At 43.7% G+C, this 115,343-nt stretch carries 92 protein-coding genes, 6 tRNA genes and 2 pseudogenes (1 of these 100 running past the window's edge); 53 read left to right on the forward strand and 47 right to left on the reverse strand.

Going from position 1 to position 115,343, the window contains the following annotated elements; genetic code table 11:
* Window positions 1-101: 101 nt before the first annotated feature.
* Entirely contained in the window at window positions 102-647 is a 546-nt protein-coding gene (locus ACVBIU_RS09800; RefSeq protein WP_447163698.1) for a GspH/FimT family pseudopilin, read from the reverse strand.
* 866 nt (window positions 648-1,513) lie between these two features.
* Between ACVBIU_RS09800 and pilV the strand changes: the two genes are divergently transcribed.
* Genes pilV through ACVBIU_RS09830 form a run of 6 tightly spaced genes read left to right on the forward strand, consistent with a single transcriptional unit; the run spans window position 1,514 to window position 7,806 of the window.
* A complete protein-coding gene (pilV, locus tag ACVBIU_RS09805) occupies window positions 1,514-2,074 on the forward strand; it encodes a type IV pilus modification protein PilV (RefSeq protein ID WP_447163697.1) in 561 nt (186 codons plus the stop codon).
* Window positions 2,075-2,078: 4 nt separating this feature from the next.
* Window positions 2,079-3,068 carry a PilW family protein gene (locus ACVBIU_RS09810; protein ID WP_447163696.1) on the forward strand — a complete coding sequence of 330 codons (990 nt, stop codon included), beginning with the start codon at window positions 2,079-2,081 and terminating at the stop codon, window positions 3,066-3,068.
* Window positions 3,069-3,084: 16 nt separating this feature from the next.
* On the forward strand, window positions 3,085-3,516 hold the full coding sequence (locus tag ACVBIU_RS09815) for a pilus assembly PilX family protein (protein WP_447163701.1): 432 nt from the start codon (window positions 3,085-3,087) through the stop codon (window positions 3,514-3,516).
* 2 nt (window positions 3,517-3,518) lie between these two features.
* Complete coding sequence (locus ACVBIU_RS09820; RefSeq protein ID WP_447163695.1) at window positions 3,519-7,103, forward strand: pilus assembly protein; 3,585 nt, start codon at window positions 3,519-3,521, stop codon at window positions 7,101-7,103.
* An 8-nt stretch (window positions 7,104-7,111) separates the two neighbouring features.
* Window positions 7,112-7,504, forward strand: a complete 393-nt coding sequence (locus tag ACVBIU_RS09825) for a type IV pilin protein (RefSeq protein ID WP_447163694.1) — start codon at window positions 7,112-7,114, stop codon at window positions 7,502-7,504.
* Window positions 7,504-7,806 (forward strand): TapY2 family type IVa secretion system protein, encoded by a 303-nt coding sequence (locus ACVBIU_RS09830; RefSeq protein ID WP_447163693.1) that lies wholly within the window; start codon window positions 7,504-7,506, stop codon window positions 7,804-7,806. The genes ACVBIU_RS09825 and ACVBIU_RS09830 overlap by 1 nt, the downstream gene beginning before the upstream one ends.
* 150 nt (window positions 7,807-7,956) lie before the next feature.
* On the opposite strand, the gene ACVBIU_RS09835 is transcribed toward ACVBIU_RS09830, so the two are convergent.
* From ACVBIU_RS09835 to ACVBIU_RS09845, 3 genes are all read right to left on the reverse strand, one after another.
* A complete protein-coding gene (locus tag ACVBIU_RS09835) occupies window positions 7,957-8,229 on the reverse strand; it encodes a GspH/FimT family protein (RefSeq protein WP_447163692.1) in 273 nt (90 codons plus the stop codon).
* 3 nt (window positions 8,230-8,232) lie between these two features.
* The gene (locus ACVBIU_RS09840; RefSeq protein ID WP_447164944.1) at window positions 8,233-8,415 is read right to left on the reverse strand and encodes a pilus assembly FimT family protein; all 183 of its coding nucleotides are present in this window, start codon (window positions 8,413-8,415) and stop codon (window positions 8,233-8,235) included.
* 135 nt (window positions 8,416-8,550) lie between these two features.
* Window positions 8,551-9,063: a GspH/FimT family pseudopilin gene (locus ACVBIU_RS09845; RefSeq protein WP_447160468.1), complete on the reverse strand. Its 513-nt coding sequence runs from the start codon at window positions 9,061-9,063 to the stop codon at window positions 8,551-8,553.
* Window positions 9,064-9,302: 239 nt separating this feature from the next.
* Between ACVBIU_RS09845 and ACVBIU_RS09850 the strand changes: the two genes are divergently transcribed.
* The gene (locus ACVBIU_RS09850) at window positions 9,303-9,641 is read left to right on the forward strand and encodes a P-II family nitrogen regulator (protein WP_012154353.1); all 339 of its coding nucleotides are present in this window, start codon (window positions 9,303-9,305) and stop codon (window positions 9,639-9,641) included.
* Between the two features lie 82 nt (window positions 9,642-9,723).
* On the opposite strand, the gene ACVBIU_RS09855 is transcribed toward ACVBIU_RS09850, so the two are convergent.
* A complete protein-coding gene (locus ACVBIU_RS09855) occupies window positions 9,724-10,740 on the reverse strand; it encodes a LacI family DNA-binding transcriptional regulator (RefSeq protein ID WP_447163691.1) in 1,017 nt (338 codons plus the stop codon).
* A 419-nt stretch (window positions 10,741-11,159) separates the two neighbouring features.
* Between ACVBIU_RS09855 and ACVBIU_RS09860 the strand changes: the two genes are divergently transcribed.
* Together ACVBIU_RS09860 and ACVBIU_RS09865 are read left to right on the forward strand one after the other, a co-directional pair.
* Entirely contained in the window at window positions 11,160-13,796 is a 2,637-nt protein-coding gene (locus tag ACVBIU_RS09860; protein ID WP_447160470.1) for a TonB-dependent receptor, read from the forward strand.
* Between the two features lie 176 nt (window positions 13,797-13,972).
* Window positions 13,973-15,493, forward strand: a complete 1,521-nt coding sequence (locus ACVBIU_RS09865; RefSeq protein WP_447163690.1) for a tryptophan halogenase family protein — start codon at window positions 13,973-13,975, stop codon at window positions 15,491-15,493.
* Window positions 15,494-15,600: 107 nt separating this feature from the next.
* Here the strand turns inward: ACVBIU_RS09865 and ACVBIU_RS09870 are convergent, their stop codons facing one another.
* Window positions 15,601-17,160: a tryptophan halogenase family protein gene (locus tag ACVBIU_RS09870; protein ID WP_447164945.1), complete on the reverse strand. Its 1,560-nt coding sequence runs from the start codon at window positions 17,158-17,160 to the stop codon at window positions 15,601-15,603.
* A gap of 59 nt (window positions 17,161-17,219) precedes the next feature.
* Window positions 17,220-17,948, reverse strand: a complete 729-nt coding sequence (locus tag ACVBIU_RS09875) for a SapC family protein (protein ID WP_447160473.1) — start codon at window positions 17,946-17,948, stop codon at window positions 17,220-17,222.
* An 844-nt stretch (window positions 17,949-18,792) separates the two neighbouring features.
* On the opposite strand from ACVBIU_RS09875, the gene ACVBIU_RS09880 reads away from it, so the two are divergent.
* From ACVBIU_RS09880 to ACVBIU_RS09900, 5 genes are all read left to right on the forward strand, one after another.
* Window positions 18,793-21,462: a family 20 glycosylhydrolase gene (locus ACVBIU_RS09880; protein WP_447163688.1), complete on the forward strand. Its 2,670-nt coding sequence runs from the start codon at window positions 18,793-18,795 to the stop codon at window positions 21,460-21,462.
* A 237-nt stretch (window positions 21,463-21,699) separates the two neighbouring features.
* On the forward strand, window positions 21,700-22,596 hold the full coding sequence (nagK, locus tag ACVBIU_RS09885; protein ID WP_447160475.1) for an N-acetylglucosamine kinase: 897 nt from the start codon (window positions 21,700-21,702) through the stop codon (window positions 22,594-22,596).
* A gap of 65 nt (window positions 22,597-22,661) precedes the next feature.
* Window positions 22,662-23,795, forward strand: coding sequence for an N-acetylglucosamine-6-phosphate deacetylase (gene nagA, locus ACVBIU_RS09890; RefSeq protein ID WP_447163687.1), 1,134 nt, complete (start codon window positions 22,662-22,664; stop codon window positions 23,793-23,795).
* A 433-nt stretch (window positions 23,796-24,228) separates the two neighbouring features.
* Complete coding sequence (gene nagX, locus ACVBIU_RS09895; RefSeq protein WP_447163686.1) at window positions 24,229-25,386, forward strand: transmembrane glucosamine N-acetyltransferase NagX; 1,158 nt, start codon at window positions 24,229-24,231, stop codon at window positions 25,384-25,386.
* Between the two features lie 310 nt (window positions 25,387-25,696).
* On the forward strand, window positions 25,697-27,010 hold the full coding sequence (locus ACVBIU_RS09900; RefSeq protein WP_447163685.1) for a sugar MFS transporter: 1,314 nt from the start codon (window positions 25,697-25,699) through the stop codon (window positions 27,008-27,010).
* 278 nt (window positions 27,011-27,288) lie between these two features.
* Here the strand turns inward: ACVBIU_RS09900 and ACVBIU_RS09905 are convergent.
* The 6 genes from ACVBIU_RS09905 to ACVBIU_RS09930 form a co-directional block, all read right to left on the reverse strand.
* A tRNA-Thr gene (locus tag ACVBIU_RS09905) sits at window positions 27,289-27,364 on the reverse strand.
* 53 nt (window positions 27,365-27,417) lie between these two features.
* Window positions 27,418-27,493, reverse strand: a tRNA-Phe gene (locus tag ACVBIU_RS09910).
* An 890-nt stretch (window positions 27,494-28,383) separates the two neighbouring features.
* A tRNA-Thr gene (locus ACVBIU_RS09915) sits at window positions 28,384-28,459 on the reverse strand.
* A gap of 53 nt (window positions 28,460-28,512) precedes the next feature.
* Window positions 28,513-28,588 (reverse strand) — tRNA-Phe (locus tag ACVBIU_RS09920).
* A 714-nt stretch (window positions 28,589-29,302) separates the two neighbouring features.
* Window positions 29,303-29,378, reverse strand: a tRNA-Thr gene (locus ACVBIU_RS09925).
* Between the two features lie 53 nt (window positions 29,379-29,431).
* Window positions 29,432-29,507: transfer RNA gene (locus ACVBIU_RS09930), tRNA-Phe, on the reverse strand.
* 410 nt (window positions 29,508-29,917) lie between these two features.
* On the opposite strand from ACVBIU_RS09930, the gene ACVBIU_RS09935 reads away from it, so the two are divergent.
* Together ACVBIU_RS09935 and ACVBIU_RS09940 are read left to right on the forward strand one after the other, a co-directional pair.
* Window positions 29,918-30,466, forward strand: a complete 549-nt coding sequence (locus ACVBIU_RS09935; RefSeq protein ID WP_447160479.1) for a cytochrome b — start codon at window positions 29,918-29,920, stop codon at window positions 30,464-30,466.
* A 92-nt stretch (window positions 30,467-30,558) separates the two neighbouring features.
* Window positions 30,559-31,146 carry a YceI family protein gene (locus tag ACVBIU_RS09940; protein ID WP_447163684.1) on the forward strand — a complete coding sequence of 196 codons (588 nt, stop codon included), beginning with the start codon at window positions 30,559-30,561 and terminating at the stop codon, window positions 31,144-31,146.
* A gap of 136 nt (window positions 31,147-31,282) precedes the next feature.
* Here ACVBIU_RS09940 and ACVBIU_RS09945 read toward each other — a convergent pair whose 3' ends face one another.
* Both ACVBIU_RS09945 and mutY read right to left on the reverse strand, forming a co-directional pair.
* Window positions 31,283-31,561, reverse strand: coding sequence for an oxidative damage protection protein (locus ACVBIU_RS09945; RefSeq protein ID WP_012276265.1), 279 nt, complete (start codon window positions 31,559-31,561; stop codon window positions 31,283-31,285).
* Between the two features lie 2 nt (window positions 31,562-31,563).
* Window positions 31,564-32,628 carry an A/G-specific adenine glycosylase gene (gene mutY, locus ACVBIU_RS09950; RefSeq protein WP_447163683.1) on the reverse strand — a complete coding sequence of 355 codons (1,065 nt, stop codon included), beginning with the start codon at window positions 32,626-32,628 and terminating at the stop codon, window positions 31,564-31,566.
* Window positions 32,629-32,860: 232 nt separating this feature from the next.
* Here mutY and trmB point away from each other — a divergent pair, with 232 nt between their 5' ends.
* The 6 genes from trmB (at window position 32,861) to ACVBIU_RS09980 (ending at window position 40,346) form a co-directional block, all read left to right on the forward strand.
* Window positions 32,861-33,574: a tRNA (guanosine(46)-N7)-methyltransferase TrmB gene (gene trmB / locus ACVBIU_RS09955; protein WP_447163682.1), complete on the forward strand. Its 714-nt coding sequence runs from the start codon at window positions 32,861-32,863 to the stop codon at window positions 33,572-33,574.
* A gap of 50 nt (window positions 33,575-33,624) precedes the next feature.
* On the forward strand, window positions 33,625-33,951 hold the full coding sequence (locus ACVBIU_RS09960; RefSeq protein WP_447160483.1) for a YggL family protein: 327 nt from the start codon (window positions 33,625-33,627) through the stop codon (window positions 33,949-33,951).
* Window positions 33,951-34,865, forward strand: coding sequence for a glutaminase B (gene glsB, locus ACVBIU_RS09965; RefSeq protein ID WP_447160484.1), 915 nt, complete (start codon window positions 33,951-33,953; stop codon window positions 34,863-34,865). Before ACVBIU_RS09960 ends, glsB begins: the two co-directional genes overlap by 1 nt.
* Window positions 34,866-35,135: 270 nt before the next feature.
* Window positions 35,136-35,951, forward strand: a complete 816-nt coding sequence (locus ACVBIU_RS09970; protein ID WP_447163681.1) for a YggN family protein — start codon at window positions 35,136-35,138, stop codon at window positions 35,949-35,951.
* Between the two features lie 366 nt (window positions 35,952-36,317).
* Window positions 36,318-37,259, forward strand: coding sequence for a LysR family transcriptional regulator (locus tag ACVBIU_RS09975; RefSeq protein ID WP_447160486.1), 942 nt, complete (start codon window positions 36,318-36,320; stop codon window positions 37,257-37,259).
* An 816-nt stretch (window positions 37,260-38,075) separates the two neighbouring features.
* Window positions 38,076-40,346: a hypothetical protein gene (locus tag ACVBIU_RS09980; protein ID WP_447163680.1), complete on the forward strand. Its 2,271-nt coding sequence runs from the start codon at window positions 38,076-38,078 to the stop codon at window positions 40,344-40,346.
* A 59-nt stretch (window positions 40,347-40,405) separates the two neighbouring features.
* On the opposite strand, the gene ACVBIU_RS09985 is transcribed toward ACVBIU_RS09980, so the two are convergent.
* From ACVBIU_RS09985 to ACVBIU_RS10025, 9 genes are all read right to left on the reverse strand, one after another.
* Complete coding sequence (locus ACVBIU_RS09985; protein WP_447160488.1) at window positions 40,406-41,524, reverse strand: TDT family transporter; 1,119 nt, start codon at window positions 41,522-41,524, stop codon at window positions 40,406-40,408.
* 427 nt (window positions 41,525-41,951) lie between these two features.
* Window positions 41,952-43,835 (reverse strand): DUF885 domain-containing protein, encoded by a 1,884-nt coding sequence (locus tag ACVBIU_RS09990; RefSeq protein WP_447163679.1) that lies wholly within the window; start codon window positions 43,833-43,835, stop codon window positions 41,952-41,954.
* 155 nt (window positions 43,836-43,990) lie between these two features.
* Window positions 43,991-45,142 (reverse strand): radical SAM family heme chaperone HemW, encoded by a 1,152-nt coding sequence (hemW, locus tag ACVBIU_RS09995; protein WP_447163678.1) that lies wholly within the window; start codon window positions 45,140-45,142, stop codon window positions 43,991-43,993.
* The gene (rdgB, locus tag ACVBIU_RS10000) at window positions 45,142-45,741 is read right to left on the reverse strand and encodes an RdgB/HAM1 family non-canonical purine NTP pyrophosphatase (RefSeq protein ID WP_447160491.1); all 600 of its coding nucleotides are present in this window, start codon (window positions 45,739-45,741) and stop codon (window positions 45,142-45,144) included. Before rdgB ends, hemW begins: the two co-directional genes overlap by 1 nt.
* Before the next feature lie 134 nt (window positions 45,742-45,875).
* A complete protein-coding gene (locus ACVBIU_RS10005) occupies window positions 45,876-46,310 on the reverse strand; it encodes a DUF4426 domain-containing protein (protein WP_447160492.1) in 435 nt (144 codons plus the stop codon).
* 83 nt (window positions 46,311-46,393) lie between these two features.
* Window positions 46,394-46,681: a DUF167 family protein YggU gene (gene yggU / locus ACVBIU_RS10010; RefSeq protein ID WP_447160493.1), complete on the reverse strand. Its 288-nt coding sequence runs from the start codon at window positions 46,679-46,681 to the stop codon at window positions 46,394-46,396.
* Window positions 46,681-47,229, reverse strand: coding sequence for a YggT family protein (locus ACVBIU_RS10015; protein ID WP_447160494.1), 549 nt, complete (start codon window positions 47,227-47,229; stop codon window positions 46,681-46,683). Before ACVBIU_RS10015 ends, yggU begins: the two co-directional genes overlap by 1 nt.
* 35 nt (window positions 47,230-47,264) lie before the next feature.
* Window positions 47,265-48,083, reverse strand: a complete 819-nt coding sequence (gene proC / locus ACVBIU_RS10020; RefSeq protein ID WP_447163677.1) for a pyrroline-5-carboxylate reductase — start codon at window positions 48,081-48,083, stop codon at window positions 47,265-47,267.
* Window positions 48,084-48,256: 173 nt separating this feature from the next.
* Window positions 48,257-48,952 carry a YggS family pyridoxal phosphate-dependent enzyme gene (locus ACVBIU_RS10025; protein ID WP_447163676.1) on the reverse strand — a complete coding sequence of 232 codons (696 nt, stop codon included), beginning with the start codon at window positions 48,950-48,952 and terminating at the stop codon, window positions 48,257-48,259.
* Window positions 48,953-48,987: 35 nt separating this feature from the next.
* Here ACVBIU_RS10025 and ACVBIU_RS10030 point away from each other — a divergent pair, with 35 nt between their 5' ends.
* The 3 genes from ACVBIU_RS10030 to hemH all read left to right on the forward strand — a co-directional run bounded on the left by ACVBIU_RS10030 (window position 48,988) and on the right by hemH (window position 52,290).
* Window positions 48,988-50,025, forward strand: coding sequence for a type IV pilus twitching motility protein PilT (locus ACVBIU_RS10030; RefSeq protein ID WP_447160497.1), 1,038 nt, complete (start codon window positions 48,988-48,990; stop codon window positions 50,023-50,025).
* A 16-nt stretch (window positions 50,026-50,041) separates the two neighbouring features.
* Complete coding sequence (locus tag ACVBIU_RS10035; RefSeq protein ID WP_447160498.1) at window positions 50,042-51,154, forward strand: PilT/PilU family type 4a pilus ATPase; 1,113 nt, start codon at window positions 50,042-50,044, stop codon at window positions 51,152-51,154.
* A 122-nt stretch (window positions 51,155-51,276) separates the two neighbouring features.
* Window positions 51,277-52,290, forward strand: coding sequence for a ferrochelatase (gene hemH / locus ACVBIU_RS10040; RefSeq protein ID WP_447160499.1), 1,014 nt, complete (start codon window positions 51,277-51,279; stop codon window positions 52,288-52,290).
* Window positions 52,291-52,382: 92 nt separating this feature from the next.
* Here hemH and ruvX read toward each other — a convergent pair whose 3' ends face one another.
* From ruvX to ACVBIU_RS10060, 4 genes are all read right to left on the reverse strand, one after another.
* Window positions 52,383-52,805, reverse strand: coding sequence for a Holliday junction resolvase RuvX (gene ruvX, locus ACVBIU_RS10045; RefSeq protein ID WP_447163675.1), 423 nt, complete (start codon window positions 52,803-52,805; stop codon window positions 52,383-52,385).
* A gap of 49 nt (window positions 52,806-52,854) precedes the next feature.
* Window positions 52,855-53,415 carry a YqgE/AlgH family protein gene (locus ACVBIU_RS10050; protein WP_447160501.1) on the reverse strand — a complete coding sequence of 187 codons (561 nt, stop codon included), beginning with the start codon at window positions 53,413-53,415 and terminating at the stop codon, window positions 52,855-52,857.
* Between the two features lie 23 nt (window positions 53,416-53,438).
* On the reverse strand, window positions 53,439-53,768 hold the full coding sequence (gene yciH, locus ACVBIU_RS10055) for a stress response translation initiation inhibitor YciH (protein WP_447160502.1): 330 nt from the start codon (window positions 53,766-53,768) through the stop codon (window positions 53,439-53,441).
* Window positions 53,769-53,906: 138 nt separating this feature from the next.
* Window positions 53,907-54,227 carry a hypothetical protein gene (locus tag ACVBIU_RS10060; RefSeq protein WP_447163674.1) on the reverse strand — a complete coding sequence of 107 codons (321 nt, stop codon included), beginning with the start codon at window positions 54,225-54,227 and terminating at the stop codon, window positions 53,907-53,909.
* 169 nt (window positions 54,228-54,396) lie between these two features.
* On the opposite strand from ACVBIU_RS10060, the gene ACVBIU_RS10065 reads away from it, so the two are divergent.
* Window positions 54,397-54,960, forward strand: coding sequence for a DUF4136 domain-containing protein (locus ACVBIU_RS10065; RefSeq protein ID WP_447160504.1), 564 nt, complete (start codon window positions 54,397-54,399; stop codon window positions 54,958-54,960).
* A gap of 118 nt (window positions 54,961-55,078) precedes the next feature.
* On the opposite strand, the gene ACVBIU_RS10070 is transcribed toward ACVBIU_RS10065, so the two are convergent.
* A complete protein-coding gene (locus ACVBIU_RS10070; RefSeq protein ID WP_447160505.1) occupies window positions 55,079-55,957 on the reverse strand; it encodes a LysR family transcriptional regulator in 879 nt (292 codons plus the stop codon).
* Window positions 55,958-56,041: 84 nt separating this feature from the next.
* Between ACVBIU_RS10070 and ACVBIU_RS10075 the strand changes: the two genes are divergently transcribed.
* From ACVBIU_RS10075 to ACVBIU_RS10085, 3 genes are all read left to right on the forward strand, one after another.
* Entirely contained in the window at window positions 56,042-56,455 is a 414-nt protein-coding gene (locus tag ACVBIU_RS10075; protein WP_447160506.1) for a PACE efflux transporter, read from the forward strand.
* 308 nt (window positions 56,456-56,763) lie between these two features.
* Window positions 56,764-57,366, forward strand: coding sequence for an OmpA family protein (locus ACVBIU_RS10080; RefSeq protein ID WP_447163673.1), 603 nt, complete (start codon window positions 56,764-56,766; stop codon window positions 57,364-57,366).
* Between the two features lie 29 nt (window positions 57,367-57,395).
* Window positions 57,396-58,220: a mechanosensitive ion channel family protein gene (locus tag ACVBIU_RS10085; protein ID WP_447163672.1), complete on the forward strand. Its 825-nt coding sequence runs from the start codon at window positions 57,396-57,398 to the stop codon at window positions 58,218-58,220.
* Window positions 58,221-58,308: 88 nt separating this feature from the next.
* Here the strand turns inward: ACVBIU_RS10085 and ACVBIU_RS10090 are convergent, their stop codons facing one another.
* On the reverse strand, window positions 58,309-58,947 hold the full coding sequence (locus ACVBIU_RS10090; RefSeq protein ID WP_447162685.1) for a trimeric intracellular cation channel family protein: 639 nt from the start codon (window positions 58,945-58,947) through the stop codon (window positions 58,309-58,311).
* Window positions 58,948-59,285: 338 nt separating this feature from the next.
* Here ACVBIU_RS10090 and ltaE point away from each other — a divergent pair, with 338 nt between their 5' ends.
* A complete protein-coding gene (gene ltaE / locus ACVBIU_RS10095; RefSeq protein ID WP_447162684.1) occupies window positions 59,286-60,302 on the forward strand; it encodes a low-specificity L-threonine aldolase in 1,017 nt (338 codons plus the stop codon).
* Between the two features lie 108 nt (window positions 60,303-60,410).
* Here ltaE and ACVBIU_RS10100 read toward each other — a convergent pair whose 3' ends face one another.
* The 3 genes from ACVBIU_RS10100 to ACVBIU_RS10110 all read right to left on the reverse strand — a co-directional run bounded on the left by ACVBIU_RS10100 (window position 60,411) and on the right by ACVBIU_RS10110 (window position 64,662).
* The gene (locus ACVBIU_RS10100; RefSeq protein WP_447163671.1) at window positions 60,411-61,256 is read right to left on the reverse strand and encodes a hypothetical protein; all 846 of its coding nucleotides are present in this window, start codon (window positions 61,254-61,256) and stop codon (window positions 60,411-60,413) included.
* A gap of 142 nt (window positions 61,257-61,398) precedes the next feature.
* Window positions 61,399-62,994 carry an alkaline phosphatase gene (locus tag ACVBIU_RS10105; protein ID WP_447162682.1) on the reverse strand — a complete coding sequence of 532 codons (1,596 nt, stop codon included), beginning with the start codon at window positions 62,992-62,994 and terminating at the stop codon, window positions 61,399-61,401.
* Between the two features lie 162 nt (window positions 62,995-63,156).
* A complete protein-coding gene (locus ACVBIU_RS10110) occupies window positions 63,157-64,662 on the reverse strand; it encodes an alkaline phosphatase (protein ID WP_447162686.1) in 1,506 nt (501 codons plus the stop codon).
* A 302-nt stretch (window positions 64,663-64,964) separates the two neighbouring features.
* Between ACVBIU_RS10110 and ACVBIU_RS10115 the strand changes: the two genes are divergently transcribed.
* Window positions 64,965-65,333, forward strand: coding sequence for an acyl-CoA thioesterase (locus tag ACVBIU_RS10115; protein WP_447162681.1), 369 nt, complete (start codon window positions 64,965-64,967; stop codon window positions 65,331-65,333).
* A 103-nt stretch (window positions 65,334-65,436) separates the two neighbouring features.
* Here ACVBIU_RS10115 and ACVBIU_RS10120 read toward each other — a convergent pair whose 3' ends face one another.
* A complete protein-coding gene (locus ACVBIU_RS10120) occupies window positions 65,437-65,646 on the reverse strand; it encodes a hypothetical protein (RefSeq protein ID WP_442529678.1) in 210 nt (69 codons plus the stop codon).
* 230 nt (window positions 65,647-65,876) lie between these two features.
* Between ACVBIU_RS10120 and ACVBIU_RS10125 the strand changes: the two are divergent.
* The 4 genes and pseudogenes from ACVBIU_RS10125 to ACVBIU_RS10140 all read left to right on the forward strand — a co-directional run bounded on the left by ACVBIU_RS10125 (window position 65,877) and on the right by ACVBIU_RS10140 (window position 69,352).
* Window positions 65,877-66,871 (forward strand): annotated as a pseudogene (locus ACVBIU_RS10125) (transposase).
* A gap of 665 nt (window positions 66,872-67,536) precedes the next feature.
* On the forward strand, window positions 67,537-67,908 hold the full coding sequence (locus ACVBIU_RS10130; protein ID WP_447163670.1) for a hypothetical protein: 372 nt from the start codon (window positions 67,537-67,539) through the stop codon (window positions 67,906-67,908).
* A gap of 313 nt (window positions 67,909-68,221) precedes the next feature.
* Window positions 68,222-68,974 carry an SDR family oxidoreductase gene (locus ACVBIU_RS10135; RefSeq protein WP_447163669.1) on the forward strand — a complete coding sequence of 251 codons (753 nt, stop codon included), beginning with the start codon at window positions 68,222-68,224 and terminating at the stop codon, window positions 68,972-68,974.
* Window positions 68,975-69,088: 114 nt separating this feature from the next.
* Window positions 69,089-69,352, forward strand: coding sequence for a hypothetical protein (locus tag ACVBIU_RS10140; RefSeq protein WP_447163668.1), 264 nt, complete (start codon window positions 69,089-69,091; stop codon window positions 69,350-69,352).
* 48 nt (window positions 69,353-69,400) lie between these two features.
* Here ACVBIU_RS10140 and ACVBIU_RS10145 read toward each other — a convergent pair.
* The 3 genes and pseudogenes from ACVBIU_RS10145 to ACVBIU_RS10155 form a co-directional block, all read right to left on the reverse strand.
* Window positions 69,401-70,593: pseudogene (locus ACVBIU_RS10145) on the reverse strand (IS4 family transposase).
* A gap of 538 nt (window positions 70,594-71,131) precedes the next feature.
* Window positions 71,132-72,433, reverse strand: coding sequence for an NAD(P)/FAD-dependent oxidoreductase (locus ACVBIU_RS10150; RefSeq protein WP_447162680.1), 1,302 nt, complete (start codon window positions 72,431-72,433; stop codon window positions 71,132-71,134).
* A 432-nt stretch (window positions 72,434-72,865) separates the two neighbouring features.
* Window positions 72,866-73,228, reverse strand: coding sequence for a cytoplasmic protein (locus ACVBIU_RS10155; RefSeq protein WP_447162679.1), 363 nt, complete (start codon window positions 73,226-73,228; stop codon window positions 72,866-72,868).
* A 461-nt stretch (window positions 73,229-73,689) separates the two neighbouring features.
* On the opposite strand from ACVBIU_RS10155, the gene ACVBIU_RS10160 reads away from it, so the two are divergent.
* Complete coding sequence (locus ACVBIU_RS10160) at window positions 73,690-74,844, forward strand: efflux RND transporter periplasmic adaptor subunit (protein ID WP_447163667.1); 1,155 nt, start codon at window positions 73,690-73,692, stop codon at window positions 74,842-74,844.
* A gap of 99 nt (window positions 74,845-74,943) precedes the next feature.
* The gene (locus ACVBIU_RS10165; protein WP_447163666.1) at window positions 74,944-78,099 is read left to right on the forward strand and encodes an efflux RND transporter permease subunit; all 3,156 of its coding nucleotides are present in this window, start codon (window positions 74,944-74,946) and stop codon (window positions 78,097-78,099) included.
* A 656-nt stretch (window positions 78,100-78,755) separates the two neighbouring features.
* Here ACVBIU_RS10165 and yiaY read toward each other — a convergent pair.
* The gene (gene yiaY / locus ACVBIU_RS10170) at window positions 78,756-79,904 is read right to left on the reverse strand and encodes an L-threonine dehydrogenase (protein ID WP_447161902.1); all 1,149 of its coding nucleotides are present in this window, start codon (window positions 79,902-79,904) and stop codon (window positions 78,756-78,758) included.
* Between the two features lie 512 nt (window positions 79,905-80,416).
* Between yiaY and malQ the strand changes: the two genes are divergently transcribed.
* The 6 genes from malQ to ACVBIU_RS10200 all read left to right on the forward strand — a co-directional run bounded on the left by malQ (window position 80,417) and on the right by ACVBIU_RS10200 (window position 93,192).
* Window positions 80,417-82,870, forward strand: coding sequence for a 4-alpha-glucanotransferase (malQ, locus tag ACVBIU_RS10175; RefSeq protein WP_447163665.1), 2,454 nt, complete (start codon window positions 80,417-80,419; stop codon window positions 82,868-82,870).
* Complete coding sequence (glgB, locus tag ACVBIU_RS10180; RefSeq protein ID WP_447163664.1) at window positions 82,867-85,143, forward strand: 1,4-alpha-glucan branching protein GlgB; 2,277 nt, start codon at window positions 82,867-82,869, stop codon at window positions 85,141-85,143. Before malQ ends, glgB begins: the two co-directional genes overlap by 4 nt.
* 3 nt (window positions 85,144-85,146) lie before the next feature.
* The gene (glgX, locus tag ACVBIU_RS10185) at window positions 85,147-87,402 is read left to right on the forward strand and encodes a glycogen debranching protein GlgX (RefSeq protein WP_447163663.1); all 2,256 of its coding nucleotides are present in this window, start codon (window positions 85,147-85,149) and stop codon (window positions 87,400-87,402) included.
* Window positions 87,399-89,921, forward strand: coding sequence for a glycogen/starch/alpha-glucan phosphorylase (locus tag ACVBIU_RS10190; protein ID WP_447163662.1), 2,523 nt, complete (start codon window positions 87,399-87,401; stop codon window positions 89,919-89,921). Before glgX ends, ACVBIU_RS10190 begins: the two co-directional genes overlap by 4 nt.
* A gap of 79 nt (window positions 89,922-90,000) precedes the next feature.
* Entirely contained in the window at window positions 90,001-91,263 is a 1,263-nt protein-coding gene (glgC, locus tag ACVBIU_RS10195) for a glucose-1-phosphate adenylyltransferase (protein ID WP_447163699.1), read from the forward strand.
* 3 nt (window positions 91,264-91,266) lie between these two features.
* Window positions 91,267-93,192, forward strand: coding sequence for a glycogen synthase (locus tag ACVBIU_RS10200; protein WP_447163661.1), 1,926 nt, complete (start codon window positions 91,267-91,269; stop codon window positions 93,190-93,192).
* A gap of 126 nt (window positions 93,193-93,318) precedes the next feature.
* Here the strand turns inward: ACVBIU_RS10200 and ACVBIU_RS10205 are convergent, their stop codons facing one another.
* From ACVBIU_RS10205 to ettA, 7 genes are all read right to left on the reverse strand, one after another.
* Window positions 93,319-93,792, reverse strand: coding sequence for a LabA-like NYN domain-containing protein (locus ACVBIU_RS10205; RefSeq protein WP_447161896.1), 474 nt, complete (start codon window positions 93,790-93,792; stop codon window positions 93,319-93,321).
* Window positions 93,793-93,930: 138 nt separating this feature from the next.
* Window positions 93,931-94,134 carry a hypothetical protein gene (locus tag ACVBIU_RS10210; RefSeq protein ID WP_447161895.1) on the reverse strand — a complete coding sequence of 68 codons (204 nt, stop codon included), beginning with the start codon at window positions 94,132-94,134 and terminating at the stop codon, window positions 93,931-93,933.
* Between the two features lie 193 nt (window positions 94,135-94,327).
* Window positions 94,328-97,441 carry a multidrug efflux RND transporter permease subunit gene (locus ACVBIU_RS10215; RefSeq protein ID WP_447163660.1) on the reverse strand — a complete coding sequence of 1,038 codons (3,114 nt, stop codon included), beginning with the start codon at window positions 97,439-97,441 and terminating at the stop codon, window positions 94,328-94,330.
* Window positions 97,442-98,557: an efflux RND transporter periplasmic adaptor subunit gene (locus ACVBIU_RS10220; protein ID WP_447163659.1), complete on the reverse strand. Its 1,116-nt coding sequence runs from the start codon at window positions 98,555-98,557 to the stop codon at window positions 97,442-97,444.
* 475 nt (window positions 98,558-99,032) lie between these two features.
* Window positions 99,033-100,127: a shewanella-like protein phosphatase gene (locus ACVBIU_RS10225; RefSeq protein WP_447163658.1), complete on the reverse strand. Its 1,095-nt coding sequence runs from the start codon at window positions 100,125-100,127 to the stop codon at window positions 99,033-99,035.
* A gap of 92 nt (window positions 100,128-100,219) precedes the next feature.
* Entirely contained in the window at window positions 100,220-101,413 is a 1,194-nt protein-coding gene (locus ACVBIU_RS10230; RefSeq protein ID WP_447161891.1) for an acyltransferase family protein, read from the reverse strand.
* A gap of 338 nt (window positions 101,414-101,751) precedes the next feature.
* Window positions 101,752-103,419, reverse strand: a complete 1,668-nt coding sequence (gene ettA, locus ACVBIU_RS10235; protein WP_447161890.1) for an energy-dependent translational throttle protein EttA — start codon at window positions 103,417-103,419, stop codon at window positions 101,752-101,754.
* Window positions 103,420-103,698: 279 nt separating this feature from the next.
* On the opposite strand from ettA, the gene glyA reads away from it, so the two are divergent.
* The 9 genes from glyA to ACVBIU_RS10280 all read left to right on the forward strand — a co-directional run bounded on the left by glyA (window position 103,699) and on the right by ACVBIU_RS10280 (window position 111,342).
* Complete coding sequence (gene glyA / locus ACVBIU_RS10240) at window positions 103,699-104,955, forward strand: serine hydroxymethyltransferase (protein ID WP_447161889.1); 1,257 nt, start codon at window positions 103,699-103,701, stop codon at window positions 104,953-104,955.
* A gap of 148 nt (window positions 104,956-105,103) precedes the next feature.
* Window positions 105,104-105,553: a transcriptional regulator NrdR gene (nrdR, locus tag ACVBIU_RS10245; protein ID WP_012276315.1), complete on the forward strand. Its 450-nt coding sequence runs from the start codon at window positions 105,104-105,106 to the stop codon at window positions 105,551-105,553.
* A 68-nt stretch (window positions 105,554-105,621) separates the two neighbouring features.
* The gene (gene ribD, locus ACVBIU_RS10250) at window positions 105,622-106,743 is read left to right on the forward strand and encodes a bifunctional diaminohydroxyphosphoribosylaminopyrimidine deaminase/5-amino-6-(5-phosphoribosylamino)uracil reductase RibD (RefSeq protein ID WP_447163657.1); all 1,122 of its coding nucleotides are present in this window, start codon (window positions 105,622-105,624) and stop codon (window positions 106,741-106,743) included.
* A gap of 3 nt (window positions 106,744-106,746) precedes the next feature.
* On the forward strand, window positions 106,747-107,412 hold the full coding sequence (locus ACVBIU_RS10255) for a riboflavin synthase (protein ID WP_447161887.1): 666 nt from the start codon (window positions 106,747-106,749) through the stop codon (window positions 107,410-107,412).
* A 149-nt stretch (window positions 107,413-107,561) separates the two neighbouring features.
* Window positions 107,562-108,665, forward strand: coding sequence for a bifunctional 3,4-dihydroxy-2-butanone-4-phosphate synthase/GTP cyclohydrolase II (gene ribBA / locus ACVBIU_RS10260; protein WP_447161886.1), 1,104 nt, complete (start codon window positions 107,562-107,564; stop codon window positions 108,663-108,665).
* 145 nt (window positions 108,666-108,810) lie between these two features.
* The gene (gene ribH / locus ACVBIU_RS10265) at window positions 108,811-109,287 is read left to right on the forward strand and encodes a 6,7-dimethyl-8-ribityllumazine synthase (RefSeq protein ID WP_447161885.1); all 477 of its coding nucleotides are present in this window, start codon (window positions 108,811-108,813) and stop codon (window positions 109,285-109,287) included.
* Between the two features lie 14 nt (window positions 109,288-109,301).
* Window positions 109,302-109,709 (forward strand): transcription antitermination factor NusB, encoded by a 408-nt coding sequence (nusB, locus tag ACVBIU_RS10270; RefSeq protein ID WP_447161884.1) that lies wholly within the window; start codon window positions 109,302-109,304, stop codon window positions 109,707-109,709.
* Window positions 109,710-109,888: 179 nt separating this feature from the next.
* Entirely contained in the window at window positions 109,889-110,848 is a 960-nt protein-coding gene (gene thiL / locus ACVBIU_RS10275) for a thiamine-phosphate kinase (protein WP_447161883.1), read from the forward strand.
* Window positions 110,848-111,342 carry a phosphatidylglycerophosphatase A family protein gene (locus tag ACVBIU_RS10280; RefSeq protein WP_447161882.1) on the forward strand — a complete coding sequence of 165 codons (495 nt, stop codon included), beginning with the start codon at window positions 110,848-110,850 and terminating at the stop codon, window positions 111,340-111,342. Before thiL ends, ACVBIU_RS10280 begins: the two co-directional genes overlap by 1 nt.
* Before the next feature lie 68 nt (window positions 111,343-111,410).
* On the opposite strand, the gene recN is transcribed toward ACVBIU_RS10280, so the two are convergent.
* Window positions 111,411-113,072: a DNA repair protein RecN gene (gene recN / locus ACVBIU_RS10285; protein ID WP_447161881.1), complete on the reverse strand. Its 1,662-nt coding sequence runs from the start codon at window positions 113,070-113,072 to the stop codon at window positions 111,411-111,413.
* Window positions 113,073-113,634: 562 nt separating this feature from the next.
* Here recN and ACVBIU_RS10290 point away from each other — a divergent pair.
* Window positions 113,635-114,243: an imm11 family protein gene (locus tag ACVBIU_RS10290; RefSeq protein ID WP_447163656.1), complete on the forward strand. Its 609-nt coding sequence runs from the start codon at window positions 113,635-113,637 to the stop codon at window positions 114,241-114,243.
* Between the two features lie 137 nt (window positions 114,244-114,380).
* On the opposite strand, the gene ACVBIU_RS10295 is transcribed toward ACVBIU_RS10290, so the two are convergent.
* On the reverse strand, window positions 114,381-115,343 hold the 3' portion of the coding sequence (locus ACVBIU_RS10295) for a response regulator (RefSeq protein WP_447161879.1). 660 nt of this gene lie beyond the right edge of the window; the window shows 963 of its 1,623 coding nt (coding positions 661-1,623); its start codon lies off the right edge, out of view — the gene reads right to left on this strand; it ends in the stop codon at window positions 114,381-114,383.

A 115,343-nucleotide genomic window follows, 5' to 3' on the forward strand; every position in this document is an offset into this window, starting at 1 on the left:
TGTTTAAAAACACTCGGATTTTGCCATCTTATAAAGATCGGTCAACCGATCAATAAACTGCTAAATGATCGGCATTAACCAATAATTGGTGGTTTTTTTATTTAACTGCAGCTTAGTCCAGTTGCAGTAGAAGTTCGTACCTTGCCTGATGAAATGATATCTACGGCTTTTGAGTGCTCATTCGTCTTACTCGAAGGGCAATATACAATTTGCCTGTTAGCGCCTGATGAGATTCCCGTTAGCATTCCTTCTGGGCTGAAACTAATTGAGCTTAACGCATAGCTAACAAAGTCATTTGAGTTAAATGCATCGACTTCACGAATGACCTGATCTGTTACTGCCCCGGTACTATCAATAGTCCCAACCGTACCGTTATCAATAAAGATACTGTATCCGCCTTTCCAGTCTGTGCCACATTTAGTACCCGATAGTGGGCAAACGGTCACTATAGCACCATAGCTAATAGCGTGACTTCGAGCGAAAGTTAGAGATTGCTTGATATTTCGAATTGCTGAATCGCTGCGAGAAGCTTCGTACATAGCCGTTAAGGAGGGAGCTGCAATACTGATTAGTATTGTTGCTACAGCTAAAGTTACCATTAGCTCAACAAGAGTGAAAGCGTGTATTGTTTTTTTATAGTCTCTCATGGCGGTATCCTTTGCCTAATAACTCTTGCAGTATATTACAACGATCATGGCTTTTCTGCAGATATATTAGTTTGTAGAAATTTAAAAAGGTCTTGACAGTAAAGGAAAATAACTCAAAGCGCCATTAGTGGCATAAGCGTCCCCCTCAACTAGGTACCTAATGGCAGTTCGAGCGTCACAGCCTTGCTTATGTAAAGGCGTATAGAGCTTTATTGTGATGCCAAGTAGATTGCCAATTTTCTGCCAAAAATAAAGATTGAATAGGTGATTCAGTCACTATAGCTCTTAATCCACACAAGTCGGACAGGTGCTTCCTTTTGAGCTTAAAGTGCTACAAGTGCTGTAATTATGAAGGCCTCTCTGGCTATCCAGTTTGTTTTTTGTCCCCCCGTAGCTTAATTAGCATTGTTGAGTGAACGTTAGAGTAATTTTTCCGCCAATTTATGTTCGTCAGCCACATGGTTAATGGTTTAGAGCGTGTTGAAGTAACTATTGGACATAGGCCACTAAAAGTGTTGGTTAAGCTCGCTGCTGGAGTAAATATAAAGATGCCAGCAAGTGCTTAAAAAGAAGTTGAAGTGGTATTAGAGGAAGGGTTTTGCGTTACCTTTAGTGATTTGGTGATAATTTGAACGCCAATGCACAAATTAAAATAAAAAAAAAGTGGCTTGGTCTTCTTTTTTTTTGAATTAAATTCAGCTACATAAAGCATAACAACAGGCAAGTAGGACTTGACAAGTTACACATAGTACTCGACTACTCCGTTATTAATCTGTATGTTTTATGTTGTCGCAAGTTACCGATTTATAAAGGTAAAAGAATAATAACAGCGTCAAGAATATGGCGGACGAAGAGGGATTGACGGAATGGAAACCAAAGAGGAAGGACTTTCATTAATTGAAGTGTTGGTTGCTTTGGTGATCCTGGTCGTCGGCTTGGTTGGGGTATTCAATCTTCATATCATCTCTAAACGCGGTAGTTTTGAGTCATTTCAGCAGACTCAGGCGTCTTATTACGCTAACGATATTATTAGTCGTATCAAATTAAACCGTTCTCAACTTACATCGTATTCAGGCACTTACAATGGCACGTTATCTATTCCGGGCAAACGTTGTGATGTTTCTGTGGGGCAACCTATTGATACCTGCGATACATTTGAGACTCGATTATGGGATCTTTATCAATTGGATCAGCAAATTTTAGGCTACTCAGAAGTGCTTGATGGTAAAAATGTTGGCGGGCTAGATAACGCTACAGCTTGTATAGATGCAAAGGCTAGTGGTGAGGTTACTGTTGTACTTAGTTGGCGTGGAATGAATAAAGTGAGTAAAGCTGGGCCTCTTCAACCCGTTTTTGTGCGTGGTTGTGGTGAAAGTAAAAACAAGAACCAACGTCGATTTTACTTCATTAATACGGTAATTCTTTAACCTTATGAATACGGAAAATAAATTAAGTAATACGCAGCTTGGTTTTTCGCTTGTTGAACTGATGGTTGCAATGATCGTCAGTTTATTTTTGACTCTTGGTGTTTTTTCTATGTTCGCAATGTCTTCTACGAACGTGACAACGACTAGTCAGTTTAATCAATTGCAAGAAAATGGCCGAATTGCACTTGCTCTAATTGGAAGAGATGTTAGTCAACTAGGTTTTATGGGGGATATGACTGGTACTGACTTTGTGCTTGGGATGAATACAACGATTAACGCCCCAACTATTGCTGCTGCTAATGATTGTATAGGGGCAGGGGCTAACAATGCGAGCTTTCCAAATAATCAGGCTGCTCATTTTAGACGTATTTGGGGTTATGAACATAGCGCCGGAGGTGGGGGGATGGCATGTCTTCCCGATGTATCACTCGATACCGATGTACTGCAAGTTAAGCGATTAATAGGACCGTCTATAGCGCCTGCGGCACTGAGTTCAAGTCGCTATTATATGGCGACAACGTCTAGCCAGGCCGTTATCTTTGCAGGAGATCAAGCTGTACCTCCGTTAACTAACTCCCGAATTTGGGAGCTTCAACATCATGTGTATTTCATACAAACTGATAATAATGTGCCCGTACTTATGCGTAGAGTGTTAGGTAACGGTGGAATGAAATCAGGAAGTAGCTATGAACAACTCGTTGAGGGAATAGAAAATATTAGAGTTATGTATGGCTTCGATAGTAACGGCGATAAAAGTGCAGATAGTTTTAGGCCAGCACAAAGCACGACAAGCTTTATGTGGGATAACACCGCTTTGCAGCGCTTAGTCGCGGTTCGTATTTATGTATTAGTCCGCTCTCTTGAAGAAGATTATAGTTATACCAACAACACGATTTATACGCTTGGTGACAAAGAAATTACGGCAAATGGTGATGGGTTTCGCCGCAAGGTCGTTATGACCACCGTAGTGCTTGAAAATCCCATTTTGCTTTAGGACGTAATGTATGAAAATCAAACAACAGAAGGGAGTTGTACTTTTTTTCTCTCTTATTATTTTGCTGATTATGACGGTAATTGGTGTAGCGCTAGCGATAAACTCTAATCAATCTATAAAAATGGCCGGGGCGGGGTCTGAGAGGATCGAAGCGATGGTTGAAGCTCATGGCGCGTTGGATAAAGTTTTAGCGGCAAAAGCTGGAACGACTTTAGCAAATATCAATGCTTCGCAAACAGTCGTAGACGATACATTTAATGCATCTAGTACTTTAGCACCTATGGTTGATGGTGATGTGGCTTGTCAAAGAAGTTCGGCGGCGAGTGGCGCAAATTTGATTAGCTGTAGGCGAGTGGAGGTTTCTACTGATGCAAATTTTGGACGAAATGATATGGGCCGAGTCAGTATTGTCACAGGTGTTGAGCAAGAAGTATTAACAGGGAGTTAACTATGTTGGGTAAGCGAATTTTTACAGCAGCTATATTCGCTGTCGCGGTTTTCTCTGGTGCAAGCCATAGTGATGATACCGAGCTCTATGTTTATGAATCATCGGCCCGTTCTGGAGCAAGGCCCCAAGTGCTTATTATCTTTGATAATTCAGGTAGTATGGGGAATATGGTCGATGATGCTGAGGCATTTTATGATCCGGATGTCACTTATCCTGCGGTAGGAAGTGATAATTCTCTACAGGAGAGAATGGTCTATTTTACTAAAGGTGGTATTGATAATACAGCAATGCCTGTGCCTGATAGCCCATCAGAAAGCCGTCGTTTTTTATCAGAGATAAACGGTTGTGAGACCTCTTGGGATTACCTAGAAAAGTATGGTGTTTTTACTGGTTTCTTCAGAGAGTATGGCTTTTCGGGACAAAATGGAACATGGCAGGAAGTGCCTGATAACAATGGCGCCAATATTACTCATATTGATTGTTTCGATGATATAGAAGGCAAAAAGTGGCGTAATGCACCTAATCAACCATCAGGTTTTCCGATTGATAGTGCAGGTAAAAAGCAAAATCCAATTCGCTACGCAGAAGTTAATGGCGGGTCTAGTCAAGCAGAAATCGATGCCGCTTATGAACAAGCGAAGCAGACAGCTTTTGGAACCGGCCAACCTATTACTCTCTATACGGATAACTACTTGCGTTGGTATCACGGCGACCAAGAGACTGTACCAAAGACTCGATTAGCAATCGCTAAAGAGGTGATTAAAAACACCATTGTCACGACGCCAAGTGTTGATTTCGGCCTCGCTATTTTTAACATTAACTATCCTCGAGAGGGGGATGGCGATGGTGGACGGATTATCTCTGGTATAAAGGTGATGAATGAAGACAATAAAATCTCGTTACTGGAAACCATTGATAACTTACCAGCTTCAACCAATACGCCGTTATGTGAAACCCTTTATGAAGCCTATCGCTATTTCTCTGGTAAAAGCGTTTATTTCGGTGATGACGATTATAATGTCGGTAACTTAGGTTATAAAAAGAACATTCCCCCTCGTGATACGGACAAGAATGTAGAATCTAACGGGAAGTATGTTTCGCCTTTTAAAGAATGTCAGAACCGAGCCTATGTTGTTTATATTACCGATGGTGTTCCGACATTAGATCAAAATGCCAATCAGGAAGTATTAGATTTACCCGGCGTAAACACTAGCGACAAATTTATAAATACTAGCCCTTCTTTTACCAGTTACCTGCCAGCGTTAGCTGGTTGGATGAATACTAATGATGTCAATACATCTGAAGACTATCCTGATGACCAAAATGTAACGACATTTACGATTGGCTTTAGTGAAGGGGCTGCAGACGCGGCAGATTTACTATTAAAAACAGCAGAGAAGGGGGGCGGACAATATTTTGCGGCAGCGAATGCATCCGCTTTACAGTCTGCGCTACAACAAGTCTTTTCACAGATTTTAGAAGTTAATGCGAGCTTTACTTCTCCCTCTATTGCGAGTAATAACTTCGATAGAACTCGAACCTTTGACTCTGTTTACTATGCGATGTTTTTACCTAATAAAGGACCAAGGTGGTCTGGTAACTTGAAGAAGTTTAGAGTAACAGGTGATGGTGATATCGTTGATAAGAATGGAGTTAATGCCATAGGGGATGATGGTAACTTAGTCTCTTCGGCATGTTCTTATTGGACATTGGACTCTACCTGTGCAGCTGCTAGTGATGGTGGCGACGGTAATGATGTTAGAGTTGGTGGCGCTGCAGAATCTGTACGAAAAGTCCCTCAGAGAACAATTTTAAGTAATATTGGCTCTAATGGCAGCATGGCGACATTTAATAAGTCGAATGCATCTAGCTATGCGGGGGGGGATGCTCAGCTTGCACTGCATATGGGCGTGGATGAAACTCAATTGGAAGAGGCGTTCAATTGGGTCAAAGGTTACGATACTGATGATGATAATGGTAACTCACAGACTGATGATGTCCGTGAGCAACTTATGGGCGACCCACTTCACTCGCGGCCGTTAGCTATCAACTTTGGTACTGCTAACACACCTGATATTCGGATCCTAATGGGAACCAATCATGGCTTTTTGCATATGTTTAAAGATGAAGATGCAACCGTGAGTGAATCTTGGGCCTTTATGCCATATGAGTTATTGCCCAATATTAGGGAATTAAAGGCTAATGTTCCAACAGGGGTTCATTCTGTTTATGGTCTCGATAGCTCTCCTGTTAGTTACGTCAAGACCGGAGCTTCGGGGGTGGAGAAAGCATGGGTCTTTGTTGGAATGCGTCGTGGTGGTAAATCATACTATGCTTTCGATGTTACGACTCCTGACTCTCCTAGGTTTATGTGGAAAATTGATTCTAATAGCGCAGGAATGGCTGAGCTAGCTCAAACTTGGTCAGAACCGGTCGTTACCCACATCCCTGGTTGGCCTACGGGCAATACTGATCCTAGTAAGGCAAAGCCCGTATTGATCTTCGGTGCAGGTTACTCACCGTCAACGAAAGACGGCGCTGCAGTGGGGATGAACGATTCAGAAGGTCGTGGTGTTTATATTCTTGATGCTGAAACTGGCACTCTAGTACATTCATTTGGTCCAAGTTCAGCATCTAATACGACTCAGCTTCCGGGGATTACAGATAGTATTCCTAACTCTGTAGCTGTATTAGATAGTAATAGTGATAAGTTAACCGATAGAATTTATGCCTCGGATACTGGCGGTAATATTTGGCGACTGGATCTCCCTAGTGCTAACCCTAAAGATTCGACCCACCCTTGGACAGCATTTAAATTCGCTGATTTAGGAGGGGGCTCCTTAACAAACGATAGACGCTTCTTTGCTGAGCCTGTTGTTGCTCAAACTGTTTTTACCAATTTATCTGAAGTTGATGTGACTTATGATGGCACCACTACGACAGTAAAAACTTATCAGGATATACCTTATGATGCCGTAGCTATTGGGACTGGACATCGTCCACACCCTTCAGACAAGACTCGTCAAGATAAGTTATTTACTCTACAAGATCGTAATGTGGTGACACGATCTTTTAATGGATCGAGTGAAAATACGGTTCCTGAGGCTATTACTTTGGCGGATCTTTATGACATTACGAATAAAGCAGCCTCAACTGAATCGGAGAATATTGCCTTTGGTAAGAAGTTGGGCTGGTATTATAGCCTGGGAGATACAGGTGAGAAGAGTCTAGCCGGCGCATCGATTATTCAGGGCATGGTGTATTTTACTTCTTATGTACCCGGAGATACCTCTTCAAGCAACCAGTGTTTGATCGCAGGGATGGGGCGCTTATACCCTTTTGCTTTGCATAAAGGGACTCGAACTTATACGCAAGAGTATATTGAATTAGGCGAAAGAGTGCCAGATACGCCCCCTCCATTAATACCTGAAGGGGATATCTATTTCCCCATTCCCGATGCTCCAAGACTGCCTTGCGTTGAGGGAGATATTAACTGCCCTAAACCACCCGAGTGCCAAAACGGTGATGATAAGTGTGTTGGTTCTGCTCTTGGGATTAACCGTATTTATTACCATGCAAAGGACTAAGGTATTTTATGTTTAACGCTAAAGGTTTCACACTTATCGAGTTAATGGTTACTGTTGCGATAATAGGAATATTAGCTTCAATTGCATACCCCTCTTATATTGATTATGTTATTAAATCTGCACGTTCCGATGCGCAAATAATGTTATTGGAAGCGGCTAATAAACAAGAGCAGCTATATTTAGATTCCCGAGTTTATACAGTTTATATGACAACTCTGGGTTACCCTGAAAGCCCTGCCTTAACTGAAAATGGTTACTTTAAGGTTAGTAGTGTGGTTCCAGAGAAAGGGCGGTTTAAACTAACCGCTACGGCTACTGGTAACCATTCTTATAGAGATCAAGTTTGTAATTCAATGGCAATTACTGAATCAGGAGTCAAGACTCCGCTGGAGTGCTGGTAATGAAAAAACTGTTATGTTGCCTATTTTTAATTTTGCTGTCGAATTCAGTAGTAGCGGCAAAGACAAAAGAGGTGAAAGACTTTAAATGCTTTCTTAAAACGACTAAAGCTGACCAAATAGGCTTTTACTCTTGGCCTATTAACAAGCTAAAGCTTAAAATGGCAAAGTTACCAGCAAATAAAGTACCAGATAGAAACGACGGTAATCGAGCCTACATTAAGGAAGTTGTTGAGTGCGTGGGGTTGCACGAAACCTTTAATACCGCAGCAGGGAAAAAACTAGATAGTTTAACTGTTCGGTAATCAACTTATTTAAAAGCAGTAATATGGCTAATTACTGCTTTTACGTTTAGCTACAGGTTGTCGTTGCTGTTGAAAACCTGATCTTACCAGTGCGACTGATTTCCACTGCTTTGGCATTATCATTGGTTTTACTTGTTGGACAATATGAGATTATACCTGAGGTAAATTTCCCGTTGTAAGACCATCAGAAGAGAAACTAATAGACTTTTCATCGTAGCTAATGAAATCTTTTGAATTAAAAGCATCCACAACTCTAATCACTTTGTCATCTATACCATTAGTGCTATCAAGCGTTCCAAGTGTTCCATTATCTATCAATACACTGAGCCCATCTTGCCAATTGCTGCCACATGTACTTCCTACAAGTGGACAAACACTGACGACAGAAGCATAGCTGATTGCTTGGCCTCGGGCTAACTGCAATGATTATTGTATGTTCCTAATTGCTGAATCGCTTCGTGTATTTTCATAGAATTTGGTAAACGAAGGCACAGCGATTGTGATGAGAATGGTCGCAACGGCTAACGTCACCATTAGCTCTACAAGAGTGAAAGCGTGTATTGTTTTTTGTACTTTCTCATGGCGATTTCCTTTGCCTAATAACGCCATCAGTATATTACACTTTCGATGTATTTTCAGTAACCAAACCCGCCACCTTACATGCCAATATATTGGCTTGTATGCATTTTCTGACTTTATCCTAGGAAGAATTTTTGAGTTAATCAGTAGGTGCTCCGTAAGTGTTTAGTCACAACTGATATCCGTTTTCTTTGAGAAGCGGATCCTTCCTGACTGGCTAACAATGATGGCTCTCGAGTATTCACTGTTTGCTGAGTCTGGACAGTATTTTAATGTGCCGTTAGTACCAGAGGCGAGACCTTCAGGTTGAAACCGAATTGCCGATCGATTGTAACTAATGTAATCCTTTGAGTTAAATGGACCTATTTGATAAATAATTTTGTCATTACCATCAATAATATTAGACTGGCCTGAATCAGTAAAAATACTGATATTACCTTGCCAATCATTGCCACAGGCATGTGCCGTTAACGGACAGACTGTCACCCTAGAACCATAGGCAACCGCATGGTTTCTTGCCATCTGAATTGACTGCTGAATTTTTCTAATATTAGAATCGGATCGCACGCCTGCATATATAGAGTTAAAAGAAGGCACTGCAATTACTGTCAATATGGTGGCAACAACTAAGGTCACCATGAGTTCAACTAGAGTGAATCCGCTTGATTTATAGTACATATTAACTCTTCCTTGAGTTGCATATTTACATCCTGTAAATATTGAGTGGGGTACAGCCGAAGTATAGTCTACTGATGACGAATTTAAGTGCGCATTGGTATATTGTTCGGTTATATGAAGACTGCGTTTACTTTTGTGCTAACCCATAAATCACTTTAGACTTCATAGTTTTGCTACTGCGTGATAAGCTACCGCGCAGTCAAATTAAGCCTTTCAGCAAGTTTTTAGGGAGTTTTACAATGAAAAAAGTCGAAGCCATTATTAAACCATTTAAGTTAGATGATGTGCGCGAATCACTTGCTGATATAGGTATTACTGGTATGACTGTTTCTGAAGTAAAAGGCTTCGGTCGTCAGAAGGGGCATACCGAGCTTTATCGTGGTGCTGAGTACATGGTTGATTTTTTGCCAAAAGTTAAAATTGAGCTAGTGATTCAAGATGAACTGCTTGAGCAGGCTTTAGAAGTCATCGTTGATACGGCGCGAACCGGTAAGATTGGCGATGGTAAAATTTTCGTGACAGATATTGAGCGTGTTATTCGTATTCGTACCGGTGAAGAGAACGAAGAAGCGGTATAAACGTTAACGACTTTTTCGCATTATCTGATTGTACAAATAATGCGAAAAAGCAGCTACAGAGTTTAGTTGAACATAGCCGACATTAAATTCGTGGCTTGGCTGATGAGTCTCTGATGACAGGCTCTGGCTGGAAGATTTTAGCTACATCAGACTTTTGTTCTCGGCGTTTAGCGATGAGTAACTCTGTCGCAATATGTGCGATCTCTTCATTGGGTTGATGCACTGTGGTTAGCTTAGGCCAAGTCTGACGTGAAAAAGGACTATCCTCAAACCCTACAATAGATATGTCTGACGGAATATCTACCCCTTCGAGTCTTGCTGCAAATAATGCACCTGCGGCGATCTCATCATTACAAGCTACAATAGCTGTCGGTCTCACCTGTTTCTTAAGTAAGACTTTGGCTCCTTCAACGCCAGACTCAAATGAATACTTGCCATCTATGATATAGCTTTCATTGAGTGAGATACGGTTATCTTTCAATGCCTGCTTAAATCCGGCTAAACGTTCTTTGGTCGACTCATGCTCATGATCACCGCTTAAGAATGCGATATCTTTATGGCCAAGATCAATCAGATGCTGAGTAATGGAAATTGCACCGGATCTATCGTTAACCATAACGGCTAAGCCTGTGTCTGCTTTGACTTTATCCCCTGCGATAATGCGCACATAGCTAGCATCGATTTTGTCTAGCTCAGCTAAGATAATAGGATCTTCAGATAACGGCGGGGTTAGCACCAAACCGGATAAACGGTTGTGCTTAACTAATTTAGTCAGCTCTTCACAAATATTTTTTGATTTAGAGTTGCAAGGGTGAATGAGCAGCTCGTAACCCAAATCTTTGCAAGCAGAAAGAATGCCATTTTGCATATCGATGATGTAATAAGCATTAGGGTTATCATAAATAAAACCAATTACATATGACTTTGTTCCAGCCAGATTTCGCGCAGCCAAGTTGGGCTGGTAATTAAGTTCTGCAATCGCGGTATTCACTTTGTCGATAGTCTCTTGCTTTACCGAAGGCTCATTATTGGTAACCCGTGACACGGTTTTTATCGATACGCCTGCATGTTTAGCGACATCATTTATGGTGACTTTCATTAAGCGAGATTCTCTTCGTTACACATTCTGCGTTGCCAAACCATGGTAACACAAGATTAACAATTGGCGCTGAGATGGTGCCATTTGCCCGTAAATTTAGCGGTATAGTGCGAAGTTTTATCCAAATTAGCAATGATAAGCAGGCAACTTTTATGTTTTTTTACTCGGATTAAAAAAAAGTCACTTATTAGTCACAATGTTTTCTGTGATTTAACTATATGTATTTTAATGACTATTAAGTCGTGCAATATCGGTCATTGTTATTTTATACAATTATAATGAGCTCGGTGGTTATTTTGTTGTGGCGCGACTGTTAATAATTGTGTAATGTTTGCCCTAGACATGACAGCGTTGTCATTCCGCTTCTGGAATGGTTATGGATATAAAAAAAAGATAATAAGTTATGGAAGGGAAACGAGATGCGACCATCTACCTTTAAGAAAAGTGTACTAGCTACAAATATCGCGCTGCTAATGAGTGGCGCTATGTCAGTTTCTGCAATAGCAGCAGAGGCTGATGCGAAAGCTGCAGCAGACGAAAACATTGAAAAAATTGAAGTTCGCGGCATGCGCGCTTCAATGAAAGCGTCAATCAATGAAAAAAGATTTTCAGATTCTGTTGTTGATGCCATTACCGCAGAAGATATTGGTAAGTTTCCCGATGGCGATGTGGGTGAGTCACTCGCTCGTATTCCGGGTGTTACGGTTAACCGTCAGTTTGGCCAAGGCCAACAGGTTTCCATTCGTGGTGCATCAAGCCAATTGACCCGTACCTTATTAAATGGCCACGCTGTTGCATCAACAGGTTGGTTCGATCAGCAAGCTATTGACCGTAGCTTTAACTATTCACTGCTACCGCCTGAGATGGTAAGTGGCATTGAGGTTTACAAGTCATCTCAAGCAGACCTTCCTGAAGGTGGCATTGGTGGTACGGTAATCGTTAAGACTCGTAAACCACTGGATTTAGATGCAAACACCGTTTTTATTAGCGCAAAAGGCGATTACGGTACGATTTCAGAAAGTATCGACCCTGAGCTTTCTGGTCTTTATAGCTGGAAAAATGATGATGAAAACTTTGGTGTTTTAGTCTCAGCAGCAGGTTCTGAAACTGACTACCAGCGTAACGGTATTGAAACACTGCTTGGTTGGGGTGAAATAGTCCCATCTACTTTCCAGCAAGACCGTAAACGTACCGCTATCAATGTGGCTGCACAGTATCGTCCAACCGATGCGCTAGAGTTTGGTCTGACTTATACCGGCTTAGAGATGAAAGCCAATAACGCCAATACCTCTATCTTCCTATTCCCGACTCAGCAAGGCGTGAATACCTGTAATCAAGTCAATGCCGCAGGCGTTTGTACTGATATTACTCATACTGGTGAAGGTGGATTTGCTTGGGCCCAAACGTGGGCACGTAAAGCAAAAATGACATCTGACACGCTTGATTTTGATTTTAACTATGAAGCTGAAAACTTTACTGTTGATGGCCGTGTGGGTAACACTAAATCAGATGGTGGTACTAGCTTAACCTCTAACTATGGTAACTCAATTGGCCAACCGGGTGACTTTGCTGGTCGTTACGATGCCACCGGTAAGATTATTGACATCGATATCGCTAAAAAAGACTTTGATGCAGGTGATTTCAATGGCGACCTGTCAACAGCTGCTTGGGCATTGAAGAAGCAGCCAAACAGTGACGAAGAAACCTATGCAGATTTAAACTTCACGATCCCTGTTGAGTTAGGTGCAATTACCTCATTCAAGACGGGCGTTCGTTATGCAGATCATGACGTAACACAGCAAACCGATCTTGCAATTGTCGGTGATATTGCAGTGCGTGACCCATCATATTATTACAACGGTACAATTTCATCAGGTGCAGGCTTTACTCTGCCAAAACCTAACTTTGATGCAATGATCAACGATGCGAATGCCGCTATTACAGGTTTTGAGCGTGATAAGTCAGGTTATGGAACGCTGAATGAGAAAAACTTCTCTATGTACGCCATGGCGACGTTCCAGTCTGAAGGTATTCGCGGTAACGTCGGTCTACGCTATGTATCTAGTGATGTGAGGTCAGATTATTATGCATTGAGCGATACCGGCCAGTTTGCTGATAATTTAAGTACTGATAAAGCGAGCTACAGCGATGTATTACCAAGCATTAATATTGCTTTTGATTTAACTTCAGATTTGATTTTACGTACAACCGCCGCGCAGGTGATGTCTCGTCCTAACTACTCTGAGTTGTTTGCGACATCGACCTTACCAGGGCTAAACGATGGTGTTCCTGGTAATGAGAAGTTAAATAAAGGTTCTGTCTCACTAGACCCATTTAAAGCGACACAGGCTGACGTGAGCCTTGAGTGGTATTTCGGTGGCGAAGGGCTTGCGGCGATTACCTACTTTATTAAAGACGTGAACTCATTCATTTCTACTCGTCAAAAGCTTAATCAGCAGATTGGTATTGACGATAATGATGTTAAAGCTGATTGGGAAAATAATGGTAACCCAAGTGCTTGTGGTGAAGGCGTATTTGACTGCTGGACAGTGAGTGAGAAGTACAATGCCGAAGGTGGTCGAATTGAAGGTGTTGAACTACAGCTTCAAGACTCTTTCGATAATGGTCTAGGTTACTCGGCAAACTATACCTTCGCTGATGCGAGCTCTCCATCAGAAAACTATCCAGATCAAGTGGGTGTGTTCTCTGATTCATCGAAGCACACTGTTAACTTGGTTGGCTTTTATGAGATGGACTCATTCTCTGCACGTCTTGCCTATAACTGGCGTAGCGAGTACATGATGCGTGAGCTGCCAGGTTTCTACGGTAACCGTCAGCACGAAGATTATGGCACACTTGACTTGAGTGCATCATACAGCGTAACAGAGTGGATGGATGTGACGTTCGAAGCTGTTAACCTAACAGAAGAAGATAGCGTTCAAACGGGTGTTGCCCCGCTTGATGCAGAGGTTATCCCAGAGTTTAAAGCTGACTACCCCGTGTGGAGCTTTGAGGGCGAAGCACGTTACAAAGTTGGCGTAGCATTGCGCTTCTAATCAATACAATATAGTCGTCATCAAAAAGCCCAGCATTTGCTGGGTTTTTTATTAAATAACAATCTGATAATTAGCATTTTTTATTGGAGTGCTAAGAACTAAATGCCAAATATTAAATACTTAGTGTGTGCTAGTTTGGTATTGGTCTTTTTGACTCAAGGATATTGAGAGGGTCTATGGATATTAAAAGAATTGCTATCGTAGGTGGCGGCACAGCAGGCTGGCTGGCTGCGAATCACTTAGGTAAGGCTGCGCTAAGCAATCAGCATTTATCGGTAACTTTAATCGAGTCTCCTGATATTCCTACTATAGGGGTCGGTGAGGGCACTGTCCCTGCTATTCGTCAATCGCTTAACAGTTTTGGGATCAGTGAGGCAGAGTTTATTCGTCGCTGTGATGTGACTTTCAAGCAATCAATAAAGTTTGTTAATTGGCTTGATAAAAACAGCCATGGTGAGGAAAACTTTTATCATCACCTCTTTGATATGCCTGCGGCAATGGGAGAAGCGTTAACGGCTCAATGGTTGTCTAAAAAAGATCGCGCTTACGCAGGAACTATATCGCCTCAACACGCAGTTTGCGAGGCATATAAAGCCCCTAAAGCGATCACAGATCCAGAGTACAGTGGTCGTTTGGGGTATGCCTATCACCTTAATGCGGCAAAGTTTGCTGAGCTGTTAGGAGAAAATGCAACAGAGCGCTTTGGAGTCGAACATATTCGTGCGAACGTAAAACAGGTCGTATTAGGTGAAGAGGGCGAAATCAAGTCTTTAGTGACAGATACCAGTGGTACGCTTGATTTTGACTTTTATATCGACTGTTCAGGCTTCGCTTCATTGTTAATTGACGGTTCATTAAAGGTGCCGTTTATCAGTAAGGCTGAGGAGTTGTTTGTCGATAAAGCTGTTGTGGTTCAAGTCGCTACCGCAAGTGACGATATTATTCCTCCCTTCACCGTTTCTACGGCGCATCAAGCCGGTTGGATTTGGGATATTGCATTAAGCAATCGACGTGGAGTGGGCTTTGTTTACTGTTCTAAATACATGGATGATGCGACTGCGGTGAGCAAACTGGACAAGTATCTAGGTGGAAAGCTTTCTGAGCATCAGCACAGAGTTATTCCTATGACGGTCGGCTACCGTGAGCGCTCGTGGGAGAAAAACTGCGTAGCATTGGGTTTGGCGCAGGGTTTCTTAGAGCCCCTTGAGGCCACATCAATCTTATTAACTGACTTTGCAGCAGGTTTGTTAGCGAGTCGTTTTCCTACCTCGACAGAACAATTACCTGTTCTGAAACAGCGTTTTAACCATGTAATGGAGTATGCCTGGGAGCGAGTGGTTGATTTTATCAAGTTGCATTATTGCTTGTCAGATAGAGCCGACTCTCAGTTTTGGATTGATAATCGTTGTCCCGCAACAATGTCTGATACGCTTAAAAATCGTTTGGCCCTTTGGCAAGATTTTGTACCTAATAGAGAAGACTTCTTTAGTAAATTTGAGGTTTTCGATTTAGAAAACTACCTCTATGTGCTTTATGGCATGCACTATACCACTGAGGTTAATCAGGATAAAAGCGAACTGAATAACAGCTCCTATCAGCAAAGGCTAGATGAGGTTTCAGCTCAGTTAATTAGTGTTCTGCCAGAACACCGAGAGCTACTTGAAAAAATTAAGCGCTATGGTCTACAAAGGGTGTAGCGTCTAGCGATGCTCAAATAGCGCTTACGGAGAGCATCTAAGAATCGTGCACCTGGGAATAGTACTCAGAGGAATAGTACTCAGGGATAATATCCAGGGATAACGTACTAAGAGTACGGATTAGAACCTCTCCACTCTTTACCGTAAAGGGATTGGAGCTGCTGCTGATGTGGCGGAAAGTGCTGTGTGACGGTATTAAAGTATTTGATAATATTATCAAGTTTAACCGCTTTATCGCTTGCCAGCTTGTTGGTGTTTTGTGGGTTAAAACGTTCTTTCCCGGCTAACAGGCAGTACCAACTCGGAGTCAGGTAGGCCGTATGGCTTTGTGTCGCTTGTAGCACTGTCTCTAGATCGCCATCAGGTGAATCCCAAACCGCTATGATTTGCTTTAGCTTGTCAGAGCAGGTTTGCAGGTTTCGTGCATCAAGCCAATATTGGCTATCGGTGCGAGTATTTAAAAAATAATGTGCCTGAATGTAGTCTTTAATGGCATCAAACATCGCATTAATCTTGCTGTTAAATAGGTTTTGCTGGCTTAACTCAGCTCTTGCATAGCTGCGAATAAACTCTTCTAGCGTATATTGCACTGCCATTAAGGCTGTGGCCTCAAGGGGCTCGATAAAGCCTTGAGAAAGGCCCACCGCTAGCACATTTTTATGCCAATGTTTTTCAACTCTTCCGAGTCGCATAGATAAATGCTTGGCAGGCATACCTTCACAGTCATTGCCAATATGTGCCCTCAATTCTGCTTCAGCTGTGTTGCTATCAATATACTTTGAGGAATATACATAACCATTACCATAACGGCTACTTAAGGGGATCTTCCATGCCCAACCTGCACTTAAAGCCGCGGACTCAGTGAAAGGTGGCATAGGTTCACAGTTATTGATATTCGATGGGATCGCGATTGCGCTATCGTTGAGCAAACTGTCTGAATAGTCTTTAAATGATGTTTTTAGGGTTTTACCAATTAATAAAGCGCTAAAACCTGTGCAATCAACAAATAGCTCGCTGGTAAGTCTTTCACCGGACTGAGTGAGAAGCTGCTTTATATTATTTTTTTCATCAGTCTCAATATGTTCGACTGTATCAGAGACATGCTTTACCCCTAGTTTTATTGCGCGCTCTTTTAGATATTCACCTAATAATGCAGAATCAAAATGATAGCCATATTCCATAGTGCCATTGAGCGCTATATCGGTGTTTGGACTGCGGTTTTCTTTTGCTAAAAAGCTTTGTAACCAGTAATTATCAGGATGTGCATCGACCGCAAAACCTTGACGCTTTAGGTCAGTGTTATGGATAAACGCCTGACCTGTTTTGGTATCAATATCAGAATAAAACGGATGAAAGTAGCTATTGTGTTCAATGTTAGACAGCCAGTTAGGGAAGCTAATACCACATTTGTAAGTGGCATTACATCTGGGCATCCATTCAGATTCTGCTATTTCTAGGGTTTCAAAAAAACGTTTTAATGCTGGAGTGGAGCCTTCTCCTACACCAATCTTTGCAATTTCGGCAGAATCGATAACGGTAATGTTACAGCCAGCACTGCCCCAAGCATGACGCAAAAGACTTGCGCTCATCCAACCGGCGGTGCCTCCACCTATAATAATTATCTTTTTTGGAGGAGTCGTAGCGATCATTTGGTCTACCTTTGGCATTTGCGAACTATCAGCCGTAGCAACCACAAAGATGCTTTACGGCTGAACTCTCACATTAACTAATGAGTTAAGTCGTACTGATTTTGTTTTTCGATAAGGCGAGGGATCTGCTGCAGTGATAGCAGATGGGCGTAGATAAGCGGTAGTAATCCATTATCTTTTAGTGATAAAAACTCATCATTACTCAGCTGGTTTAAAGTCTGTTCATCAACGACATAGACACCATCAATATTGATAGGTTGTTCACTTTGCGCAAGCTTTATTGTTAGCTGCTTTACGCTAAATAACCCTTTTGCGGCGAGCAACTGACAGATATTGTTTGTTTGTTCATTAAAGGCGGCTATTTCGAGCAATGCTTGAGTACGCTTTTTTAGGTATTCACTTTGCTCTTTGTCGTCGTTAAATACCCGCTGAGCACTGTCATCAGACTCGGTAACTAAAGGGCTGCTAGTATCAATACAGACGAGAACATTATCACTGTCTTGGTTGGGTTTGACTAAAGACAGTGGTGCATTATTAAAACCACGAGGTTTAACTGCTGCGGGCCAGTTACTATTTTGGCAGTACAGATTGAGGCTATCTTTAATCCCCATCATAGCGACGGGAATAAATTGACCTGTTTCGCTATTTTTTACAAATACTAGCGGAAACTCTATCGCCAAATGATGAAACTCATGAAAAACCACAGGTATCAGGTTTTGATCGGCAAAACGGCTGTAATCTTGTGACTCGCTAATGAGCAAGTTAAGGTGATGGTCAGAATTAAGAGGGACGATATTATTGTTCATTCTACTGAGTCCTTTGGTACAGCCATTTAGACTGTGGCATAAATAGCTGTGAGTACAGCTTCAATAAATACAGCTTCAATAAATACAGCTTTGTATATACTGGCTCGATAAATACAGCTTCAATAAATATAGCTTTGTAAATACAGGCTCTATAAATACAGCTTTGTAAATATTGCGTCGTTAAATATTATTTAGCCTAAAGTAGGGCAACACTCATGTGTGTTACTTGTTAACGATAGGTATACTAATAAGTGACAGCGCTGTCAATAATTGACCTTAAACAGCTAAGCAATTTGTTGTCTTCGAGTGATACTGGCAATAGAGGATTGAAATGGGGTTAACGTTACTCGCATTGAGTGCTTTTTAATCCTCAGGGGGGAGATCGCTTTAACTGGGGGGATTTCTTAACTACATGTTTAAAAGAAGCTTTATTAGATATTTTTAATTGCCAACAGTGATTCAGAGCTTAAGTGTCAAATAAATGTAGTTGTTTTGTACACTTTTGTGTATATTTAAATGACAGCGTTGTCATCTGCTTGTGTGACAGGTTGTTTGTAAGGTCTACATGAAGAGGATGAGGTCTCCTACTTCATGTTTTTGGCAAACATGATGTTTGTTACTCCTATATAGTCTCTCCCCAGAAACTAGTATGGGCCGAGTGCTTTATGAGTACTCGGCCATTTTTTTATCTGGCACAATGGAAGAGACGCGTAGGTTGGTATAGGGGTTCGCTTACTTCTAAAGGGGAGGAAGTGGCGAGACTAAATTCAAATAAATCCAAACAAATCAAAATAAATTAAATTATTTCACCTTTGATATAAGAATATTGATAACGAGGAAAGTAATGAAAATTAACGTGGTAGTCGCCGCAATAGCATTGGCACTAGCGGCAAGTGCTTGCTCTAACCCAAATGAAGCCCCAGCAAGTTCAAAGGCATCCAGCCCGCAAACTGTCAATCAAGGTGTTTTGACGCAATCAATTCTTAATAACATTGCCGATACCCTCGATGTTCAATATACCGTTGTAACCAATGTTCCCGATGATAACTGTGATAAAAACGTTAGTGATGGACGATGCTTCTTAGCCGAAATTGCGCTCACTTCCCAAATGGATATCAGCAATAAAGACTGGTCTATCTATTTCTCTCAGATGCGTCCGATTCAAAGCATCGTTGGCGATGAGTTTGATATTACGCGAGTGCAAGGCGATCTACACAAGATAACACCCGCTGCAGGCTTTAAAGGGCTTACACTCGGCGAAACTAAAACCATCCAGTTTAGAGGCGAGCTGTGGCAACTTTCTGAAATTGATGCCATGCCAAATTACTATATCGTTGCTGAAGGCCTTGAGCCCGTCATTATTCGTAGTACACAAGTCACGGTTGATCCTGAAACAGGCATGGAGGTGCGTCCCTATGTCAGTGCCTTTAGTAATAGCGAAACCCAATATAAACGCCGTGAAATCGACAAGCTAGAATGGGCTACAACAGGAGTGTTGTATCGCAATAACTTAGCTACGCCTAATAACGTGGCCTTGGCTGAAAACAGTATTTTACCAACACCCGTTAAGGTTGAAATTAAAGCCGCGAGTCAGCCTGTTTCGCTGCAATCTGGGTTAAATGTCGAGCTCAATGACGTCAGCTTAGCTGCGGTTGATGCTGCGCTACAAAGATTAGCGCGAATTGGTGTGAGTCAAAGTGATAAAGGGCTCAAGACAGTACTATTGCCATTAACCTCAGCAGCGACTACAGGACAATATCGTTTGGATATTTCTCCTGAGATGATCAGTATTTCTGCCGCCGATGACGCGGGCTTCTCATATGGTCTTGCCTCATTGGCATCTCTTGTCGATGCCAATACGTTAGAGATTAACCCAATGCTGGTGGAAGACTCACCACGTTACGATTTTCGCGGCATGCATATCGATGTCTCGCGTAACTTCCATAGCAAACAGTTGATTTTAGACCTGCTAGATCAAATGGCAGCATACAAGCTTAACAAGCTGCACCTGCACATGGCCGATGATGAAGGTTGGCGTTTAGAGATTGCAGATCTTCCTGAGCTGACAGAGGTTGGCAGTAAGCGTTGTCATGATCTCAATGAAGATAGCTGTTTATTGCCTCAGCTGGGTAGTGGCCCCTTTAGCGATGCTAAAGTGAATGGCTACTATAGCAAAGCCGATTACATTGAAATTCTAAAATACGCTAACGCAAGACAAATCCAAGTGATCCCATCGATGGATATGCCAGGTCACTCACGCGCAGCGATTAAGTCAATGGAAGCAAGGTATCGCACTTTGATGGCTGCAGATAAAGCCGAAGCAGCTAAACAATATCTATTGTCCGACAGCGAAGATAAAACGGTTTATTCATCAATACAGTACTACAACGACAACACCTTGAATGTGTGTATGGAATCGACCTTTACCTTTATTAATAAAGTCATTGATGAAATCGCTGCTATGCACAAACAAGCGGGTGTGCCGCTTAACCTTTATCACATAGGTGCCGATGAAACGGCAGGTGCTTGGTTAGCGTCTCCAGCATGTAAGGCCTTTATTGCTAACAATGATAAAGGCGTAACTAGCATGGAAGAGCTCGGTGCTTACTTTATCGAAAGAACGGCTAAGTTACTTGCTGACAAAGGTATAGAGGCTGCCGGCTGGAGTGATGGTATGAGCCATACACGCCCTGAAAACATGCCCAAACAAGTCCAATCAAATATTTGGGACGTAGTCGCTCATGGCGGTCATCAACGCGCTCACACCCAGGCTAATCTTGGTTGGCAGGCTGTGTTAGGTCAGCCTGAAGTCTTATATTTTGACTTCCCGTATGAGGCCGACCCTAAAGAGCACGGCTATTACTGGGCGAGTCGTAATACCAACTCACAGAAAATACATAGCTTTATGCCGGGTAACTTGCCAGCCAATGCAGAGCAATGGACTGACATCGAAAACTTGCCTTTTGAAGCCGATGATACGCTTAAAAAAGATGAGGCGGGTAACATCATTAGCGGACCATTAAAAGCCTCAATGCAATTTACGGGTATTCAAGGTCAGCTATGGAGCGAAACCGTGCGCAGTGATGATGTTGCTGAATACATGATGTTTCCTCGAGTAATGATGCTCGCTGAGCGTGCATGGCATAAGCCACAGTGGGAAGTACCTTATCAATACCAAGGCGCGGTTTATAATCAACAAAGTGGCTTCTTTACTAAAGAGATGCGTCAAGCTCAGGCTGATGATTGGCACCGTGTGGCAAACACCTTAGGTGCTAAAGAACTTCTTAAGCTAGATAAAGCAGATATCGCCTATCGAGTTCCTACAGCTGGTGCTGTCATCAAAGATGGAAAATTGTTTGCCAATGTGATTTTTCCAGGTCTTAGTATTGAATATCGTGATGCAACAGGACAATGGCAGGCATATTCAGATGGTGTAGCAGTTACCGCGCCAGTTGAGGTGCGTGTTATTGCAGCTGACGGTAAGCGTAAAGGGCGCGCTCTAATTGTTAAGTAACAATTACTCAACAGGTGTATTGGTTGTAAATGTAAGTATTAACTAAGCTTGAACGTAGCAGTGCTAAGGCGTTGCTGCGTTTTTTGGGTTTTTGTGAGCAAGTTTAAAAAACAAATGACAACGCTGTCATTGTTGTTGTAACATGAGGTTAACTTGGTGGGCTTTATTCGCAATTCGCGTATATAAAACCCAGATCCATTCTGCACTAAAAGAATGAGAACAATAAAGAGGTCTGTCATGGGCATGAGCCAGACGAAAGAAGAGTCCCTATACATAGGAATCGACGGTGGTGGTAGTAAGTGCCGTGCAACAATTTACACTCGTGACTATCGAGTTCTCGGTACGGGTGTCGCAGGGCGCGCCAATCCCCTTCATGGTTTAGCTCAAACATTTCAATCCATTGAAGAGTCTAGCCAACTGGCATTGGCTGATGCGGGTCTGACTCCCGCCGATAGCAAGCGTTTAATCGCAGGCCTTGGATTAGCCGGAGTGAATGTGCCTAGGCTGTATCAAGATATCGCCACTTGGCAGCATCCGTTTGCCAGTATGTATTTGACTACCGACTTACACACAGCCTGTATTGGTGCACATCAAGGCCTAGATGGCGCGGTTATTATCACAGGTACAGGCTCTTGTGGTTACGCTCGCGTAGCAGATAAAGAGCTGTTTTTAGGCGGCCACGGCTTTGCCTTAGGTGATAAGGGAAGTGGCGCTTGGCTGGGGCTTAAGGCGAGTGAAAGCGCGTTATTAGATTTAGATGGCTTTGGTGAGAAAACCTTATTAAGTCAGCGACTCTATGAATACTTTGAGGTTAATAGTGCATTAGGCATTGTTGAAAACCTCGCTGGGCAGTCATCAAGTACCTACGCCAAGCTTGCTAGAATCGTGTTTGAATGTGCGGCGCAAAATGATGGCGTCGCTCTGGACATAGTGCGTGAAGGCGCAGGCTATATAAGCGAACTAGCTAGAAAGTTATTTGAGTTAAATCCGCCTCGATTTTCTATGATTGGTGGATTAGCTGAACCACTAGCAGCTTGGTTAGACGAAGATGTATTAGGTAGACTTTCACCCACACTGCAGCCGCCAGAGTGGGGCGCAGCCTTTTATGCTCAGCAGCAAGATGCGAAGGCTTAAGCGCGGGCATGTATAGCAGATAGAAAACAATTCAATGGCGCCATATTTGAGTAAGCGAGAATAAAATGAAGCAGACGATAATTGCAGATCGCGTGTTTGACGGAACTCGATTCCATACTGACTTGCCTATCACGTTTGAAGACGGCCATATATTGGCGTTTGATACGGTGCAGGGGGCCAGCGAGTCACGCGTAAGCGGCCTTATTGCACCAGGCTTTATTGACGTACAAGTTAATGGCGGTGGTGGGGTGTTATTTAATGCCTCTCCGAGCTTACGAGGCATTGAAGCCATTGGCCAAGCTCATGCTAAATTTGGCACTACGGCTTTTCTACCGACGTTAATTACCGATGATGTCAGTGTTATGCGTCAAGCTGCTGATGCCGTTGCAGAGGTGATAACGATAAACAGTGCAGGAGTTGTAGGTGTTCACTTTGAAGGGCCCCATTTAAGTGTGCCTAAAAAAGGTGTGCACCCACAGCCTCATATTAGACGCATTTCAGATGCGGAACTTGAGGTTTTTAGTCGTCAAGATTTAGGCATCAAAGTCGTTACTCTCGCACCTGAAAATGTGAGTCCTGAAGTCATAGAGGCCTTAGTTAAAGCTGATGTAAGAGTGTGTCTAGGCCACTCTAATGCAGATTACGAGACGGTTAAAAGAGCCCTTGGCGCTGGTGCTTCTGGGTTTACTCATCTATTTAATGCCATGTCTGCACTAGATTCAAGAAATCCTGGCATGGTTGGTGCTGCGCTTGAGAGCCAGGATGCCTGGTGTGGCTTGATTGTTGATGGTCACCATGTTCACCCAGCTTCGGCAAGAGTCGCAATCAATGCCAAGCCTAAAGGTAAGGTGATGTTAGTGACTGATGCAATGCCGCCAGTCGGCTTGGAGGAGGAGGTCAGCTTTGAGCTCTTTGGTACTCAGGTGCTGCGTGTTGGCGACAGGCTCAACGCTGTAACGGGTGAGCTTGCGGGCTGCGTGCTCGATATGGCTGGTGCGGTGGCTAATACTATCAATATGTTGGGTATTGAGCCTGCAGAAGCACTGCGAATGGCATCGCTATACCCAGCTGAATTTTTAGGTATTAGTGACAAGATGGGAACACTTAAGCTTGGCGGCCGAGCCGATATGGTGCTGGTTGATAATAACTATGGTGCCGTGCAAACCTTCATTGCTGGTGAGCGAGTTTTTAAGCGTTAGGCTGTCTAGATACTCTTATCTGGATTCTCTGGTCTAGGTGCTGCTGTCTAGATGAGCTATGTTATCGAGCTTATGTAGAGCCTAAGTGTTAGACATTCTTCTGTTAAGTGCTCTTTTATTAAGGTTTTTTCTATTAAAGACTTTGTTGCTAAGGGCTTTGCTACTAAGGGCTCTGTAGCAAAGAGCCTTGCATTCAAGACCTCAGTACCCAAGGATTAAGTACTCAAGGATTATGTATCCAAGGGCTCAATCACTAAGCATTTTAGAGCTCTGTATTTAGGAGCTCAGCACTTAAGCACTCAAGTACTCAGTATCTAAGAATTTACAGTTAACAACGAAGCTGTCAATCAAAGCCTCAGTAGTGAATACTAACTTGAAAAACAAAGGCTTTGATTTATACCCATTATAAAAAGTCGTAGAAAGGGTCGTTACCATGACAATAATAACAAATAACCCCCAATCAAATGAAAAGCCCAGAGTAAAGCTTAGGCTCAAGTCTTTAGATGCATTACGTGGCTTTGATATGTTCTGGATCTTAGGTGGCGAAGCTATTTTTGCTGCTTTGTTGGTGATGACCGGTTGGGCTGGCTTTAAGTGGTTTGACGCGCAAATGCATCATAGTGCTTGGAACGGCTTTACCTTCTACGACTTAATTTTCCCGTTATTTATTTTCCTGTCAGGTGTCGCATTAGGCTTGTCACCAAAACGCCTTGATAAGTTGCCAATACCTCAACGTTTTCCTTTATATAAACATGCGGTAAAACGACTGCTGTTATTACTGTTTTTTGGCGTGATTTATAACCATGGCTGGGGTACAGGGGCACTATTTTCTGCTGACGACGTTCGCTATGCCAGTGTGTTAGGCAGAATCGCGTTTGCTTGGTTTTTTTGTGCTTTACTGGTTTGGCACACTAGCTTGCGGACACAAATTATCACCGCGATTACAGTGCTAATTGGTTATGCTTTACTACAAGCCTTTCCCGTTATATCCCTTGATGACACAGGTCCATTTACTGTGACGGGCTCAATTAATGCGGCAGTTGATAGTTTGTTTTTACCTGGAGTGACTTATCAAAATGCGGCGGTTGATCCAGAAGGTATACTCTCGACGATCCCTGCTGTAGTTAATGGCTTAATAGGAGTGTTTGTGGGGCACTTTATCGTCAAGCCCCATGCTCAAGGTGACTGGTATAAAGTGGCTATATTAATGGCATCGGGTATCGCGTTCGTTGGGGGAGGCTGGTTGTTATCTCCTCTCATTCCTGTGAACAAAACCCTATGGACCAGCAGTTTTACCTTAGTGACATCGGGTTGGAGCATACTGCTCTTGGCACTGTTTTACGCCATCATTGATGTCATTAAAGTGCAGAAATGGGCCTTTTTATTTACGGTCATTGGCTGCAACTCAATTGTGATTTATATTGCGTCGAGTATCGTAAATTGGAGCTACACCGCAAGCAGCTTATTTGGTGGCGTGATTTTAAGTTTGCCTGAGAATGCGCAGGCATTAGCAAGCGTTATAGGCTTATTATTGGTGCAGTGGTTGGTACTTTACTGGATGTATAAGCGCGAGATTTTCATCAAGGTTTAAGTTGTTAGCCTTAAACTTACTCTTAAGTTAAATCTAAAGCTTGGGCTTTATACTGCCTGGGAGTAAGCGGGGAGGCAACTTTAACTAAGTTAAATAGGTTGTTTAAGTAAAAATGACAGCGTTGTCTTTTTTGCAATAATGCTTTAACATCGATGAAACATTGGGCTTTGAATTAGCACTACGTTAAAAAGCTAAGCACAGAATATAAGCAGATGACAGTCTGCAAAAGCTAAGTGGTATCAATGAAGGATGGGGTAGCAGTTTAATCTGGTATCATAAAATCAATTACTATAAGAAGCAGGTTTAATACATGACAGCAACGACTCAGGCTCAAGTTAGCCCCAAGAGCAGCTTACTGCCTATGACCATTATAGGTGTGCTCTTTTTCATCTTCGGATTTGTGACTTGGCTTAATGGCTCACTGATCCCCTTCCTTAAAATCATTTGTGAGCTTAATGAATTCCAAGCGTTATTTGTTACGTTTGCGTTCTATATAGCTTATACGGTGATGGCACTACCAATGTCATCGATACTTAAGAAGACGGGTTATAAAAATGGTATGGCGATAGGCCTAGCTATTATGGTTGTTGGCTCATTACTCTTTATTCCCGCTGCCCAGAGTGCCAACTTTATCCTATTCCTAGGAGCGTTATTTGTATTGGGTACGGGATTGACCATTTTGCAAACCGCATCTAACCCTTATGTTGTGCATATTGGCCCTAAAGAAAGCGCCGCAATGCGTATTAGTATTATGGGTTTGATTAACAAAGGTGCTGGTGTCATCGTACCTATCTTATTTACTGCATTGGTATTATCAGGTTTTGAAAATTTTACTGCCGATCACTTAGCGGCATTGAGCGAGGCCGACCGTTTAGCGCAGATCAATGAGCTATCATCAAGACTGGTGATGCCTTATATTTATATGGCTATAGCACTGACGTTCTTAATTGGTTTAGTTAAGTTTTCATCGCTGCCAGAGCTAGAGTTTGAAGTGGCTGATGATCATCAAGAAAAGGGTGGTATTACTCACTTTCCACAAGTGGTACTAGGCGCAGTTGCTTTGTTTGCTTATGTTGGTGTCGAGGTTATTGCTGGTGACACAATTGGTTTGTACGGTGAGAGTTTAGGGGTAAATAACTTTGCTTCACTGACGTCTTACACCATGGTGTTTATGGTGTTTGGCTACATTATTGGTGTGACTTGTATTCCTAAGTTTATTAGTCAAGAAAAGGCACTACTTGGCTCAGCTCTAGCGGGGATTGCCTGTATTATTGGTGCTGCGTTAGGTTCTCGTGAAAGCACAATGATTGCTGATATTCTTTGGGGCTGGAGCGGTATTCCGGTGATCCCTGATACGGTGACATTTGTCGCTATGATGGGTTTAGCTCATGCACTTGTATGGCCATCAATCTGGCCGTTAGCACTAGAAGGTTTAGGTAAGTACACGGCTCAAGGTTCAGCTCTATTAATCATGGGGATCTCAGGTGGTGCAATCTTACCTTTAGTATTTGGTAAAGTGGCCTACTTTGCAGACAATACACAGGTTGCGTATTGGGTTGGCTTACCTTGTTATCTGTTTATCTTATTCTACGCCTTAAAAGGCCATAAGATGCGCAGCTGGTAATCAGCTTAGTCACTCTGTCATGCCTCTTTAATGTTGAGGTTTGATCCATAAAGGAGCCTAAGGGCTCCTTTTTGTTTTTTTAAGGGCAAAGCATGGCAAAGGTGGGAAAAGCGTTCAGGAACAACATAACGCTTATACAAAGTGCTAGAGTGCTATAGGAGACGCATGGGAGGTTAGGCGTCTATCTCGTTAGATTTTTCTTTAGTATTAAGAACTTTAAATGATGAGCAATTACAGATACAAAAAAGCCACTCTATTGAGTGGCTTTTTTGTTTTTATGGTGCCGGCACCAAGAGTCGAACTCGGGACCTACTGATTACAAGTCAGTTGCTCTACCAACTGAGCTATGCCGGCTTATTTGTTTAACCAGTCAATTAACTATTGTTAAGTCACTCATTAAAAAATGTTGGTGCCCGAACCCGGAATCGAACCAGGGACACGAGGATTTTCAATCCTCTGCTCTACCGACTGAGCTATTCGGGCAACTAATCGCTACTAATGTAGGCGTTAGATTTGCTACTTCAAACACAGCATTTAAAGCCTGTCTCGTTTGGAGTGCGCGTATAATATAGTGATGTTTTATAAGGTGCAAGTGCTTTTTTGTTTTGTGGCGATGAATCGCAATCTAAAGCTGTCTAAAGTAAGTTATTTACCACTGTCATTGCTCAAGTACTGCTCAAGATAGTGCGTTTAGACACAGATTAAGACAGTTAATGATGACGATTTTATTGCGTGGGTTAGCTATTGCTAACAGGTGGCTTTTGAAAATAACCACTGACTGAAGGCTCATTATACCAATCAGTATAAGAAGTTGATCTACTCAGAGTGTTTCTTGGCAAACTCTTTCAAGGCGAATGGATGACATAATAGTTGTTTCCTTCTGAGCCTATTCAATGCAGAAGGAGGCCGCAAAAACGCTCCTTACAGGCAAGTTTTAGCGGCTCTGATACTGTGTAACGAGCTTAAACGTAAAATGACTATGCTCTTCACTCGTTGCAAACCACATGGTCTTGTATGTTCCCCACATACATAAGACATTTCCTCTATCCGTTAAGGTTTGCTGCTGGAAATATCATAAATGCATGCTTGTATGAATACACGACTATATGAAAACAAGGCTATATGAATACAAGGCTATATGAATATAGGAGGCTGAGTAACGCAGGCGCAGTTACCGAAGAGCCATGAATGGCCTTGCCTCTGCAGCGCTAAGCTCTGGCTGAGGGAGCAAATCTTTATACTGACTTTGATTACCTGTTAAAGGGGGAGCAGCACCAGTAGTGTTTTAAACGTTAACCGCATGTCGACTAAGAATACATTGTTAAATTACAGACACAAAAAAGCCACTCGAAGGAGTGGCTTTTTTGTTTTTATGGTGCCGGCACCAAGAGTCGAACTCGGGACCTACTGATTACAAGTCAGTTGCTCTACCAACTGAGCTATGCCGGCTTATTTGTTTAACCAGTCAATTAACTATTGTTAAGTCACTCATTAAAAAATGTTGGTGCCCGAACCCGGAATCGAACCAGGGACACGAGGATTTTCAATCCTCTGCTCTACCGACTGAGCTATTCGGGCAACTAATCGCTACTAAATGTAAGCGTTAGATTTGCTACTGCAAACTTGATGGCGTTAAAGCCAGTCCCGTTTGGAGTGCGCGTATAATATAGCGATGTTTTTGAAGGTGCAAGTACCTAAGTGTGCAACTGCGCAACAAATAAGCTCTCCCCGAGGTTTGCGCTTGTTTTTAAGGCTGCTTGAGCTTTATTTACGCAGTGGCGCCATTTGCTTCGCCACTATGAGCTGTAAGCTTTCACAGCAAAGGGGTAAGTCAGGTAAATATGTTTGCTGGCAAAGCAAGATACTATGAACGCTAGGTGCTATGAAAAATAACCGAATCATGATGCTTGCGATTTAAACAGTAAGCAAAGCCGTCAGTTTCAGTCGTAAGTTCATTAGTAAGCTAAGCAGAATTTAGCAAAAGGCGTTAGCAAAAGTAAGCTATAGCTAAAAAGGGTAGGTTGCAGTCATTCGAAATCGATTGAATCGGGCTGCGTCACATTGGGTTTGGCTAAATCAGGTTTCATTAAATTAATTGTGATAGTTAAGTATGCATGAGTTACAGTGGCTACCTGACACAAATTATTCAGTCAGGTGAGCAATCCCCTGTGTGATAGAAAGATAATTTATTGAGTGATGTAGCTTAGGTATAGATTGGGTATAGCTTTGGGAATATGCTTGCTGATTTTAGATACAAAAAAGCCACTCTATTGAGTGGCTTTTTTGTTTTTATGGTGCCGGCACCAAGAGTCGAACTCGGGACCTACTGATTACAAGTCAGTTGCTCTACCAACTGAGCTATGCCGGCTTATTTGTTTAACCAGTCAATTAACTATTGTTAAGTCACTCATTAAAAAATGTTGGTGCCCGAACCCGGAATCGAACCAGGGACACGAGGATTTTCAATCCTCTGCTCTACCGACTGAGCTATTCGGGCAACTAGCGATACATAAATGTAAACGTTAGATTTGCTACTGCAAACTAGATAGCGTTAAGGCCTGTCCCGTTTGGAGTGCGCGTATCTTATAGCGGGATATAAAATCCTGCAAGGGCTTTTTTACTCATTAATGATTGTTCGGCTAGTTTGTGTGCAGCTTGATAAATCAGAACAATCAACTGAGCCGATGCGCTCATCAATTGATTAACCGTTGCGCTATTAATAAAGCGTTAACGAAAACAGCAATAGTAATACCGCGATGTTTGAGCTGCTTTATTCAACCATGAGCAGTTTGCTTAGCTATCGAGCAAAACCTTTCTAAAAAATAGAATTTAACCGCCTAAATTTACTGGTTTTATGTTTAAAAATAGTTTGTATGATGGGGTCATTAACTAGGTGCTTGGAAAATTATGTTTCGCAATACAGATAACTCTTACGGCTTGGTGGCCATTTTGATCCATTGGTTATCAGCCATCGCTGTGATTGGACTGTTTGCCGTCGGCTTTTGGATGGTCGATTTAACCTATTACAGCAGTTGGTACCAAACTGCCCCCCATCTGCATAAGAGTATTGGGTTGTTATTGCTGCTACTGACTTTAATTAGACTCGTTTGGCGTTATTTTTCGGTTAAACCGGCCGAGTTGACGACCCATAAGCCTTGGGAAAAACGTGCAGCTCACTTAGCGCACAATGCACTTTATCTATTAATGCTGCTGATTATGCTCAGTGGTTATCTCATTTCGACGGCGGATGGCAGAGGTATTTGGATATTTGATTGGTTAGAGGTGCCAAGTTTTGGTGAGTTGATAAGCAAACAAGCCGATATCGCTGGGGCTATTCATCAATATTTAGCTTATGGGCTAATTGCTCTGGTGGTTATTCATGCTATAGGCGCATTCAAACATCACTATATTGATAAAGACAAAACCCTAAGCAGAATGATTAAGCCATTGCCATAGGGCCTTAAAGTTACGCTGCTATGGCAGCAAAGATTAACCAGCTCAAACGATTTAGCTCATTTAATCGAGCGCACGATAAACAAGGATAGAATATGAACAGCCAATTTTTAGCTCTAGCATTAACAGCATCAGTAACCACTTCTATGAGTATGGTAAGTACCGCGCAAGCCGCAGACTATGTGATAGATACAGAGGGCGCGCATGCCTCTATCGAATTTAAAGTAAGCCATTTAGGTTATAGCTTTGTGGTAGGCCGTTTTAATCAATTTGCAGGTGATTTTAGCTTCGATATCAACAATATTGCAGATTCTACAGTCAATGTGACCATTAATACAGCCAGCGTCGATTCTAATCATGCTGAGCGAGATAAGCATTTACGTAGTGGCGACTTCTTAAATACGGGCAAATTTCCGCAGGCACGCTTTGTATCAACATCAGCAGTAGACAAGGGCGACGGCAATTTTGTTATTAATGGTGACTTTACTTTTAATGGTGTCACAAAGCCGTTAGCCATAGATGCCAAAATAATAGGTGAGGGCAGTGACCCATGGGGCGGCTATCGTTCAGGTTTTGTTGGCAGCACTGAATTTGCCTTAAAAGACTATGACGTTAAAGTCGATTTAGGGCCAGCATCAGCTAATGTGGTTTTAGATTTAGTGGTAGAAGGAATTCGTAAGTAATTTCAAGTCACCAAAAAGTGCTTTAAATAGATAAAACAAAACGCCGCTTAAATTAATTTAAGCGGCGTTTTTGATGACGTTACATTGTGGCGCAGACTAAAGCTGCGACCAGCTCGAACTAATGCTAAACAGTCAGTTACTCGTCGTCTTTTTGCGGCACGTAGCCTTCAATTTCGACATCTTTACCTTCAAACAAAAAGTTTACCATCTGCTCTTCTAAGAACTTACGGTCATCAACATTCATCATGTTCAGTTTCTTTTCGTTGATCAGCATGGTTTGCTTTGACTGCCAAAGTGCCCAAGCTTCTTTACTGACATTGTCGAAAATACGCTTGCCCAAGTCACCTGGGTAAAGCTGAAAACCTAGGCCTTCTGCTTCTTTGTTTAAGTACACGCAGTTTACTGTGCGAGCCATGATTACTCCTTAATTAATACAGAACCTAAGTCAGCCAGAATTCGCTCAGTAGCGGCGGCTAAACCAACTTTAGGTGGATGAGATAAGTTATACCAGAGCGCGGAACTTTGTTCCATGATCTGGTTATTGCTAATACCACTTACTCGGACCAACACCGGCTGGATATCGAGGTGAAAGTGGCTAAAAGTGTGTCTAAAACCGACTAACTCTTGTTGCGAGGTCATTTTTAGTTGCTTGTCTTTAATATAAGCGTCGAGTTCGGCGCGCTCTGCAAATTGAGGAAAGCACCAGAGACCGCCCCAAATACCCACGGGTGGTCGTTTCTCAAGATGCACTAGATGCTCATCTTCTATGACTAATAGCCAAGCAAACTTTTCTGGAATAGATTTCTTTGGTTTTTTACCTGGATATTCGGTCTGCCGGCCACTTAACTGGGCTTTACAGTCTATGGCTACAGGGCATTGGGCGCAGTTAGGCTTGGAGCGCGTACAGACAGTTGCACCAATATCCATCATGGCCTGATTATATTTTTGAATATCTTTAGCTGGGGTTAACATTTCGGTTAATTGCCAAAGTTGCTGCTCGACAGGTTTTTTACCTGGCCAGCCTTCGATTGCACCATGGCGAGCTAAAACACGCTTCACATTACCGTCGAGAATAGCAAAGTTGAGTCCTAAAGATAGCGAAAGCACTGCACCTGCCGTTGAACGACCAATACCAGGTAATGCCAAAACATCATCAAAGTGAGTTGGAAACTCGCCATTAAAATCAGACTGCATTATTTGTGCGGCTTTATGTAGGTTTCTGGCGCGCGCGTAATAACCAAGTCCAGTCCAGTGATGCAGCACTTCGTCCTGCTCGGCACAGGCTAGGCTATCAATATCTGGAAATCGTGCGATAAACTTTTCGAAATAGGGGATAACCGTAGCAACTTGCGTTTGCTGGAGCATGATCTCTGAAATCCATACTTTATATGGGGTTTTATTGAGTTGCCAAGGAAGTTGTTTACGACCAAAGTTGTCGTACCATTCGATAATTCTTGTTGAAAAAAGCGCGGTAGTTTTCATCGGCGCAGTGTAACTTTAGCCTAGGGTTTAAACAAGCAAAGCACAGGGCTTTTTATGGCAAAGTGGCTGGAGTTGTAAGCAAAATATGGCTTATTTAGCTGTAAAGCAAAGGCACTGCTCGCACAAACTGAGATTATTGGTATAATTTCGCCACAATAAGGCTTGCACTGAAGGTTGAACTTTGGATAATGCCTTTCTTTTTTAAATTATGCTGTCTTAAGCGAGGGCGAAAATGAGCGACGTAACAACCGCTGAATTCAATGAAGAAGGTAAATACCTTCGCAAAGTGAGAAGCTTTGTATTGAGAGAGGGCCGTTTAACTAAAGGCCAAGCTCAAGCAATGGAGCAGCAATGGCCAATCATGGGCCTAGATTACACTCCAGAATCGATTGATTTAGTCGAAGTATTTGGTCGTGAAGCAGATACCGTTCTAGAGATCGGCTTTGGCATGGGCGCGTCATTGGTAGAAATGGCTAAGGCGGCTCCTGAGCTTAACTTTATCGGTATCGAAGTGCATAAACCCGGCGTCGGTGCATGCTTGGCAGAAGCTGCTGAAGCGGGCGTGACTAACTTACGTGTTTATCACCATGATGCAATTGAAGTACTTGAAAATAGCATTGCTGAAGGCAGTCTGGCTTGTGTGCAATTGTTCTTCCCAGATCCTTGGCATAAAACTCGTCATCATAAGCGCCGTATCGTTCAAGCACCATTTGCTGAATTGATCCGCAAGAAACTTAAGGTTGGCGGTGTATTCCATCTGGCAACAGATTGGGAAAACTACAGCGAACATATGCTAGAAGTGATGAATGCCGCGCCTGGTTATAAAAACCAATCTGAGACAGGTGATGTTGTTGAACGTCCAGATCATCGTCCATTGACTAAATTCGAAGCGCGTGGCCACCGTTTAGGTCATGGGGTTTGGGATCTTATGTTTGAGCGTGTTTAAGCGCTAAACCGAATTTATATACTGTAAATAAGCTATCTAGGAGAACAACCATGGCAGCAAACCGTAGCCGTCGCTTACGTAAGAAATTACGCGTTGATGAGTTCCAAGAGTTTGGATTTGACGTTAACTGGATTTTTAATGAGTCAGTAACAGAAGAGCAAATTGATGCAATCGTTGATCAGTTTATCGATGAAGTGATTGAACCTAACGACCTAGGTTATCACGGCGGTGGACACAAAGAGTGGGAAGGTATTATTGCCACTCAAGGTATCGGCAAGTGTACAGAAGAGCACCGAGCTGCAGTTAAAGCATTCTTTGACGCTCAACCTGTATCTGATCTCGAAATTGGCGAGCTTTACGATATTTGGTGGGGCTAATGCCTGAATTGGCATTACTTGAAGAGATCCTAGAAAAAGTACGACCTCTTCTAGGACAGGGTAAAGTGGCTGACTATATTCCAGCCCTTGCCCAAGTTGATGCTAATAAGTTAGGTATTGCAGTGACGACCTCTGACGGTGTCACTATAGGGGCTGGAGATTATCTCGAGCCCTTTTCAATTCAGAGTATTTCTAAGGTATTTAGTCTTACCTTGGCGCTAATGCTGTATGAAGAAGATGAGATTTGGTCGAGAGTCGGTAAAGAACCCTCAGGCCATTCTTTTAACTCTTTAGTTCAAGTTGAATTGGAAAAAGGCTTACCGCGAAATCCATTTATCAATGCTGGTGCGCTGGTTATTGCCGATCTTTTGCAAAGTCGTTTAGGTGCGCCTAAGCACCGTATGCTTGAGATTGTTCGTGGTTTAAGTGAAAACAATAGAGTGGGATACGATAAAATCGTTGCCGCATCTGAATATCAACACAGCGCAAGAAACGCCGCGATAGCTTACTTGATGAAATCATTCGGTAATTTTAATAACGACGTTGATACTGTGTTGCACAGCTACTTTCACTATTGCTCACTTCGCATGAGCTGCGCAGATCTTTCCCGTGCTATGTTTTACTTAGCTAACTCAGGTAAAAGCCTTGCTGGTAAACAGTTAATTAGTCCTGTACAGAATCGGCAGTTAAATGCGTTATTAGCCACATCCGGCCTTTATGACGGTGCGGGTGAGTTCGCTTATCGCGTCGGTATGCCGGGTAAGAGCGGTGTCGGCGGTGGCATTATCGCGGTGATCCCTGGTGACATGTCTGTATGTGTTTGGTCTCCGGAGCTTGATGCCAATGGCAACTCTTTAGCGGGCACGGCAGTGTTAGAAGCCTTGAGTCAGACTTTAGGCCGTTCGATTTTTTAGTTTTACTCAGTCAATTGTCTACAGCCAGTCACTATAGTCAGTTTCTACAATTAGTTCCTACATCAGTATCAACATCAGCTGTTTTTGATATTTGGCCAATTGTTAGCTTAATTGGCCAAATATATTATTTAGCAGCGTGTATCACCTCTATACAACTCAAGTGATAACCTTTAAAAACATGGTGTTAGCTTGTTTGGCATGGTCTGTGCTTTATTTACATCAAGATTGAAAATAATATCATACAGACTATAGCGATAAAGGATTGATGCGATGAAAAAACTACTTACCTCTGTTGGGATCTCAGCCGTGTTGCTATCAGCAACGAGTCTACAAACCGTTGCCGCTCATAGCGACCAGTCAATGAATAAAGAGTGCGAAGTCGCGCTTAATTATGACGTCACGGTAGAGCCTAAGAAACTGATTGTCAGTGAGGTTGGTGATGAAAAGTATCGCATCGAAATGGATGAGCTATTTGTTAATGGCAAGCAAGTGTCACTTAATAAACAGCAGCAAGCATTAGTGAGTCAGTATTCACAAGAGGTTTCTTCGCAAGTACCTGAGGTGATTGAACTGGTTAATGATGCGGTTGGAATGGCTTCTTCTGCAGTGAGTCTTGCGTTAACCCCACTGTTAGGTGATAGCGCAGGTGCTAAGATTGACGAAATGATGTCAGGTCTTGAGCAACGAATCGAAAGCGTAGCGTACCAACATGGCGATACGTTTTACCTTGGCTCGACAGAGTCATCACTAGAAGATGCCTTTGGAGAGGAGTTTGAGCAAGAGATGGAAGAGTTAGTGCAGAACTCACTCGGCAGCATGATGATGACTTTAGGCGCACAAATGATGTCGGGCGCCGGTGATAGCTTTGAACAGAAGATGGACTCTTTTTCTCAAAAGATGGAAACCATTGGTGATGATATCGAGATGCAGATGGAGCAGCAAGCCGCTGATCTAGAAGCCCGTGGCGAAAAGCTATGCGAAAGATTTAAAACCTTAGTGGTACTGGAGCAACAGTTGCGTGACGAGATCCCAGAACTTGCTAGCTATCCTTTAGTTGAATCCTCTAATACCACTATGCTTGAGTAAACATTACTTCACTGGACTCGTTACTAAGATATACGCTTGGTAAAACAATGAAGTAAAGCTGTTGCCTTGATTGATTTGCAACCTCCCCTGCATCCCCCCTTTATGCAGGGGTTTTTACATTTAAAGCCTCACTAGACTTTTGTACTACCGATCCCCTTTGTACCTAGCCCAAACTACATATTTGATGAGTTATGGGGATTTTTTGGTATACTTCTAAAAATAAAAACAAAAACCAACTATTGGTTACATAATACAAACTCTACTCTAGCGTACATATATTCACTTAAGATATTGTTTTTAATAGAAAACAGCATGTCTTAGCGATGGAAGTACTATTACTGTCGTAAACACCTTAAGGCGATTTACATGTTAGAACTTTTAGAACCAATCGCAATTTTTACCCATGTGGCTCGAGCGGGCAGTTTTAGCTCTGCGGCGAGAAAGTTAGGCATATCAAAGTCTAAAGTAAGTACCCAAGTGGCCGATCTGGAGCATAAGCTTGGTGTTCAATTGATTCAACGTACCACAAGAAGCTTGAGTTTAACTGAGGCGGGCCATCTATTGTATGCCCAAGGAGAAGAGTTATTAAGAGATGCCGACCAAGCTGTTGCTAGCGTTCATAATCTTAATGATGCTACCCGAGGCGTATTGAAAGTGGGTATTTCTCAGTCATTCGGTACCATGCACATCATCCCTGCTTTGCCAGAGTTTATGGCTAAGCATCCAGAGCTCGAACTTCAAGTTAGCTTACTTGACCATAAAGTCGACGTGGTTAGTGAAGGTTTAGACCTACTACTTACGATGTCAGAGCAATTGCCACTTGGGATGGTTGCAAGACCACTGATGAAATGCCAGTTCTTGTTAGCCGCGTCGCCATCATATGTAGAGAAGCATGGTGTACCTAGCCGCCCAGAGCAGTTAGTAGACCATAACTGCTTGGTATATCAAGGTGAATGGCATGAGCACAGTATCTGGCAATTTAAGCAAGGTGATGATTACTGTGAGATTGGCGTAACAGGTAATTTCAGAGTCGATAATGCCCCAGCATTAAAGTCGGCGGCGGTAAGCGGACTCGGTGTGGTTTATCTAGCAAGCTATCTGCTTGAAGATGAGCTGGAAAAGGGGACTCTGGTGCCAATTCTTGAAGACTGGCAGTTGACTCATCATTTGCCATTACAAGCGGTTTACCCAAGACGTAAACACTTAGCACCAAAGGTCAGTGCCTTTATTGATTTTATAAAAGATCATATCGGTACACCGCCATATTGGGATGCGCCTTTAAAAGAATTGTATGCAAAACGTAAGTAAAATGGAGAAACATTGTTTTATATTTTGAACAGTGTGAAATCTTGCTAATGTAGTGAGTTCTTAAGTGCTTTTTATTCAATCACTTAATCCCTGCTGTACATTGTTTAGTCAAGCTGAATTTAGCCTTGGCTAAACAACTTAAAATCATTTCAGTTGAAGTTTGTTCTCGTTTTAATACAATTGCAGGCAGTTGATTCAAAAGTTCTGAGTCCTATAGTGTAATCGAGAATGACCCCTCTCTATTGCGCTATACAGAGCAGCTAAAAGCATTTTGCATCAATGCTGACAGACGGTTTAAGAACTAAAACAATGTCAGCCTTAAAACCATCACCTAGTTTGGTTTACCCCGGTTATTTATAGCCGGGGTATTTTTCTTTTTGGGCTGTACCAAAGCTTAAATACCTTCCCTTGTTCTGCATTTGAAACAGTTTGAAGTTCGTTCTATATCAAGGTCTTTCACTTTTGAATCATTTCAGTCTGGTGAATAATGAAAGTCGTGAGCAGTCTGCTTACTGGGCTGGCAGGTGAACCGTGCTACTGTTTATAACCGAGGAGATGAGTTTAGCGAGCCTTATCATCATCGGCATCTGCTGGTGGCCTGGGTATAGACGCCATTGTTAGCCGAATTTGCTTGCAGGGTTAATGACCAAGCATATTTCGGCCTCGAGTTTAGTTACGGCCCAGATTGGTATAAAGCGCTTGATACTTGAAGTGAAACTATCTTAAGCTACAGATAATATTGGAAAATATTATCTTCTCTTAGCTTTATAGTTCGATGCTTTGTAGAGCCATTTATTTCATGAGACATGTATTACATTGAATAAATTTATTAAGTCACTTTTTTCGCGTTCTGCTGATCTTGGAACTGCATCTGAAACCGTAGCTGAAACTATCTCTGCAGAAAAGATTTCAGCAACAATTACTTCGGAAACAACTACCTCAGCAGAAAAGATTTCAGCAACTACGACCTCAGAAACAAGTGCTGAGCATGAATACTCTTTTCAGCACCATAGGTTGTACTACGATGGATTGATTCAGCTGCAAATCGTTAAACGCAGTGGTTTCAATATTGAGCTATTGAGTCAGTTTGAATTGGTTGGTAGTGATAACTGCGAACTGCTTTTGGTTGAGTGGCTTGATGATGAGCGCTTTATTGCGGTGGATTCAATAGGCCGAATTTATAGTGCTTGTTTCAGCTCTGGTGCCCGCTCTGATATCAGCAATGGCATAAGCTCCGACATGAGTTTAAATACATCCTCAGCTTCTAGCTCTCAAAGCCGCAAGCCAAGCAAGCTGAGTTTAGTTGCGCTAACATCGCTAGAGTTGTACCCAACAAATGATGCCTGCTGTAACAATGGCAAGCTTTGGCTCGTTGGCGCCAAGCAGGGTGGGCGACGCAGCGCCCGGTCAATGTACTGTATCGATATAGGCGCAGCCTTAAATAGGCAGGCAAGCGCGGCTGCAGAGAATGACAGCCATACAAAAGTTGGCTCTTTTGAGCTCCTCTGTACCGATATCAGTTGTTATGAAATGCCATTTAGGTTTGTTAACGGCAGTATGGTGTATTTGGCTGATAATGAGTTTGTGTTTTATCAGCGTGAAAAGCGCAGAATGCATCAACTGGTGAGCTTTAGCCCTCTTAGTTCTGAGATGAAAGTTCATCCACTTGAAGGCAAGCCCGCACCGACGGAAATTTCTGTTCGTAATACTTTTTTCATGGATAACCAACGCGGTATTGCGCTGCTTGCCAATGCTGAGACGGTTAGCATGACTGTATCAACTGATACTGATGCTTCTGAATCGATTGCCGAGGCTCTTAATCAAGCTGAAGTGATTGCTCAGGCTGAAGCTTTTGATCAGGCTGAAGCTCCAGGCTTTGATTTTGTATTACAGCTAATCGATTTTAAGCAGAAAAAGGCACTGTGGAGCCGCAGTGTTAGGACACTTAATCCATCACAAATTTGTGCCAGTTATCAAGCTGAAGAGCTTGTGGCGTCATTAACTGCGATTGCCGCTGGCGATAGCAGCTCAAGTCACCATGATGAGCTGCAAACCTTTGTAGAGTGTTTAACCTCGGCCACTGTTGCTGCTGATGGCAACAGCATTTGGCTTGGCTGGCAAGATGGCGTGGTGCAGCAGCTATCGTTAACGGGTGAATGTATATTCCCTCTGAAGCAACTGATGCAACGAAATAGTGGTGGCATTCTTCGCTCTTTGCAGGTGTTTGGGCTCGAACCCGTTGTGATTAAATCTCAAATTGATGACCAATTATTGGTGGCGGTTGGTGACGAGGAGGATGGGCGTATTTGGCTGATGGATCTCGCTGATAAAAAACAGGGTTCTTCAGCGAGTCTTGTTTCAGCGGTATGTCGGCAAAAAGGGGTCATATTAGATATACCTGCAGGGCTGACTGAAGTGCCGACTCAGAGTGGGCAAGTCGATATTTTTTATCAAGATTTAAATGATACGTCAGCAAAGCTGGCAACGCTTGAAACACTGAACGCTTTAATGCCGAAGCTACAGCTGCATTACCACGCCAGTTATGAGCTGATGAATAAAAATGCCCCCAACTTGGATGCAAAGCTAGAGCTAAGTAATGAGCAGAATAAAGTTTTAAATAAAACGCCAAACCAAGCTCTAAAACAAGAGCAAGCTCAAGATAAGCCGTTATCACTATTCTTTGGCTTTGTTACTCAACAAGTCAACGGGTGTACCGTCCAAAGTGAGTACGATCTGTTTGCTTCAGCAGGTTACGATGAAAAGGGCGCAGACTTATTAGCAAGTATCATCAAGCAGTTTGCCAGCTGGGACTGTGCCGCTCATCTGTCAGGTCTTAAAGGGGCGCCGGTAATGGCCGATGCAGTGTTAGCTCTAGCTGACAAAAAAGAGTATTTAGATATTCTTGCTGAGTACTTTAACGCCATTGGTGCTAATGAGCCTATACATCCCTTTCATGTACACAGGACGATGGTTGTGATCCGTGAGCAACACGCTGACTCTCCTGAATTAGCAGCCTTTATGGCGAAGGTGCCTTGGCCTTGGAATGATGTCAGTTTTAGCGTGCCTAATGTCGGAGCTTACGACTAAATGTGATGGCCTAGAACCTAGAATCTAGGACCTAGGACTGAACATTTTTATGACGTCTTTCAGAGCTTGCCCTTCTTAGAAACGACATGGTTTGATGTGGTTGGGTTCTTCATAATATGGCCACCTTTAAATCCCTTTATTGTGCCAGTTGCTGCGATAATCCAGGCACAAATTAAGCCGGCAAATAAAATAACTGCAGCCCACTCAAACGCAGGTAGCCTAGTATGTAAAGCTAATTGTGTGGTTCCGGTAACGCAAGTACCAACAGGGAAAGTAAATGCCCACCAAGTGAGCGCAAAGGGCATTTTTCTGCGCAGAGCGCGCAGTGTTAGTAAGCTTGCTAATATCGACCAGAAAAAAGCAAATCCCCAGATAGGCACCCCATAAAGAATTGCCATAGTATTCATGCCTGTAGAAATCGGCTCATCGACCACAAATAGCGCCGCGCTACCCAGTGCTCCAGCCGCAGTAACAGATTGCCCGAGAGGCCCTAAGACAATCCAAAGGGTCGGAACGCGCGCGCTGCCTGATGTGCCTGAGTAAGCTAAGCGGCTCCAGATCATGGTGATAATGATTAGTGCACTAAGTAAGCTAATGCCAAACATGGCGTAGCAGGCATAAAGCAGCGTTTGTTGTAGGGCAATATTTTCAGAATGGGGGATTAACATGGCGCCAATAGCAGCAGAGACCATAGGCGGTACAACGGGCATCAACCAACCACCAAAAGCGGCGTCTTCCCGGACCTGATGATGGGTAAAAAGACGAAATGGAATAACAACGGCGGTCAGCAGCCCAAGTAGTGTTCCTACTATCCACAGGCTCCAGGCTAGCGTCATTGCGGTCTCTACGGCCATAACTTGTGAGCCGTACAACAGCGCGCCTCCTGCTATAGTCATCATCGCCATGGGAGGTGCACCAAAAAATTGCGACATCACCGGGTCGTTAAATTGTCGTTTGATAATGTGGGGCTTGGTAATGGTCTGAACTATTTTCAGTAATAGCATAGCAACTAACATCAAGGATGCGAGTAACCAGATAATCAGCCCTATGTCGTTTAAGTGCCCGCCAAACATAGGTAGCCCGATTGCGGCGTTAGCGATGATGCCTGTGCCCATAACAGAGGCAAACCAGTTTGGACCTATCTCTGTGCTTAGCTCAACTTGCGTATTTTCAGACATATATTCCCTTAACCGCAACATGTTTACATTTATCTTATTAAAACTAATTTGTTTGAGGTGATAAGTACAATTTTGAATCGAATTTACTGTTTACATAAACCGTTAGGCTGCAATCAATGGCTAAGGCCGTGAGGTAAATTAGAATATTTTAGGGCTGGTGTCTTGTTGATCAACTTAGAAATGAAAGCGGGCACAATATAATTGTGCCCGCTTTCATTTAGATTTCTATATTGCGCTAGAGCGACTGCAATTAAGCGACTGCAGCTAGGCTTCTATCGCTCAGTCATTGTGGCAGGCTGGCTCATCGTGGCTAAGCTAGAGCAACTAAGCAACTAAGCAACTAAGCAACTAAGCAACTGAGCAATAGCGACTGAGCTCGCCTGACAGCACCTGGATGACTATTTACAACCGTTATTAATCGCTGTTATTAGCTGTTTTGCTCTATCCATAGGTCGATTTCACTTTCGAGTACATCTAACGGTACTGGACCATTTTTAAGGACTATGGTGTGAAAATCGCGAATATCAAATTTATCGCCTAGGGCTTGCTGCGCTTTGTCTCTTAAGGCTAGTAGCTTTAGCATTCCCACTTTATAAGCGGTTGCCTGAGATGGCATCACAATATGGCGCTCAACCATTTTTACTGCATCAGATTTGGCATTGGGCGTGTTAGAAACGTAATACTCGATAGACTCTTCACGCGTCCATTTTTTAGCGTGAATACCAGTATCGACCACTAAACGACAAGCGCGCCATAACTCCATCGCTAAGCGGCCAAAGTCTGAATATGGGTCAGAGTACATGCCCATCTCTTTCGGGAAATACTCACTGTAAAGCCCCCAGCCTTCGATATAAGCGGTATAGCCGCCAAACTTACGAAACTTTGGTACACCATTAAGCTCCTGGGCGATAGCTATCTGCATATGGTGACCCGGCGTGCCTTCATGGTAGGCCAACGCCTCCATCTGATATTTTGGCATGGCTTTCATGTCATATAGATTGGCATAGTAGGTACCAGGGCGGCTTCCGTCTGGTGATGGGTTGTTGTAAAAAGCTTTACCTGCAGATTTCTCTCTAAAGGCTTCAACCTGTTTAACTATCATAGGTGCTTGAGGTTTGACCTTAAACACTTCATCGAGCCTGCTGCTCATGGTGTCGATAAGTGCGGTGGCCTCTGTGAGGTATGCCTGACGGCCTTTATCGTCATTGGCGTAATAGAACTGCTCGTCTTCGCGCATAAACTTGAAGAACTCGGTTAATGAGCCTTCAAAGTTAACTTTGGTCATGATATCGCGCATTTCGCTGTGAATACGCGCCACTTCAGATAGACCTAGCTCATGGATATCATTAGCGGTCATGTCGGTTGTCGTCGTGCGAGCTAATGCATTGTTGTAGTAAGTCTCGCCCTGTGGAAATTTCCACGCGCCGTCACGAGTATCGGCTTTAGTTTCAAGCTTAGTCATGTAGGCGATTAGCTTGTCGTAGGCAGGTTTTACATCGTTAACTAATGCCGTTTTAGCATCGCGTAATAAGCTATCTTGGTCGCTATCGCTCAATTCAAGGCTTGATACTTTGCGTTTAAAGTCAGCCCATAGCGCGCTATCTTGTGCCATATCGCCCTTATTAGACTCAGCAGTGAAAGGTGCGCCAGCTACGATATTTTTGCTGTCGGTTATTACATAAGGGAAGACAAACTTAGGCGCAACAATGCCCCTAGTTTCACGCGCTTCTAAGGCCGCTTGTAGTTGAGATAATCGCTTAGGCACACCTTGTAGGCGGCTAATATAGGCTTTGGCATCTTCAACGTTGCCAATTTGGTGCTGGTTAATCAAGAAAGAGGCGATTTGTGAGTGGCCACCATACATCTGGTTGACCGGGTAGCTATGGTAACGCCACTTGTCATCTTTAATGCTTTGCTCAAGCTTTTGAGTTAATAGCTGATAGCTAAGTAGAGTCTGTCTATCGAGCTTACTTGGGTCGATTTTTTGTAGCAGAGTTAAGTGTTTTTTATCTCGTGCAAGGGCTGCGTCATCGGCGGCATCACCCATCTCGTCCCATTTGTCATAGTCAGTTTTAATCCCTAGGTGCGTTTGTGAAATAGGGCTCGCCATAACATTTTCCATGAAAATGCTTTCAAATAAGAGGTTGGCTTTTTCTGACTCGCTTTCAGCCTTATGAGCAATGCTCTCACTTGGACTTAATAATTGTACAGAGGATGAGGCGGCAATCGCTGTGGTGCTAAATGTGGTAGTGGCACTAAATACAATTGAAAGTGATAGGGCGATAGAGCTGATTTTTGTTTTTATAGGCATTTTTAGGCTTCCTTAGAATTATGATTGTTATCCTAAAGAAGCCGGCGGTTAATTTTTTGATCTAAGTGTTAGTAAATGTTTCTATGCGAGCCGGTATTAACATCTTTGCTTTTTTATTCAGCTAGTTAATTGGTGTTTGTAACAGATGGAACGCGCTATAGAAACTGTGACAGCAACTCATTGACGAACAGGTGACCTTTGCTAGTCAGTTGCCAGTGTTCATCAGACTCGGTCATTAAGCCTTTGGCACAGGCTTGTTTGATGCCGTCACTAATGGTGTCTCGTGATAAACCGGTACGCTGCTCAAATTCCACCTTAGGAATGGGGCTCATTAGGCGTAAGCGATTCATTAGATACTCTAATGCTCGATCTTCTTGCGCAACTTCGGTGGTTTCGTAGGTATAGTTATCTGCTGTTAAATAGCCCTTAGGGTGCTTTATTTTAACTGTGCGGATAATTTTGCTGTCGCTAACGTTATTATCGTTAATTAGGGTGATTTTACCGTGGGCGCCACAACCGATCCCCAAGTAGTCGCCAAACTGCCAATAGTTAAGGTTATGTCTGCACTGATAGCCTTCTTTAGCATATGCTGAGATCTCATATTGCTGATAGCCCAGCTCAGCTAGACGTTTCTGGCCTTGTTCGTAGATCTGCCACAAGTTTTCATCATCTGGTAACTGCGGTGGTTTAGAATGGAACAAGGTATTTGGTTCTATGGTGAGCTGATACCAAGACAAATGCGGCGGCGCGAGTCCTGCTGCTGTTTCAATATCGGCAAGGGCTTCATCAAAACTTTGGTTTGGTAAACCATGCATTAAGTCTAAGTTAAAGCTTTGGTAGCCTGAAACTTTGGCTTTTTGCGCAGCAACTTGAGCCTCATCTTTATCGTGAATACGACCAAGCAGATTGAGCTTGTCAGTCGAGAAACTTTGTACGCCAATAGAAAGACGAGTTACACCTGCTTTATTGTATGCTTCAAAATCATCATGCTCTAGGGTGCCAGGGTTTGCTTCCATGGTGATTTCAATGTTGTCGCTAAAGGGGATGAGTGCATCCACCTCTTCGAGTAAACGCCCTATATGCGCAGCATCGAACAAAGAGGGCGTTCCGCCACCGATAAAAATCGTGTGTAGTTGCCTACCTTGCACATAATGCAGATCTTGTTTGAGATCCTTAATCAGTGCATCAACATATTCAGCCTGGGGTAACTCTCCATGTTGGCCATGGGAATTAAAATCACAATAAGGGCACTTTTGTACGCACCAAGGAATATGAATATAAAGGCTTAACGGTGGCAGGGTTAGCATTAGTTAAAGATACCTTGTTGCTTCATGGCTTGAATTAACAATACCAATGCTTTACCACGATGACTGAGCGTATTTTTTTCATCACTGCTTAGCTCAGCTGCGGCGCATTCGTGTTCTGCAGGGATAAAAATAGGGTCGTAACCGTGGCCATTTTCGCCTTGTGGGCCAAAACCTATTGTGCCTTCCCATGCTGCTTGGCAAATAATAGGGGTTGGATCTTTAGCGTGACGCATATAGACCAATACACACTGAAAACGCGCATTGCGTTCAGTTTGGCCTTCAAGTGCATTTAATAGTTTTGTGTAATTTTGCTCATCTTTAGCGCCTTCACCGGCATAACGCGCTGAGTAAATACCTGGGGCGCCTTGTAGGAAGTCAACTTCTAGACCCGAGTCATCAGCGATGGCAGCATGACCGGTAATTTCCGCGGCGTGCCTTGCCTTGATAATGGCATTTTCAACAAATGTAGTACCAGTTTCAGGGACTTCAACAACATTGAACTCACTCTGAGCTAAGATCTCGACGCCGTAATTAGCCATCAATTCAGAAAATTCTTTGAGTTTACCTTTGTTGCCGCTGGCAAGGACGATTTGGTTCATGGGATTCTTTCGATGAGTCAGTAAATAATGGCGGTAATAATAGCCGAGATACGGTGTTTTCGATAGTAGCAATCGCATTGAACAATTAAAAAAATAGAGGCGAAATGCCCCTATTTATTCAATTTAATGAGAGATTATTCGACGTAGAATTTTTGTTTGAACTTGAGTGTGGTATTGAGCTTTTTACCGGACTTAATTGCGATCTTGAAGTTGATCTCTTGATCGTCACGATACGGAACTTCGGCAATATAATAAATAGAGTTACCTTCGCGAATTTCCCTAAACTTTAAGTCGATTCTGGCATCGAGTAAGTTATTGGCGACGCCTGAGATCTCAACAGGAACGGCAGGGTGACCTTTGACGCTAGTATCAAGCACTGAAATATTGATGATGCCGGTGTAGCTACTACGTTTAATACCATAACTCTTGGCAATACTCGGGGTTAAAAAGGTGCTACTAAGGGCTACATAGTGGATATCGTAGTTACCCACTTTTTCTTTTTGTTCGGCAAATGCATTGCTGCTTAAACAAAAGCAGAGCATTAGCACAGCGGTTAAAGAACGGATCATATTCGCTTTCCTTAGGAAGATATCTTGCTAACAGTATAGAACTTTGTTGGGCTCAATGCGCTATTGGAATAATACGCATAAGGTTACAAAAGGTTTTGTATTTCAGCTGGGATAAGCTTAGGAGCGGTGATTTTTACCTGTTTATGGCGTCCCATTTGGCCTTTCACTATGGCAATATCGCCCTTCGGTACTTTAAAGGCTTTTGATAAGTACTTAGTTAAATGGGCGTTGGCTTTGCCATCAACGGGTGGGGCTGTGATAGCAATTTTTATCTCTTCACCATGTAGGCCAACAATTTGGTCACGACTCGCTTTAGGCTGGATATAGAGTTGAAGCAGCAGGTCACCCTGCTGCAATATGGCTGGTGTCACTATACGCTAGCCCAAAATGGCACGTACTGCGCGAGTAAGATATTGACGAAGTTAAGAATAATCATCATGACCAGCAATGACAGATCTAAGCCGCCCATTGGCGGTAAAATACGGCGAATTGGCGCAAGCAATGGCTCCGTCAGTTGACCCATTACCATCTCAATTGGGTTACTGCCTTGGCTTACCCAACTTAAAATTGCACGTAAGATTAGCATCCAGAACAGCAGTACACCCGCTTCTTTAATCACAGAGACTAGCGAGATAAGTAGCAGTGTCAGTACATCAATCGCTGCGCCAGCCATCAGGCTTAAGATAACAAACTTTGCTATCACGACGGTTATTGCCAGTACGAAAGAGGCGGTGTCAAAACTACCAAAAGAGGGCAGTACTCGGCGTAATGGGCCAACAATCGGGTGGGTGGCTTTTACAATAAATTGGCTAAACGGGTTATAAAAATCAGCTTTGGCTAGCTGTAGCCAAATACGTAATACCACAACCATCAGGTATAGATCGAATACCGTGCTTATCAGAAAACTAAATGCATTCATCTGTTTACTCTACTTGTTCAAGTTAAATTTAAAAACTAATACTGCTTTGCCATCTCTTCAGCGCGGGCGATGCAATTGTTCATTGCGCTATCGACCAAGCCTCGTAAGTTACCTTTTTCAAACGTCTCAACGGCTTGCGCTGTTGTGCCCCCTTTTGAGGTGACGTTTGCTCTTAGCTGAGCAAGGCTTAGCTCAGGGTTTTGCTTCACCATTAACGCCGCACCTAGGGCTGCTTGCTGAGCCATATCTCTAGCGGCTACTTCAGACATCCCCCCTTTGACAGCACTTTCTACCATAGATTCTAAAAATAGGAAGAAATAAGCTGGAGAGCTACCCGCTAGTGCAATGACTTGGTTTAAATCGCCTTCCTTGTCGACCCAAACAATTTCACCACCTGTGGCCATTAGCGTTTCGCAAATAGCTTTTTGCTCAGCAGATATATCTTCACCTGCAAAAAGGCCCGTTAAGCCTACACCGATTTGCGTAGGAGTATTAGGCATAGTGCGGATTAGTTTGATCTCTTGCTTAAAATAATCGCCATAACGCTTTGCAGTAACCCCTGCTGCTATGGTGATAATCAGTTTGCTTGAGAGATCTAAGCCGCTAAGCTCTTCGCCAACAACTTGCATTAAATGCGGTTTAACGCCAAGTACGATGACCTCTGCTGCTTGTGCAGCTTTAAGATTGTTATTTGAAACCTTAATACCAAAATCGCTGACCATAGCATCTAGCTTTGGTTGGCTAGGGTTAGTGGCTTCGATTAGTTCAGGGTTATAACCGCTGTTGACTAGGCCGCTAACGATACTGCGAGTCATATTGCCCGCACCAATAAAGCATACTTTTTTTTGCGTCATGAAGATCTCTTGTTGTTTTAGTTGGTTTTATGGCAACTTTAGCTATTAATATCTGGGCTAAACCGTGAATTGCAAGCTGTTGGCACTTAAATGTATCGTGCTAGCAATCATTTCATATTACGATTGATTTCATCTTACGATTGTTTGCCAAGCACTATTATCTTAAATCTTATCTAACTGTAATCGCGAGCACCAAATATAGCGCTGCCAATACGTACCATGGTTGAGCCGTGAGCGACGGCAAGCTCTAGATCGTTACTCATGCCCACAGACAAGGTATCGACACTATCAAAGCGCTTAGCTAGCTCTGTATAAAGGCCTTGTAACGCTGAAAGTTCAGCCGCTGCGGTTTGTTCATCAACGTCGGCCGAGGGGATCGCCATCAGGCCGCGTAATGTCAGCTTAGGTAATTGCGCTATTTTTTCTGCAAGGTCAAATACATCATCTACAGCCACCCCTGATTTACTGGCTTCTTGGCTAATGTTGACCTGAATACATACATTGAGCGCTGGCATTGAATCTGGGCGCTGCTCGTTGAGCCTTTGAGCGATTTTTTGGCGCTCAACCGTGTGCATCCAGTCAAAGAGTGTCGCGACCACTTTAGTCTTATTTGATTGCAGTGGACCGATAAAGTGCCACTCAATATCTGGGTAGTCCTGACTGAGTGCATTAACCTTAGATTCGCCCTCTTGCACATAGTTTTCACCAAAGCGGCGTTGCCCTGCATGATAGGCTTCTATGATTTGGTTATTGGGCTTAGTTTTGCTTACCGCTAGCAGTTGTACATCTTCTGCTCGACGAGAAGCCTTTTGCGCCGCTTGAGCGATCCGATGCTGGGCGATTGCGAGTCTGTCTGTTATTGTTGTCATGTTGTAAGTTTTTGGTTGAATGGATATCCCAAACTATGGAAATCACAGAGTTACTTGCCTTTAGTGTAAAACACAATGCGTCAGATCTACACCTTTCAGCGGGTGTTTCTCCCATGATCCGTGTTGATGGTGAAGTGAGAAAGATTAATTTACCTGCTTTAGACCATCAAGGTGTGCATAGCCTAGTCTATGACATCATGAATGATAAGCAGCGTAAGGATTATGAAGAACATTTAGAAATCGATTTTTCGTTTGAAGTTCCAGGTCTTGCACGTTTTCGTGTTAACGCCTTCAATCAGTCTCGTGGTGCGGCTGCGGTTTTTCGTACCATTCCAAGCGATATTTTGAGCTTAGAGCAGTTAGGTGCCCCCGAAATCTTTAAGAAGATCTCAAGTTTTCCTCGTGGTCTAGTGTTAGTAACCGGGCCAACCGGCTCAGGTAAGAGTACCACCTTGGCGGCAATGATAGATTACGTCAATGATAACCGCCATGACCACATTCTAACGATTGAAGATCCGATAGAATTTGTGCATCAAAATAAACAGTGTTTGATTAACCAACGTGAAGTTCACCGTCATACCCACAGCTTTAACGCCGCGCTACGAAGTGCACTGCGTGAAGATCCGGATGTGATCTTAGTCGGTGAGATGCGAGACCTTGAAACCATCCGACTAGCAATGACTGCAGCGGAAACGGGTCACTTGGTATTTGGTACCTTACATACGACCTCTGCTGCTAAAACGATTGACCGAATCGTCGATGTATTCCCAGAAGGCGAGAAAGGTATGGTAAGAACCATGTTGTCTGAATCTTTACAGGCGGTTATCTCTCAGACCTTGATTAAAAAGGTGGGCGGAGGCCGAGTGGCTGCTCACGAAATTATGATGGGTACGCCTGCTATTCGTAACCTTATCCGTGAAGATAAAGTCGCGCAGATGTATTCGGCAATTCAAACAGGTATGGCTCATGGTATGCAGACCCTTGACCAGTGTTTACAGAACTTGGTTAATCGCGGTCAGATCACCCGTGAAGATGCCATGGCTAAGAGTTCGAATAAACAAACCAACTTTTAATAGGGATAGTTAGGCTATGGATGTTCGTCCTTTTCTAAAGGTGATGATTGATCGTAAGGCATCGGATCTGTTTATCACTGCAGGTTTTCCGCCAAGCGCAAAGGTTGATGGTGAGCTGCGCCCACTGGGGGAAAACCCGTTTACTCCGGCGCAGTCGTTAGACTTTGTGGAGTCGTTGATGACAGAGGCACAAAAGTTGGAGTTTCATGAGTCTCGTGAATGTAATTTTGCCTTCGCCGCACAAGATCTGGGCCGATTCCGTGTCAGTGCCTTTTGGCAACGTGAAGCCCCTGGTTGTGTGATGCGCCGTATCGAGACCAAGATCCCTGATGTCGATGAGCTAATGCTGCCACCGATCCTTAAAGACTTAGTGATGAGTAAACGTGGTCTGGTGATCATGGTGGGCGGTACAGGCACAGGTAAGTCAACTTCACTTGCGGCTTTGGTTGGTTATCGCAATAACCATGCACGTGGGCACATTTTGACTATTGAAGACCCAGTGGAATTTGTCCATGACCACAGGCAGAGCATTATTACGCAGCGTGAGGTGGGTATTGATACTGAGTCCTTTGATGCTGCACTTAAGAGCTCACTACGTCAGGCTCCTGATGTGATTTTGATTGGTGAAATTCGTAGCCAAGAAACCATGGAGTTTGCGCTGTCGTTTGCTGAAACGGGTCATCTATGTATGGCTACCTTACATGCTAACAATGCTAACCAAGCCCTTGACCGAATTATGCATCTTGTGCCTGAAAGTAAGCATCATCAATTGTTATTTGATCTGTCGTTAAACCTGCGTGGCATTGTGGCTCAACAGCTAGTACCTAAAAGTGATGGTACGGGACGGCGTGCGGCGATTGAGGTGTTAATTAACACGCCTCGTGTGGCAAGTTTGATTGCTAAAAATGAGCTACATTTGCTAAAAGATACCATGGCAAAATCCAATGAGCAGGGCATGCAGACGTTCGATCAAGCCTTGTTAAAACTCTATAGCGATGGTGAAATTAGTTACGCTGACGCATTACATCACGCCGACTCACCAAATGACTTGCGCTTGATGATTAAGTTACAGAGTTCAGATCCCGCGAGTAGCAGTTCGATGGATGGAGTGACACTCAATTTAGATTAATTAACAACGGTTTAATAAAAAGCTGGCAATATCTTGTATTGCCAGCTTTTTTATGATTAATGTTGATCTCAAAGCGGATCAAAACGTATCTGTAGCTATCATTAAAAGGTTAAGGAGTTATCTTGGCTAAGTTTTCAGGATTGACCAAAGAAGTTGGGCATAAAAAGCGCGGTAAAACTGGGGTGTTGTTAGTTAATTTAGGAACCCCTGATGCGCCTACAGCATCAGCTGTAAGACGTTATCTGGCAGAATTTCTAGCCGATCCGCGTGTAGTCGAGATCCCAAAGTTGCTTTGGATGATCATTTTACACGGTATTATATTGCGTGTAAGGCCAGCAAAATCTGCAGCACTTTATCAACAAGTGTGGACCGAGCAAGGCTCACCTTTGATGGATATCACGCGTCGTCAAACCCAAAAGTTGGCAGAGCACTTCGATCAAGCTGGAACAGACGTGTCGGTTGATTTTTGTATGCGTTACGGCTCGCCATCAGTGTCATCGACCCTGCAACGAATGCATAAAGAGGGAGTTGATAAAATAGTGGTGTTGCCGCTTTACCCGCAATATTCGGCGCCAACAACAGCATCGGCTTTCGATGCCATAGCTAAAGAGTTGGCAAGCTGGCGTTACCTGCCTGCGCTGCATTTTATCAATACTTATCATGATCATCCTGACTTTATTGATGCCTTAGCGGCATCGATTGCTAAAGACTTTGAGCTTAATGGTCAGCCACAAAAGTTAGTGCTCTCATACCATGGTATGCCTGAGCGTAACCTGCATTTAGGTGACCCTTATTACTGTTTCTGCATGACAACGACTAAGCTGGTGGTTGAAAAGCTAGGCCTGAGTGAAGAGCAATATATAACAACATTCCAATCTCGTTTCGGTAAAGCTAAGTGGCTAACGCCTTATACTGACGCGACAATGGCTGCTTTACCTGGTCAAGGTGTTAAAGACATTGCTGTTGTTTGTCCGGCTTTTAGTGCCGATTGCTTAGAAACCTTAGAAGAGATCGCCGGTGAAAACCGTGAAATCTTTGAAGAGGCTGGTGGTGAACAATATCGTTATATTGCAGCGCTAAATGATGATGACGCCCATATTAAGATGATGGCTAATATCGTTAAACCGTATATTTAAGCTTATACCGGCGTGATACAAAAAGGGAGCGACTCATTCAATAGTCGCTCCCTTTTTAATATTGATGTGGGTTACTCAGATTTTGCACCGAATTACAGATATTGATTCTCGAAGTAACTTTCAACAATCAAGACTGCAGACATAGCATCAACCTGACCTTTGGTCAGTGCCTTGTAGCCACCCATTTCAAAGAGTCTTGCTTTGGCATCGGCAGTGGTAAGGCGCTCATCTTGAGTCTCGACCTTGATACCAAAACGGCCATTTATTCGATTCGCAAATTTTCTGGCTCGTTGAGTCATCTCTTGTTCTGTGCCATCCATATTAAGTGGCAAACCAACAACAACAAGATCGGGTTTCCATTCGGTGATGAGTGCGCCAATTTCATCCCATTTTGGAATACCATCGACCGCTTTAATTGATAATAGAGGTCGTGCACTCGCAGTGAGCTCTTGACCAATAGCGATACCAATACTCTTGGTACCGTAATCAAATCCTAAGACGCTTTTATCGCCCATCTCTGTGTATTCCTATGTATTTATGCTACTACAGTACCGATTACGGTAATCATGCATGGCCTGTGAGGTTAGAGAGTTGCCAAATGTCGAAACCGAGGGACTCAGTTGCTTGTTGCCAACGTTCGTCGTGCTCTACTTCAAACAGTAGTTCTGCCGTTGCTGGGATTGATAGCCAAGTGTTTTCAATTATCTCTTGCTCTAGCTGGCCACGGGTCCAACCTGCATAGCCAAGAGCAATTAAGAATTTCTCTGGCGCTTTATCTGAGCCTAAACAGGTGAGTACATCTTGTGAGGTTGTTAGCATGATCTCATCGCTGACAGCCTCGCTGTTGCTCCAGCAATCTTGTGTGCTGTGGAGTACAAAACCTCGCTCAGGATTAACGGGCCCACCAACTAACACCTCAGCAGCCAAAGCTTCAATTGCTTCAGGCTCTTCAGTCAGCTCCATCTGCTCTAAAAGTTCATCAACAATAATGCCGCTGGGTTTATTAACAACAATGCCCATAGCGCCTTTTTCGTTGTGCTCACAGATATAAATGAGTGAACGTTCAAAATAGGTATCTTGCAAAGATGGCATCGCGATTAAGAAGTGATTCTGTAGACTGTCCATAGACTTTTCCATATTAGGCGCGTTTAGCCACCAGCCAATTTGACAGTATAATTGAGCTTCTCGAGCAACGTTTTCACTTGCTCTCTATTATCGGTTTGCACTTCAATATTGAAGTCTTTTACCGTACCACCACAGCCACATTGTTTTTTCAGTTTTTGTGCCAAAGCTTTTAATTCTTTTTCAGGTAAACCTAGGCCCTTAATAACTGAAACCCCTTTGCCTTTACGACCCTTACTGTCTTTATGAATTCTGACAATGCCATCACCTTCAGGAGCAGATTGGATCGCTTTTTCGGGGGCTATTCTACCGCTATCAGTGCTGTAGACTAAAGATACGTTTGGATCAGATTTCATATATATGGTCGTTGGTTAACTTATGGCTGCAGTTTAGCAAAGATGCAGGCAATACGGGAGAGGCAAGCGAAAGAGAATCATATCTGTTGAGAGGCGAGCTAGAGCAAAAACTGCAGCTCTTTACAGAATTTAAAACCTTTATAGGTAAAGCGCGAGCTCAATGAATAACGAGGCAAAGGTTAAGCATGCTAGCGGTGCAATATATTTATGTGTACTTGGCAAGGCTATAGCGCAAGACGTTAGAGCAAAACCGATTGCAGTACCGGCAAAGTGCGTTACGGGGGCTGTTGCAATCGCAATCACAACCCAGCTAAGAACGACTAATGGCAATATGACTAATGAGTATTTGCTGAGTTTGTCAATTGATGAGGTGTCAGTGGCTGTGTTTTCAGTCACTTTTTCTGGGGTAATTAAAAACACGATAGGGGCGATAGCAAACGCGGCCATAAACCAAAGCATAATGATTCTCTTAAATATACTAATTGATAATCATTATCATTAAGCTGGGCGATGAAGTCAAGCTCAATGACAGGTGTCTTTACTAAAATAGAGTTGTAGATTAATAGATTGCTCTGTAAGCTGGCTTAATAAGTGCTCAAAATATATATGATTATTGTTGGAGTAAAACATGAAGAAGTTATTGATTGTCATTGCTGCGCTGGCGTTAAGTGCATGTAGTTCACTTAAGACAAGTTCAGACTATGATCCAGGTGTAAACTTTTCAGAAGTGAAAACTTACGCTTGGGTTCAAAAGAAAACTGATGATGCAACTTATCATCTCGATGGGCTTATGGATCAACGCGTTCGCAAAGCGGTTGAAGATCAGCTACAGCTAAAAGGGCTAACAAGAACTGATGCTGCAACAGCCGATGTTTTAGTAAACTACTTAACTAAAGTCGACAAGAAAATTAATGTAGACACGTTCAATACCAACTACGGCTATAACCCATATTACGGCCCAGGCTGGGGTTGGAGTGGCAGTGCTGGTCATAGCCAAACAACGGTTCGTGAATATGAAGTCGGTACTTTAATTTTAGATATGGTCGACCGCAAGACGGGGCAGCTTATCTGGAGAGGTTCTGTTGCAGACACAATGCGCGACAAAGATACGCCAGAAGAGCGTGTCGAAGTGGTTAACGAAGCGGTAGGAGCATTACTGCTTAACTACCCGCCAAAGCCTGAAGGCAAGTAAAGCTTTTATATTAGTCAGCTTTACACCAGCTAGCTTTGAGTAAGTTAGCTCAAATATGAAAACGGCCAAATGGCCGTTTTTTTGTAAACCATCTTTTAATCAATGTGAACCTTTTTGCTTAATTGAGCAGATCTCTCATCAATACTCTTAGCTGACGATTAAGCGAGTTATCGAGTCGGCTTTTATGTTGAATCACATCAACATTGGCTTGCCAACCGAGCTGCTCGAAATCAATCTTAAGCTTACATAACTGCTTTTCTGCAATGGCCTCTTCACACATGTGCAGTGGTAATAAGGTCCAGCCAAAACCTGCCTTTGTTAACTCAAGCAACATGTAGTAGTTATCTGCATGCCATACATCCGGAGAGTGAGGGGTATTAAACCAACCTTTTTGTTTTGCTTTAGAACCAATAACTAACTGTCTATGTAGTTTAAGTACGTCGATATGAGATGAGGTCGACTGTGCAAGCGGGTGGTTAGGGCTTACGAGCAACTCAAACTTTACGGTACCTAATGATTCAAAATCGAGACTCTCAGAGTAAGTCAGTTCGCTAAAGACGATGCCTAAATCGGCTCGCTTAGTATCTACCAATTGAATGATATCTAGACTCGAAGCACATAGGAGCTCAAGTTCACACTCTGGATATTGATTCGATAGGTTGCTGAGCATTGCTGTAAACCTGTCATAAGGGATCCCTTCGTCCACAGCGAGCGTAAGTTTTAATTCTTCTTGCTTGTCGAGTGCGGCAACTTGCTGGTTGAGCCGTTGGTGTTGAGCTATCACGGCTTTAGCCTGAGGCAGTAATTGTTCCCCTGCACGAGTTAATACCGGATAGCGATGACTTCTATCAAATAAAGTCTGATTCGTATCGATTTCGAGGTTAATAATGTGCTGGCTAATTGCAGACTGAACCTTGCCAAGCTTTCTCGCTGCGGCAGAAAAAGATCCTGCCTCAACGGTCGTTACAAATGAGTAGAGCTGTTCAATGGTTAACATATCAGTAAAGGTGATGGTATCTAATTTTTAAGTATCGTAATTAAAGATGATAATAGCGACAAGTAAATTTTAGGACGCATAAAAATGACGTTTAAAGACAGAATCACTCACGCTATTCTTTTTGAGGCAATCGCGTTGGCCATTATTGTTCCAGTAGCGTCGATGCTATCGGGTACAGAAGCCACATCTATGATGGCAGTGGGTGTTGGACTGAGTCTGTATACTGTTGTTTGGAATTACATTTATAACATTTGGTTTGATAAGCGCTTCGGCGCAGACAGAATTAACCGTAGCTTAAAGGTGCGAATTGCCCATACCTGTGGCTTTGAAGGTGGACTGATATTTATAACCGTACCAGCCATTGCGTGGTTTTTAGACTTGACGCTATTACAAGCTTTAGCCATGGAAGCCGCTTTCTTAGTGTTTTTCTTTTTCTATGCTGTGGCTTTTAACTGGTGCTACGACACTATCAAAGTCAGGTTAAAAGCGACAAGTTAGAACGCTATTAATAAACACAAATAAGCCGTTATTACATCAGTAATAACGGTTTTTTTATGCTTTGCGTTCGGTCTTTATTGTTGCATGAGGGGAAAATAGCCCTAAAATCGAAATATGCTAGATATTAGCTATGCTTGTAATGCTTAAGTTAATTATTCTGCTGTGTTTTTAAATTATTTGGCGTAAAATGTTGACCGCCTAGCCCATGGTGATAGATGTTGGGTCTCGCTGGTAAAATCGAACATTTCTAGTCAGATATAAGGTTTATCGATAAAAGCTTAGTAGAGTGTGTTAGGTTTTTAGAGGAGATGACTTTGGTAAAGTTGATGCTGATGTTGCTTATTACCATGAACTTATCGGCAGGGTTATCGGCTCGGCAGTGGCAAGATACCGATCTTGATGGAGTGCCAGATTTAAAAGATGCTTGTGAAGATACTGCCAGAGATCTGCGTGTCGATGCTCGAGGTTGTGATCATCGTCAAGCCAGTGCAGTGGTCATCGAGCAGCTTAGAATCGTGCCAAACTTATGTTTTTCGACCAGTGATGGGCGTTTATATCCGGCTAGCTGTAAAGAAAATAGATCGGTGGTTGTTAAGTTTGAATTTGCTCAATCCCAAGTTTTAATGTCCCAGGTAAAAGCATTTGAGCTGCTAACGCGTTGGCTAGCCGTGACAAGAGTGCCACTGTTGCTCGTTGGCCATACGGATTCTATCGGTGACAGGAGCGTTAATCAAAAGTTGTCGCGAGAGCGAGCCGAGCAGGTAAAGAAAGTATTAGTTGAGCAGTTTGGGTTTGCTGCCAATAGATTTCAGGTTAAAGGTATGGGGAGTCAATTCCCGGTTGCCAGTAATCAAAACGCGTATGGTCGTCAACAGAACCGACGTGTCGAGTTTTTAGTTATTATTCAATAGTTTTATCATATATTTAAGGGAGTATGTAAATGGATAACTTGCAAGGTTTAATGGACCAAGCACCAGAGCTAATCGTCACCTATGGTATGAAGATACTTTTTGCCATTATCATTTTTGTCATCGGTAAGTTCTTATCGAATATAGCAAAAAAACTAACTACAAAATTATTGAAAAAGCGTAAAGTCGATACGACGGTCGTGTCGTTTGTTGCCAATATGGCTTGGGCATTGGTGTTTGTATTTACCATCGTTGCCACGCTTGGCCAAATTGGTGTGCAAACCGCCTCGTTAGTTGCTGTTATTGGTGCTGCGGGTTTAGCGGTAGGCTTGGCACTTCAAGGCTCACTGTCTAACTTTGCCGCTGGCGTGTTAATGGTGCTGTTTAGACCATGCCGTGTTGGTGACTATGTTGAAGCTGCTGGCATTGCGGGTACGGTAGATGAAATCACTATCTTCTCAACTCGACTGCTGACACCTGACAATAAAGTGGTTATCGCACCAAACTCGGCAATGATGAATGGCACCATTGTTAACTATTCCGCGATGGAGACTCGTCGCTTAGATTTAGTGATTGGTGTTTCGTATGATGCAAATCTAGCTGAGACGAAAAAGGTACTGACTAGCATTCTTGAAAATAACCAGTATGTGCTAAAAGATCCTGCATACACAGTAGCCGTGTCAGAGCTTGCTGATTCATCGGTTAACTTTGTGGTTCGCCCATGGGTAAATGGTTCTGACTACTGGCCTGCGCATTTTGAAATTCTAGAGCAGATTAAAATTGCACTAGATGAAGCTGGCATTGGTATTCCATACCCACAAATGGATCTCTATGTAAAAGAGACTCCAGCCGCTTAATGACTATCAAATAGTATTAAACTTGAGTGAATAAAAAAGGTCGGCATTTGCCGACCTTTTAGTTTCTATAGATTATACCGAATGAGCATTAATGCGCGTTATCAGATTGGTACTGATAATCAAATTTGGGCATTGACCACTTATAACGAATTGCTAGCATTCTAAAGCTAAAACCAAAGGTTAACGATATTGAAAGGTTAATCCACTCCGGCACGCCATAAAACTTCATTGCCACATAAGCCGCAGCGGTTAATAGTGCGACTAAAGCGTATAGCTCTTTCTTAAAGATAAGTGGTACCTGGTTACAGAGAATATCCCTAATCACACCACCAAATACGCCTGTAACGACACCCATAACGATAGCTATTTCAGGGCTAAAACCTAGCATTAAGGTTTTTTGAGCGCCAATAATTGAAAACACAGCCAAACCGATGGCATCGATAGCCAAAAATAGTTTAGACAGATGACGCATAACTGGTGCAATCATTACAGTGAGTAATGAGGCTGCAGCAATGGCAATCAAGTAATGGACATTTTCAATCCAAATCAATGGGTAGTTGCCGAGTAAAATATCGCGCAACGTGCCGCCACCTATGGCGGTAACACAACCTATTATGACTACACCAAACAGGTCCATCTGTTTTTTACCTGCAGCCAGTGCACCTGTCATCGCTTCGGCAAGAATACCGATAAGCCACAAAAAGCTGATAACTTTAACTTCTAACATAATTTGCACTAGCTAAATAAAAGGGAGACGATTTTCGCTCTTTTTACGTTAAAAATACAATGATAAAAGCTATGTTGTTGCATTATTTTTTCTAATGGTTGTTTTCTTGCCCCTGTCTAAAGTCTACATGTTTGCTGGGTTTTGAGTTTTTCGGGATTAGATTTCTATTTTATTTGTATTTATGTTTGTTAAATTTAGGCGTTAGAGCTACAGGCTGCGCTTTGCTGACTATTTTTTTATGTTTGTAAACTTTGCAATTTGAACTGGCAGTTCATTAAACGCCGCAGTAATATTAGCCTTTGTTTGATAATTCCAGATCAAGAGACTTGAGGTTAACAATGATTGATTTTCGCAGTGATACGGTCACTAAGCCTACGGCTGCTATGCGCGCCGCGATTAGTCAGGCTGAAGTTGGGGATGATGTTTATGGCGACGATCCAAGTGTTAACTACCTTGAAGATATGGCCGCTGAAATGTTTGGCTATGATAATGCACTTTTTACCTCTTCAGGGACTCAAGCGAACTTACTTGCGTTGATGGGGCACTGTGAGCGCGGTGACGAATACCTTTGTGGTCAACAGGCGCACAACTATAAGTTTGAAGGCGGAGGGGCAGCAGTTCTAGGCAGTATTCAGCCTCAACCCCTCACCAATCAGGCTGACGGTAGTATCTTATTAACGGATATTGAAGCAGCGATTAAACCTGATGATATCCACTTTGCCCGCACACGCTTACTGAGCTTAGAAAACACCATAGGTGGAAAGATTGTGCCGCAAGAATATCTTGCCTCGGCGCAAGCATTGGCTTTCGAGCGAGGTTTGAAAATTCACCTCGATGGTGCCCGTGTTGCTAACGCAGCGGTGGCGCAAAACATGCCAATGACAGAGATCACTCAGTATTTTGACTCGGTTTCAATTTGTCTTTCTAAGGGGCTATGTGCACCCGTAGGCTCTATTTTATTAGGTGACGAGCGCTTAATTACTAAGGCGAGACGTTGGCGTAAAGTGTTAGGGGGTGGTATGCGCCAGGCAGGTATTTTGGCGTCGGCAGCAACGCTGGCGCTAACAGAGCAGGTAGAACGCTTAGCTGAAGATCATGATAATGCCGCTTACCTTGCAACGGAGCTTGCGACTATCGAAGGCTTCGAAGTCGATATGTCACAAGTGCAGACTAATATGGTGTTTGCAGTGGTGAGTGACAAGATTGACACTAAAACACTTGCGCTTGATTTGAAGGCCAAAGGTATTTTATTGAGCCCAGGTAAAACCATCCGTTTTGTGACGCACGCGGATATTTCAAGAGCCGATATCACCCACTTTATTAGCGAGCTAAAGGGGCTTTTGAGCCGCGTTTAACTGGTCTGATTTTGCGGATGGAAAGATAAAAACCTAGGTCTACGCCTAGGTTTTTTGTTATTAAACAGTCGAAGCCAAAGGGGATAAGGTATTAAGGGGGATACGGTATTAATGCTGGTGGCCACTTTCACCACTAGATAGCTGATTCCCCTGGCTGTCATAAAAGCCAGAACTGCCGTGCTGAATAAATCCTTGGTGGATCATTTTTGCAATAAAAGGGTCTGACTCATTGTCACCAACATCGGCAAAGTCCATATCGTTATAATTTGAAATTAAAGCTGCAAAGGCATCAGATGAGAAGGGCTCTATTTCGGTTAACTGGTAACTGAACTGCTTACCTTTTTGTTGCACTGTCATCGTTACTGGCAGCATTAGTTTTGTCATCCAGACGAGATTGAGTGTATTACCTGCTAACTGACCTTCGTAGTGTGCTACCGCTTGGCAGCTTAGGTTGGCTGAGTGATGCGTTTCATGTTGTTCGGGGCTAGGTGCTGCAGTTTCATGCAGGACGTTTGATAACTGCTTGATTAACTCCGGTGAAATAAGATGCGTTAACTGCTGTAAATCGAAATGCATGTTCAAAGATAATAAGTCACCCTTGCGATAGGTGATAGAACGCTGTTCTGTGGGAAAGTAACGCACATACTCACCTTGTTTATCCCACATTTCAAAGCTCGTCGGACTGCGCTGGTAAATGACTTTATCAGCGCTTCTAAGCAATGTTATTGTGCTTTGTTGACCAAATGCATTCGTGGCGCTGTAAGTCGCACTGAGGTGAGCGGGGTTAATTTGCTCACATTGTCTGGTTGGCTCGGCATTAGCCGTTGTGACATAGGCACTGAGAAAGCACAGACTCAATAAACGATTGAAGATTATCGCCTGTGATATCGGTTTCTTGGGGCGGTTTACATTGCCCTTAGAATGATTGGATTGCGAAATGAATGAAAACGGCATGTTGATTCCTATTAATGGTTCTTACTTAATGCTTCTTACATAATGAAGATGTTGAAGACTCGAATTCGAGAGTATTAAGGCATTAATCAATGCCACCGAGTGAACAAACCTCGGTGGCGATTAATGCCTTACCCTTGGTGTTTTATTGCGCCGCTTCAGCTTTTTCGACTAAGTTTCCAGCATGATTCATTACGTGAAATAGATGATTTTGCTCCACAGTACCTTGGATTAAATGCGCTCCAGGGCCGCTGGCAAAAATGGCAACATCTTCACCTGCGTGAGTTTCACTCCCTAGTGGTACTAATGCTTCTTGATGGAAACCTGCACTTTGGGTGTCGACATAGTTTAGATCGAAGCGCCCTGGCGCTGCAGCGTAGCCATAACGCTCATCGCCACCACTTGCGAGGTTGGCGTAACCTAGTCCATTGGCATAACCAACAGTGGTATAAGGTAAACCATTTGAGTCAGTAGCATTGGTCACGACGGGTAACCCGTCAGAACCATTACTTTTAACTAAGCCTAAAATTGGGTTACCGCGAGTGGGGTAGCCTGCAATGGTAAACACATGGCTGTGATCTGCCGTTACCATGAGAAGGGTATCTTTAGTCGATGTTTTTTCCATGGCGACACGTACGGCTTCTGACAGTGCAATGGTGTCATGCAGCGCACGGGCAGCATTACCTGCGTGGTGAGCATGATCGATGCGCCCGGCTTCGACAATCAGCACAAAGCCTTTGTCGTTCTTTTGCAGAATATCAATTGACTTGGCTGTCATTTCAGCAAGAGATGGCTCGCCACTAGCACCGTCAATGGTACGGTCAAGTTCGTATTCCATATGCGATGAGTTAAATAGTCCAAGTGCATGATCGGTCGTTGTTGGGTCGAGGTTTAAAAATTCATCTCGGTCGGCAACATAAGCGGCATTAGTGTACTTAGATAACCATTCACTGGTTAAGTCTCTGCTGTCTGTACGTTTACCTGACTTACCTTCAGGATCGGTCACTGTCGTTGGAATAAAGGCGCGGCGCCCGCCACCCATGACCACGTTTAGCCCTGTACCATAATCAAAATCCAGTAATTGAGATGCGATATCACTGCAACCATTGGCGATGGCTTCTGCAGGGAGGTCGGCATCACTTTCCCAATTACGTTCAGGGGCATGGGCGTAAGTGGCTGCTGGAGTGGCGTGAGTAATACGCGCTGTAGAAACAACACCTGTTGACAGGCCAGCCATTGCTGCAAGCTCTAAAGAGGTGACTAAGTTTTGGCCTTCGGTCGATGCACAGTTAGCGCGGGTAACACCTTCGGCTTGTGAAATCACCCCTACATCCGTTTTAACACCAGTGACCATTGCCGTCATAGTGCCGGCCGAATCTGGTGTTTGACCGTCAACGTTATAGGTTTTGGCAAGACCTAGATAAGGTAAGGTTTCGAAAGACAATGAGTGCTCTTCACCGGTCTGGCCTTTTAGTTGGCCTTCTAAAATGCGTGCAGCAGTGACGGTTGAAACGCCCATGCCGTCACCTACGAATAGGATGATGTTCTTAGCTGCGCCTGATTGATTATTGATGCTCAGCCCTTGGGCTTTAGTGACGCGCGATTGGCCATCAACATACCATTGGTTGACGCTTGTCCAATCTTGACCATTATTGCCATCTTCGCCTTTATCACCGTCATCGCCACACGCGGCAAGTCCCAGCATGGCAGTTATTGATATTACCAGTAATTTCTTATTCATTTTAAACTCCATAAATCGGTACTAGTGCTGACTGTTTTAGTCAGTGAGAGTCATGTGTGAACACCGCTTATGGTTAGTCGTCATCGGATTGATCCGAGTACTCTAAACCGTGCAGCTTTTAGTCTTCATACTAAAAGCATTAGTGCTCATAGCTCATAGCGTTTAGTATTTGGTTCCGCCAAGCTCTTGGGCTTGATTGATGATGTGAAAAATTACGTTTTGCTCAATAACGCCTTGAACAAGATCTGAACCCGGCCCAGTTGCGTGCAGAGTAATATCTTCGCCGGCATGGGTTTCACTACTCATAGGCACAAGTGCCTGCTGCATAAACTCTTTATCTTGAGTATCAACCGAGCTTAAGTCATCACGCTGACCGACAACTGCGCCGGGGCCATTGGTGTAACCCACGGTGGTATAGGGCTTGCCATCTTGAGCAACGGCAACGCTGCCATCAATGTTGTGGACCAGACCTAAAATCGGGTTACCGCGCTTAGGGTAGCCTGCAATGGTAAACACGTGGCTGTGGTCAGCTGTGACCATGATGAGGGTCTCTTCTGGGTTGGTATTTTCAACCGCAGCTTGCACTGCATTAGATAACTCAACCGTATCCATCATGGCTCGGTAGGCGTTACCAGCATGGTGAGCATGATCGATTCTGCCTGATTCAACTATCAGTAAATAACCGTCTTCATTCTTGTTCAACAATTCAATAGACTTAGTTGTCATCTCAGTTAGTGAAGGCTCACCAGCGGTATCATTAGCGCGGTCAGCTTCATACTGCATATGTGATGAGTTGAATAAGCCAAGTAGGTGCTCTGTTGACGCGACATCAACAGCATCGAAACCTGCTTTATCCCAAACGTAAGCGGCATTACTTAGGTTGTCAGTCCAGACCTTGGTTAAATTTACGCCATCATTTCTGCGGCCAGATTTATCTTCACCGTCAATCATATCGCTGGGAATAAAGTTTCTACGTCCACCGCCTAGTGCAACGGTTAACGCATCCGCTTCCTCACGCATGACTAGCTGGTAGGCGATATCTTTACATTCGTTGGTTATCGCTTCATCGGGTAGATTTGAATCAGCCTCCCAGTTTCGCTCTGGAGAAGTGGCATAGGTTGCTGCGGGGGTTGCGTGAGTAATTCGTGCAGTAGTGACAACGCCAGTAGAAAGGCCTTTGGCATTGGCTAAATCAACCAAAGTAACTAACTCATTCCCTCTAGACGATAAGCAGTTTGCCCGAAGGCTAGTATCAGAAACTGATAACACGCCGGCTTTGGATTTTACGCCTGTCGCAATAGCTGTCATGGTGCCTGCTGAGTCGGGGGTTTGTTGGTTAGTATTGTAGGTTTTAACCAGTGCGGTTTTTGGAAACTTCTCGAAACTTAAGAAGTTTTCTTCTCCACCTTGGTTACCCGTTTGTCGCTGGCCTTCAAAAATACGAGCCGCTGTTAAGGTTGATACCCCCATGCCATCACCAACAAAAAGAATGACATTCTTGGCTTTCGGTGTCGTTGTTTGCTGGGTTTTATCGCTGACAAGTTTGGCACTATCTTTATACCATTGGCTGTCTGTTTGATTGCTAGGCAATACAGAGGCCGTTGCCGCTGCAGTTGCTAGACTACAAGAGATAATCACAGCTATTTTGTTAATATTATTCACTATTATCACCGTCAGTTAATAAGGTTTATATAAGGTTTCCTTGTGCGAGGTGATTGTCATGCAAAAGCATGACGGTATTGAGTCGGATTTATGTCGGTTTTGTTGCTTAAGCAAGTGTTCAGCTGTAAAGCGGGGCATAACGAGTTAAATTGTCGGAGCACTTTTTAGGGGCAAGCGGCGCCACATTAGTGCAATCACACTAATTGAATAAACCTTTGTGAACGGTAAGTGCTTGAATTTCATTGTTTACCATTGTCGGCGTTATTTTTGCTACTACTAAATAGATATTTAACTTATAGGGCAGCAAAATGAAATATTACAGTCGTCGTTTTATTAAACCTGAGCACTTAAACCCAGCTAACTTTCTTTTTGGTGGGCAGCTATTAAGTTGGATTGATGAAGAGGCTGCCATATTTGCTGGCTGTCAGATGAAAAGCCAACGTCACGTGACTAAAATTATCTCGGAAATCAATTTTTTATCACCTGCGAGGCAGGGAGATGTCATTGAATTTGGTTTAGAGCTGATAAGTGCAGGGGCTACCTCAATCACCATCTCTTGTGAGGTGCGTAATAAGCTCACTCATTTGCCAATCGTGAGAGTCGATAAAATTGTATTTGTGCATGTGAATGAAAAAGGGCAACCCACAGCACACGGTATGCGAGCCAATGCTGCTTAACGTCGAGGCTTAATCGTAAAGGCGAATAATTTGGAGAAAAAACAAAAGGCGCAATATTGAATATTGCGCCTTTAGCACGATAGAAACATCTTAATACTCAATATCAGTCTTCGCTAAGATCTTCTTTTACCGAGTTAACCGCATCTCTTGAGGCGTGGCCTATGGCGCGGGTGGTATCTCGAGTGGCATGGCCAATATCAGTTGTCACTTCTTTAGTGGTAGTGCCAATTTGACGTCCAGCGTCTTTCAATTCTGCGCAGCCGGTGAAAACGAGAGTGCAAAATAGCGCTGCTACTAAAGTTAACTTTTTCATAGGGGAGTTGTCTCTTTCTTATAATATTGCTGGCATATTGCCAGTATTATCTAAGCTGCGCTAGGGCAGATCATCACGTTATCAGGGTAGCCTTCTAATAAAGGCTGATTATATTTTTTGTTTGGTGTTACTAAGCAGCTGTTTCTAAATCAAATAACCGAGACACCCAAAATTGTTGGATAGCGATTCCTCTACTAGGCTTTAGTTAAGGTTGAACAGAGGAGTGTGTTATGCCAACACCAAGAAAAGCGTTAGTAAGCTTGGAGGATACACCTTATTACCACTGCATAAGTCGCTGTGTTAGAAAGGCATTACTTTGCGGGTTTGATATTCACACGGGACAATCTTATGAGCATAGGCGTGACTGGGTCGAAAGTCGGCTATTGCAGCTAGCTGAAGTGTTCGCAATTGATATTTGTGCTTTTGCAGTCATGAGTAATCATCTGCACCTTGTATTGCGGGTTGATGCTGAGCTGGCTAAGAGCTGGTCAGATATCGAGGTTGTTTCCCAATGGCAAGAACTGTTCAAAGGCGATAGCCTGAATCACGATTTTGTAAAAGCCCAGCCGCTTGAATCCTATCAACAAACCATCATCAATAAGCGGGTAAAAGAGTACCGACTTCGACTCATGGATATCTCCTGCTAACGCATTCAAAAGAGTTGCGGGCGCTTAATGAACCCATTGCCAGAAAGGCCAATGCTGAAGATAAGTGTAAGGGGCGGTTTTGGGAGGGGCGTTTTAAGTCCCAAGCGTTACTTGATGACGCGGCGGTGCTGGCTTGTATGGCCTATGTCGACCTCAATCCTATCCGAGCCAACATAGCGATATCTCCAGACACCTCAGACTTCACCAGTATCCAGCTGCGCATCAAAGCAGCCGTTAACGGCGAACAACCTAAATCGCTACTCCCTTTTGTAGGCGATGAGCATCAAGATATGCCCAAAGGGCTGATGTTTAATGCAAAAGATTATCTACAACTCATTGATGATACAGGTCGAATCCAACGTCATGATAAACGAGGTGCTATCAGCCAATCCTCGCAGCAGTTGTTGTACCGCTTAAACATTCCTGCCGAGAACTGGCTTAAAATGACCGCCGAGTTCACGAAAATCTTCAAAGGCGCTGTAGGCAATACTCAAGAATTATCGACGTATTGTGAACATCTAGAGCGTAAACGACGACAAGGTGCAGCCAATTGCCACCGATGGCTAGATTGTAGTTAGTTTACGTTAAACCTACTCAACCCTTTTTACGCTACCAGACTGATGTTTCGGCGTTTTTGCTGCGTGATTTCCATTTTAATTGCTGATACTTTACTCGCAAGTCATGTTCAGCTTGTAATTGCCGAGCTTAGGCAAGATATGAGTCAAAATTTTTGGCCATTTGAGTTGTGATTGAGGGGGGGGGGGAAGTGCTGAAAATAATAATGGATGTCTTTATTGCCGTCGTTCTAATAAAGGCTGATTATATTTATTTTTGGGTCGTTGCTACATGGTAGTGGGGTAGGGATTTTGACTTATTTAGTTATCAATCGCCTCCAGCGGGGCATGTGCAGATATTGCCGCATTTTAACTCGATAATTCCTCTTTGTGGGTTGCTGCGGATATGCAGTATAGAACAGTAACAAGCCTGCAAAGTTACTTTTTCTCATTAATAAGTGACAGTAACTGATGACCTTAAATAAGACATTAATATTAATGCTCACTTTGCAATTTTTTGTACTCGTTTATTCAACGTTACTCTGATAGAGTTTTTATAAATCAATATCTTTTATTAAACAAAGCTTAGTAATAGGTTTGTTAAATGCGCATCTCCGTTTTGCCAAATATACGAGCATGCACAAGATACGAATGTTATGTGCTTATATCGACAAGGACAAATATCAACAATGGAATCAAACTTAAAAATAGTAGAAGCTTTGGCAAATGGAATTGATCCTATTACAGGAGAGCTTCTTCCGAATAAATCACCATATAATAATCCAGATGTAATCAGAGCACTATTTACCACTTTAGACTTGGTAAAAAATCCACTGAAGAAGAGACCGAAAGTAAAAAAAACGCCTGAACAGAAACAGGCTGAGAACGTTGAGAGTGGGTTGCCTAAAAACGCAGGGTTACCCTGGACAGACGAGCAACGTGCAGAGTTAGCACAGATGTTCTCATCTGAAAAAGAAATAAAGGTGTTAGCAGAGATTCACGGTCGTACAAATGGTGCAATTACTTCTGAGCTCAAGAAGCAAGGCCTTTTAGAAGAGTAATAGAGGCATGCATATAACAGATTCCGTACCGTATGACTGTTTTGCTTCACTCAATGGCTAGCTTGACACCCATCATCAATGGCATGTTTTGAGGATTCCCTTGTTGAAAGTAGAACTGCACCACTTTCCAGCTTAAAGCATCGCTCTTGCAAGTTTTCTTATCTTTAATCGTCAATCTGAAATTATCACACTTGATAGTTTGATGTGGCTTGGAGCCTGAAGGCCTGTATGAAGGCCTATCTTGTTGATTTAATTTGGCGGGCTCATATAATTTTTTTATACATTTTCCAATTTTACGGTTCAAGGATGATTTATGAGTAATTCAAAAGTGGTGTTAATTACTGGTGGTGGTCGAGGTATCGGTGCTGCTACTTCAAAATTATTTGCTTCTAATGGCTACGCAGTTTGCATCAATTACAAGTCCAATTCGGTGACGGCCGAAGCACTCGCTGATGAAATTAGGTTAACTGGTGGTCAGTGTATTACGGTTCAAGCCGATGTTTCTAGTGAGGCTGATTTATCAAGGCTGTTTGCCAGAATCGACAATGAACTTGGTAGTTTGTCGGTGCTTGTTAATAATGCAGGTATTCTTCGCAAACAATCTCGCTTGGAAGATATGACTGCCGATAGAATCAATACCATCCTAACCAATAATGTGACTAGCTATTTTCTTTGCTGCCGTGAGGCTATTAAGCGTATGTCTACTCGTCATGGAGGAAAGGGAGGTGTGATTGTGAATGTTTCATCGGGCGCTTCTCGCTCGGGCTCGCCAAGCGAGTATATTGATTATGCTGCATCTAAAGGAGCGATTGATACGCTGACCAAAGGATTATCACTAGAAGTGGCAGCTGAGGGAATTCGAGTTAATTGTGTTCGCCCTGGGCTCATCCATACAGGTATGCATGCTGATGGTGGTGAGCCTGAAAGGGTAGAGCGACTTAAGAGCATCATTCCTCTACAACGTGGTGGCAGACCTGAAGAAGTAGCCGAAGCAATCTACTGGCTTGCGTCTGAAAAGTCCTCATTCTCTACGGGAAATTATTTAGACTTGGCTGGTGGCTTGTAATCCATACAAGGATTTAAGAGTGATACCCAACGCGCGGCATTTTCATTTTATTGTTGGGTTTTGTGGTAGCGTTGTTCACACTTTAATGCGGCGTTAAATGGAGTTAACTAAGCAATGCCTTATAAATTTAGTAAAAAAAATTCTGATTACAGTAAAGGTGAAAGGAGAGTTACAGCAGTAATCTGTTTTGTAGTATTTGCCTTGTTTACTTTTTACTATGCAAATTCTTTTAACTTTGAAAGTGAGTTTTTTAAACTTGCTTTCCCCTACCTGTTTGGAGTAGTAATAGGAACGTTAGTAGGCATATTTAGCTACAATTATCCAAAAGTCATTCATTTAACGATATTTGCATTGCCGTTAATGTTTGTTGGTAGCTGAACACTTAATTGAATATGTGGGGTCAGAGACTGAGGGATCCCCACGAATTTAATAGCATGTTTGTGGATCCCGAACTAAGCCTTGCAGTGTCTTAATGGCCGTTCGCCAATGCGACTTCAGCAGCCTCAACTTCCTGTCTTTGTATGCTCTCAAGCCTATAAACTGGTTTGAGATCACGTTGCGGTGCTTTATTGAGTTCGCTTGATATTGCCTGTGTTTACCAGCAGCTTTGACGGCTAAACCTAACAGATAAAGCACAAATTGAGATAGGCAGGCAATGAGTAACAATACACTTAACCTGCTCGAGTTCCGAGTACCACTATCATTCATTTTTAGCCCTGTTTTAACATCTCTAAAGCTTTCTTCTATCTGCATCCTTGTCGCATAAATCTTAACGACTCTTTTAGCCGTAGCACTTGAGTTACAAAGTGATGTAGCTAGTAACCAAGGCTCTTTTTCTCGCTCTGCATTTGCACGAGACCGCTTACTTCGCCTGGCTTTATCACCTGTTGCAGTTCTATCTTTTCGTCCTTTAGGCTCGTGTTTGAAGATAACTAAACGAGAGCTGAAAGAAGTCTGTTCACCTAAAAAGTATACGCCGATATTTTTGGCTATAGAGCTTGCTTGAGCGTAAAGTTTTTTGACAGGATACCAATGATGAACCGCGCTTTTTCTGCAGTGAGTTCTATTTCTAAAACGCCCCACATAATCCCAATTAAGTGACAAGATTTGCTTAAACCAAGGGATGCGAAAACCAGCATCAGTTACGATGATAGGCTTGCAATCATTGGGCAGCATAGCCTTTAATTTTGTCATAAATAATAGGTGCGTTTTTGGCTTCTCTTTCTTATTAAGTGGATGTATCTCTTCGTAGAGTGTTAAAGACCGCCCTGGGCTGCAAGGGATGCTCGGATAAGAAAGTGTTGCTTTCGGTCATCAAGATCTGACCAATCGATATGAATAATTGGCTGCTTCATTGTCCCGACTAACAGGTAAGCCATACGGGTATAAATGAACTCGATATCACGATGTAAATTGGCGTTACTACAAAGCCTGTCTACACGTTTAATCTTATGTTTTTCCAAGGCATTACTATCAATGCCGCGACCAAGTCCAGTGATTGATAGGGAACCGCCATTCATAGAGCTTTCGATTGCAGAAAACAAACTCTGCCGTCGAGTTTTGTGCATTAATGGGGTGACAAGAGAAAGGCATTTTGATAAAACTTGTTTTGCATTCATGGCATTTACTCGTGGTAATTTTTGTTTGGCGATAAATTTGATCACCAAATGCCATGAATGTTCCTCATATTTTTGCCTATCTCATTATTTCTGTTTATCTTTTTGTGGGGATTCGTCAGGGTCAGAGAAAACTTTAAGCGAACCTCATACATTCCCTAATCCCACGGACTCTTTTGCAATAAGGCTTTAATATCCAATAAGCTGCTAGAGCTTTATTCATAACTTTAAATGTCAAAAATAGTGCTGTTCTAATCTAGTGTAGATGCGGCTGAGACAGTCGAAAACATGGATGTTTTCGTTGAGCTCACAGGGACGTGCTTGCAGCGAGTCTCAGAAGTGTCTGCACATACGCCGGCCGCAGGCCATGGGAACCACTTTAGTTGGAGGCCACTCTTAGCCTGAAGATATAGAGCTTGATGGACTTTGTTATCAAACGAAGTTTGATTTTGAAGTGTCGCAGAACTGAACAAGCCAACTCAAATTGGCAAAAAATGTTGCTGGTGCTATACCAAAATACCAGCAACATTCACAAAGCTAATTAGTGCAGCTTCAAATGTGGGTGCACTATACGGCTAATGCCTTTGGCTAACATCAATAGCGTGCCTTTTATTGGTCCATGAAGTTCAATAAGGTGTCTTCTATAAAGAGAGGTATAAACGAAGCGAGCAATCTTACCTTCTACCATTACGCCGCCACCGATAAATGACATCAAGTTACCTACCGTGTGGAACTTAGACAGGTTAACCAAAGCACCTAAGTCTTTATAGACATAGTTATTTGAGGCAGGTTTACCTGCTAATAATAACTTAATATTGTCTGCAGTCATTAGTGCCATTTGGCGTGCAGATTGACCACGTGGTGGTACCCAGCTGCCATCTTCTTGAGGACATGCTGCGCAGTCGCCTATCGCGAAAATAGCGGGATCGCGTGTGCTCTGCATATTTTGTTTAACCATGACTTGATTAATATGATTGCTTTCAAGGCCGCCGATATCTTTTAAGAAGTCTGGCGCTTTAACACCTGTAGACCAGATCACCATATCTGAAGGGATAAATTCGCCTTCAGATGTGTGCAGGCCATCTTCTGTGACTTGATTGATACGAGTATTGGTCATCACTTTGACACCAATAGCTGTCAGTTCTTTTGCGACTGAAGCTGAGATCTCTTCCTTTTCAACCTTAGGTAAAATGCGCTCATCGGCTTCAATCAGGGTAATTTCTAACAGGCTACTATCGATTTTATAGCCGAAACCACGTAACTGATCGACCGCATGGTGCATCTCTGCAGACATTTCTACACCGGTTGCTCCAGCACCTACGACCGCAATCTTGATTTTGTCATCTAATTGATGGTGGCTTGCGTAGCGCATGAACTTATTTAACAGCATGGTACGAATTTCCATTGCTTGTTCAGTGCTATCTAAAAATACACAATGATCACGAACACCCGTAATATTAAAGTCGTTAGCAATGCTGCCAATAGCAATAACTAAGTAATCGTAGTCAATACGACGAGCCGGAAGTAATTCATAGCCTTTATCGTCATTAATAGCCGCAAGCGTGATCTGTTTAGCTTCTCTATCTAGCTCTGTCATCGCACCTTGCTGGAAGTGGTAACCATGGCTCGCTGCATGGCCTCGGTAGCTGATGGCATCGATACCAATGTCGAGCGCACCCGTTGCAACTTCATGCAGAAGGGGTTTCCAAATATGGCTTTCAGCGCAATCAACTAATGTGACTCTGGCTTTGCCTTTACGTCCCAGCTGATGACCGAGTTTGGTGGCGATCTCCATACCACCAGCGCCGCCACCTACGATGACAATATTTGGCATTTCATGCATGATTTTTATAATCCTTAATCAGATAAAACTGAAAATAAATCTAGGGTGTAGTGAGTAATACAATTGGCATTGGTTTTAAGGTATAAACAGTTTTATATTAGTAGCTTAAGGTTAATTGCTAATTGTTTTACATACAGAATAGTTTTGATGAGAAAACCAGAAAAGTGTAGCAGTAGATATAAAAAACGGCAATTAGAGGTCTAGAGAGTTAAAACCTAGGAAAAGAGAAGGTGTTCTTTTTTATCTTGTTGTATTTTATTACTTTTAATTTTTTGTTTGAGCGTTTTTATGGCTTTCTTTGGCTAAAGCTAACTCGTGATTTGTGAGCTGAACAAGGGGAGGAAAGTCAGAAGTGTGAACTTGCTCTTTTATGGAAGTAAAATATAAAGCGGCATGCTCTAGAGTCTAATCACTAAAGCATGCCGGCAATGATTAAAGCTTGCTTAAGCGAGACTTATAATCTTCGATAACATGCTCCATGATTTCTTGTACCGATGTGTCTTTAGTCTTGTTATCCATAAACACTTTGAAAGTCACTAATGCATGCTTGTCATCGTTGAGACGGTCATTTTGCATGGCGAAGTAGGCTTGCTCTTGCTCACACTCTCTGACGACAAACCCTTCATGTTCAAATAGTCGGTTGCCAGAATGGCCGTGCCATTTAGTAATTCTATCTAGTGCGATTTCGCAAGAGCGGTTGAGCTCAACATGGTTTCGCCAGCTAGTTGGGTGTGCGGGATCCTTAACGTGAGGACATCGGACTGTGTAGTTGTATACATGAGAGATTGCTGTCATAAATTACCTACCTGTTCGCTGTGACTAATGCCATCTTAGGCATCGTTTTTAATCTTGGTCAACCACCTAGGTGGCTTGAGCGTACTTTCTGTGTAGTTAGAGCAAAGATGGGTTAACTCAATATCTACTAATTCTATAGCGCTTTAATATAACGCCTAGTTAACACTCTAGTTGCTGTACCTATTGTTTACCATGACATTTGGCTTAATAACCTTGTTCCAGATCTCACTTTTATCGATACAGGTAAACTAAGTAGTCGCTTTGGCTAATAAAGCATCAGTTGAAGTGTTTGTATTGTTGATTGTTAAGCAGCGGAGTGAATTGGCCTTAATCAGGCTTCACGTATTAGTTATGTTGCCTTGTTTGATGTTCTGTTGCGAAAAGGTATCTTTTGTTGGTGGGTTAAGCCTATAATTTCAGGATAAAAATATAGCGCAGACCCTATCTACCTGGAGGCTTAAATGGCCGGTTCAACAGTTTCAAACCTTAAGTTGTGGATGTTAATTTTTAGCGCCACGGCACTCACAGCCTGTGGTGACGCGCCCGCGCCGCAACAAGCCATGTTGCCTAGTGTTATTGTCAACACCGCTCATACACAGTTGATAACACCTAAATCAGAAATTGTTGGCCGAACTAGGGCATCAGAAGATGTGATTATTAAGTCACAGATCCAAGGTCAGTTACTCAAGCGTAGCTTTATTGAGGGTGATGATGTTACTGCGGGGGATCTATTATTTGAAATCGATCCATCGACCTATGAAGCAGAATTAGCGCAGCAAAAAGCAGTATTAAAGCAAGCGGTTGCATCAAGGGATGTGGCGGTTATGAATTGGGAACGTGGCCGTCGGTTATTGCCTGATGGCATGATCAGTGCGCAGGATATGGATGAACTCACCAGTCGAAAATTGACCACCGCAGCTGGAGTGGTTCAAGCCGAGGCTGCCGTGCAGTCCGCAGAGCTACAATTAAGCTATACCAAGGTATATGCACCAATATCTGGGCGGATCAGTCACTCAAAAGTCAGTACCGGCGACATCATTACCCCGCAATCTGAAATGGCGAGTTTAGTGCAGCTTCAACCTATGTGGGTTAATTTTCAAGTCGCAGAAAAGAAGCTGATCACTGCTCAACAAAACTTCTCTAAGGCTGTCGATAGAGACGTAAAAATTACTGATATTGTTATGCGCCTTAGATTACCCAACGGCACCATGTTCAATGAAGTCGGCTATATCGACTTTGTTGGCAATCGCGTTGACGCGGCTACCGGGACTTTACCTGTTCGAGCCACGTTTAAAAATGATGACAAGCTGATGCTTCCAGGTTTGTTTGTCACCTTAGTGATTGAATCACCCATCACCGAAAGTGCACTACTTATCCCTCAAGCTGCAGTGCAGGAAGATCAACAAGGTCGTTTTGTTATGGTGCTCAATGAGCAAGATGAAGTTCAAAAACGTATTGTTGAGCTGGGTGACCGTTTCGGCGTTGAATGGCGTGTATTGGGTGGTTTAGTCGATGGTGAACGCATTGTGGTAGAAGGGCTGCAAAAAATTCGTCCAGGCATCAAGGTTAATCCAGTAGAGCAAGAAGTTGTTCCTTTCAAAGAAGATGAAAAATAATAGCCGGAGCAGTCAAGATGAATGTATTTATTCACATCTGCTCCGTGATCCCTTTTGGGGTCTTCGACGAGCAACGCCTAGATTTGATTGGGGAATGTCATGATTAGCGAATTTTTTATTAACAGGCCGAAATTTGCCTTTGTGATCTCAACGGTTTTGACCTTGGTTGGTTTGATCGCCATTCCAGTGTTATCTGTGTCAGAATTTCCAGAAATAGCACCGCCACAAGTAAGTGTATCAACCAGTTACTCTGGTGCCAGCGCTGATATTGTCAAAGACACCATAGCCCAGCCTTTAGAAGCCGAAGTGAACGGTGTTGAAGGCATGATATATATGGAGTCGAAAAGTGCTAACGATGGTAGTTACTCGTTAAATGTTACTTTTGAGGTAGGCACCGATGCCGATATGGCTCAGGTGAAAGTACAAAACCGAGTGCAGCAGGCCATGCCGCGTCTACCTGAAGAGGTAAAGCGTCAGGGGGTTAAGGTCGAAAAACAAAGCCCTAACATGCTGATGGTGGTTAACCTGGTTTCACCTAATGAAACTTTTGATTCTCTGTTTATTACTAACTATGCCGGCTTAAACGTAAAAGATGCGCTAGCGCGTCAATATGGTGTGTCTAAAGTACAGGTCATTGGCGCACTGGATTATGCCATGCGTATTTGGCTGGACCCTGACAAAATGGCCAGTCTTGGCGTCACGGCGACCGATGTTATTGCAGCGCTACAAGAGCAAAATATTCAAGTGGCATCAGGGCGGATTGGCGCAGCGCCAGTGGATCCTGAACAGCAATTTCAGTATACATTGCAGACCAAGGGGCGTTTAAAGGACCCTAAAGAGTTTTACGACGTGATGATTAGAGCTAATAACGATGGCTCTAAGGTGGTGGTTGGCGATGTTGCTAGAGTGGAGCTTGGCTCTCAAACCTATGATGCTCAAGGTAAGCTAAATAACAAGCCATCGGCAATTATCGCCATCTATCAATCACCAGATGCAAACGCCTTAGAAGTCGGTAAAGCGATTAAGGCTGAAATGGAAAACCTGTCTGAGCGTTTTCCTGATGATCTGCAGTATGAAGTGCTGTATGACACCACTGAGTTTGTTGAAACCTCAATTAAAGAGGTGGTGCAAACCCTGTTTATCTCTATTGCGCTGGTGGTTTTTGTCGTATTTATCTTTTTACAGGATGCACGCTCAACCTTAGTGCCTGCTATTGCCATTCCAGTTTCGCTTATCGGTACATTTGCCTTCTTACTTGCTTTTGATATGAGTATCAATACTGTTTCTTTATTCGCGCTTATTCTCGCGATTGGTATCGTCGTCGATGATGCGATTGTGGTGGTGGAGAACGTCACTCGTTTGATGCAAGATGAAGGCTTATCACCTAAAGAGGCGACATCTAAAGCGATGAAAGAGGTCACAGGGCCGATTATTGCAACGACCCTGGTATTGCTTGCGGTATTTGCACCAACGGCTGTGATGCCGGGGATCACTGGACAGATGTATGCCCAGTTCTCCGTGACTATCTGTATCTCTGTACTTATCTCATCAATTAATGCACTTACCTTAAGCCCAGCTCTTTGTGCATCATTACTACGCCCGCCTAAGACACATACGAAAGGCTTCCATGCTGCCTTTAATAAGTATTTTGAACAATTTACGGGCAAGTACATGAAGTTAGTGTCGTTGCTGACACGTAAGCTCGTCATCGTTGGCGTGGTGTATGTTGGTCTAATCCTTGTGACCGGCGGGGTCGCCAAAATGTTACCGTCGGGTTTTGTACCGATGGAAGATAAGAAAGCCTTCATGGTGGATATTCAGCTACCCGATGGCGCCTCACTTAACCGTACCGAAGATGTGATGCGAGATCTGGTTGAGTTAACGCTTGCCGAACCGGGGGTGGAGAATGTGATCCATGCCAGTGGCTTTAGTATTTTAACCGGTTCAGTGTCATCAAATGGTGGTTTGATGATTGTCACTCTATCAACTTGGAGTGAACGTGAATCCCCCGACATGGTTGAGTCAGCGATTGTAGCTAAGCTACAAGCTAAATATGCCGCTAACCCTGCAGTGAAGGCGATGGCATTCTCACTGCCGCCAATTCCTGGCGTAGGTAGCGTGGGTGGCTTTGAGTTTGTATTGCAAGACACTCAAGGGCGCAGTCCCCAAGAGTTGGCCTCTGTGATGCGTGCTTTAATTATGAAAGCCAATGAGCAACCTGAAATCGCCATGGCCTTTAGTAATTTCCGCGCCGATGTGCCACAAATGTTTGTTGATGTTGATAGAGATAAAGCTAAAGCACTGGGGATCTCGTTAAATGAGATCTTCTCGACGATGCAAACCATGCTTGGCTCTATGTACGTCAATGACTTTAACCGTTTCGGTAAGGTGTTTAGAGTTATTTTGCAGGCAGAATCAGAGTACCGTAACTCCGATAGAGATATTTCACGTTTCTATGTGCGCTCTAAGACTGGCGAGATGGTCCCCTTAAGTACGTTGGTGACAGTGACACCAATTTTGGGGCCTGACGTGATGAATAACTACAACATGTTTAGTTCGACCACGATTAATGGTTTTCCGGCTCCCGGCTTTAGTTCGGGTGATGCGATTACGGCAATGGAGCGCGCGGCCAACGAGTCGCTTCCGGCTGGTTACACCTTTGAGTGGACAGGACAAACTTATCAAGAGATTAAAGCGGGTAACCTAGCACCGCTGATTTTCTCGTTGGCGTTAGTGTTTACTTACCTATTTCTAGTGGCTCAGTACGAGAGTTGGACAATTCCATTTGCCGTTATTCTAGCGGTACCAATAGCGGTATTAGGAGCATTCCTCAACATCTTGTTAGTGGGGTCAGACTTAAACCTCTATGCTCAGATTGGTTTGGTGCTCTTGATTGGTCTTGCCTGTAAGAATGCGATTTTGATTGTGGAGTTTGCTAAACAGTTGCACGAAGAGGGTAAGAGTATCATTGAAGCTGCACAGACGGCGGCGCGATTACGCTTTCGTGCAGTATTGATGACGGCGTTCTCATTCCTTTTAGGGGTATTGCCATTAGTGATAGCGACGGGCGCAGGCTCTGGAAGCCGCCGCGCGTTGGGTTACTCTGTGTTTGGCGGTATGTTAGCGGCCACTATTGTGGGTACGCTATTAGTACCGGTATTTTACGTTATCATGCAAAAGATGCGTGAAAGGGCTAAAGGCTTACCTAAAGAACCTGAGGAGTCTCAAGTTCAAGAGCATCAAGTAAAGTCATAAGACATTAGCCTACGGTTATCGCTTTAACTAAATTGCCTGCTGCAAAGCAGGCTTTTTTATGCAGAGTGATTGTGGGACTTAAGCGAGTATCGGTTATGAAAGTAAGGTCTGCCTTGGTCGTTGGCGCTAGCATGCATAACCACAATCAATATTGTTATGATTTAGAATGTACTTTATGAAATGGCGCGAAGTGGTGCGGTTAAATTGCTGCAGAAAGGAAAAAACCCACTCCGAGGAGTGGGTTTCTAAGCTTGCTTTAACTTTTGCAGGGAAAAAGCGAACCAAATAATTATACCAAACATGTATCGCTTTGTATCCTACCTCCAACATTAAAATAATCTTAAAGTAGTACTCTTTTGCTACACATTGTTAAAAATTAGCAGTTTTTTTTCTAAAAAAATTAAATCTAGAGCAGATTGTCGGCAATATGGTTAACGACTCATTATCGAATGAGAAGAGCATAAAAGGCGCAAGTCAAATTATGGGAGCTAAATTTGCTTGCGACCTTTCACCTCTTACTTAACCGTTAAGTGTTTGCTCTGGGTAAAACTAGACTTTGACTTTTTAGAGCGAGTTAATGCGTATTAACTATTGTTCTTAACTAAAGCGCATTAACTATTGCTTCTTACTTCTTACTTCTTACTATTGTTTCTTAACTAAAGCGCATTAGTAAAAATTTGGCAGATCTCTGCGTGAGTCGCTTGCTTAGGGTTGGTAAAACCACATGCATCTTTAAGTGCATTGTCAGCAAGTGTTGCAATATCTTCAGCCTTGACCCCAAGTTTGGTGAGGTTTTCTGGGATATTGACTGCAACAGATAGCGTTTTAATGGCTTCAATTGCAGCTTGTGCACCTTGCTCATCACTCATTGCTGTGACATCAACACCCATGGCTTTGGCCACATCTTTTAGACGAGCGGGCACCACTTGTGCGTTGTAGGCTTGCACATGAGGCAGTAGTAATGCGTTACATACGCCATGTGGTAGGTCATAGAAACCGCCGAGTTGGTGCGCCATTGCATGCACATAACCAAGGCTCGCATTGTTAAATGCCATACCGGCTAAGAACTGTGCGTATGCCATTTGATCGCGCGCTTCAATGCTTTGACCGTTTTCAACGGCCTCGACCAAGTTTGCTTGAATGAGCTCAATCGCTTTAATCGCGCACGCATCCGTTATTGGGTTCGCGGCAATCGATACGTAAGCCTCGATGGCGTGGGTTAATGCATCCATACCAGTTGCTGCGGTTAGGCCTGCAGGCTTTAGTAGCATTAACTCAGGATCGTTTACGGAAAGAATGGGGGTCGTGTTCTTATCTACGATGGCCATCTTAATATGACGCTCTTCATCGGTAATGATGCAGAAACGGGTCATTTCACTCGCAGTGCCTGCGGTGGTGTTGATGGCAACGAGGGGAAGTTGTGGCTTAGTTGATACATCTAAACCTTCATAATCTTTAATGCTGCCACCATTGGTTGCAACTAATGCGATGCCTTTTGCGCAGTCATGTGGCGAGCCACCACCAAGAGATATCACGAAATCACAGTTGTTAGCGGTTAATATTTCAAGACCTGCTTCGACGTTACCCACTGTTGGGTTAGGTTGTACACCATCGAAGATGACAGAGTTAATATTGTTGCTTGCCAACTTGTCTGTGACCTGGGCTACCAGACCAATATCAACGAGAGGTTTATCTGTAACAATTAATGCATTTTTAAAGCCTAGTGACTTGATGTCACCAATCGCTTCAGTAACAGCATCTTGCCCTAAGATATTGACAGATGGGATAAAAAATTTAGCAGCCATAAGAATCACCTATTACGCTTTTAATGTTAAAAGTTGTTATCTTTTCTGGTAATTAAAGTACCAACACTAGTTTGATAAAGGTGTGACCAACTTCAAATAAGGCGTTTATTTAGCTAAAAAATAGCCCGAAAGTTGGATCTGTCTTACTAATTTTGTAATTTTATGACATGGAGACAAGTATTCAGTTAAGCACAATTTTTCAGGTATTCGCTTTACTGAATTTTGATATTACTTTTCGCTCTTAATCTCTTATTTTATGGCTAATATCGTTCAATATCGTTCAATAACGGTCAGCGGCTGCGCTAATTTTGTGCAGATGTCTGCCTGACTGTTTAATGCCTTTTTTAGATGTGTAGATTACATCTGTTTGTACTTCCCATTTAACTTGCTGATTTTATTAGCATGAATAATGTCACCCTGTTGCAATAAAACTGTCTTCAAGCTGTTATTTGTCTTTGGCATGGTAACTGCTCTATTAAGTTTTTGAATGACGAAGTGCAAGGATGACAGGTATGGGGCTAGAAAAGTTACTGTATTTGCAAGGCGTAGCGGCAGAGTTTATCGACTGCCATGGCGCGCACATCCGGATCTCAGAGGAGGATAGGCTTAATATATTAGCCTGCATGCTAGCACCCCATGAGCAGCATAAATGTGAACCCGCAATGGTACGCCGTCATCAACTTCAGTCTTCCCCATGGATAGAGCAAAGAAACTATCTACTTGATGCTAAACCTTGGACACAACTATTACCGGTATTTCAGCATTGCGATATTAACCAGCTAACCCTAGAGGTTTATCTGCCACAAACTTATCGGCAGGTGCTTAATATTAAGCTGCAGCTTGAATGCGGTGAGTGTTATCAATTTAGTTGTACGCCGCACAGTAACGAGCACTGTGAGGTTATTGGTAATTATCACATCGCTGCAGATGTGTATCTGCATTATCGATTAACAATATCAGCGGCTTTAATGGGTATTGAATTACCTCACATCGGCCTTGGGTATCATAAAGTCAGTGTCGAGCTTGATACTTTAGGGGCTATACCTGAAGCGTCATTGGCTCAAGCCTTAACTGAATCGAGCAAGCAGCATGCTACGGGGACTTGGCTGGTGGCACCTGTTGAGACTTTTCAGGGAGCAGAAGCGGTAGCGCGGGCCAGTAAATTTACTAAATCTACTAATGCCACTAATGCCAATAAGCCCACGAAAGCCTGGGGACTGAGTATTCAGCTTTATAGTCTACGCAGCGAAAACCAGTGGGGGATAGGTGATTTTGGCGACTTAATGCAGCTTATCGATATGCTTGCTAAGCATGGCGGGGCATTTATTTTACTTAACCCACTACACGCACTCGATATTGCCAATCCAGATGCAGTGAGTCCTTACAGCCCAGATGATCGACGTCGACTTAATCCACTTTATATTAATATTGAGCAAGTGGCAGAATTTGAACTGCTGAAGCTTGAAGCGCTATTAACGGCATTAAATCGTGGTTACGCACCGAGTAAAGCACATAAGCCATCGGTAAGTGATGACAGCTTCAAAGGGGTTGCTAGTCTTGATGCGTTAAAAAGGGTGTTAAACCAATCAAACTGGTTAAATTATCGAGATATTAGCCACTATAAATACATCGTTTATCAACAGTTATATCAGGCATTTTGTCAGCAACACCTAGACGTTAATACACCTAGATCGCGGCTATTTAAACAATTTGTCTGCGAGCAAGGCGCGGCGCTTAACCAGTTTTGCCAGCATCAGTCTGCAGCCCAAAAGTGTAACCGTGACGAACCGCAGTTTTTTGCTTACTTGCAGTTTATCGCTGAGCAGCAGTTAGCCCAGTGTCAATTGCACGCTAAACAGTTGCAGATGTCTATCGGGCTAGTCCGCGATCTTGCCGTTGGGGTATCGGCCGATAGCTGTGAAGTCGCGTCTCAGCCTGAGTTATTTTGTACCCATGCCAGTATTGGCGCGCCGCCCGATGAGTTTGCACCTCAGGGGCAAAACTGGGGACTGACTCCTTTTGATCCAATCGCGCTTAAATCCACTGGTTATCAGCATTTTATCGATTTATTACGCTCGAATATGCAGTCTTGCGGGGCCCTTCGTATCGATCATGTTATGTCACTACTGCGTTTATGGTGGTGGCCAAAGGATAGCGAGCTTGGTGGCGGGGCTTATGTTTATTATCCGCAGGATTGCTTGATTGCGATCTTATGCATCGAAAGTCAGCGTGCTCGCTGCCAGATTATTGGTGAAGATTTAGGCTTGATTCCGCCAGAAATAGTGTGTCGCTTGCAAGCTGCTGGGGTGATGTCAAACCAATTGTTTTATTTCAATAAGCAAGATGATCAGTTTACTCCCCCGGCGGATTATAAACGTCGTTGTTTAATGATGTTAGCCAATCATGACGTCCCAACATTAAAAGCCTGGTGGCAAGGTAGCGACTTGTACTTACGTCGCTCGCTTGAGCTTATTGATAGTGATGAAGCGCTTAAGCTTGCACAAGATGAGCGCGCCAAGAATAAGATACAACTGCTCAATCTGTTGATCAACCAAGGTGCGATGTCTAGTCAGTGCAAATTACATGAGATTGATTATCCGCAATTGTTACAGGCTTGGATAAAGGTGAGTGCAGCCGGTAATGCTGAATTATTTAGTGTACAGCTGTGCGATCTTACATTAGAGCGTTTAAGCGTTAATGTGCCGGGCACGTGGCAGCAATACCCTAACTGGCAGCGACGCTTACCTAAAACATTAGCTGAGATAGCAAAAGATGACCGCGTGCAGCATTTGATGCTGCAAGTGTCGGCAGGTCGCATGGCGGGTTTTGCCGCTAATACTAAGGACGCAGTTCAACATAGCAGCAGTGATACTGGCTCAGAGCTGTGCAGGGACAAGACGTTTGATAGTACAAGCTCGTCAATTTCTGAATATTCAAACCACACCAATACGGACAACCTTCTATGAACTCTATTGCTATGACTCAACATGCTGGTGAATTGCAAAGCGGTGGCGATATTGCGCTACTTAATAGCGAATATGTAGACGTATTTGGTTTGCTAGGCATGCACAGTATTAATCAAGGTAAGGCTTTGAGTGTACGTTGCTTCTTGCGTGGTGCGCTAAGTGTTGAGGTCATTTGCTATAAAACAGGTCGTAAAGTTGCCAGCCTAGAGAGACATAATGAAGAGGGGATATTTAGCGGCATTATGGGGCGTAGAGTTAAACCTTTTTTGTATCTATTGCGCGTGCAATACCCTTTGAGCCAAGAAGATATTATTGACCCTTACCAATTCCCGAGTTTGTTAGCTGATGATGACGTATATCTGTTTGGTGAAGGTCGACAAGAGCACGCTTACCAGTTTCTGGGTGCTAACTGGCGCAGCGTTCAAGGTATCGAGGGGGTGCATTTTTGTGTATGGGCTCCCAATGCAAAGCGAGTCTCGCTTCTAGGGGATTTTAATCATTGGGACGGCGCCGTTCATGTTATGCGTCAGCATTTGGCCAATGGTTTATGGGAGATTTTTCTTCCCAGCGCCAAAGGGGGTCAACATTACAAATTTGAAATTGTTAGCTGCCATGGCGAACGGTTAGAAAAGTCCGATCCTTATGCCAAGGCGATGCAAGCTGCGCCAAGTAATGCTTCTTTGGTGCCGCAGCAAACTTTATATCAATGGCAAGATAGCCAATGGCTTCAGGCTCGCGCTAAGGTCAAATGGCATCAAGCGCCGATGTCAATTTATGAAGTTCACTTAGCATCATGGCGGCGTAAAGGTGAGCAGGGTGAAGAGTATTTTGACTATCAAGACTTGATTGAACAGCTTATTCCCTATGTCGTTGATATGGGCTTTACCCATTTACAGTTAATGCCAATCAGCGAGTATCCGTTTGATGGCTCTTGGGGGTATCAGCCTGTTGGCTTGTTTGCGCCTACTTGTCGTTTTGGTGATCCCCAAGCCCTTAAAGCTTTTATTGATGCCTGCCATCAAGCAGGGATCGCAGTGATCTTAGATTGGGTGGCGGCGCATTTTCCAAAAGATCCCCATGGATTAGCTCAGTTTGATGGGAGTTGCCTGTATGAACATAACGATCCTCGCCAGGGGGAACATCCTGATTGGGACACGCTTATCTATAATTATGGCCGCGGTGAGGTACAAAGCTACCTGTTGAGTAATGCGTGCTATTGGCTCAAAGAGTTTCATTTTGACGGACTCAGGTTAGATGCCGTGTCATCTATGCTTTATCTCGATTACAGCCGAGAACCCGGAGAGTGGCAGCCTAATGAGTTTGGTGGTCGAGAAAACTTAGCGGCCATTGACTTTTTACAGGCGCTGAATCAGCGCATGTACCAAGCGTTTCCGGGGATCTGCATGATAGCCGAGGAGTCTACCGCTTGGCCAGGGGTCACTCATATGCTTGATGCGCAAGACGCCGAGCGACACGGCTCACACAATTTGGGCTTTGGCTTTAAGTGGAACATGGGCTGGATGAATGACAGCTTAGGTTATATTAAGCGTGACCCGATTTACCGAGTTCACCATCACCAAGAGTTGACATTTAGCTTAGTGTACCAATATACCGAGCAGTTTATTTTGGCGCTTAGCCACGATGAAGTGGTACACGGTAAAGGCTCTTTACTGCACAAAATCCCCAATGATGATTGGCAAAAATTTGCCACCCTAAGAGCCTATTATGGCTTTATGTGGTGTCATCCGGGTAAAAAGTTGCTGTTTATGGGCAGTGAGTTTGCTCAGCGTGATGAATGGAGCCATAACAAGAGTTTAGATTGGCATCTACTGCAATACGCGCCCCATCAAGGAGTGCAATTGTGGCTTAAAGATCTCAATAGACTTTATCAGTCGAGTGAGCAATTGTGGCAGCTAGATGGCGAACCTGACGGGTTTCGTTGGTTAGATTGCAATAACAGCCAAAGCTGTATTTTTAGCTTTATGCGCAGTAGCAGGGCCGTCGATAGTAAACAAGGTGATAGTAAAAAAGGCGAGAGCCCAATTATCTTTATTATCAATATGACGCCACAGGTGCATGAAGGCTTTCGTATCGGTTTACCCGATAAGCATGATTATATCGAATTACTCAATAGTGATAGTCAGGCCTATGGTGGCAGCAATGTCGGCAATAGTGGCGTTATTTTAGCGCAAGAACAGCCCTATCAGGGACTGGCTTATAGCGCTGAGATCACGATTGCTCCACTTGCTTGTTTAGTCTTAGGTCGGGGCTAAAGCGTGCAAGTACTGAAGGGAAGACCTTACCCTCTTGGGGCGACCTTAGATGACAATGGGGTTAATTTTGCGCTGTTTTCTGCCCATGCAACCAAAGTCACGCTGTGTTTATTTGACCGCAGCGGTCGTTTTGAAACCCAGCAAATCGTATTGACCGAAAACACACAACAGGTTTGGCACGTGTATTTGCAAGGCGTAGATGCCGCTCAGGTTTATGGTTACCGGGTTGATGGCTTATATGAACCTCATTCAGGGCACAGATTTAACCCTTACAAACTGTTACTCGACCCTTACGCTAAGCAGTGGGTGGGTGAGTTTATTGAGCACGAAAGTCACTATGCTTATCAGGTGCAAACTGCTGATGATGTGGGAAGTGCACATGATAAGAGCGGCAACTATGACAAGAGTAGCGATCAGGATTTATGCTTAGATCTGCGTGATAATAGCCAATATATGCCAAAGTGTAAGGTGGTTGATTGTCGAAATCTGCCCCCAATAGCCCCACTCAATCACATAGTTCAAGCTGCATATCTTCATAATGAAGTTGGCTGTCATAGCGGCAATCATAGCGGCAATATGAGTGGAGATGAGCCAACAGCACTAGAGCAAAGCATTATCTATGAGCTGCATGTAAAAGGCTTTTCTCAGCAGCATCCCCAGATTGAACCACGTTTTAAAGGCACTTTTCTCGGTTTAGCTCAGCCTAGCGTACTGCAATATCTCAAACAGTTAGGGGTGACCGCAGTTGAGTTGTTGCCCGTCCATAGCTTTATCTCCGAAGCGTTTCTGCAAGATAAACAGCTAACCAATTACTGGGGATACAACAGCCTTGGGTTCTTTGCCCCCCACAACGCATATTTAAGCCAAGGTAACATTGACGAGTTTCGCCAAATGGTGAGCGCGCTGCATCAATCCGGTATCGAGGTGATCCTCGATGTGGTTTACAACCATACCGGTGAAGGAAATCACCTTGGACCTACGCTGAGTTTTAAAGGCATAGATAACCTAAGCTATTACCGCTTACTGGCGAACGATAAACGCTTTTATATTAATGATACAGGCTGTGGCAACAGTTTGAACATCACTCACCCGCGGGTGTTACAATTGGTTCTCGACTCGTTACGATATTGGGTCGAGGTGATGGGGGTTGATGGTTTTCGGTTTGATCTGGCCAGCGCGCTTGGGCGGGAGGCCTATGGATTTGATCCGGGATCCGGTTTTTTTGATGCTATCGCGCAAGATCCCGTGCTTAATCGAGTGAAATTGATCGCTGAGCCATGGGACATTGGTCCGGGCGGTTATCAGTTGGGGGGCTATCCACAAGGGTGGAGCGAGTGGAATGATCGATATCGCGATACCTTAAGGCGGTTTTGGCGCGGCGATATGGGTATGTTGCCAGAGCTTGCGCGCCGATTTCATGGCTCAAGTGATCTGTTTGAGCCGTCAAAGCGTGGCCCCTGCGCGAGCATCAACTTTATAACCAGTCACGACGGTTTTACCTTACAAGATCTTTTGAGTTACAGCGAGCGTCATAATCACGCCAATGGCGAAGATAATCGCGATGGACACCAAGAAAACGTTAGCAGTAATTACGGCGTAGAAGGGCAGACCGAGCAGGCTGAGATCCAGTCATTACGTCATCGACAGGCGCGTAATATTTTGACCTGTTTAATGTTGTCCCAAGGTGTGCCCATGTTACTGGCAGGCGATGAATTTGGCCACAGCCAACAAGGCAACAATAACGCTTACTGCCAAGATAATCCGCTTACCTGGCTTAATTGGAACCTGGCAGATTGGCAGCAACAACGTTTGCTGTTTACTCAGGCGCTCATCGCGCTAAGAAAACGTTACAGAGCGCTGTGTTACAAGCGTTATATCCATAACGACTCCTCTGATGATTCACCACAGTTACATTGGTTTTGCCGTCAAGCTGAGCCCATGAGTAAGGTGCTTTGGGCTGAAGGACAAACTCGCAGTTTAAGTCTTATTTTAAGTGGTGAATTAGAGGGGACATCGGGTAAGCAACAAGCCTTACTGTTAATGCTTAATAGCGACGAGCAAGCATTACAGTTCACCGCCCCCACGCTAGCCAATTTCTCCCCATGGCAGCGACTTATCGATACTCATAGTGAACATTTTAGCGGCCAAGTCTGCCTTGACGCAAAGTCGCAGTTTACGCTCGAGCCCCAACAAACCTTATTGTTACAAGACAGAAGTGTAATGTTGTTTTACGCCCAATCTAAAGGAGTGACTGCATGACGACGCCTGTAAAAACAAGCGCTAAGACCTCGCTTAAAAAACAAAGCAAAGATAAAACATCGGCTGTAATCAAGGAGCAGGAGCAAGGCCTAGAAGCGATTCAAGCGATTGACCCTTGCAGTTCGCTCGGGGCTAGAATGCAGCGTCATGTTAATAATGGACTCGGTCGAGACTTACATGACAAGCAAGAGTTGTTTAATGCCTTGGCTTTAAGTGTTAAGGAGCAAATGCTTGAAAGCTGGCGCGCCACTCGTCAAGCCGATTGTCAGTTTGAGCGTAAGCAGGTGGCGTACCTGTCATTAGAGTTTCTTATGGGGCGGGCCATGGGGAACGCCGTTATGAACCTAGATCTGTTGCAGCAAACTAAAGAGGTGTTGCAAAGCTATGCGGTAGAGCTCGAAGAGATTGAGCAGATGGAGCATGACGCAGGATTGGGTAATGGTGGCTTGGGCCGCTTGGCGGCTTGTTTTCTTGATAGCTGCGCCAGTTTAGATCTGTGCGTCACAGGTTACGGCATTCGTTACGAATACGGTATGTTTGCGCAAAAGCTGGTGGAGGGTTTTCAAGTAGAGCGCCCTGATCGCTGGCTTCGAGAGGGTAACCCATGGGAAGTACGGGTTGCTGAGCATAATGTCACAGTGCCATTTTTTGGCCACACCAGTAGTTATGTTGACCCAAGTGGTCGTCGTAATGTGGTCTGGTTAGATACGCAAGATGTGTTAGCTGTCGCCTATGACATGCCGGTTCCTGGCTATCAAAATAATCGTATCAATACCTTAAGGTTATGGAAATCAGAAGCTACAGATGATTTTGACTTAGAAGAGTTTAATCAAGGCGATTACACCGAGGCGGTGGCGCGAAAGAACATGGCTGAGCAGATCACTATGGTGCTCTATCCAAACGATGCCAGTGAAAACGGTAAAGAGCTGCGCTTAAGGCAGCAATACTTTCTCAGCTCTGCCAGCTTACAAGATTTACTGAGAACCTGGGTTCAGCGCCGCGGTAATGATTTTAGCCAATTTGCCAAATTTAATGTGATGCAGCTAAACGATACGCACCCGAGCATTGCCATTCCTGAGTTAATGCGGCTGTTAATTGATGAACACTTTTTAGAGTGGGATGCCGCGTGGCAAGTGGTAACACAAACCATGGCGTATACCAACCATACACTATTACCTGAAGCGCTTGAGCGCTGGCCTGTACGGATGTTGGCGCACATGTTGCCTAGGATTTTAGAGATTATTTATGAGATCAACGCCCGTTATTTAGAGCAAGTGGCGCATCACTGGCCTGGAGATGCACAGCAACTGGCGGCAATGTCGATTATCGAAGAGGGCAGTGAACCCCATGTGCGCATGGCCTACCTAGCAATTGTGGCAAGCTTTTCGGTTAATGGCGTGGCAGAGCTGCATAGCAAGCTCTTGGTTTCAGGGTTGTTTAAAGACTTCTATCAGCTATGGCCTGAAAAGTTTAATAACAAGACAAACGGTGTCACCCCAAGGCGCTGGCTAGCCCATTGTAATTCGGAGCTCGCATCATTGCTGACCAGGCGTTTGGGGGATGAGTGGGTGACAGATTTGAGTCATCTCAATGCCTTGAATGCCTTTACCGATGACAACGCTTTCCTGCAAGAGTGGCGCCAGGTCAAACAGAATAATAAAGCAAAGCTGGCACAATTGATTAAAGCCGAGTGCGATGTCGATTTTGATGTTGAGATGCTGTTTGATGTGCAAGTTAAGCGTATTCATGAATACAAACGCCAGTTACTCAATATCTTGCATGTTATCCATCTATACCACCAAATTCAGCAAGGCCATACCAGTGAACTGGTCCCCCGCTGCGTACTGATTGGCGGTAAAGCCGCGCCGGGTTATGCCATGGCCAAACTGGTCATTAAGCTTGCCAGTAATGTGGCTCACATGGTCAATTGCGATCCCGCAGTATCTAAGTATTTACGCGTAGCCTTTTTACCCAATTATAACGTCAGCGCGATGGAAAAAATCTGCCCAGGGACGGATCTGTCAGAGCAAATTTCGACAGCAGGTAAAGAAGCGTCGGGCACTGGCAATATGAAGTTTATGATGAATGGTGCCATTACCATCGGCACCTTAGATGGTGCCAATGTTGAGATGCTCGAAGAGGTGGGCAAAGACAATTTTTTCCTGTTCGGGCTAGATGCTCAAGAGGTGATGCGTCAGCGCCAAAATTATTGTCCGCAGCATTTTATTGATGCTTCTCCGGCTTTAAGTGAAGTGTTGGCGCTACTTAAAAGTGGTCATTTTAGCCTGCTTGAACAAGGGATCTTCTCACCAATCATTGATGCCATCACCAATAAAAATGACCCATGGATGATAGCCGCTGACTTTGAGTCATACCGTTTAGCGCAAGAGAAAGTGTCCAGAGCCTATAAAAATCCGATCACATGGACACAAATGAGTATCCGTAACACCGCTGCAAGCGGTCGTTTCTCTAGTGATGTCACCATCGCTAATTATCGTGACGAAATCTGGAAGGCTTAACCATGGAACAGATACAGACTCAGATAAATAACGCACGACTTAATCTCGATTTTTGTTCAAGGAGTGAACGCTAATGACTATTACCAACCCACGTTATATTAGTAACTTAACCCGCGATACTTATGCCATTATTCTTGCGGGGGGCAGAGGTTCTCGCTTACATGAACTGACGGATTGGCGCGCTAAACCTTCATTATATTTTGGAGGCAAATTTCGCATTATCGATTTTCCGTTATCTAACTGTATTAATTCTGGGATCCGCAAGATTGGTGTGGTGACTCAATATAAATCTCATTCACTGATCCGTCATGTGATGCGCGGTTGGGGGCACTTTAAGAAGGAGCTGGGTGAGTCGGTTGAGATCTTACCAGCATCACAACGTTACTCGGAAAACTGGTACCAAGGTACGGCTGATGCAGTGTTTCAGAACATTGATATTATTCGCCACGAGTTGCCCAAATACGTGATGATATTATCGGGCGATCACGTATATCGCATGGATTATGCGGGGTTGTTGGCAACTCACGTTGAATCGGGGGCTGATATGACAGTTTCCTGTTTAGAGGTTCCGGTTGCAGAGGCCGCTGGTGCATTTGGGGTGGTTGAAGTGGATGAAACCAAACGTATTTTAGGTTTTGAAGAGAAACCTGAACTACCTAAGCATTTACCTGAAAACCCTGAGATGTGTTTAGCCTCTATGGGCAACTATGTGTTTAATACAGAGTTCTTATTTGATCAACTTAAGCGTGATGCTCAAAACGAAGATTCAGATCGGGATTTTGGCAAGGATATCATTCCAGCCATTATTAAAGAGCACCAAGTGTTTGCCCACCGTTTTCGCAGTGCCTTTCCGAACGAGGAAGCTTACTGGCGTGATGTGGGGACATTAGATTCGTTTTGGCAAGCCAATATGGAGCTGCTATCACCGACACCAGCACTTAACCTTTATGACGCCAAGTGGCCGATTTGGACGTATCAAGAGCAACTGCCGCCAGCTAAATTTGTATTTGACGATGATGAACGTCGCGGCATGGCATTGGACTCGATTATTTCTGGTGGCTGCATTATCTCTGGCTCAACGGTGCGCCGCAGTGTGCTATTTAATGAAGTGCGAGTGTGTTCATTTTCCAGTGTCGAAGACTCGGTTATCTTGCCTGATGTGGTGGTGCTACGAAATTGCAAAATCAAAAATGCGATTATAGACAGGGGTTGCATTATTCCCGAAGGGACTGTGATTGGCTATAACCAAGAGCATGACAAAGCCAAAGGCTTTAGAGTTTCGGAAAAAGGTAAAGTGTTAGTCACGCGAGATATGTTGGGCTTACCTGTGGGGTATGAGTGATTTATGCTGCCGCACAATAATATCGACAACCAGACTCAGGCGCTGAACGTGGGTAATGGTCTGAGCCAAAACCATACGCTAAGCAATGAGCTTAATCGTGCGCCTACTGAGGCCACCCAGGCTCGGGTATTAATGCTGGCCGCTGAAAATGGTGCCATTGCTGGTGCGAAAGTTGGCGGCATGGCCGATGTGATCAATGACTTACCTGTGGCATTAGCGGAGCTCAATATTGCCGTTGATGTGGCAATGCCAAGTTTTGGCTCATTGATAGCGGCGGCCAATGCACATTGGCTGGCAGATGTTGACGTTGAGTTTTCAGGGAAAAAGCAACAGGTCGGCGTGTACCGCGCGCTAAACCCTAAGCTTGCTAATAGTCATTTCTACTTATTTGAACATCCACTTTTTCATGGCAGTCATGGCGCTTATTCTCAAGGTGATGCCTCTAGACCATTTGCAGAAGATGCAACTAAGTTTGCCTTGTTTAATCTTGCTGTTGCAGAAGCGCTGCGCATCGATTTTCTAACTGAAGACGGAGCGCAGTACTTTGCTGATAAACCGAGTCATATTCATCTGCATGATTGGCATAACGGATTATTTGCGGTGCTGCGTGCCTTCGATAGTCGCTATGGTTTTTTGCAAGATTTACCTTGTGTGTTCAGTATTCATAATTTGGCATTGCAGGGGATTAGGCCTTTTAACGATGAGGCGTCGTCATTTGCAGCCTGGTATCCGCACTTAAGTGCCGAGCTTACTGAACTGCAATGCAGCTTGATTAAAGATCCACGCTATAGCAACTGCATTAACCCAATGCGGGCTGGTATTGTACTCAGTGATAAGGTTCACCTGGTATCGCCAAGTTATGCTTTAGAGGTGCTCAGCCCCTCATTACCCGAACAGGGGTTCTTTGGTGGCGAGGGCTTAGAGCTGGACTTGCAACATCAGCGTAATCGCAACAACCTGGTGGGTATACTTAATGGCTGTATGTACCCACAAGCACTGGCAGATGTTGAAAAAGAGGTCGAACAAGGCGGTGATAACGAGCATTGCAGCAATGTAGATGCTGAAGTTACCAAGCAAGAGGCTAACAAGAAAAAGCCTAGCAAGAAAAAGCCTAGCAAGAAAGCCAATCAACAAGGCCGAGTCGATTTAACTAAGCAGTTTATCGATCAGGCGTTAAACACGATTATTCAATGGCAGGTGGGCAAGGCACAGGTAAGAACGCAAGACTTTATTGCTCAATGGCGTTTGCAGCAATGGCAAACAGAGGTGACTCATCATATCAATTTAAACAGTGCCAATGCAAAAGAGGCCACTCACACTGAAGATACTAGGTTTATCATGACCTCAGTTGGTCGCCTAACTGACCAGAAGGTGATGTTGCTGCGTAGCCGTTTTGAGCTCGACAATGACGACTGCACTTTACGAGGCCGCACGGTATTAGAGGCCTTGCTGATACGCATGGCAGCTTTCGATGTTAATGCACGTTTTGTCATGCTGGGGAGCGGTGATGCAGAGATAGCCCGTGAGTTTTCAGACATAGCGGCTAAACATCAACAGTTTATTTTCTTAGATGGTTATGATGAACAGCTATCCGATAAGCTTTACAAGCTAGGTTCACTATTTTTAATGCCCAGCTCGTTTGAACCTTGTGGGATCAGCCAAATGTTGGCGATGCGCGCGGGGCAGCTCTGTTTAGTTAATCGGATCGGTGGCCTTAAAGATACGGTACATCATCTAGAAACAGGTTTTACCTTTGAGGGGGGCGATATTCCATCTCAGGGCGCGGCGCTATTGCAGGTCTTTGATGAGGCTACCACTATGGTGGGAAGTGCACGTTGGAATGCTATGCAACAAAGCGCCAAGGCGCAGAGATTTGATTGGCATTCACAGGCAAAGCGTTATCAGGCGTTGTTATACGACTGCACTTGAACAATAAGCTGGTTAACGGGCTTGTAGCAACTCACTTGAAAAGTAATGGCTGTTAACTGGATAAATAAATTATGGCGGACAGATAGTCCGCCATAACACTTGTCGCTCACTCAAAAAATGTCACTGTTACAGCAGTAAGCTGTCATTGATTTCGTGGAACTGTTCAGTTGAGTCAATCAGTGATTTGGCCGTTAAACTAGGCACGCCATAAACTTGGGTTTCAACACCATATCTTTGTTTTATTTTTTGCATTAACAGATCAAAGTCACCATCGCCAGATAGCAAAATCACCGCGTCGACTTCACTTGCGGCTTCCATGATGTCAATGGTAATACCTACGTCCCAATCGCCTTTAGCTGAGCCATCGCTGCGCTGAATAAAAGGCTTAAGTTTTACCTCAAACCCTATGTGTTTTAATGCATCTTGAAACTTGAGCTGGCCATCATCACCGCGATGAATGGCATAAGCGGTCGCTTGAACTATGTCACCTTCATAGCCTAAATGTTGCCACAGTTTGCGGTAATTAAATTGCCGTCCGTATGCTTGGCGGCACGTGTAATAGATGTTTTGTACATCAACAAAAAGGGCAATTTTTTTCACAGAGTACTCATTGGGTTAGCGTGCTATAGCTTAATGATGAACATTATTGTTGCAGCACTGAGGTTACTTTTCATTGGCAAGCAAAGACAATAGCGCAGCTTGGCTATTGAGTGAAGTCCAGTATTGGGAAAATTATCGCTAAATGTAGAGATCTACCAGATGGGAGTCATTATTATCTGATTGTCGGCGATCGTAGACATCTAAATGAGGACTGTGAGGGTATTTACTTTGGTTGCCACTTAAGCGGCGCTCTGCGATAAATTGCCCATTAATAAAAACTGTCTCGTAGATCCTTGGTTCGGCTTCCTGCCAATCTTTTTGTTTAAACTCTGCTTCCTGCATAAGTTCCACCTAACGCTATAAGTCATTATTCGAGCGTGAATAACGGCTGTTTATGTGTGATTTAGCAACCTTGATACCTTTTAGTATAGAAAGAATTGATTAAATCGCAGCAGTATCGGTAAGGTAAGTGGATTGCCATATAAACAAAAAGGAGCTCAATGAGCTCCTTTTTTACGCAAAACGGGAACTTACGCTATTGTTTTGCGGGGTTTGAATGCAGATGTTCTGCAATGGCTTTATCAAGTTGTGACTCGACAAAACCGGGTGATTTAGTTGCTCCAGAGATCAAGCGATACATAGCGGGGATCACTAGCAAGGTCACAAAGGTGGCAAAGGCCATGCCAAAGAACACCACTGTACCAACGGCTATCCGGCTTTCAGAGCCTGCTCCTGTAGACTGGATAAGCGGGATTGCGCCAATTAAGGTGGTAAAGGCTGTCATTAGAATCGGGCGCAAGCGTCTTACCGAGGCATCGATAATCGCTTGTTCGATCTCAAGACCTTTATCACGTAGCTGATTAGCAAATTCAACAATCAAAATACCATTTTTAGTTACCATGCCAATCAGCATTATCATGCCTATCTGGCTGTAAATATTCAGGCCTTGACCAGTTAAATACAAACCTAAGAAACCGCCAAATACTCCCATAGGAACAGTAAACATGACGACCAATGGGTTAATAAAGCTTTCAAACTGCGCGGCTAAAACAAGATAGGCTACCAGCAGAGCTAAACCAAAGACCATAAACACACTGCTTTGGTTTTCTTTAAAGTCTTTAGACTCGCCAGTATAGGCAACCGAAATATCGCTTGGCAGCATCTCAATGGCTTTCTGGTCAAGAAAGTCCAATGCCTGGCCTAACGTATAACCCTCACCTAAATTTGCCTTTAAGGTGATTGATTTCTGTTTATTGTTATGGCTTAGCTTTTGTGCTGACGCCACCTCTTCGATGTGGGTGATGGTGTCTAGGGTGATTAGTTCACCTTTGACTGAGCGCATATAGATTTGGCTTAAGTCTGCTACGTTACTAAAGCTGTTTTCGTTACCGCGAAGGTAAACATCGTATTCTTCACCGCGCTCAACAAAGGTGGTTTCACTGCGACCGCCGAGCATGATCTCTAAGGTTTCAGACACTTGGGCAACACTTATCCCAAGCTCTGCAGCGCGTTCTTTATCAACTGTGACCACAAGTTCCGGTGTGGTTTCTTTATAATCGATTTCAGGGCTTTCAAAGATTGGACTATAAAGTGCTTCCTCTTCTAAAGCTTGTGCCCATTTAAAGAGCTCTTGGTAATCACTGCCACCAAGTACAAACTGAACCGGTTCGCTCGAGCCACCTCTAAAACCGGGTAATAGCGGGCGCACCATAACATCGGGAATGCCTTTTAACGCGTTGGCAATGACACCTAGGGCTTGCTGCGCATTAACGGTTCTTTCGTTCCAGTCCTCAAGTTGAATGATGACAAAGCCTGTTTGATCACCTGCTCGGCCGCCAAAGGCTGGCGCTTGCACACTGAAAGACTTGACCACACCTTGGCCTAATAGCGGCATTAACTTATCTTCCGCTATCTCCATATTGGCTGCCATACGGTTATAACTGGTGCCTTCAGCGCCTTTAATAAAGGCAAAGATAACGCCTCTATCTTCTTGGGGGGCTAGCTGAGCGGGCACTTGCTGCATTAACCAGCCGCTACCTACAATGCAGGCAATAATGACCATGGGAGCGGCAACTCTAAATGACACTGCCTTACTTACCATCTTGCGGTAGGCGTGTTCTAGTTTGCTAAATATTGACTCAACCCAGAGGTTAAAGCGGTTTGGTTTAACGTTCGCTTTAAGTAACTTACTGCCTAATACCGGTGTTAAGGTTAGCGCAATAAGTGACGAGAACAGCACTGAGACCGCTAGCATTACCGAAAATTCGGTAAATAGCAGGCCGACCATACCCTCCATAAAGGAGATAGGTAGGAAAACCATGACCAGTACGGCGGTGGTTGCAATAACCGCAAAGCCGACTTCTCGAGTACCGTTATAGGCAGCCAAGAGAGGAGGCTCGCCCTTTTCAATATGGTGGAAGATATTTTCCACCACCACGATGGCATCATCGACCACAAGGCCAATAGAGAGGATAAGTGCCATGAGGGTGAGTAGGTTAATCGAATAACCCAACATATTGGCAGCAATAAAAGCTGAAATTAGTGACACAGGGACAGTCACTGCAGGAATTAACGTCGCCCTTGCTTGGCCGATAAAGATGTACAGTACTAAGACAACCAGCAAGGCCGTTACAGCTAAAGTACTAAACACTTCGTCAATTGAACGGTCAATAAACACTGTGGAGTCATAATCGACAATCAGTTTAGTGCCTTCGGGTAAGAATTTTTGAATACGCTCCACTTCTTTGTGGACGTCTTGAGCCACTTCAAGCGGATTGGCGTCAGACTGCGGTACAACGCCTAAGCTAATATTGACCACACCATCGCTTTTAAACGTTGAGTTTTCATTCATCGCACCAATAAATACATTGGCGACATCTTTAAGATAAATAGGTGTACCATCGGCTGCAGTGCGAATAACGAGGTAGTCAAAATCTTCAGGAGTTTGATACATACGCGCTGTGCGTACCGCCATCACGGTGGTGTCGTTTCGCACTTCACCGCCGGGTGTTTCAACGTTTTCTTTATTGAGCACGCTGACGATATCTGATGCGGTGACATTGCGGCCAGCCATTAGCTCAGGCTTAAGCTGTACATACATAACCTTGTACAAACCACCTGAGATATCAACACTGCTCACGCCAGAGATAAGGCTGAACCTATCTTCTAAAACACGCTGAGCGTAATCGGTCAACTGCGTTCTGTCCATGACAGATGAGCTTAAGTTGACGTAAACAGAAGGCTCTCCGGTACCGTTATCCTTTGATACGATAGGGTCGTTGGCTTCATCGGGAAGTCGGCGTTGTGCACGCGCTACCGCGTCACGAACGTCGCTGACCCCTTCGGTTAAATTCCATCCTAAAAGGAAGGTCACTGTAATACGTGACATGCCGTTTCGGGTCACCGACTCAATTTGGTCGACACCGCTAATACCGGTTAACTCGCCTTCAAGTGCGGTAGTAATTTGGCTTTCCATAATGGTTGCAGAAGCACCTTCATAGGTGGTCATAACGGTGACCACTGGGCTTTCTACATCGGGCATTTCACGCACGGCAAGCTTACTAAAGGATACCGCGCCAAATACACACAGTAATAGGCTTAAGACGATGGCGACAACAGGGCGTTTTACTGAAACATCAGACAACCACATTTAGATGCTTCCTCGTGCTTGTTGCTCTTTAGCCGTCTCTTTTGCATCTTCTTTGTGTGCTAGTGCAACGTCGGCTAAATCGTCTACGCGTAGCCCGTCACGCATATTGACTAAACCTTGTACAACGACTTTGTCACCAATGCTTAGTCCGCCGGTAATTAACACTTCATTTTCGATGCGAGCGCCAAGGGTCACTTTAGTGCGTTTGGCAATTCCGTTTTCGTCAATGACATACACAAAACGGTTAGTGCCTGAGTATTCAAGTGCTTGTACCGGAATGACGGGTTCAGACACACTTGGAAATAGCAGGGTTGCTGACATCATCATGCCCGGTTTTAGCTGCAGGTTTGGATTATTGAATTGCACTCTCACCCTAAGATTTAAGGTGTCTTGATTGACTCGTGAGTCAATGGCGATAACCTTGCCGATAAAGTCTGTATTTGGCCATGCACGGCTTTTGGCGCTGACTCTCATGCCAACGCTGAGTTGTGACAGGTGATTTTCCGGTACCTGCAGATCAAGACGCATGCTGGATAAGTCATCTAGGGTTAATAGCTCTGTACCTGCGGTGACCATTTTGCCTTGACTGAAATCAATCAGGCCTGCAGTGCCGGCAAATGGCGCAGTTAAATAGTGATAATCAAGGTCGGCCTGTGCGGCGGCTAAACGAGCGCTCGCCATATCGACACTGGCTTTTTGGGCGTCAATTTCAGTTTGGGTGATAGCATTTTTATCTATCAGTTTTAGAAACTCTTTTAACTTACGTTTTTCATCGGCTAAATAGGCGGCTGCCTCGGCAAGGGCTGCTTGTGCTTTTGCATCATCAAGCTGGATCAGTATCTGGCCGTTATCAATTTTTTGCTCTGTGCTGACTAGAATAGACTTTATCTTACCTGCAATTTGCGGGGCGATATAAACTGATTGCTCGGCATCAAGTTTACCGATTAAGGACAGCGACTGAGAAAGATCGTGTTGCTGAACAATGCCAGTAACGACTGGCACGGTGCGAACAGGTCTTTGTTTGAGATCTGTTCGTTTCGCTTCAGTCAGACTACTGAAGGTTATTGCGCCAGCAACAATCAATAATATAGGGATAAGAATATATGAGGATTTCATGAATGATTACTTACACAGCCAAAGTTGAGATTATTTTAGATAAAATTTCAACCTCATAGGGTAAAGCAATGTAAAGTAAAGAAAAGTAGAAGTTAATACTTTACCTTTTGTGAGTAATTCATTAGCAATTTTAACTTGCTGTAACCTTTGTTACGGCTTTTGCTAGGTTTGTATTTTATCGGTCGGTTAGCGGGGAAGGTTATCTATGAGCCAGGGAGCAGTAGTCGGTAAAGCTGAGGGATGGCAAAGAAGTTAAATTATGTGGGGTTAAATTAAGCGGAGTGAAGTTGATCATGACAGGGCTGTTGCTTAGCGATAGTTAACTGGCCAACATTCAAACTAAAGCTAACCAAGCATTAACTAGCAAACTTGGCTCTAGGTTCTAGGTTCTAGGTCCTAAGTTCTACGTTCTGCGCTCTAACTTAATGCACTGGTAGCAAACATGCCCCTAGTGCACTAGATCGCGAGTGAAAGGCTACAATGCTTGGCGAGAACCATCGAAAAGGCCTCGTACTAATTCATGATTTTCAATCAGTAACAACTCACCTTGCTTACCCCGCTTAATGCTACTATCGATGGCGATGACCTTATTGTTAAATAGTCCAAGTACCCGCTTTTGAGAAGTATGGCCAACGGTTATATGCTTGACGTTAAAATAAGCCAGTATTTTATCGAGTTCAGCTTCGGTAAAACTATCTTTAAAATAGCCTCGATACCAGGTTGGTCCATTGCCATAAAATAGAAAACTCAATAACTCATCTTGTTTTAGCTCAGCCTTAGGTCGACCTATGTTAGCGCGAAACAGACGATTCGCTTCCTCGATAGTTAACTGGCGCTCTAACCATTCACTGCTGATCCCGCCATGCATATATAGCACGTCATTAATCTTAACTAAGGTATTTTTACTTCTTAGCCACTGACCAATTTCGGTGTTATCCGCGTAAAGTTCATCGTTACTTCTGTTTAATAGTTTACTGGCTAGGTCGTAACGTTGATGCACGTATCTAAGATCGCCACCGAGTACCATCTGCTCATGGTTACCCATGAGTAGGTGCAGCATACCGCCAGCCGCTTTGGCTTGTCTGTCTAGCTGGTACATAAACCAAAGTACTTCGTTGATTTGGTCGCCGCGGTCAAACATGTCGCCTGTCATCACCATATGACCATCGCCAAAGGCCCAGTTATGATCGGCATCAATGATTTTTTGATTTTTTAGTAAGGTGATTAATACATCGTACTGGCCATGAACGTCACTGAGTGCGACCACTTTTTTTATACCGCTGTAGCTATCAGGCATGACCTGCTTTATGGCATGACTCAGTGTAGGTTGTGGTAGCTGACCGCAGTTATCTGGGCGTTTAAGTGTGCGCTCACTCACTCGAGTCGTTTTAAGTTCTGCATTACAGATCCAATAGGCGGTCTGTTCATGTGACTCTTGGCTGGCATTGGCCTTCTGATCAGTTGTGACTTCTTGGATCAGGTAGGGCCCATCAAATTGATAGTCTTCATTGGCGCTAAGCTGCGTTGACAGCAAGAGCAGCGTTGCGGCATAGAGTAGAGGTTTAAACATAATGTGGTAACTCTTAATATTAGTTATTTGTATCGATTGGTACTGTAACTTGCTTCTTTTTTTTATCGTTTTACTTGGGTGGTTCTTGCTACTTACCAGCCGATTAAATAGCGGCTACGTTTACTGAGTAGCTTTTTAATGATGATGGCAATCAAGTAAGAGATAGCTACAACCACTAAGGTGACGATTAAAGTGGTAAAGATATTACCTTGGCCATTTAATCCCAAAAAATCTGGGCTGTCATAGAGCATCCACCACGGCGTTGTTATCCATGGGTGGATAAAGTAAATCGCAAAACTGACTTCTGCTAGCTTTTGTAGTGGTGCAATCGAGATATGCTCAAACTTGTTCAAAATTGCCAGTATCACCAGCGTGAGTAAGATTTTTTGTGGCAGCATTAAGTCTGGCACTGTCATTTCAAATGGGGCTTTATTAAGCGTGCCTGCACCAAAGTATTGCGCCTGTATAAGCGCTAAGGCAATACCCGTGAGTAACATCGGCAGCCAATACTTATCGATAAACGGGAACAGTTTATCGCGATGCGCCGAGCCCCAAACTCCAAGCAGGTAGACGGGTAAGAAGTAGACTAAAGACTGAATCGCATTGAGGTTTGATATGGGGCGATGCACCATAATGGCAATGATTAAAAGCGGAATCGCGTAGTAGAGTACTTGCTGCTTTTTAATGAGATACATGACCCAAGGCGATAGGGCGAATAACATCATTCCCATTGGAATATACCAATAAGCGGTAAGGGTACGGCCAGTTATTACGTACCAGCTCGCCGCCGCTGCAGGGCCGGAAATATCTGCCATTTCCTTATGCATCATGGGGTCGGTTCCCACTGTGAGATGCCAAACAATCCAAGGCAGAGACAAAAGTAGATAAGGAAGGAAAACAAATTTAGTTTTGCTCTTCATATACTTTTTGTAGTCCCAGCGGTGATAAAACACATGGTGAAAAAGAAAGCCGGAAATAAACACGAAAAAGACCGTGCCATTCATCATTAAGTTAAACCAGGCTTTATCGGCAAAGGTTTCAATTTGCCAACCCGCTGGGCGATAGCAGTGCGCCATGACGATAAAGATAATCGCAATACCACGGAAGTGATTAATACTATTTAAAAAAGCTTTTGGCTTGCTAATGCTAGGTGTGACGTCTGTTTCTGCTGTGACAGTTTCTTCAGTAACTTTATTTTCCCTAATTTGGTTTTCCCTAATAAGGGACCCAGCGGGCTCTGTCTTCAGCTTATCGGCCGTTACTGCGGGCTGCTGTTTGTCATCCATTGCTTTGCTCGTCCATAAATGTTCGTCGTTTAATATATCGAGTGCACGACTTGTTGTTTTTAATTGGCTATTTTATACCAATGGATATCTTCGCATAATTAGCAGGTATTTTGTTACGCAGTTGAAAAATATTTATTAGCCATCTATTTATTAGATGACTGTTCATTAGGTTCATTAGGTTCATTAGGTTCATTAGGTTCATTAGGTTCATTAGGTAGCTATTTATTAGGTGGCCACTTATTCGCTAGCTGCTGAGGAAGGCGGGAGTATACTTAACGGGACAAGTAGATAATAAAAAGGAGGCCAATGAGGCCTCCTTGTTTAATCGAGTGTAAGAATTATTTAACCATGCGCTTATACTTCAAGCGATGTGGCTCAACAACATCAGTACCCATAGTTTCTTTCAACCATGTTGAGTACTCGGTGTAGTTACCCTCATAGAAGTTCACCTTGCCCTCATCACGGTAATCTAGGATATGGGTCGCGATTCTATCGAGGAACCAACGGTCGTGCGAAATCACCATGGCACAACCAGGGAATTCAAGTAACGCTTCCTCTAGTGCACGTAAGGTTTCAACGTCCAAATCGTTGGTTGGTTCATCGAGTAGCAGTACGTTACCGCCAGCTTGTAGAAGCTTAGCTAAATGCACACGATTACGTTCACCACCTGATAGGCTGCCGATAATCTTTTGCTGATCGCCACCACGGAAGTTAAAGCGGCCTACATAGGCACGGCTTGGAATTTCGGTGTTGTTGATGCGCATGATATCTTGGCCATCAGAGATCTCTTGCCAAACCGTGTTCTTGTCATTCATTGAATCACGGAATTGCTCAACAGAAGCGATTTGTACAGATTCGCCTAACTCAACGCTGCCGCTGTCTGGCTGCTCTGCACCTGAAATCATCTTAAATAGCGTTGATTTACCCGCGCCGTTAGCACCGATAATACCAACGATAGCGCCTTTTGGTACTGAGAAAGTCAAGTCGTCAATCAGTACACGGTCGCCATAAGATTTAGTCAGGTTAGTGATTTCAATAACCTTGTCACCTAAGCGTGGTCCTGGTGGAATAAATAGCTCGTTGGTCTCGTTACGCTTTTGGTAGTCGTTAGTATTAAGCTCTTCAAAGCGAGCCATACGCGCCTTACCTTTAGACTGACGGCCTTTAGCCCCTTGGCGCACCCATTCAAGTTCTTTGGCAATTGTTTTTTGACGCGCGCTTTCTGTGGCAGATTCTTGGGTTAGACGGGCATCTTTTTGCTCAAGCCAAGATGAGTAGTTACCTTCCCATGGAATACCTTCACCACGGTCAAGTTCTAAAATCCAACCAGCGGCATTATCAAGGAAGTATCTATCGTGGGTAATGGCCACAACGGTACCAGTGTACTCTTGTAAGAAGCGCTCTAACCAGGCTACCGATTCGGCATCCAAGTGGTTGGTTGGTTCGTCGAGCAACAGCATGTCTGGCTTTTCAAGCAGTAAGCGACAAATTGCCACACGGCGGCGTTCACCACCTGAAAGCACTTCAATTTTCTCATCCCAATCAGGAAGACGTAGTGCGTTCGCTGCGCGATCTAGCACAACATCCAGATTGTGAGCATCTTGCGATTGAATAATGGCTTCTAACTGGCCCTGCTCTTTAGCAAGGGCGTCAAAGTCAGCATCGGGCTCGGCATAAAGCGCGTAAACTTCGTCTAAACGTACCAGTGCATTTTTGGCTTCGGCCACGGCTTCTTCAACCGCTTCACGTACAGTTTGGTTTGGATCAAGTTTTGGTTCCTGCGGTAAGTAACCAATTTTTAGGTCCTGCATTGGGCGCGCTTCGCCCTCAATTTCAGTATCCAAGCCCGCCATAATGCGCAGTAGGGTGGATTTACCTGAGCCGTTTAAGCCTAAGACACCGATTTTTGCGCCAGGGAAAAAGCTTAATGAAATATCTTTTAAGATCTGTTTTTTAGGCGGGACAATCTTGCCCACTCTAAGCATGCTATATACAAATTGAGCCATGTTATTTCTCTTTGATTGTATTTTTTCTACGTTGATTGGCGGCAATTCTACTTGATTCGATACAGAACTTAAATCTGAATTCGAGCAGTTTCATTCACAGTTAACGCATAAATCTGTTAGCTAGGTATTGGTGGTTATTTATACCGATTAGTGCTTTTTACGAAACTCTCTCATCTAGAAATGCAAGTAATTTCATGTTGTAAATACTGGGATTGTGATCGAATGCGCTGTATCATACCGCGCAACCCTACTAGAAGAATTTTACAGCTGGAGTGAGTAATGCTGAAAAAAGATATGAATATCGCGGATTACGATCCACAACTATTTGCAGCAATTGAAGATGAAACGCGTCGTCAAGAAGAGCACATCGAACTCATTGCTTCAGAAAACTACACTAGTCCTCGTGTTATCGAAGCTCAAGGTACACAGCTAACTAACAAGTACGCTGAAGGTTACCCAGGTAAGCGTTACTACGGTGGTTGTGAGCATGTAGATATCGTTGAAGAATTAGCTATCTCGCGCGCTAAAGAGCTATTTGGCGCTACATACGCTAACGTTCAGCCACACTCTGGCTCACAAGCAAACGCAGCTGTGTTTATGGCATTGCTACAAGGTGGCGATACCGTTTTAGGCATGAGTCTAGCCCACGGTGGTCACTTAACTCACGGTTCTCATGTGAGCTTCTCTGGCAAGCTATACAATGCTGTTCAGTACGGTATCGATGAATCAACAGGTAAGATTGATTACGCTGAAGTTGAGCGTCTTGCTTTTGAGCACAAGCCTAAGATGATTATTGCGGGTTTCAGCGCATATTCGGGCATTGTTGATTGGGGTAAATTCCGTGAAATCGCTGATAAAGTAGGTGCATACCTGTTTGTTGATATGGCGCATGTTGCAGGTTTAGTTGCCGCGGGGATCTACCCGAGCCCTATGCCACACGCTCACGTTGTGACAACAACAACGCATAAGACACTGGCTGGCCCACGTGGCGGCTTGATCTTATCTGCGATTAACGATGAAGATATCTACAAAAAGCTAAACTCTGCGGTATTCCCAGGCGGCCAGGGTGGTCCTTTAATGCACGTTATTGCTGCTAAAGCCGTTGCATTTAAAGAAGCACTAGACCCTGAGTTCACGACTTACCAAGAGCAAGTGGTTGTTAACGCTAAAGCGATGGCGCGTACGTTCATTGAACGTGGCTATGATGTGGTATCTGGTGGTACTGAAAACCACCTATTCTTGCTTGATTTAATCAGCAAGGACATCACAGGTAAAGATGCTGATGCCGCTCTTGGCAATGCTAACATTACCGTTAACAAGAACTCTGTACCAAACGACCCTCGCTCACCATTTGTGACCTCTGGTCTGCGTATCGGTTCACCTGCAATTACCCGTCGTGGATTTGGTGAAGAAGAATCAGTGCTGTTAACTAACTGGATGTGTGACATCTTAGATGACATTTCAGATCTTGCCGTTAGCGAACGCGTTAAGAGTCAGGTTCTGGAATTGTGCGCTAAGTTCCCTGTTTACGGTTAACCTTAAGCGTTTAATCAGGTAGACTCCTATGGCCGCATTTATGCGGCCATTTTTGTTATTATTCGAGCATACTTTTGATTCGAGCCTACTTTCTGAGGTTTTGCTAAATTCAGTGAGTGAAACTACCTAATTTCTAACCGGAGGCTAAATGCATTGTCCATTTTGCAGCGCAACTGACACAAAAGTGATTGATTCGCGATTAGTCGCTGACGGCCATCAGGTTCGTCGACGTAGAGAGTGTGTTCAATGCCATGAACGTTTTACTACCTTTGAAGGTGCCGAGCTTGTGATGCCTCGCGTAGTGAAACAAGATGGCAGTCGCCAGCCGTTTGATGAAGAAAAATTACGTGGTGGCATGTTAAGAGCCGTAGAGAAAAGACCTGTGTCTATGGATCAAATTGAACAGGCATTAACTAAGATTAAATCGACTTTACGCGCGACCGGTGAGCGTGAAGTTAAATCAGAAATGATAGGTAATCTGATGATGGACCACTTAGTCAACTTAGATAAAGTTGCCTATATTCGTTTTGCTTCTGTCTATCGTGCCTTTGAAGATGTTTCAGAGTTTGGTGATGCAATCGCTAAACTGCAAAAATAACCTATGCTACATGGGCTAAGCCAACCGCTTAGTCCTCAAACAATCGAACAATCGGAATTGCCGCCATTATGTGGTCTATCGAAGACAGTCAAATGATGAGCCTGGCCATTGAATTGGCACAAAAGGGCATTTACACCACTCGTCCAAATCCTTGTGTTGGCAGCGTTATCGTCAAAGATGGCGAAATTGTTGGCGAAGGCTACCATATTCGTGCTGGCGGTCCTCACGCCGAAGTTTACGCCTTAAATATGGCTGGAATCGATGCCAAAGGGGCTACCGCCTATGTCACGCTAGAACCTTGCAGCCACTATGGCCGTACGCCTCCTTGTGCTAAAGCATTAATCGAGCACGGTGTAAGCCGTGTTGTCATTGCCGTTACCGACCCCAATCCACAAGTGTCTGGTCGTGGCATTGCCATGCTGCGAGAGGCTGGCATTCAAGTCGATGTGGGCTTGATGACCGAAGAAGCGAAGCAAGTTAACCTAGGCTTTTTAAAGCGAATGGAGAAAGGCTTGCCGTGGGTCACGGTTAAGCTTGCTGCGAGTATCGATGGTAAGACTGCGCTGTCTAATGGTGTGTCAAAATGGATAACGGGACCTGAAGCGCGCAGCGACGTTCAGCGGCTTCGTGCGCGCCATTGTGCATTGGTCACAGGTGTTGAGACGATACTTGCTGATGATCCGAGCCTCAATGTGCGTCATAGCGAATTAGGCTCGCTTGCACACCAGTTAGCACCAGCAGAAATTCATCAACCACTGCGGGTAGTATTAGACAGTCAAGCACGCCTTGGCGCTGAGCTAAACTTATTTAACACAACAAGCCCTACTTTGTTGGTGTCGACAATCGCGTACCCCGAGAATGTGAAAGCAGCTTGGCCAGCTCATGTGACTCATCAAATTTTGCCCGCGGTTGATTCTCGTATTGACCTGCAAGCCTTGTTGGGTTTATTGGGGGAGAGTTGTAACTCAGTACTCGTTGAAGCTGGGGCAACACTCGCAGGGGCCTTTGTTAACCAAGAGCTTGCAGATGAAATCGTGCTGTATCAAGCGATGAAAATCTTAGGCTCTCATGGGCGTAATTTGCTCGCGCTAGATGATTTTCAAGCCATGATGGACATACCGCGCCTCAACCTAATCGATGAGCGCAAAGTGGGTAAAGACACCCGCTTAACGTTAAGAGTGAGTAATTAGTTTATGTTTACTGGGATTATTGAGTCAGTTGGTCACTTAAGAAAAGTGCAGCGCCGTGGTGATGATATTCGTTTAACCGTCGCCAGCGGAAAACTGGATTTGTCAGATGTTAAACTTGGCGACAGTATTGCCACCAATGGTGTGTGTTTAACCGTTGTTGAGTTAATGAGCGACGGTTATGTGGCAGATATTTCAGCCGAAACAGTCAATTTGACGGGGTTCTCTCATTATCAGGTTGGAAAAGCCGTTAACCTTGAAAAAGCCGTTACCCCCACAACCCGTTTAGGTGGGCATATGGTCAGTGGTCATGTTGATGGTATTGCCCATGTGGACGACAGACAGTTTCGGGGCCAAGCGATTGAGTTTTGGCTAACACCACCTGTAGAACTGGGCCGCTATATCGCCCATAAAGGTTCAATTACAATCGATGGTGTGAGCTTAACCGTTAATGAAGTGCAAGGGCATAGATTTAGGCTGACCATAGTGCCGCACACTGCAGGTGAAACGACCTTAGTGGATTTGAAGGCCGGCGACAACGTTAATATTGAAGTGGACTTGATAGCCCGTCATTTAGAAAGGCTAATGAGTTACGGCACCCAAGAGCAAGAGAGCAGCCCCAAGTCAGAAGTGACTATGGAATTGTTAGCTCGCTCAGGTTTTTTACGATAAAGACTGGCTTAAGGCGGATTTGACGATTAAATTTGTCTTAATTAAGTCTATATACAATCAAGAATAATCATTACATTAGATACTGGTTTAAGTTCATCGTTATTGACGCATGTAACTTAGAATACAGTGAGAAAAATAAAGGTCTGAACATGGCGTTACATAGTATAGAAGAGATCATCGAAGATATTCGTCTAGGTAAGATGGTGATCTTGATGGATGACGAAGACAGAGAAAATGAAGGCGATCTGATCATGGCTGCCGACATGGTGACGCCTGAAGCTGTGAATTTCATGGCGACATTTGGCCGTGGCCTTATCTGCCAAACATTGACTAAAGCGCGCTGTCAGCAGCTTAACTTACCTTTGATGGTCACTAACAACAATGCCCAGTTTTCGACTAACTTTACCGTTTCAATCGAAGCGGCCGAGGGCGTAACCACGGGCATTTCGGCGCAAGACCGTGCAGTAACCGTGCTTGCGGCGGTGGGTAAAGATGCAAAGCCATCGGATATCGTGCAGCCTGGCCACATCTTCCCGCTAATGGCGCAAGAAGGTGGCGTACTTATTCGTGCTGGCCACACTGAAGCGGGCTGTGATTTAGCGCGCCTAGCAGGTTTTGAAGCATCATCGGTCATTGTTGAAATTCTTAATGATGACGGCACCATGGCCCGTCGCCCTGATCTTGAAATCTTCGCGAAAAAGCATGGCTTGAAGATGGGCACGATTGCCGACCTTATCGAATACCGTAACACCAAAGAAACCAGTGTTGTTCGTGAAGCGAAATGTAAGTTGCCAACTCGTTTTGGCGAGTTTGAAATGCTGACTTACCGCGATACAATCGATAACCAGTTGCATCATGTATTAGTTAAAGGCGACGTTACCGAAAACACATTAGTACGTGTGCATCTACAAAACACCTTCAATGATTTATTGCATTCAGAGCGTGATCAGCAGCGTAGCTGGCCATTAGAGAAAGCGATGGAGCGCATTAGCAATGAGGGTGGCGTGTTGGTGTTATTGGGTAATCATGAGCACAGCAGCGATATTCTAGCCAAAGTTAAAGCTTTTGAAGCTGAAGATAACGGTAGCACACCTGTTGCTGCACAATGGCAAGGTACGTCTCGCCAAGTGGGTGTAGGCTCACAAATTCTTGCGGATGTGGGCGTAACAAAGATGCGTTTATTAAGCTCGCCAAAGCGCTATCATTCTCTTTCAGGCTTTGGTTTAGAAGTAACTGAATATATTGCAGAATAAATGCTGGCCTCAGGTTGATTGTCAGTCTGAGGCTTAAATTCACACTTTTCTTATTAATTGCATAGCGATCAGTGCGGAGTGCTGTGGTATCATACCGCCTCTTCCGTCCCTATGCTGGGTAATTAAGCTAATTTAGGTAAGATAAATGAACGTAGTTCAAGGTAATATCGAATCGAAAAACGCCAAAGTTGCGATCGTAGTTTCACGTTTTAACAGTTTTCTTGTTGATAGTTTACTCGATGGCGCGGTTGACACTCTTAAGCGTTTTGGCCAAGTTGCAGATGACAATATCACTGTAGTTAAAGTGCCTGGCGCTGTTGAACTGCCACTCGCTGCACGCCGCGTCGCGGCTAGCGGAAAATTTGACGGTATCATCGCACTAGGTGCGGTTATCCGTGGTGGTACACCTCATTTCGATTTTGTTGCAGGTGAATGTAATAAAGGTTTGGCTCAAGTAGCACTTGAGTTTGATATTCCCGTTGCATTTGGCGTTTTAACCACAGATACCATTGAACAAGCTATTGAGCGTTCGGGTACTAAAGCAGGTAACAAAGGCGGCGAAGCTGCACTTGGTCTGCTAGAAATGGTTAACGTTCTGCAAGCACTTGAAGAACAGCTGTAATTTAGGACAATTTAATGAAGCCTTCAGAGCGCCGTAAGGCCCGCCGTTTAGCCGTTCAGGCCATTTACTCATGGCAGCTAAGTGGTAACAATATTGCTGATGTTGAGCATGAGTTTCTAACAGAACAAGTTATTGATGGCGTCGATATCGCTTACTTTCGTGAGCTATTAGGTGGCGTTGCAACAAAGAAGAGTCAATTGGATGAGTTAATCACTCCATTCTTGACTCGTCCACTTGATGAAGTGGACCCAGTTGAAAAAGCGATTGTACGTCTAGCAACTTATGAACTGACATTCCGCAAGGATGTGCCTTATAAGGTAGCGATTAACGAAGCTATCGAGCTTGCAAAAGCATTCGGCGCAGAAGATGGACATAAGTTTGTTAACGGCATTCTCGATAAGCTGGTAGCACGCAATAGATAGTTAATAGAAACGGCATCCTAGGATGCCGTTTTTGTTAGATCTGACAGTGGGATAAGAACAGTCCATGCATTTTCCACCTGAGCAAAGCGCAGTAATTCCTAATCTTTGCTAGCGTGACGGCCTGATTTACACTTACCTTATTTATCCCTGAATCCTTCCTCTAATTTGTGATTGGTATTGTGAAAGAATTTCAATTAATCGAAAGTTTTTTTACTGGGCGCGCTCAGTCTCGCAAAGACGTTGTTATTGGTATTGGCGATGATTGCGCCATAGTTAAGCCAGCAGAAAATAAGTCTATTGCCATCTCGTGTGACACTTTAGTTGAAAATGTACACTTTTTCCCTGATATGCCAGCTAAAGAGCTTGGCTATAAGTCGCTTGCAGTAAACTTATCTGATTTGGCGTCAATGGGCGCAGAACCTGCTTGGATGACCTTAGCACTGACCTTACCCGAGGTTGATGAGGCTTGGCTCGCTGACTTTAGTGCGGGCTTGTTTGAGATAGCAGAATATTATGGTGTCGCACTTATCGGTGGCGACACCACACGCGGTCCACGCTCTATCACCATCACTATTAATGGTCAGGTACCTAGAGGCAGCGGGCTGACTCGTAGTGGTGCTAAAAATGGTGATTGGATTTATGTAACAGGAAATCTAGGGGACTCAGCACTAGGCTTAGATCTTCTGCGTAATAAAGCTGAGGCGAACATCGATGACAGAGCGTATCTGATAAACCGTCATTACAGGCCTACTCCGCGGGTGCTAGCTGGGCAATCACTGCGCACACTTGCCTCAAGCGCCATTGATATCTCTGATGGACTCATATCAGATATTCAACATGTGCTTAAAAGCTCACAAGTTGGCGCTATCATTAATGTCGATAATATCCCAATGTCTGCACAGCTTAAACGTAATACGTCAGCTGAGATGGCACTAAGCTATGCATTAACCGGTGGTGAAGATTATGAGCTATTATTCACCGTTCCAGAAGCTCAAAAAGGTGCGCTAGAGATATCACTCGTTGAATCGGGTGTGAAATTTACCCAGATTGGACAAGTATGTACTGGCGGGCAATTACAATTGCTTAGTGGAAATCAGCCATTTGAACCTATTAATTTGGGCTTTGAGCACTTTAACTAATGAATTTACTCTCTAAAGATCCTGTACTAGCTAAGCTTTCATTAAAAAATCCTATCCACTTTTTGGCTTTAGGATTTGGCTCTGGGCTCGCGGCAAAAGCGCCGGGTACTTTTGGCACTATCGCTGCCATTCCACTTTATTTACTCATGGCACCTTTGAGTTTGCCTTGGTATATCGGATTGACTGTTATCTGTATGCTTGCGGGTTTTTACATCTGTGATAAAGCATCAAAAGATATGGGCGTGCATGACCATGGTGCGATTGTTTGGGATGAGGTAGTCGGATTGTTGATCACCATGATTGCCGCACCAGCAGGGTGGCAGTGGTTGGCTATTGGTTTTCTACTGTTTCGTTTATTCGATATCTTAAAGCCATGGCCCATTCGTTGGCTTGATGCTAAGGTTCATGGCGGTTTTGGTATTATGATTGACGATGTGCTTGCGGGTATTTTTTCGCTACTTTGTTTACAAGGTTTAGCTTACTACTTTGCTTGATAGCTGTTTAAAGAATAAAAAATGCAGAGCTTAGCTCTGCATTTTTGTTTTACTCGCTAAAAAAGAGATTAGCTAAGCAGGAGTTCCTTTGCGTTCGCCAGAGTATTGCTGGTGATGGTGTCGCCACCTAATAGACGTGCGAGCTCTTCAATGCGCTGAGTTTTATCGAGCGTCACCATTGAGGTCTCCGTTTTGCCGGCCTTACTGCTCTTATTAACGAACATATGTTGATGGCCATTACCTGCAACCTGAGGCAAATGAGTCACACAAAATACCTGTGTTGATCCACCAAGACTTCTAAGCATACGACCAACAACGGCAGCTGTCGGCCCTGAAATACCGACGTCGACCTCATCAAAAATCAAGGTTGGAGTTGAGACCTTCTTAGCGGTGATCACCTGAATACCTAAACCAATACGTGACAGTTCACCACCCGATGCCACTTTGGCAATTGGCTGCAGAGGCTGACCAGGGTTAGTTGAAACTAAAAACTCAATATTGTCACAACCCGTTGGCGTAACAACAGCCTCGTTAAAATTCACCGCAATAGTAAACTTGCCCTTAGGCATGTTGAGCTCATGGATAGACTGAGTCACTTGCTTATCAAGCTCTTTAGCGTAGCGGCTGCGGCTTTGACTGAGTTTTTTAGCATGCTGTAAATAGGCTGCCTGGCTTGCTCTTAGTTGCTCACGTATATCGTCAAGTTTGTCGTCATCAGAGCCTAAATCCATGAGTTCATCTAATAGACTTTGGTGATGTTTATAGAGTTCGTTACCTGATACTTGATGTTTACGCGCAAGTTGCATAGCTTTTGAGAGTCGCAGCTCTAAGTGAGCGAAGTATTCTGGATCGAGCTCTAAGCCATCTAAGTAGCGTTCAAGTTCACTGCTACTCTCCTGCACTTGGATCAGCGCATCGTTAAGCATAGCCACGACATTACCCAGTTCAGGATCGTAGCTTTCGAGATCTTGCCCTTGGCTGATACTGGTATTTAGCAGTGATTCAACACAGCCTTCATCACAGTCTTGCAGAATGTGTAGTTGGCTACGGCAAAGCTCGATAAGCGCGGTGCTGTTCGCCAGCTTCTTGTGCTCGGCTTCAATAGACTCAAATTCACCTTCATTAATGGCAAACTCGTTTAGCTCTTCAACCTGATATTGCAGCAACTGCTTTCGAGCTAAGCGTTCTTGCTGGGACATTTCTAATAGGTGTAGCTGTTTTTCGATTGTCTTACATCTATGGTAGCTGGCGGTCACACCGTCGAGCAGCATCTTATGGTTAGCATAGCTATCTAATAGAGTGAGTTGATGTTCACTTTTTAACATGGCGTGGTGGGCATGTTGACCGTGAATACCAATTAATAGTTGTCCTAGCGACTTGATTTGCACTAAGGGAACGGGGTTACCGTTTATGTAGGCGCGTGAGCGGCCGTCACTGCTAATCGTGCGGCGTAAGATGCATTCATCATCAAGTTCAAGATCGTTATCTTCAAGCCAGCGTTTAGCGGCTGGAGTATCATCTAATAAAAAGCGGGCACTTACTTCGGCCTTAGTGGCACCAGGTCTAATGCTATTCGCGTCGGCTCGATTACCTAAACAAAGGCCAAGGGCATCGATAGCAATCGATTTCCCCGCGCCAGTCTCACCAGTAATACTGGTCATACCGGCTTTAAAGTCGAGTTCCAAAAAACGCACAATAGCAAAGTTGTTGATGCTGAGTTGGCAAAGCATAGTGATGTCCTTTTCAAAACACTGTATTGATAAACAGTATATACTGTTTTTATGTACAGTAAATACCTGGTTGGTAAATCAATCGATTTGATTGCATTTATGGGACGCTGTTTCAAATGGAATGAATCTGACAAATAGCCACTTTTAAGAGTTTAGAAATAAAGTATCTATTTTTCAATGTGGTAAGATGAGCTGCATCATAGCGATAGGCCATGTATGTCTGTTTTAGGTTGTACCCCAGTTATGGCTATCTATGGCATTTTAGACGGTATAAACAGTTTTCGATTGCAGTAAGTTGAATTTATTATGTGAATAGCGGCTTGTTAGAAGGTGCTAGGTGCTTCATTTTGTATGAAGGGGAATAACAGGAGTGTTCATGCTACACAGCCGCTATGTATGAGATAACAATTGTGAGCAACTATTCGCAGTTACTATTTGAGTAAATATGCGAGCAACTAACAGTAATCTGATAAGAATGAGCTATCAGTTAGCAAATATCATTTATAAACCATGAGTTATCAATCATCACGTATCGAATATAGCGATAGTTTAAGAGTAAGCAATGACAACATATAATGATGAGTATTATATTGCTTTTCGTCCTCGTGGTGATGAGCTGGTATACATTCGGCCTGATAGAGAAACAGCGCAAAGAAAATATCATTACACAAAGCTAGTTAGCGGTGAACAACCATTGATTTTTTCTAATGGTTTTAGAGACGAAACAAATCAGAAACGGCCTTTAACGGATCTGTTTGTTGATACTTCAGGTTTATTGATAAACGATGAACTGAAGGACAAATTTAGCCAATACAAGATCGAGGGGATGCAAATTTACCCCGCTGTATTTATAGATGATACTAGCGTTTGGCATGATAGTTATTGGTATTTTGGCTTCTATAAAGAGTTGGACTGTATTGATCTTGTTAACTCCGAAATTGAAATGTTTTATTTTGACGATGACGATCTGCTTGAGGTAAAGCGCTATTCTCTGAATAAGACTGTATTAGATAGTATTGATGAAGCTAATCGTCTGATTTTTAAAGTTGCCAACTGCTCTAAGAGTTATGTTTTTTTTCATAAAAGCATCGTTGAGTTCATCTCTAATAGAGCGTTTTCTGGTGTTCAATTTATTAAAGTGTCTGACTTTAGAGAGGGCGATCAGTTTTAAATCTTATTACTACATATCGCAGAGTCATTAATAAGGTTAATGACTCTGCGCACTAACAAGAAGCCCTTGTTCAAAGTAGAGGTGCTGCACTCATTTTAAAGTGGCTTAATGGTTAGCTTTTCACTCGCAAAAAGCAGTTACTCAGCTTGGTTTGTACACTTATCGAGGGCTGATTGGTAATACTCTTGGTAATTGTTTGCTACGAGTTCTTCATCAACATACAGCTGCCTGATAACATTATCGCATCGAGCGATGATCTGCTGAACTTGCCCCGCGCCATATTGCCTAGGCCAAACATAAGACAATGACTTGATAATATTCAAGCACACGGTTTTTAGCAGTGGAGCCTTTTCATTTATTGCGAGGTAGGTTTCAAGCAGAGTTAATTTGTCTGCGCCGTTATTTTTTACGAAGGTGTATTGCTCTTTTAACCAGACTCGTTTTACTGCATTTCCCGTTTTCAAACTATCGAGCATCGCGACTTTACTCGAAAAAATAATCTGACTTGTCTCATAGCCTAAGGTTTCACTAGACCATTGGATTGCTAGATCAAATTCATTTTCAACACTCATAACATTCAGTAGCCAGGCATAATGAAATGCGGCGTAAAAGTGCTGAAAAGCCCCCTTAGAGTGTAAGCCCTTTAACATACTGATGGCACTGCGATAATAGCCTAACTCAATTGAGATATGAGCTTTAATAAGTGTGACTTCATTTTTAATTGACTCGTCTTTTGAGTCCATCAATAGCCGAAGGTGATGTTTCGCTTCTTCTATTAAGGTATTTCTTTTATGAGAAGTGCGGGCTGAATAGAGAATGGTACGGATCAAACTCAGTTTGGCGTATTCATTATTTCGGTAGGTATCTTTGTTGATCTCCAGATAAAGTCTAAAGCGCTCAAGTGCCTGATCATAGTCGTTAACTGAAAGGCAAAGGTTAACGATGATCTGCTCTCTTTCAGAATTACCCGGTACAAGTTGACTGGCTAGCTCTAGATGCGATATCGCCGTGGGAATATCGTTATTCTTAAGTTTTACATAGGCAGCTTCAGTTCTTACTCGCGTATCGTTGGGTAAAGAGATAAGCAATTGGTTGATAAT

It is taken from the genome of Shewanella sp. 30m-14, assembly GCF_052977125.1.

Coding starts and splice junctions, on each gene's coding strand:
- ACVBIU_RS09800 (WP_447163698.1), bottom strand. CDS start 647: ATGAGAGACTATAAAAAAACAATACACGCTTTCACTCTTGTTGAGCTA.
- pilV (WP_447163697.1), top strand. CDS start 1,514: ATGGAAACCAAAGAGGAAGGACTTTCATTAATTGAAGTGTTGGTTGCT.
- ACVBIU_RS09810 (WP_447163696.1), top strand. CDS start 2,079: ATGAATACGGAAAATAAATTAAGTAATACGCAGCTTGGTTTTTCGCTT.
- ACVBIU_RS09820 (WP_447163695.1), top strand. CDS start 3,519: ATGTTGGGTAAGCGAATTTTTACAGCAGCTATATTCGCTGTCGCGGTT.
- ACVBIU_RS09825 (WP_447163694.1), top strand. CDS start 7,112: ATGTTTAACGCTAAAGGTTTCACACTTATCGAGTTAATGGTTACTGTT.
- ACVBIU_RS09830 (WP_447163693.1), top strand. CDS start 7,504: ATGAAAAAACTGTTATGTTGCCTATTTTTAATTTTGCTGTCGAATTCA.
- ACVBIU_RS09840 (WP_447164944.1), bottom strand. CDS start 8,415: ATGGCGTTATTAGGCAAAGGAAATCGCCATGAGAAAGTACAAAAAACA.
- ACVBIU_RS09845 (WP_447160468.1), bottom strand. CDS start 9,063: ATGTACTATAAATCAAGCGGATTCACTCTAGTTGAACTCATGGTGACC.
- ACVBIU_RS09850 (WP_012154353.1), top strand. CDS start 9,303: ATGAAAAAAGTCGAAGCCATTATTAAACCATTTAAGTTAGATGATGTG.
- ACVBIU_RS09855 (WP_447163691.1), bottom strand. CDS start 10,740: ATGAAAGTCACCATAAATGATGTCGCTAAACATGCAGGCGTATCGATA.
- ACVBIU_RS09860 (WP_447160470.1), top strand. CDS start 11,160: ATGCGACCATCTACCTTTAAGAAAAGTGTACTAGCTACAAATATCGCG.
- ACVBIU_RS09865 (WP_447163690.1), top strand. CDS start 13,973: ATGGATATTAAAAGAATTGCTATCGTAGGTGGCGGCACAGCAGGCTGG.
- ACVBIU_RS09870 (WP_447164945.1), bottom strand. CDS start 17,160: ATGCCAAAGGTAGACCAAATGATCGCTACGACTCCTCCAAAAAAGATA.
- ACVBIU_RS09875 (WP_447160473.1), bottom strand. CDS start 17,948: ATGAACAATAATATCGTCCCTCTTAATTCTGACCATCACCTTAACTTG.
- ACVBIU_RS09880 (WP_447163688.1), top strand. CDS start 18,793: ATGAAAATTAACGTGGTAGTCGCCGCAATAGCATTGGCACTAGCGGCA.
- nagK (WP_447160475.1), top strand. CDS start 21,700: ATGGGCATGAGCCAGACGAAAGAAGAGTCCCTATACATAGGAATCGAC.
- nagA (WP_447163687.1), top strand. CDS start 22,662: ATGAAGCAGACGATAATTGCAGATCGCGTGTTTGACGGAACTCGATTC.
- nagX (WP_447163686.1), top strand. CDS start 24,229: ATGACAATAATAACAAATAACCCCCAATCAAATGAAAAGCCCAGAGTA.
- ACVBIU_RS09900 (WP_447163685.1), top strand. CDS start 25,697: ATGACAGCAACGACTCAGGCTCAAGTTAGCCCCAAGAGCAGCTTACTG.
- ACVBIU_RS09935 (WP_447160479.1), top strand. CDS start 29,918: ATGTTTCGCAATACAGATAACTCTTACGGCTTGGTGGCCATTTTGATC.
- ACVBIU_RS09940 (WP_447163684.1), top strand. CDS start 30,559: ATGAACAGCCAATTTTTAGCTCTAGCATTAACAGCATCAGTAACCACT.
- ACVBIU_RS09945 (WP_012276265.1), bottom strand. CDS start 31,561: ATGGCTCGCACAGTAAACTGCGTGTACTTAAACAAAGAAGCAGAAGGC.
- mutY (WP_447163683.1), bottom strand. CDS start 32,628: ATGAAAACTACCGCGCTTTTTTCAACAAGAATTATCGAATGGTACGAC.
- trmB (WP_447163682.1), top strand. CDS start 32,861: ATGAGCGACGTAACAACCGCTGAATTCAATGAAGAAGGTAAATACCTT.
- ACVBIU_RS09960 (WP_447160483.1), top strand. CDS start 33,625: ATGGCAGCAAACCGTAGCCGTCGCTTACGTAAGAAATTACGCGTTGAT.
- glsB (WP_447160484.1), top strand. CDS start 33,951: ATGCCTGAATTGGCATTACTTGAAGAGATCCTAGAAAAAGTACGACCT.
- ACVBIU_RS09970 (WP_447163681.1), top strand. CDS start 35,136: ATGAAAAAACTACTTACCTCTGTTGGGATCTCAGCCGTGTTGCTATCA.
- ACVBIU_RS09975 (WP_447160486.1), top strand. CDS start 36,318: ATGTTAGAACTTTTAGAACCAATCGCAATTTTTACCCATGTGGCTCGA.
- ACVBIU_RS09985 (WP_447160488.1), bottom strand. CDS start 41,524: ATGTCTGAAAATACGCAAGTTGAGCTAAGCACAGAGATAGGTCCAAAC.
- ACVBIU_RS09990 (WP_447163679.1), bottom strand. CDS start 43,835: ATGCCTATAAAAACAAAAATCAGCTCTATCGCCCTATCACTTTCAATT.
- hemW (WP_447163678.1), bottom strand. CDS start 45,142: ATGCTAACCCTGCCACCGTTAAGCCTTTATATTCATATTCCTTGGTGC.
- rdgB (WP_447160491.1), bottom strand. CDS start 45,741: ATGAACCAAATCGTCCTTGCCAGCGGCAACAAAGGTAAACTCAAAGAA.
- ACVBIU_RS10005 (WP_447160492.1), bottom strand. CDS start 46,310: ATGATCCGTTCTTTAACCGCTGTGCTAATGCTCTGCTTTTGTTTAAGC.
- ACVBIU_RS10015 (WP_447160494.1), bottom strand. CDS start 47,229: ATGAATGCATTTAGTTTTCTGATAAGCACGGTATTCGATCTATACCTG.
- proC (WP_447163677.1), bottom strand. CDS start 48,083: ATGACGCAAAAAAAAGTATGCTTTATTGGTGCGGGCAATATGACTCGC.
- ACVBIU_RS10025 (WP_447163676.1), bottom strand. CDS start 48,952: ATGACAACAATAACAGACAGACTCGCAATCGCCCAGCATCGGATCGCT.
- ACVBIU_RS10030 (WP_447160497.1), top strand. CDS start 48,988: ATGGAAATCACAGAGTTACTTGCCTTTAGTGTAAAACACAATGCGTCA.
- ACVBIU_RS10035 (WP_447160498.1), top strand. CDS start 50,042: ATGGATGTTCGTCCTTTTCTAAAGGTGATGATTGATCGTAAGGCATCG.
- ruvX (WP_447163675.1), bottom strand. CDS start 52,805: ATGGGCGATAAAAGCGTCTTAGGATTTGATTACGGTACCAAGAGTATT.
- ACVBIU_RS10050 (WP_447160501.1), bottom strand. CDS start 53,415: ATGGACAGTCTACAGAATCACTTCTTAATCGCGATGCCATCTTTGCAA.
- yciH (WP_447160502.1), bottom strand. CDS start 53,768: ATGAAATCTGATCCAAACGTATCTTTAGTCTACAGCACTGATAGCGGT.
- ACVBIU_RS10060 (WP_447163674.1), bottom strand. CDS start 54,227: ATGCTTTGGTTTATGGCCGCGTTTGCTATCGCCCCTATCGTGTTTTTA.
- ACVBIU_RS10065 (WP_447160504.1), top strand. CDS start 54,397: ATGAAGAAGTTATTGATTGTCATTGCTGCGCTGGCGTTAAGTGCATGT.
- ACVBIU_RS10070 (WP_447160505.1), bottom strand. CDS start 55,957: ATGTTAACCATTGAACAGCTCTACTCATTTGTAACGACCGTTGAGGCA.
- ACVBIU_RS10075 (WP_447160506.1), top strand. CDS start 56,042: ATGACGTTTAAAGACAGAATCACTCACGCTATTCTTTTTGAGGCAATC.
- ACVBIU_RS10080 (WP_447163673.1), top strand. CDS start 56,764: ATGACTTTGGTAAAGTTGATGCTGATGTTGCTTATTACCATGAACTTA.
- ACVBIU_RS10085 (WP_447163672.1), top strand. CDS start 57,396: ATGGATAACTTGCAAGGTTTAATGGACCAAGCACCAGAGCTAATCGTC.
- ACVBIU_RS10090 (WP_447162685.1), bottom strand. CDS start 58,947: ATGTTAGAAGTTAAAGTTATCAGCTTTTTGTGGCTTATCGGTATTCTT.
- ltaE (WP_447162684.1), top strand. CDS start 59,286: ATGATTGATTTTCGCAGTGATACGGTCACTAAGCCTACGGCTGCTATG.
- ACVBIU_RS10100 (WP_447163671.1), bottom strand. CDS start 61,256: ATGCCGTTTTCATTCATTTCGCAATCCAATCATTCTAAGGGCAATGTA.
- ACVBIU_RS10105 (WP_447162682.1), bottom strand. CDS start 62,994: ATGAATAAGAAATTACTGGTAATATCAATAACTGCCATGCTGGGACTT.
- ACVBIU_RS10115 (WP_447162681.1), top strand. CDS start 64,965: ATGAAATATTACAGTCGTCGTTTTATTAAACCTGAGCACTTAAACCCA.
- ACVBIU_RS10120 (WP_442529678.1), bottom strand. CDS start 65,646: ATGAAAAAGTTAACTTTAGTAGCAGCGCTATTTTGCACTCTCGTTTTC.
- ACVBIU_RS10130 (WP_447163670.1), top strand. CDS start 67,537: ATGGAATCAAACTTAAAAATAGTAGAAGCTTTGGCAAATGGAATTGAT.
- ACVBIU_RS10135 (WP_447163669.1), top strand. CDS start 68,222: ATGAGTAATTCAAAAGTGGTGTTAATTACTGGTGGTGGTCGAGGTATC.
- ACVBIU_RS10140 (WP_447163668.1), top strand. CDS start 69,089: ATGCCTTATAAATTTAGTAAAAAAAATTCTGATTACAGTAAAGGTGAA.
- ACVBIU_RS10150 (WP_447162680.1), bottom strand. CDS start 72,433: ATGCATGAAATGCCAAATATTGTCATCGTAGGTGGCGGCGCTGGTGGT.
- ACVBIU_RS10155 (WP_447162679.1), bottom strand. CDS start 73,228: ATGACAGCAATCTCTCATGTATACAACTACACAGTCCGATGTCCTCAC.
- ACVBIU_RS10160 (WP_447163667.1), top strand. CDS start 73,690: ATGGCCGGTTCAACAGTTTCAAACCTTAAGTTGTGGATGTTAATTTTT.
- ACVBIU_RS10165 (WP_447163666.1), top strand. CDS start 74,944: ATGATTAGCGAATTTTTTATTAACAGGCCGAAATTTGCCTTTGTGATC.
- yiaY (WP_447161902.1), bottom strand. CDS start 79,904: ATGGCTGCTAAATTTTTTATCCCATCTGTCAATATCTTAGGGCAAGAT.
- malQ (WP_447163665.1), top strand. CDS start 80,417: ATGGGGCTAGAAAAGTTACTGTATTTGCAAGGCGTAGCGGCAGAGTTT.
- glgB (WP_447163664.1), top strand. CDS start 82,867: ATGAACTCTATTGCTATGACTCAACATGCTGGTGAATTGCAAAGCGGT.
- ACVBIU_RS10190 (WP_447163662.1), top strand. CDS start 87,399: ATGACGACGCCTGTAAAAACAAGCGCTAAGACCTCGCTTAAAAAACAA.
- ACVBIU_RS10200 (WP_447163661.1), top strand. CDS start 91,267: ATGCTGCCGCACAATAATATCGACAACCAGACTCAGGCGCTGAACGTG.
- ACVBIU_RS10210 (WP_447161895.1), bottom strand. CDS start 94,134: ATGCAGGAAGCAGAGTTTAAACAAAAAGATTGGCAGGAAGCCGAACCA.
- ACVBIU_RS10215 (WP_447163660.1), bottom strand. CDS start 97,441: ATGTGGTTGTCTGATGTTTCAGTAAAACGCCCTGTTGTCGCCATCGTC.
- ACVBIU_RS10220 (WP_447163659.1), bottom strand. CDS start 98,557: ATGAAATCCTCATATATTCTTATCCCTATATTATTGATTGTTGCTGGC.
- ACVBIU_RS10225 (WP_447163658.1), bottom strand. CDS start 100,127: ATGTTTAAACCTCTACTCTATGCCGCAACGCTGCTCTTGCTGTCAACG.
- ACVBIU_RS10230 (WP_447161891.1), bottom strand. CDS start 101,413: ATGGATGACAAACAGCAGCCCGCAGTAACGGCCGATAAGCTGAAGACA.
- ettA (WP_447161890.1), bottom strand. CDS start 103,419: ATGGCTCAATTTGTATATAGCATGCTTAGAGTGGGCAAGATTGTCCCG.
- glyA (WP_447161889.1), top strand. CDS start 103,699: ATGCTGAAAAAAGATATGAATATCGCGGATTACGATCCACAACTATTT.
- nrdR (WP_012276315.1), top strand. CDS start 105,104: ATGCATTGTCCATTTTGCAGCGCAACTGACACAAAAGTGATTGATTCG.
- ribD (WP_447163657.1), top strand. CDS start 105,622: ATGTGGTCTATCGAAGACAGTCAAATGATGAGCCTGGCCATTGAATTG.
- ACVBIU_RS10255 (WP_447161887.1), top strand. CDS start 106,747: ATGTTTACTGGGATTATTGAGTCAGTTGGTCACTTAAGAAAAGTGCAG.
- ribBA (WP_447161886.1), top strand. CDS start 107,562: ATGGCGTTACATAGTATAGAAGAGATCATCGAAGATATTCGTCTAGGT.
- ribH (WP_447161885.1), top strand. CDS start 108,811: ATGAACGTAGTTCAAGGTAATATCGAATCGAAAAACGCCAAAGTTGCG.
- nusB (WP_447161884.1), top strand. CDS start 109,302: ATGAAGCCTTCAGAGCGCCGTAAGGCCCGCCGTTTAGCCGTTCAGGCC.
- ACVBIU_RS10280 (WP_447161882.1), top strand. CDS start 110,848: ATGAATTTACTCTCTAAAGATCCTGTACTAGCTAAGCTTTCATTAAAA.
- recN (WP_447161881.1), bottom strand. CDS start 113,072: ATGCTTTGCCAACTCAGCATCAACAACTTTGCTATTGTGCGTTTTTTG.
- ACVBIU_RS10290 (WP_447163656.1), top strand. CDS start 113,635: ATGACAACATATAATGATGAGTATTATATTGCTTTTCGTCCTCGTGGT.